Origin of the sequence: Neobacillus vireti (assembly GCF_036962465.1) — a bacterium.
Taxonomy (GTDB): Bacteria; Bacillota; Bacilli; order Bacillales; family Cytobacillaceae; genus Neobacillus; species Neobacillus vireti_B.
The window spans coordinates 57,672-170,941 of record NZ_JBALNF010000007.1 but is presented as its reverse complement, the minus strand read 5'-3'; the positions used below and the strand labels follow the sequence as shown (position 1 = coordinate 170,941).

Here is a 113,270-nt window from a genome sequence, read left to right as displayed (position 1 = left end):
AGGAGCAAGCTCCTATTGATTCGCTCGACTTGCATGTATTAGGCACGCCGCCAGCGTTCGTCCTGAGCCAGGATCAAACTCTCCATGAAAGTTGATTTAGCTCATTTTGTTACGTTGGCTTAGTTTCTTAGTAGAAACTAATATTATTGTTTGTTGACGTTTTTGTTTGTTTAGTTTTCAAAGAACAATTAGTGACAGGACATTATCATATCACTTTGTTGATCAGGATGTCAATCATTATTTTAAAATAATTTTTCGTTCCTGCTCAACGAGTATTAATATTATCAGATTCATTTAAGCTTGTCAACATCTGATAATTATTTTTCAATGAGTAGTTTACCGATCACGGCATCCCCTCATCAGGATTACTATATTACTATCCTATCAAAAGGAAGTCAACAACTATTTAACAATTTTTTAGAAGGGCTTTTTTCGAAATCATTTATTACTATTAAATACTATTAAGAAAGCCTGATTACTTAAACGTAATCAGGCAGCTTAACCATAAACGTAGTTCCCTTTCCCATTTGACTTGTTACTTGTATCGTTCCTTTATGTGTTTCGACAATCCATTTTGCAATTGATAGTCCAAGTCCATGGCCTCCTATTTGGCGGGATCGGGATTTATCCGCCCGATAAAAACGTTCAAAAATCTTGTGATAATCCTCTTTCTTTATCCCTATCCCTGTATCTTGAACGATAATTCTTATTTCTCGCCCTTCTTTGAGAAGGCTCAGTTTTACTTCCCCGCCATCTGGAGTATATTTTATACCATTGTCCAAAAGGATATAGATCAACTGCGATATCCTTTGGGGATCTCCTATAACGGTTGTAGCAGCAGAAGCAGATAAAACCAGCTTAATTTGTTTGCGGGAAGCAATCGGATGTAATGACTCGATTGCTTTTTCAGCTAAGGGCACTAGATCAAAAACTTCTTTTTTTAGCTCATTTGTATTCGAATCTGAACGTGCAAGGGTTAAAAGATCGCTGACAAGGTGCGTCATCCGCTTGACTTCTTCCCTCATATTTGCAAGAAGTTTACCTGCCATCTCATCCTTTTGAATATCTACTGTCATTTCCATCGCATCAACAGACGATAGCAAGACACTTAGAGGTGTCCTTAATTCATGAGATGCATCCCCCACAAATTCTCGCTGCCTTTTAAAAGCTGATCTAATCGGAACCATCGCCCGTTTAGACATACGCTGGCTTATATAGATGGCAACTCCAACAAAAACAATCCCTAGCACAACAAGTATGACTAGAACCCAGTGAAATAACCGGTAGGCAAATGAGACATCTTTTCCTATATAAATTTGGCCCATAAATTGACCTTTGTAATAAATTTCATGGCTGGCAATCATCATATGGATATCTTGCGATTCATCAGGAGCATGGAATTGCGCTCGTCCTCTAGTTGGTTTCTGATCCATACGTATCATTTCTTTTTGAATATCCTGTTGATTGGACATATGTTTATTTAAGAGCGAGAGTAATTGCTGCCGTAAGCGGGGATTGGCCTCGCTGCCCACTACTACTTTCCCAGTAGCATCCACTACATAGTAGAAGGATTGGTCAACTCCAGCAAAAGCCAGTTCTTGATTTTGGATTCCTCTAAGGTCACTCTGGCCGTTCCTGCTTAACAAGTTCTCAATGTAACCAGCTTCCTGTGAGACTAAGGTCCGCAGTTCTCGTTCCTGTGTATTGAGAATGACAAAGTAAAGAACCGAATAAACTACTAGAATAAACAAAAAGAGAAAAAGCATAATAAGTCCGCTAAAATTTCGTGTTAACCGGTTTTGTGTATTTCTAAAAACATCTTGATCCCCCCGATTGAAACGAAGGTCGAAGATGGAAAAAAAATTACGTTTCAAATTTATATCCCACCCCTCTTATACTCTGAAGTTTATCTTGTTTATGGATTAAGGATAATTTTTTACGTATTAATTTAACTGTTGCATCAATTGTCTTCATCGTTACATCTGTTTCAAGACCCCAGACGCGCTCATAAATAAGCTCGCGAGGCAGGACTTGTCCTTTATTTTTCATCAGTAAATCTAATAGTTGAAATTCTCGGGGACTAAACTGGATTTCCCTGTCTTCAAACCGAACCGTATGGCTGGCCCGATTAAGAACTAGACCATCTATCTCCGTCTCTTCTTCTACAATTGGTGCATAATTTCGGCGGGAAAGGGCGCGCAGCCTAGCTAATAGTTCATCAAATTCAAAAGGTTTAACAAGATAATCATCGGCACCAGAGTCAAGTCCTTCAATCCGGTCTTGAACGGTATCTTTGGCGGTCAGCATTAAGATGGCGCCTGAATATCCTTGTTTTCTCAAACGTTTGCAAACATCGACACCTTCTCCATTTGGCATCATCCAGTCCATAATGACTACATCATAATGGGCAGAGGTTGCATAGTAAAAGGCGTCATCCCCTTCCTTGACCCACTCCACATTGCAATTACCTTTCTTTTTCAACATATATACCATTAAATCACCTAGGCGATTATCATCTTCTGCTAATAGGACATTCATCAATAACATGCTCCTTTTTTCCGCTTTTGTCTTTATGTATCCTAAGGGAAATAGCTTAAGATTGCCTTAACACCTGGCTCATAGCCTGGTCTTCCTTTTTGAAACCTTTCAACTGAAGCTGTTTTTTATGAATGGATTTTCTTTAATTGTAGTTAGGATTGGTGAAAGTTTAATGAAAACCTCCTCTTTTCGAAAAAAAGAGCACCATCCATTTTTTTGGATAGCGCTCTCTTCAGGACACTCCTATGCAATCTCCCTTTCTATTTTCAGCCTTTTTCTTTTTCTATCTGCCCCAATCACCTTTAAGGAAAGGTAGATTCCTGATCCAGTTAAGAAAATCATTGCGATGGCTGTAAGATCAATTAACCATTTAATATTAGTAGTTCCAATTCTTCCTTCGTGAAGTCCTTTAATTGTACTCATGAATGAACCTGACTGCGTACCTTTTGTACCAAGTCCATTTTGTCCGCCTGGGCCAGGAAACTGGCCATTTGAATTACTCTGCGTGCTTCCGCTGGCTTGATTATTAGTGGTACCATTCGTTTGAGATGTTGTTTCAGGCTGTGATTGAGCTTGGCTGGACGCTTGTGTTTGGCCTGTTGCTTGCGTTGAATTTGTAGTAGTGCCTTGCTGCTGCCCTGGCATCATGCCTGGCTGAAAATTACCTCGTTGTTCTGTTTGTGATGACTGACCAATCAGCCACGGCTCATTCATGAGCAGACCTGTAATAGATTCCATCAAGATAAATATCGAACAGATTAACCCAATCCATAAATGTGCTTTTCTAGTTTTTTTCATAAAATACACTCCAGTTTGTTATCAGTTTATTAGTTGCCAGACTTTCCACTTGTCACGCCTTGTCCACTTCGCTGCATGTTGCCGCTCGGCATTTGGCCCATTCCGCCTTGCATGCCGCCCATACCTTGCATCATTCCGCCTTGTTGGTTCGTTGATGAACTACTTGAAGATAGCTGTGGCAATTCAACCGTTTCACCTACAGTTACCCCTTCAGTGATCTCAACATATTCGTCAGTAGAAATCCCAGTTTTAACTGTTTTTTGTTGACCTGTCGTAGCAGTGGAGCTATCAGTACCTGTACCTGTTGAATCGACAATTACGTATTTTTCATTATTGTTTGTGTAGATAGCATCAGCCGGTACATATAATGCATCTGTCTTACTAGCTGTTAATATGGTAGCCTCTGTACTCATGCCAACTTTTAGGTTGGTTGGTTTTTCAATATGAATGGTTACAGCAAAGGTTGATGAACCATTTGTTGAGGTTCCTTCTTCCGCAACAGCAGTAACTTTCCCTGTGTATGTTGCATCGGGGTAAGCACTAACTGATAATGTTACTGTTTGACCCACTTTAACTTTAGGTATGTCTAATTCATCGACCTGAACGACTGTTTGCAAATCATTGTAATTGGTTAAGTGTGCAACCACCATACCTTTGTTGATTCTGTCTCCTGAGGCAACCGACACCGTAGTAATCGTTCCAGCAGTTGGCGCTGTAATTGGATCGCTATCATCCGTAAAGGTTACTAATGTTTCTCCAGCCGTCACGGTATCTCCCGCAGAAACTAACACCTCGTCGATCTCGTTATTATCAGCTGTTGCTTTTATATCCTCTGTGGTAACTGGTTCAACTGTTCCCGAACCGCTAATTGTCACTTCTAACTTCCCTTTTTGGACAGTAGCTGTTCGAACCTGCGTAGTAGTGCTTGTACTAGCACTGCTTCTGGAGTGAAACCATTGATAGCCGACATACCCAACAACTAGTACACTAATGAGTATCCAAATCCACTTTTTCATTTATCTAGACTCCTTTAATCATGGAACAGTCCGGACCCGCTCCAAACATTTTTTAATTCATGAGCCTATTATCATGTGCCTCCCTTAACTTATCCTTAATAAAACATAAAAAGTAAAAAGTGCCTGACACCAATATATGGTTTGGGATAGTGTTAATGTCGCTAATGGTGTCAGGCACCAACTTATAGCACGAAAAAAGGATATATTATACAATTGTTGTAAGATATGAGAGAGTACGGCGGTGAATTTATTGTTTAAGTTATTATTAATAGAAGATGATCAAGCTCTTTTTAATGAAATAAGTGACCGGCTGGCAGGCTGGTCTTATGCTGTGTACGGCGTTAGTGATTTTAGCCAGGTGATGCAGGAGTTTACGAGCATTAAACCTGACTTAGTTATTATTGATATTCAACTTCCGAAATTTGACGGCTTTCATTGGTGCCGAATGATTCGAACACATTCCAATGTTCCGATATTATTTCTGTCTTCCCGTGATCACCCGACAGACATGGTAATGTCCATGCAGCTTGGTGCGGATGATTTCATCCAAAAGCCATTCCATTTTGATGTGCTGATTGCCAAGATTCAAGCGATCCTCAGGCGCGTCTATAATTACAATCATGAACAAATAACCCTAAAAACCTGGCAGGCAGCAACGATTGATGTGGAAAAAAATACAGTCAGCAGCGAGGCTGGTACCATTGAACTCACAAAGAATGAAATGTTTATATTAAAAAAGCTGATTGAACAAAAGAATAAAATTGTCAGCCGTGAAGAATTAATCAGAAGCTTGTGGGATGATGAGCGGTTTGTTAGCGATAACACCTTAACAGTCAATGTTAACAGGCTGAGGAAAAAGCTGGACGAGCTTAATCTCGGACAATTTATTGAAACTAAGGTTGGTCAGGGGTACATGGCAAGTGAAGAGGCGCAAACAGGATGATTAAAAACTTTTTAAAAGAAAGACGAAGCTGGATTGTTCTATTTATCTGTCTACAGTTTTTAGTCCTTTTTTCAGGCTATATTGATTCCGCCATATCCTTTATGCCTCTTCTCTATATTGTTTTTTTATCCACGCTTATCTTTGTGATCTTTCTGTGCTTTCGCTTCCATAAGGAGACGAAATTTTATACAGCCCTAGCGGAATGGGAAAACGATCTCGATTTAACCAATATAGCTGAGGCGGAAAGTCCGTTTGAGAAAATTATAGAGGACAGTATTGTGAATCAAACAGAACTGCTAAAACAAACCGTTTCAAATAATTGGGTGTCTGTGGAGCAGGAAAAAGATGAGCTACTATCGTGGATTCATGAGGTCAAAACACCCCTGACAGCGATGCATCTAATGATTGACCGTTTAGAAGAAAGTCCAATAAAGGCGCAGATATCCCTTGAATGGCTTCGAATCCATCTGCTGCTAGATTCTCAGCTTCATCAAAAGCGCCTGCCTTTTATGAAGAATGATTTATATATAGAAGAGACTGACTTGAAAAGCTTACTTTTCAAAGAAATTAAAACACTGCAAACCTGGTGTATGCAAAAAAGGATCGGCTTTGAAGTGGAGTTAGAAGCCGCTTCTGTATTAACGGATGCCAAATGGCTGGCCTTTATTATCCGCCAGCTATTAACAAATGCAGTGAAATATAGCGAAGAATCTGATATTGTGCTACGAAGTTTTATAGAGGGTGACCGATCCAAGCTGATGGTTCAGGATTTTGGGCGCGGCATTGACAAAAAAGACCTGCCGCGGATTTTCGATAAAGGCTTTACTTCAACAACCGCTCACCATGACAACGCCTCAACCGGCATGGGTTTATATTTAACCAAGAAAATTTCAGAGTCTCTTTTGATTCATATCGATGTCCTATCAGAACCAGGCGTTGGAACCATATTCACGTTAACCTTTCCACGAAAAAATGAATTCGGAGCGATCTTAGGCATGTGACAAAAATGTCACATGCTTTGTTGTTTTGTTCGGTTATTCGAAGGAGAAGTTAACCAGCTGATTTTATAATTGGATTATCAACTAAAGGAGCGTGTTCGTATGAATATTTTAGCAGCCAATAAAATTCATAAGAGCTATGGTAATAAGCTGAATAAACAAGAGGTTTTAAAAGGGATTGATATTAACGTTGAAAAAGGGGAATTCGTGAGTATCATGGGGGCCTCCGGGTCCGGGAAAACAACACTTCTCAATGTATTGTCCTCAATTGATAAGGTCAGCGGCGGAACAATTACGATTGAAGGCAAAGAAATGACAGCCATGAAGGAAAAGCAGCTCGCTGAGTTTCGCAAGCAGCATCTTGGGTTTATTTTTCAAGATTATAATCTATTAGATACGTTAACCGTTAAAGAAAATATTCTATTACCATTATCGATTACGAAGATTTCCAAAAGAGAAGCCGATGAAAGGTTCCATAGGGTTGCAACAGAGTTAGGGATATCGGAGATTAAAGATAAGTACCCGAATGAGATCTCCGGCGGACAAAAACAGCGAACGTCGGCGGCCCGTGCATTCATCCACGAACCAAGTATTATTTTTGCGGATGAGCCAACAGGAGCGCTCGACTCGAAATCTGCATCTGACCTGTTAAACAAACTTAGTGAATTAAACCAAAAACGGACGGCCACGATTGTGATGGTGACGCATGATCCCGTAGCGGCCAGCTTCAGCAGCAGAGTTATTTTTATAAAAGACGGGCAGATTTATACTCAGTTAAATAAAGGAGAGCAATCCCGGCAGGCATTTTTTAAGGATATTATCAAAACTCAAGGAGTACTAGGCGGTGTACCATATGAGCGTTAATCAGCTTATTATTCGAAACTTGAAAAAAAATCTAAAAAACTACTATCTCTATGTGTTTGCACTCATCTTTAGTGTTGCCCTTTATTTTTCGTTTGTCACACTACAATATGACCAGGCAATGAATGAAGCAAAGGATTCCATTAAAGGGGCGGCAGCCATCCGGACAGCCAGTATTCTCTTGGTAGTCATTGTCTCGATCTTTTTACTGTATGCCAATAACATTTTTATTAAGAGGCGAAGCAAAGAAATTGGATTATTTCAATTGATTGGTATGACAAAAGCTCGAATTTTCAACCTCCTAAGCGCCGAGAACTTTATTCTCTATTTTGGTTCAATGGTGGCAGGGATCTTTATCGGTTTTTCCATCTCTCGGTTAATTATTATGGTACTATTTAAAATCACCAAGGTGGATGCAATTGCCCGCTTACATTTCTCTTCCCAAGCTTTGGTCCAGTCTATCATTGTATTTAGTGTCATCTATCTCCTAATAATGCTGATGAATTATCTTTTTATAAAGCAGCAAAGCATTCTAACTCTCTTTCGGGTTGTTTCATCGACGGAAGAGAAAGTGAAAAAAATGTCTATCTGGGAAATTCTCATGGGGATTTTCGGATTGCTTGCGATTATTTCCGGCTACTATATTTCATCGAAGTTATTTACTGGCGATTATACCACAATGACTGAATTGTTTTTGGCAATGATTTATATTTTGGGTAGCGTCATTATCGGTACCTACTTGTTTTACAAAGGATCGGTTAGTTTTATTTTTAATATCGTTCGGAAAAAGAAAGATGGTTATTTAACCCTCAATCAAGTATTATCCTTGTCGTCGATTATGTTTCGGATGAAATCAAACGCCCTGTTACTAACGGTTATTACAACAGTATCCGCTCTTGCGATTGGGCTATTGTCGTTGAGTTATATCTCCTATTATTCTGCCGAAAAAGTGGCTGAAAACGAGACAGCGGGCGATTTTGCCATTGCCAATGCAGAAGATGCTGCAAGATTTAAAGAGGTGTTATCCGCGAAGAATATTAATTTTGATGAAAAGAGGATTGAAGTACTCCAGGTGTCCGCTAATTTAAAGAATATTTCAAATACTAACCTTGAAGGCATGATGGTGGACCCTAGCGAGATGACCCTTCCGATGATTAGTGAACGGGCTTTGAAAAATATCAATGTGGCTGCAAATGAGACCATTTTTACCGGTTATAATGATTTGCTCCAGAAGTTTATGGGTTTAAAAGATAGCGGCCGGATCGAATTAAAGGGGCAAACGGAAACGATTCCGCTCCGCTACTTAGGATTAAAGAAGGATTTTGTGATTAGCGGATATTTTACAAACGGCGGTCAGCCGGTTGCGATTGTGGACGACTCTGTATTTGAACGATTGAAAAAGGATTTAAATCCTTCTATTCAAAAGAAGACTTCTCTCTTTGTTGGGTTTACGTTGAAGGATGAGAGTCAGCTCAAAAAGGCCAACCTGGTTTATCAAGACTTGTCCTTTGATGAGAATGACCTGTACTCGTCTCGTTTGGGGATTAGTAATACTCAGAAAAAAAATATGGGATTGATTATGTTTATAGTTGGCTTTTTGGGATTAACGTTTCTGATTACATCAGGCTGTATTCTGTATTTTAAACAGATGGGTGAGAGTGAAGAGGAAAAGCCGAATTATACGATCCTGCGAAAGCTTGGTTTCACAGAAGGAGATTTATTGAAGGGAATTCAAGCTAAGCAGCTGTTTAACTTTGGAATTCCGTTAGTGGTTGGACTGCTGCATAGTTATTTTGCCGTCCAATCGGGCTGGTTTCTTTTCGGAACAGAAGTTTGGACCCCGATGATTCTAGTTATGGTCCTCTATACTGGCCTCTACTCCATTTTTGGTATCCTATCCGCACTCTATTACAAAAAAGTCATCAAATCCGCATTATAAAACGAAGTACGGAAATATAAAATAAAGCAGCCGTGTTCCACGGCTGCTTTATTTGGTGCCTGTCACCATTTACAACAATTACAACGTCAAATGTCACTTATTGGTGCCTGTCACCATTTCTTTATCGATTATCTACTTTTTCTGGATAGAGGTCATGGTTCATCAAGCGGTAGTTGGCCATTTCCTCGTATTTGGTGCCAGGTTTTCCATAGTTGCACCATGGGTCAATGGAAATCCCGCCACGCGGTGTAAATTTACCCCAAACTTCAATATAACGCGGGTCGAGCAGTTTAATCAGGTCGTTCATGATGATATTTACACAGTCCTCATGAAAATCTCCATGGTTCCTAAAACTGAAAAGGTATAACTTCAAAGACTTACTTTCAACAATCTTTTTATCCGGAACATATGAAATATACATCGTTGCGAAATCAGGCTGACGTGTCAGCGGACATAAACTAGTAAACTCCGGGCAATTAAATTTGACGAAATAATCACGTTCTGGATGGAGATTGTCCACTGCCTCCAAAACTTCTGGTGCATATTCAAATGAATAGGTAGTTCCTTGATTACCTAATAGTGTTAAATCTTTTAATCCTTCTTCGTGGCTGCGGCCAGACATAAAAAAACCCCCTATAAAAATGTGTCCCCACGCTTTATAAGAGAGTTTCAGCTGAATGATCCATTAAACTAATGGGATAAAAAACAAAAAGCCGCGTCCGATATGGACATGGCTGGAAGTCATGTATCCATAGTTTTTTATAGAGGGTATCAGCTATGAACCTCTCCCGTTCAAGTACGGGTATTCTCATCTCTATATAATAGAGAATGGGCTGAAAAACGTCAAACAGAAAATTTAGGTAAACTTTTTTATCCAAAAAATTCCCCTTCGAAGATGCCTTTGCCTTACTTTAATTTATCATTTAACACATTCTCTTCTAATACTGACAGATCACCATGCACTCTGGTGATATGGTTTGCGCCCCAGGCACATAGAGAATCCAGGATTCCTTCCAAGCTCTGGCCATATTCACTAAGCTCATATTCCACCTTGGGCGGTACTTGATTATATACAATCCGGTTAATAACACCGTCTTCCTCTAATTCTCGTAACTGCTGCGTTAACATCTTTTGGGTAATTTCCGGCATCAGGCGTTTTAATTCACTTGTCCGTTTCTTTCCATGTGTTAAGTGGCAAAGAATGACACATTTCCATTTTCCCCCGATGACCTCTAGGGTCGCCTCAACTGATATATTGTACTTCTGTTTCTTCACCCTTTAGTCCTCCATTTCCATAGGCACCAATAAGTACCTACCGCACTTTTTTGTATCTATATCACTTTAAAGTGCGTACTTTTCCTTTATGTTGCTATATCCCATAATAACATTTGCCGGTTGAAATATCACATTTTGATTCTTTTTTATAGGTTTGCTTTTAGCCAATCATTCATGCAATAAAACCACTTTAGGAGGAGAGATAAAAATGATGTTAGATAAAAAAAGAAGTACATTCGCTTTATTGGCATTAGCTGTAAGTGCCTTTGCCATCGGAACAACAGAGTTTATCAGTGTAGGGCTTCTGCCGCTTATAGCAAAAGATTTACAAATATCAGTTACAACTGCCGGCTTAACTGTTTCTTTATATGCCTTAGGAGTAATGTTTGGGGCTCCTATCCTTACATCGCTTACTTCAAGGATGTCTCGTAAATCCTTGTTACTTTGGATCATGATTGTTTTTATTATCGGCAATGGGCTGGCAGCAAGCGCAACAAACATTGGGATTTTATTGGCGGCCCGAGTGATATCGGCCTTTTCACATGGTGTCTTTATGTCGATCGGTTCTACCATCGCTGCAGATTTGGTCCCGGAGAATCGAAGAGCCAGTGCAATATCAATTATGTTTTCAGGGCTTACGGTGGCAACCGTTACTGGTGTCCCGTTTGGAACTTTTATTGGCCAGCAATTCGGCTGGAGGATGGCGTTCGTTATTATCGTCGCAGTCGGCGTAATTGCCTTCTTTGCCAACAGCATCCTTGTTCCGTCTGATTTACGAAAAGCGGTCCAAACAACGTTCCGTGACCAATTCAGAGTGATAACCAACGGCCGGCTATTGCTGCTATTTATTATTACTGCATTAGGGTATGGCGGAACTTTTGTAGTCTTTACGTACCTATCGCCTATTTTGCAGGATATAACAGGCTTTAAGGAAAGCACTGTTGCTGTGATTTTGCTTGTTTATGGTGTCGCGATTGCCATCGGAAATATGGTTGGCGGCAAGCTGTCTAACCAAAATCCCATTAAGGCGTTGTTTTATATGTTTATCGTCCAGGCCGTTGTCTTATTTATTTTGCTATTTACAGCACCTTTTAAGATTGCAGGATTAATTACGATTTTTTTCATGGGCTTATTGGCTTTTATGAATGTGCCTGGATTACAAGTGTATGTCGTGATGTTAGCAGAGCGGTTTGTACCGACTGCAGTTGATGTTGCATCGGCGATTAATATTGCTGCCTTTAATGCTGGAATTGCCATGGGGTCCTTCTTTGGCGGTGTCATTACCGACTCAATTGGATTAATTCACACCTCTTGGATTGGAGCATTAATGGTCTTAGGAGCGGTCCTTCTTACAAGCTGGAGCCGCAGTCTTGAAAAGAAAGACCTTGAGGGATCGGGTAATAGGGCTTTAGAAGTAATTTAGTGAAGCCAGTAGTTTTTAAATCTATTTTGAAAATAGGATCGGGCTGGAACTGCGCCCCTTCCTCATATAAAAAATTTATTTGGAGGATGAATAGGATGATTAATAACTTACAAGATACCGCTATACTTAACAACGGAGTAAAAATGCCTTGGTTTGGGCTTGGAGTATTTAAAGTAGAAGAAGGACCTGAACTTGTTCATGCAGTTAAATATGCAATTAAAAATGGATACCGCAGTATTGATACGGCTTCTATTTATGAAAACGAAGAAGGAGTTGGGCAGGCAATCCGTGAAGGAATTAAAGAGGCAGGTATTTTAAGAGATGAACTTTTTGTCACATCGAAGGTTTGGAATAGTGACTTAGGATATGATTCAACTCTAGCTGCCTATGAAACAAGTTTAAAGAAATTGGGATTAGACTATTTGGATTTATATTTAATTCACTGGCCAGTTGCCGGAAAATATAAAGATGCATGGAGAGCCTTGGAAACTCTTTATAAAGAAGGCCGAGTAAAGGCAATTGGCGTAAGTAACTTCCATGTTCACCACCTTGAAGATTTAATGAAAGATGCTGAGATTAAGCCAATGATCAATCAGGTGGAATACCATCCACGGTTAACCCAAAAAGAAGTGCAAGCTTTTTGCCAGAAACACGGGATTCAATTAGAGGCCTGGTCACCTTTAATGCAAGGGCAGTTACTAGACCAGCCCGTGATTCAGACAATTGCTGATAAATATAACAAGTCCGTTGCCCAAGTGATCTTGCGATGGGATCTCCAAAACGAAGTTGTCACGATTCCCAAATCAACCAAAGCACATCGAATTGCCGAAAACTCGTCCATATTTGACTTCGAACTAACAAAAGTAGAAATGGAACAAATTGATGGTTTGAACCAAAACCTTCGCGTTGGTCCAGACCCAGACAACTTCGATTTCTAAACAATCCAAAAGGGTTGGTAATGGTGCCTCTTCACCATTACCAACTCTTTCATTGCGTTAACCTACTTAATGGTGCCTGTCACCGATTGTACCTTTACCACAATATTTAACCACTTATTGGTGCCTGTCACCGTTTGCATCCCTTCCACCATGTTTAACTATTTTTCGGTGCCTGTCACCCTTTAGAATATTTTCCCTGGGTTTAGGATGTTTTTGGGGTCGAGGTTGGTTTTGATTGTTTTCATGATGGGGATTAGGTCTCCGTGTTCTTCCTGTAGGAACACTTTTTTACCAAGCCCGATGCCATGTTCTCCGGTACAGGTTCCCCCTTTGGATAAAGCATAGGAAACAATCTGATGATGAACTCCTTCGACTACTTCCAGTTCTTTTTCGCTGTTCGGATCAATCGGCAAGCAGGCATGGTAGTTGCCATCACCGACATGTCCTAAAACAGCCCCCTCTAAGCCAAATTTCTCAATGACGCCCCTCGTCTGCTTTAGAGCCCCAGCGAGTTCCGATAACGGAACGCAGACATCAGTAAACATTAAGACTTTGCCAGGATTTGCGGCCTGTATTGCAAAGGCCGCATGGTGCCTTGCCTCCCATAACCGGGCCCTTCTTAACGAGTCATTTTCAAATTCAAAGGAACCACATTGCTCATCCTTTAAAATCTCTTGCATGACTTCTACGCTATAGGTAACTTCCGGTTCATTGCCGCTAAACTCTAAGAAAAGGGTTGGTTCTTCCCTGAAATCGGTACTCTTAAAATGATTAACTGCTCGAATGGTTTTTTCGTCAACCAGCTCGATTCTCCCAATCGCAAGACCTGCCTTTAAGAGAATGGCAGCCGCATTTCCGGCAGCTTCAATCGAAGGAAACGTGGCTTTCACAGCGGATATGGCCTCTGGAATTCCCCGAAGCTTCAGAGTTAACTCTGTAAAAATACCCAGTGTCCCTTCTGACCCGACAAACAAGCCTGTTAAATTGTAGCCTGCTGATGATTTAAAAGAATGTCCACCTGTTCGAATGATGGATCCATCAGCTAAAACCACTTCTAACCCAAGGACTTGATCACGCATCACCCCGTATTTTACGCTGTTGGTGCCACTAGCATTCGTAGCAGCCATCCCGCCAATCGATGCATCTGCCCCTGGATCTGTCGGAAAAAACAGTCCATGTTTTTTCAAGGCTTGATTGAGCTGATTTTTAGTCACCCCTGGCTGGACAGTGACCTGAAAGTCATCTGGCCGGATCGATACGATTTGATTCATGAGACTGAAATTAAGACTGATGCCCCCATGAACCGGAATAATTTGCCCTTCCAAGCTTGTCCCCGCCCCGTAAGGGACAAGGGGAATAGCATGTTCACCTGCGAATTGAACAATCCGGCTTACTTCCTCTTTTGACTTAGGAAACACGACGGCATCCGGGCTGAATGGCGGATGGTATGCCTCCCCTTTACTATGCTGTTCTAAAAGGGTTTCATTAATTGAAACCCTCTCACTATCCCCGATAATCGCTAACAATTCATCATATAGATTCATTCTGGTCTCCCCCATCACATTAACTCTAGTAATCTATCTTAATCACCATTTTAATCCTCGGGAAAATTAATTTATAGGTAATATTTAAAATTTTCACTCACTTATATGAAATCAGCAGCTATTCAAACAATAAATTTCAGAGAAAAAGTCTTCCTTAATCAACGGCAGGGTTAGCCCAATCTTCAGCAGCTCATCCCCATAAAAAAACCTATTCTCGTTATTTATTTTGTATTTAAGTTGTGGATTCAGCCCCCGTAATCTCAATCGTAAAAAAGGTGGATTTGGCATTGCCAACGTTTTATAATAAAATACCACTGCTTGCTTTTGATCGTTCCCTACATACATCCAAGCAGTATCCATCCCCTCAAAGGGGCTCCACAGCCGATACAAATCACCAAAAAGGACAACATTTTTTATTTGATGATACAGTGCGATTTCCTTCCTGACTAACTGTCGATCTTCTTTACTTAGGTTATCAACATTTAATTCAAACCCAAGATTGGCGGCCATCGCGACATGACATCTCATCTGCAATGGTGTCACCCTGCCGACCTGATGATTCGGGACATCTGAAACATGGGCCCCCATGGTGAGGGCTGGATAAACCAGACTTGTTCCATATTGTATTTTTAATCTTTCAACGGCATCCGTATCATCACTCGTCCAGGTCTGCGGCATGTAATAAAGCATCCCTAAGTCAAAACGGCCGCCCCCTCCCGAACAGCTCTCAAACAAAATCTCTGGAAATCGTGCCGTCAATACCTCTACTATCCGATATAGCCCGAGCATATAGCGATGAGCCGTCTCCTTCTGTCTTTCCGGGGGCAGTGCAGCTGACCCCACTTCTGTCATATTTCGGTTCATATCCCATTTCACATAGGAAATCGGAGCACTTTGAAAAAGAGTCGTGAGCGTATCAATCAGCCATTCACATACATCATTTCGGCTTAAATCTAGAACAAGCTGGTTTCTTGAAAGGGTTCGATTCCTTCCCGGTACATGAAGACACCAGTCCGGATGCCTGCGGTACAAATCACTGTCCGGTGAAACCATTTCCGGCTCAACCCACAAACCGAATTGCATCCCCTTACCATTGAGATAACGTGCTAATCCGTTTAATCCGTTGGGCAGTTTTTGCCGATTAACCTCCCAATCTCCGAGCGAACTCTTGGCATTATTACGTTGGCCAAACCAGCCATCGTCCAAAACAAACAGCTCAATGCCCAGTTCCTTTGCAGCATCAGCAAGCTCCTTTAACTTTTTTTCAGTGAAATGAAAGTAGGTAGCCTCCCAATTATTAATAAGAATAGGCCGTGTCCTGTCCCGAAAAACACCACGGCAAATCCTGCTCCGAATCATTTTATGAAAGGTCCTTGACATTCCGCCCAATCCTTCTGAGGAATAGACCATCAGAGCCTCCGGTGTTTGAAAAATATCACCCGGCTTTAACAGCCATGAAAAATTAAATGGATTAATTCCCATATTGATCCGGGTTATCTCAAAAGGGTCTACCTCAATGGCCGCCCTGAAATTTCCGCTGTAAACCAGACTAAACCCGTAAACATTCCCATACTCCTCGGTTGCATCCTTTGATAGTAAAGCTAAAAAGGGATTATGCTGATGACTGCTCGCACCCCTTGTGGAAGAAATCGATTGAACACCGTGGGTCAGCGGCCGGCGTTCTATCTGCCGTTCTCTTGCCCATGTTCCCTGAAGATGAAGCCAGTCCCAATTGGAGTCATGGAAATCAACAGACAGGCTCATGCTTTTTTCTATTTTCACCTCATGGCTGCCTAAGTTTTCAAACGAGACCGACCTCGTTATCACCTCAAAATCACGGTAAATCGTATAACTCAAATTCAGCCCAACACCAAGCATGGAATCTACCAATGTTATCACCAGTGTATCCGCCTCATCATCATTTTCCACATAGGCGCCCGGCAACCCATTCAAGCGAGACTTTCCTTTAAAAATTTCATATGAATCATATACAAATTCAGTAACCGTTGACCCGTCAGGAGCTTGAAGCTGGTAGGCCGGCATTCGGAAGTCACCATTTCCGAAGGCAGGATATTCCTGAGGCAGGGTATCAAGGGAAAAACGTGGGTCATCCGGTTCTGTCATCGGCGAAAAAGTTCTTCCTTTAAATGGAAGGATTGCTGAGGGCTGAAGCATTTGAACCAGACTCCCCCAATATACATGCGCTAAATATTTTCCATGGACAAGTTGAATCATGTAACTGATTCTGCCATTATACAAATGAAATAGCTGCTCATCTTCATTCCATTCAATCGGCATCAGACCCACTCCTAAAAGGACATTTATTTCACTATATTCACGGGTAGAGTGGAAAATGGTGTCAATGAATACATAAAAGTGAAATTTTTTGCAAATAATAGATATAGATAAATTTTAGAATCGATATAGGAAGTGTAGCGATGGATTACTTAAATCATCTAATTGAACACTTTGGCTATTTGGGGATTATATTTGCGTTGATTGGTGGAATTATTGGTCTGCCCATTCCCGATGAGGTTCTTCTTACTTATGTTGGCTATAATATTTTCGAGGGTAAATTAGCGTATCTTCCTTCACTCCTCTGTGCCTATTTTGGGGCGAGCACCGGCATTACGCTTAGCTTTATATTAGGGATTGTGTTAGGAGCACCATTTTTACATAAGTTTGGTCCAAAGCTCCATATCAGTGAGGCAAAAATTGAGCGGACGAAGAGATTATTCAATAAATTTGGCCCAATCCTTCTTGTGATAGGTTTTTTCATTCCAGGAGTTCGGCATATTACTGCCTATCTCGCAGGAATTAACCATTTCTCTTATAAAAAGTTTGCCTTGTATGCTTATCTAGGTGCACTGCTATGGTGCTTTGCCTTTATTTCTCTAGGCAGAATACTTGGTGAAAATTGGGTATATGTAGGAACCTATTTTTCTAGATATAGTATCTATATAATTGTTCTTTTCCTAGTTGGAATCCTCCTGTCCTATTCCTATCTGAAGAAAAGAAAAGTAATGAAGTTAGAAAAAGATGCCCTCAACTAGAGAGCATCTTTTTTTTATCACCAGCCTCGGCTTGCTCCCCCGCCGCCAGAGGAACCGCCACCGCCGCCTCGGGGTCCGCCGCCGCCTCTTCCGCCTCCACGGGATAAAATGGAGAGGAGTAAATAGGTAAGGGTGCCTCCGAAAAATTTAAAGTCAAGGAACACGACGACCAGAACAATGATGACGATCAGCCAGGATGGGATTCCAACCCCTTCATCCTTTGGTACCGTTTTTTGTTCTGTACTGCCGTTATATTCCGCAAGAACCTCTTTGGCGAGTGCTCGATAAGTTTCCGTTACGGCCTGGTTCGGCTGGTTATTTTTTAAAAAAGGAATCGCATATTGATCTATGATTCGGCCCGCTTTCGCATCGGGAATTCTTCCTTCAAGGCCGTAGCCGACCTCGATCCGAATTTTGTGTTCCTTCATTGATAAAACAAGCAGAACCCCATTGTCCTCTTTTTCACTGCCGATTCCATATTGACGAAATGCCTCATTCGCATATTCTTCAATGGTTTTATCGCCAATGGTTTCAACAGTCAACACAGCGACCTGTGCGGTTGTCTGATCTTCGATGTTTCTGCCTATGTTGATTAATTCTGCTTTTTCTGTTTCATTTAGGACATGAGCAAAATCTTGTACATAAATATCTCCGACGGGAGCAGGTATTTGGACATCCTCAGCAAGTGCACGGGCTGTACACAGAAATAACGTGGTAAAAACCAATAAGAAGCTGAAGATCCGTTTTGCTTTCATTACCCATTTCCTCCAAAATCAACTTTTGGGGCTTCTTGGGCTTGAGGGGCTGCTTTAAAATATTCTTTTTGATCAAACCCGCCGATTCCTGCAATTATTGAACCTGGGAATCTTTTTACCTTTTTGTTAAATTCAGCAACTTGCTCATTATAATCCTTACGCGCGACTGCTATTCTGTTTTCAGTTCCCGCCAGTTCATCCATTAGCTGGGTAAATTGCTGGTCCGCTTTAAGGTTTGGATAATTTTCTACGACAACAAGCAAGCGGCTTAATGCACCGGATAATTGATCGTTAGCGGTTGCTTCTTCCTCGGGGGTTTTTGCTCCAGCAAGCTTTGCACGTGCATCTGAAATCGAGGCAATGACTTCTTTTTCATGTGCGGCATAGCCTTTTACGGTATTGACTAAGTTCGGTATTAAATCGAGCCTTCTCTGGAGTTGATTGTCGATTTGAGCATGTGACTGATTTACGTCTTCTTCTAGATTGACAAAGCTGTTATAGCTGGACATTAACATGAGGCCAAAGATAACAATGACAGCGACCACAATTCCTAATCCTAACCAACCTTTTTTCAATCTAATCACGTCCTTTCTCACTTATAGTATATATCACTTAGTAAATAAGTTCCCTTTTTAGCCATTTAAAAACTTACCTATAAATCCCATTTAACTAACCGTTTGATTAGTTTTTTATTTTGGCTAAATAATGTTGATTTATCAACGTTATCCAAGATTTAATTAAACGTTTGATTAGTTTTGCTTCTAAATTAATTAAACGTTTGATTAATTTTTTTCATTCGCCAACCCGTTGAATTAAGGATTTGTTAAGTTCTTTATGGCATAATAAATTCAACGGTAACCCTTGTTACAATAGCTTTACTCCAACTAATAAATCATTTGTTTAATTTTTTGTGAATATGGTATCTTATAAAATCAATCATAATAATGAAACCTTTAGTGGACATAGCCGTATATATAGGTATCTATACGTAGTTTGTACCTATAATAAAACTCTAATAGATGGGGAGATATAAATTGGGATTATACATTTTACAAATTGGACAGTATGCTTTTGAAATTTATTATTGGCTTATCTTAATATCAATTTTTGGCTCCTGGTTTCCACAATTTCAATCCACAAAGATTGGGATGTGGATCTCAAAGCTCGTCGAACCATACTTAGGCTTCTTTAGACGGTTCATCCCTCCACTTGGGCCTATTGATATTTCACCGATTGTCGCTATATTCGTTTTTAGATATATAACAGGATTTGCTCTAGAAGGGCTGCGCCAGTCATTGAATGTAATTGGGGTGTAAGTATGTTCACCCATCTAAAAAACCTGAAGAGGGGAAACACTTTATAAAAAAGTGCACCTTCTTCAGATTTTTCAATTTTAATACTTTACTTTTCCGCCATCATGCCCAACTAAACGTTTAATTTAGTTTTCTTTCCTAAACAGTTCAATCGTATATTGTTGGTCATTTTCGCCGTTCTTCGTATAGGCTCTTTCTATATATTGAAGCTTTGTCCCTGTCATGAACATCACCGTTGAACTTCTCGTTCCATAGTGCTCACTTTCAATGAACAACGGCGAAAGCAGCCGTTCCCATTCCAATGTCACACCTGTACTTGGAAGAGCCTCATCCGGAGCGGGATCCGCATTTTGCAGAAGGACAAACAACGCTTCTTGCATCCCATCGTTTTTTTCACTTATTATTCGTGCCAAACCTTCCTTCCCTTTTTCCACCTTCGGCCAGCTGCTATTTAATAAGTGGTTACTCACTCCATATATACCTGGAGTGAGTTTTTCCAGCTTTCCGCCGACATTAGAGTAATAATATAAATCGTGCCCATCCCCTGCCAATAAGTTATAGCCGGGATACAAGTGATTATGTGCGGCAAGATGCTGCATATATTCTTCTACATTCCCTTTATATTTCAAGGCATCAGCCACCAATTCGCCACGTGAACGTTTTCCCTCCGTTACTTCCTTTGGGTTTCGGTAATTGGTCAATGCCGCAAAGCGCCCACTAGTCGTCACACCCATCCAAGTGCCCATTTTTTCTAAGTCCTTTCCTGCCAGAATTTCAGGATAATCCTCCCAAAAGTGCGCAGGAGCGGTTGGCCGTCGATAAAATTCATCACGATTTGCCGCAACAATGAGAGGATACTCCTCATGAACACGATAGGCAAACAGAATCAAACACACAAAGATCACAACCTTTATATAAAATACACTAATCCTAAATAGTCTTCCCATTTTAATCATTCGTCACATTCCCAACAAAAACCTTTAACAAGTCCCACGGAGTAAAATTGGTGCCTGTCACCATTATTAACTCCTTCGGCTTAATGGTGACAGGCACCAATTGGGAATGCACCGAATTATTTTTGGGGATTTTGCGGAAAATAATCTTGTTTGAAGGATGATAGGAGGGTTTATTATGTCTGAATTAGAGCCGCTTGAGTATGATACGGGTACGGCGATTCGCGATTATGACATTATTCAAATTACGCAAAATGAGATTGGGTATGAGGTTTTGCTGGATGTGAATTTAGACAGCGGCTACTCTTTAGCAAGAACAAAATTAGAAATCACTCATGAGGATTTACAAGGCTATGAAACCACTGAAGTAGAAGAAGGTATTAAATATGCGTTGGGTTTTTTCTCATAGAGAGAAATTTCTTTAACGCAGAAAAATCCCTGCCCCTTTCTCTAGAAGAGCAAGGCAGGGATATTTCCTTTATATGACGAGACGAATTTGGTTTCCTGCTGGGTCACTTGTTACATAAAAGCTTCCTTCATTCTTTAAAGGAGCCCCCAATTGCTCTAGCTGTTTCAGGACTTTTCCCCTTGCTTCCTGAGTTGGGAAGACAATCGAATACCAACTTAAACCAACGCTATTTTTCGGCGGCGTTGGAGCCCCTGTTCCCTGCCACGTGTTGATAGCAACATGATGGTGATACCGGCCGGAAGAAAGAAATACTGCTTGCGGGTAGTAACTTACAACCTCTAAGCCAATTCCCTTAGTATAGAATTCTTTTGCTTTTTCTAAATCACCTACATGCAAATGTATATGCCCCATGATTGTCCCTGATGGAAGGCCTTTCCATTCAGTATCACTCTCCGCTAGAATTCCTTCTGCATCCAACTGTTCAGTGGCCATATCAACTAAACCATTTTTCCAAGCCCATTCAGAAGAAGGGCGGTCCCGATAAACCTCAATCCCATTCCCATCAGGGTCATTCAAATATAATGCCTCACTTACATAATGATCAGCAGCACCAAGCGGATAACCTGTTAAAATTAAGTGCCGCAAAAAGTCCCCTAAGTCGGCACGCGATGGCAGTAAGATAGCAAAATGATACAAGCCTGACATGCGCTCTTGTTTTGGAATGACATCTGCTGGTTCTTCCAAGGTTAACAGCGGGGTTTGGCCATCTGCAGTCAGAACTGCTTTCCGTTCACTTTGTTCCAATAGTTGAAGACCAATAATATTTTGATAAAACGTAATAGAATAAGCTAGATTTTTTACTTTTATCGTAACCTCACCAACATAAATGTTTGGTTCTTGATGAAACTGATCCATATTTATCCCTTCCTTTTCATTTAAATACAAAACATTAGCAATCCTTCTATGCCTAATAGGGTTTAATTCGATTACACTTATTATTCATTTGAACATCTTAAGTGTAACTTATAATTATCTTGAATTCAAGTATTATGAATTAAATATACTTTTGACCATTTATTAAAACTAACACAGTCTTAACACTCTCTTTACACTAGGTTTAGAAAAAATCCATCATTCACTAATACAATAAAGGTAACAAATTTTTGGAGGGATTGGATGAAGGTTACTGTGGCTGGAGCAGGTTATGTAGGATTGGTTACTAGTGCTTGTCTAGCGGAGCTTGGACATGTGGTGACATGCGTTGATGTTCAAAAAGAGAAAATTGATGGGCTTCAGTGCGGACGTTCTCCCATCTTAGAGCCTGGTTTAGAAACTTTATTAGAAAAGAACTTACATAACAAGCAGCTAACATTTACAATAAACCCGGAAGATGCATACTCAAATGCTGAACTTATTTTCATTGCTGTTGGTATACCAGAAAAACACGATGGTTCAGCAGATTTAAAGTACATTCACGTGGTTGCCCATACGATCGCTCATTATATTCAACAGGACGTGATTATTTGCACTAAAAGTACTGTTCCAGTCGGTACGAACGAACTCATCCAAGAAATCATTGACAGCAGGAAACCTCCTAACCTTCGAGCAGAAGTAGTTGCCAATCCTGAATTTCTTCGTGAAGGTACAGCGATTATTGACTTTTTTCATGGAGACCGTATTGTAATCGGAACCAGCGACCCTAGAGCGGCAGCGATTATGGAGCAGTTTTACCAGCCGCTGCAAATCCCTATTTACAAAACAGACATCCGAAGTGCCGAAATTATTAAATATGCTTTCAATGCCTTTTTAGCAGCCAAAATGCGTTTTATGAATGAAATGGCAGGCTTTTGTATTAAAGCCGGGGCTAATCTAGAGGAAGTAGCATATGGAATCGGGCTGGACAAAGAGATAGGCCCTCACTTTCTCAATGCCTGGAAACCTGACATTACTAAGTAACCTGTTGGAGGGGACTGTCCATGATGAAGATAATCGATGCTGTTTATGGATTTGAATGCCGCTTATTACAACGAGTGAATCGTCATTATGATAAAAAGCTGTTAAATTTATTCTTTCGAATCCTTACGCAGTTTGGAGGAGCAGACATCACTATCGCCGCTGTCTTCCTTCTTATGGTAATCTCTTCAGGTGAACCTAGGTTAACCGCGATTAGCAGCGCTCTTGCATTATCGGCAAGCCATATCCCTGTCCATGTCCTGAAACAGCTTTTCCCACGAAAAAGACCTTATTTGATGATAGAGAGTACAAAGTTTCCAGCTAATCCCCTGCAGGACCATTCTTTCCCTTCAGGGCATACAACGGCCATTTTTTCGGTTGTAACCCCCTATATTTTATCCATCCCACAACTTGCATTCGTTCTAATTCCTTTAGGAATGTGTGTGGGGATATCCAGGATTTATTTAGGACTTCACTATCCTTCGGATATCCTTGCCGGTGGTGTACTTGGTACCATTACTGGGATTTTGTGCTTTTGTTTGTTATGTTTGTAGGATAAGTTGTTAGGAGGGATGACATGAGAATTGCCATTTTTACTGATACTTATTATCCTGACATTAACGGTGTTGCCCGAACGCTGAAAAGGCTGACTGACTTCCTTGAGAGCCAAAATATTACGTTTAAACTTTTTGTACCGGCCCCTTCAACAAAGGAGCTTGATTCTGGCCATATCCATCGCTCTAAGAGCCTTTCATTTTTCATGTATCCTGAATGCCGATTAGCCCTTCCAAACCTTTATCAAATGAAATCAGAGCTAAAGAACTTCTCACCCGATTTAATTCATGTAGCAACCCCGTTTAACATCGGTCTTTGTGGAGTTTATTTTTCAAAAAGTCTTAATATCCCGCTTGTTGGATCCTATCATACCAATTTTGATCATTATTTGCAGTATTATAACCTTCCATTTCTATCCAAACTGCATTGGAATTACATGCACTGGTTCTATCAAACCTGCAGAAAGATCTTTGTCCCCTCTCCAACAACATTCCAACTATTAAAACAGCATAAGTTTACTAATCTTGAGCTTTGGCCGAGAGGTGTGGATTGCCAGCTGTTTCATCCTTATTATGATAAGAGGCCAATTAAAAATCGTTATTGCCTTCCAGATTCCTATGTTCTGACATACGCTGGCCGATTAGCTCCCGAGAAGGATTTACACACCCTCTTCGCTGCCGCAAAATCTATTCCATCAGACATAAATCAACATATTCACTGGCTGATTATTGGTGACGGTCCGTTGCGGCAAGAACTTGAAACCCAAGCACCAGAAAATATGACGTTTACTGGATATTTAGATGGAAAGCATTTGGCTGAGGCATATGCCGCTTCTGACTTATTTGTTTTCCCTTCATCTTCCGAAACCTTTGGGAATGTGGTGTTAGAATCACTGGCAAGCGGAACACCTGTGATAGGGGCAAAAGCGGGTGGAGTACAGAATATAATTAAGACAGGTGTAAATGGGCTCTTGTGTAAACCTGGAAATGCCAATGAGTTTTCCGAGGCTATTTTGCAACTGTTAACAAATGGAAAATTACGCCAACAAATGGGGAGATCAGGCAGAAACTATGCTCAGACCCAGAGCTGGGACCGTATATTCAAAAACCTTATCTGCCAGTACACCGATGTAATTCAAGAGTGTGAACTGCAAAAGTATGCTTAACTAAGTGCAAACATTAAAAATGGTGACAGGCACCTATGGGACTTTGCGGTGCCTGTCACTGTTTTTAGGCTTCTACTATTTCTGGCTGGGTGTAGGTCTCCTCGTCGAATTCTCCTGTTGCTTTGCTTGTGAGAACACCTGCTGTCATCGCCCCACTGACGTTTAACGCTGTCCGTCCCATGTCAATCAGAGGCTCAACTGAAATGAGGAGACCGACGATTGCTATAGGAAGGTTCATGACAGATAAGACAATTAAGGCAGCAAATGTGGCACCGCCGCCAACGCCGGCCACGCCAAATGAGCTAATGGCAACAACCAGAATAAGTGTCACTATAAAAGACAGGCTTGTAGGATCAATCCCTGCACTTGGCGCCACCATCACTGCTAACATGGCTGGATAAATCCCCGCACAGCCATTCTGGCCAATCGTTAGACCAAATGATCCGGCGAAATTGGCAATTCCTTCTGAAACTCCAAGGTCCTTGGTTTGTGTTTTAATCGTCATTGGCAACGTTCCTGCACTTGTTCGGGAAGTGAAGGCAAAGGTTAAGGTCGGGAGGCCCTTCTTCACATATCTGAATGGATTTAATTTCGCCAAAGATAAGAAGAGTAAATGCACAACAAACATGATAATCAGTGCGACATAGGAGGCAATGACAAACTTCCCTAGTTTTGCGATTGCCTCATAATCACTTGTTGCCGTCACCTTTGTAATAATGGCTAGAATTCCATAAGGTGTCAGGCGCAAGATGATGGTGACAACTCTCATGATAACCGAATAGAGGGTGTCAATAATTTTCGCAAAAAACTCTGCAGGTCCTGGGTCCTTCCTTTTAACCCCAAGGTAGGCTATCCCAATAAAAGCGGCAAAGATCACAACTGCAATCGTAGAGGTAGCCCTCGCACCTGTTAAATCTTGAAATGGATTACTTGGAACTAATTCGATGATTTGCTGCGGCAGGGTCATATTTTCAATTCCTGCGGCCCTTTCCGCTAATTGATCATTACGTGCCTTTTCAGCATCTCCTTGAGTAAGCTGAACGCCATCTAGGCCAAAGCCTAATGCCGAGCCAATCCCAATTGCTGCAGCAATTGCGGTTGTACCGAGCAAGATTCCAATAACCAGAAAACTGATTTTGCCAATATTCTTCGTCAATTTAAGTTTTGTGAACGCCCCGACAATGGAAATAAAGACAAGCGGCATTACAACCATTTGGAGTAGTTTTATATATCCGATCCCCACAATGTTAAACCAATCAATGGATTTGCTGGTTACTTCATGTGTGGTCCCATAAATCAAATGAATAAGATAACCAAAAATAATTCCTAAGCCCAAAGCTGTAAAGACTCGTTTTGAAAATGACACATGCTTTTTCTGCATCTTAAATAACACAAACATAAGCAAAAGTAATACAGCGACATTTACAATGATCAGAACCGTATTCATCGTATTCCTCCCCCTGTTTCCTTATAGAAAATTCTAACTCTCCTATCAGTCAACTCGGAATTACATTCATCTGAACCAATTGCTGTTGCCATACATCAAACGTTTGATAGTAAATAAATATGCCAAGTTAGTCATTATATGCCACAACCTTACCTTGTAAATATCGAAAAAGGTGACAGGCACCGCTCGTGGACATTGTCCACGGGCGGTGCCTGTCACCATTATGACTATTTTCAACTTGTTAGTGGGAGTTTGATTTCGACTTTGGTTCCTTTGTTTAGTTTGCTTGTATAAGTGATACTTCCGTTGTGTTGTTTTAGGATTTTGTGGCAGATCATAACACCAAGGCCTGTCCCTTTTTCTTTTAAGCTGTAAAACGGCTCTCCTAAACGTGGAAGCAGTTCCTCAGGTATGCCCAATCCATGGTCCTGAACCGATATCATACACTCATTCGCTTCATTTTTTCTCACTCCAATGTGGATATCACCTCCAACAGGCATGGCTTCTATGGCATTCTTTAAGACATTTAAGAAAACCTGTTTTAATTGATTCTTTTCCCCTTTAATCAGAAAGGGACCTTCATCAAGCTTTAAGTCAAACTGAATATTGTTCATATTCGCCTGGGGGGATAGTAACTCAACCGTATTTATAAGTAACTCCCCTACATTTACTTGGTCCAACTGCACAGCTTGCGGTTTTCCTAGGGAGAGAAGTTCACTTGTGATCGACTCAATCCGCTCCAGTTCACTTAGAAGTAAGTCATTATATACGACCGAACTATTTTCAGCTTTATACAATTGAACAAAGCCTTTGATTGTGGTCAATGGATTCCGGATTTCATGAGCGACGCCTGCAGCCAGCTCTCCGACAATCGACAGCTTTTCCGACTGCAACAGAATTTCCTCAGATTTTTTCCGTTCCGATATATCCCTGCTGATGATGACAATATTTTCAACTGTATCTCCTTCACCCTTAACAGGCATACACTTAGACTCAAATTCAATCCAGTGCCCATCTTTATGCATTAATCTAATTTCCATCGATTGGGACTCATTATATTCGAACATTCTTTTGATCGAATCTAAAAACATCGGTTTATCATCAGGATGAAGTAACCTGAAACATCTATGTTTCTCTAATTCAGAGCACGGAAAGCCTAAAACATGTTCATGGGAAGGAGAAAGGTAACTAATCGCGTGTTCCTTATCCATTAACAATATTAGGTCTGACGTGTTTTCGGCAATCAATCGGTATTTTAACTCATTTGCTTCCACTAGCTTGTACATGTTTGACAAACCTCGATTTAACCGGATCAGCTTCTCATGGGATTCTATCAGTAATACCCCGAAGATCACACCCAGCATCACAAACAATAAATATTGCAAATGAAATATGGGTTTATCTCTAAAGACGTGAAAAATGATGGGCACTATGATGATATAAATGGCCACATAAGCTGTAAAAAAAATAACACTTCTTTTCACATGAGAAAGTCGCTTTGTTACAAAATGAAAGATAGTTAAAATAAGAATAATAGCCGTCCACCCAACAATAACAGTTGTCCATTGGCCACTTTCAAGTAATCTTGCCACCAATGCAAAAATACCCGTAATGATTCCAGGCAAGGGACCGAAGTAGACAAATGCCAAAATGACCGGGGCATAGCGAATATCATATGAATAGCCTTGCTGTTGAAAGGATAACTTGATCAAGACAACCGAAACAATTCCCCCGTAGACCCCCACCCAATATCGGAAATTTTTGATGGGTTTATGATGAATGAATGAACTGATTACCAACGGTGTACTTACCAATAGAGAAAAAATCGAGAGATTAATAATATAGTCTAAAAGAACCATCGAACTCCACCCAAACTTTTTCAATTTTCAATATCTCTCTAATCTTAAAACAGAGTTAATCCTATTGCTATACGAAAACGACACATCTTAAAACTTTTATCGTTATTATTGAGATGTTATGTTATATCATAAAGCTTACATTTCTCGTAAAACCTTGTTTTACCTATCTCCAATAATCTCGCCGCTTCCTGCTTATTCCCATTGGTCATAGTCAGCGCATGCAAAATTGCTTCTTTTTCCACTTGAGCCAGCCTTTCCTTTAACGGAAGCATTTTTTCAGCAGTTTTTCCTTTACACACGGGACTAATCATCTGGGTAGAACTCTGCCATTCTAGTTCTCGTAAATACAAAGGAAGATGGAACACTTCAATTGTTTGTCCATCAAGGACATTTATAGCTCGTTCCAAAACATTTTCAAGTTCACGAATGTTCCCAGGCCATGAGTGCTCCATCAGCCGCTGTTCCACTTCTTTAGAAATATCAATTCCTGTTCGAAAAAATCTCCGTTCCAGTTTTTTCAACAAACTTACCGATATCAACTTAATATCCTCTTTCCTTTTATTCAATGGGGGGATTTCAATTTTTATAACATTCAAGCGGTAATATAAGTCACGGCGAAATTTCCCTTCCTCCACCATTTTTTCAAGATCACGGTGTGTAGCGGCAATGATCCTGACATCGACGGGTATTGATTTTTGTCCGCCAACCCGCTGGACTTCTTTTTCCTGTAGAACTCTTAACAGTTTACTTTGCATCGACAGCGGCATATCCCCGATTTCATCGAGAAAAAGGGTTCCGTTATGAGCAAGTTCAAATTGTCCTTTTTTCCCACCCTTTTTCGCTCCCGTAAATGCGCCATCCTCATACCCGAATAGTTCTGATTCCAAGAGATGTTCAGGTATAGAAGCACAGTTGATTGCTACAAACGGAAGCGAAGAACGGAGGCTGTGGTTGTGGATGGCATGGGCAAACAATTCCTTTCCTGTGCCCGATTCCCCTATTAAAAGAACAGAGGAGTTGCTGACAGAAATTCGCTCCGCCAATTTTTTCGCCGCAAGAAAGGACTGACTGCTGCCAATTAAATCGTGAAAATAGTATTTACTCTTTAACTCTTTGTCTATTTTTGTTTTATAATATTTTAATTCTTCCACTAAATGCTGAATCTTTGTTTTATACATCCGCCATTCTTCTGGACTGCGAAACATAACGGTTCCAAGTGCCCCTACAAGTTTCCCATCGACAATCAGAGGGTACCGGTTTGCGATCATTTCACTGCCATTAATGGGATGCAGGGCGGCCAGCTCTTTTTTGCCTGTTTTTGCGACAATGTGCATCCTTGTGTTTTCAATCACATCCTGAACAGGGCGGTTGATCGCCTCTTTAACCGTTGTTCCCAAAAACTCACAGTAGGCCTTGTTTATATAGAGAATTATGCCTTCTCGGTCGGTCACGACGATTCTTTCCGCTAATAGATTGATAATTTGTTCATGCCAATCAGCTGGAATCGCTTCCATTTTACTGTTCATAGATTCACACCTTTCCAATGATGGATATACTTATTATAACAAAGGATGATTGATGTTAACTAGATTAGAAGTTTTTCCCATACAAGAAAGAATCCTATCCGTTATCGAATAGGATTCAACATAATTATTGTGCGGTGTAGCCACCATCTAAAATCACGGCCTGGCCGGTAATTCCTCTTCCTTTATCACTTGCTAAAAACACAGCATAATCGGCAATTTCTGTTACAGATAAAAGTCTTTTTTGTGGAACAAGCGGTAAAAGCACTTCATCGATTACACTTTCCAAGCTGACATTTCTTGTTGAAGCGAGGTCTGCTAATTGATTTCGAACGAGCGGTGTATCCACATATCCCGGGCAAAGGGCATTGACCGTTATTCCGCTCTCTGCACCTTCTAACGCTGCAACCTTTGTTAATCCAATGACGCCATGCTTCGCACTATTATAGGCGGCCTTTCCAGCAAAGCCAATCACTCCATTGATAGACGCCATATTAATGACTCGTCCAAAGCCCTGTTCCTTCATAATAGGGAAGACGTTTTTAATACCAATAAATGGTGCCGTTAACATAATTTTAACCAAGAGTTCAAACTTTTCCGTTGGGAACTCCTCAATTGGTGAAACATACTGCATGCCGGCATTATTAACTAAAATATCAAGACGTCCAAAAGTTTTATAGGCATGTTGGATACTATTCTTAAAAGCTTCCTCGTTTGTAACATCACATGGAGCAGCAATGGCTTCAAATCCCTGAGCCCTTAATTCTGCTGCTTCCTGCTCACTTTTTTCAGCATTTAAATCGGAAATGACCACTTTTGCTCCTTCATGGGCAAAGGTCTTGGCAATACTTAAGCCAATGCCGCTCGCTGACCCTGTAATAAATGCTGTTTTTCCTTCTAGTAACTTGCTCATTTATGCGAGCCTCCTAATTGTCTAGTAATCTTTATTTCTTAGATAATTCCAAAGATGGTATAAAGTGCAATCACAAAGAATACCGCTAATGTCTTAATCACCGTTACGGCAAAAATATCTTTATAAGATTGTTTGTGTGTTAAGCCTGTTACAGCAAGCAGCGTAATAACTGCACCGTTGTGCGGCAATGTATCCATACCGCCTGATGCCATTGCGACCACGCGGTGCATGACTTCCGGTGGAATATTGGCTGCGGCAATCGCCTGATTATACTTATCGGCCATCGCTCCTAAAGCAATCCCCATTCCTCCGGAGGCTGAACCTGTCATCCCGGCAAGTGTACTGGTTGTGACTGCTCCGTTTACAAGTGGATTCGTGAATGTACCGGAAATACCATCACTAATTTTTGCAAAACCAGGCAGTGCGGCAATAATTCCACCGAAACCATACTCAGCACCTGTGTTCATTGTAGCCAGAAGGGATCCGCCAATTGCTGTGTTAAGCCCTTCTTTAAAGTTTTTCGTAACTCGTTTCCAATCATAAAAAAGCGAAGAAATAATACCGACAACTAATGCCATAATAATGGCCCAAATCGCTGCCATTGCCGTAACATCGACCGTGTAGGCCTTCAAGCCAATCGCTGAAAAATCAAAACCGTTTGGATACCACTTTGGAATATACGTTATAAATAATTTATTCGTCACTCCCACAAGAATGAGTGGAACAAATGCTAAAATTTGTTTTAAAACGGATTGTTGAGAGGTTAAATCCGGAGCGGCTACTTCATTTGCCTCTAATTTTTCAGCAGCAGCTGCGTTTTCAGCACCAAAGCCGTAATAACCCTCGCCCGCCTTTTCTGCCTTTCTTCTCCTTGATTCAAGATATACAAGACCTAGAACTAAGACAAAAATAGCTCCAATGATTCCAAGCGTCGGTGCCGCATAAATATCTGTTTTAAAAAAGTTAATTGGGATGACGTTTTGTATTTGCGGTGTTCCTGGTAATGCGTCCATGGTGAAGGTAAAGGCACCAAGAGCAATTGTCCCTGGAATAAGCCTTTTAGGAATATTCGCTTGTCTAAACATTTGGGCTGCAAATGGGTAAATAGCAAAAACAGCTACGAATAAACTTACACCGCTATACGTTAAAATAGCTCCTAGTAAAACAATCGACAGCATCGCACGTTTTGCTCCAAGTAAACGGACAATCGTTTTAGCGATGGATTCTGCAATCCCTGACATTTCAACTACTTTTCCAAAAATCGCCCCTAATAGGAAAACGGCAAAATAGGATTTAATGAATCCAACCATTTTCTCCATGAATACCCCGGAAAAGAACGGTAAAACATGGCTTGGATCAATTAGTAATACAGCAAGAAGTGCACAGATTGGCGCGAATAAAATAACAGAAAACCCACGGTAGGCTACAAAAATCAAAAGCCCAAGCGCCAGTAAAATAACAAATAATTCCATGTAAATCCCCCTAAATTGTTTTTGTAAGCCTCCTCGTTTACCTCCCCGAAAGGTAAGCGTTTCCATTTGAAACTTACATCTATTTATTTGCAAGAATTATGCCAATTTATAGATATATTTATGAGCTTATTTGATCTGGATTGATTCCGTAATTCCGGAAAAGCAATTGAAAGCGTTTCCGGATTTACGGAATTTTCCGTTTTTGCGGAAATACTGTTATTTCTCCATTTCTACTACTGTAGCAATCCCTTGGCCCCCGCCAATACATAGCGTCGCAAGTCCGTAACGTGCTTCTCTTCGTTTCATCTCGTGAAGCAGGGTGACTAACACGCGGGCACCACTGGCACCGATTGGGTGGCCTAAAGCAACCGCACCGCCGTTAACGTTCAATTTCTCCTTTGAAATCTCCAGGTCTCTTCCTACAGCAAGGGATTGAGCAGCAAACGCTTCGTTTGCTTCCACTAAATCCATCTCATTGATGGAAAGACCCGCTTTTGCTAGTGCCTTCTTAGATGCGGGTACAGGACCAATACCCATAATTTTCGGATCCACCCCTGAGGTCCCATTGCCACGGATAACAGCCATTGGTTTAATTCCCAGCTCTTCCACCTTTTCTCTGCTCATCAGTACGAGTGCTGCCGCACCGTCATTGATACCAGAGGCATTGCCGGCTGTTACCGTACCTTCCTTTTTAAAAGCGGGCTTTAATTTTGCTAGTTTCTCAGCCGTCACCCCTGAGCGAGGGAATTCATCTGTATCAAAAACAACAGGCTCGCCCTTACGCTGTGGAAGGACAATAGGGACAATCTCATCCTTAAATTTGCTGTCTTTGATGGCTGCCTCTGCCTTTTGCTGACTCCAGGCCGCAAACTCATCTTGCTCTTCGCGGCTAAGGCCATATTGTTCGGCAATGTTTTCGGCGGTTACGCCCATATGATAAGAGTTAATTGCACATTGCAGTCCATCTTGAATCATACTATCGAAAATTTTGCCATCACCCATGCGGTAGCCTGTTCGTCCATCCATCAGCAAGTATGGTGCTAGACTCATATTTTCCATACCGCCAGCGACGACAATTTCTGCTTCGCCAGTTTGGATCGCTTGGGCTGCCAAATGAACCGCTTTTAGACCTGAACCGCACAGTTTGTTGATCGCCATAGAGGATACCTCGACTGGCAAACCTGCCTTAAGTGCGGCTTGACGGGCAGGACCCTGGCCAAGACCTGCTTGCAGAACGTTTCCCATAATGACTTCATCAACTTGTTCTCCACTAATTCCAGCGCGGTTTACGGCCTCTTTAATGACAATTGCCCCTAATTCGGTCGCTGGTGTATTACTTAATGTCCCCATGAAACTGCCAATTGCTGTCCGTACAGCACTAACGATAACTACTTCACGCATAAATAGTTCCTCCTGAAAAGTTATTTTCTTTATAAATTAGAAGATTTATAGTTTATCGGCGATTTATATATCTTTATCAGCGATTTTTGCAATATATCAGCACTTTTAAGAAAATGCCCTCTCAATCCTTTTTACCAGCAAACAGTTTATCCTATTGCCAGACCTAGAGTAAAAGCAGCTTCTGTCTTTTCCTTTACTGTCTCTAAGTCGACACCCTCTTGAAGTTCTTCCAGAACCAATCCATCTGCTGTTACACGAAAAACAGCCAATTCGGTTACAATTAAATCCACTACCCCCTTACCGGTCAACGGCAGGCGGCATTGTTCGAGAATTTTAGCCGAACCATTCTTGGCCGTATGTTCCATGGCGACAATAACCTTTTTAGCGCCTGTCACAAGATCCATTGCCCCGCCCATTCCAGGAACCATCTTTCCTGGAACCATCCAGTTGGCAAGATTTCCTTTTGCATCTGCTTCTAGCCCGCCAAGTACAGTAACATCAACATGTCCGCCGCGAATTAATTCAAAGGAAAACAGACTATCAAAGAAAGCACCTCCGCGAATAATACCAGCTGGCTGGCCGCCGGCGTTTACTAAGTCTGGATCAATATCGCCCTCTAAGGGTCCAAGACCCACATAGCCATTTTCTGATTGTAAAATCACATTAACACCCTCAGGCAAATAGTTTGGCACCATGGTTGGCAGGCCGATGCCCAGGTTCACCACATCTCCATCCTTCAATTCCTTAGCCACGCGTGCCGCGATGATTTGTTTTGGATTGACGAGTGTAGTCATCATGATTGACGACCTCCTTGAACATAAATTTTATCGACAAGAATCCCAGGTGTCATAACTTCATCTGGATCGATTTCTCCCACTTCTACTAGCTGCTCCACTTGGACAATAACAGTATCAGCAGCCAAAGCCATTAACGGGTTAAAATTCCTAGCCGAACGGTGATAAATCAAATTACCTGCTTTATCGGCTTTAAAAGCTTTCAATAAGGCAACCTCAGCACGAAGGGGCTTTTCAAGCAAATATTCCCGGCCGTCGACGGTAATCTTTTCTTTACCCTCCTCGACAACGGTTCCCACTCCTGTAGGAGTTAACACTCCGCCCAATCCTGAACCACCGGCACGGACACGTTCAGCCAAGGTTCCTTGTGGAACTAGTTCTACTTCCATTTCGCCTGCAATCATTTGCCGGCCAGTTTCCGGATTTGTTCCAATATGTGAGGCAATCACTTTTTTCACTCGTTTATTTACAATTAAAGGTCCTACACCCGTTTCTACGAAAGCGGTATCATTAGCGATTAAGGTAATGTCCTTTACATTCGCTTCAAGCATGGCCGTAACAAGTTCCTGCGGTGTACCAACCCCCATAAAGCCCCCAGCCATTATTGTCATTCCATCTGTAAAAAGGGACGAAACATCTTCCCTTGAAATCATTTTATCCACTTCAAACGCACCTCCTGTAAATTAAAAGCGAAGTAAATATGGCTACGCTCATTTAATATGCAAGAATTGTGCCAAAAAAAAGACTCCTTCACCATTAGAGTGAAGAAGTCTTTTTATAAAATCCTATTTCGAGATTTATTTAGGATCAACCTTTGTATTAAATACTTGCTTACCGTCTTTATATTCTAAGACTGTTGCAGATTTAATCGGATTGTGATTCTTGTCAATCGTGACCACACCGGTAACAAGGGATAGATCTTTAGTTTTTTCTAAAGCTGCCTTAATTTTGCTAGGGTCAGTGCTTCCTGCACTCTTAATAGCATCTGCTAATAGATAAACTGAATCATAGCCAAGGGCGTTGAAAGCATTTGGTGATTCGCCATTGTTCTTTTCTTTATAAGCAGATACAAACGTTTGGATCTTTTTGTCTGGGTCTTCAGAAGAATAGTGATTTGTGATATAGGTATTGTTTAACGCATCTTTACCAGCTAATTCTACTAATTTTGGCGAATCCCAGCCATCTGCACCCATTAATGGAGCAGTGATGCCCATTTCACGAGCTTGTTTAACAATTAGACCAACTTCTTCGTAATATCCAGGGATAAAGATAAATTCAGGATTTTTGGCCTTGATACGAGTTAATGTGGCACGGAAGTCGGTATCCTTTCCAACATATGCCTCTTCAGAGACAACCTTACCGCCTTCTTTTTCAAACGTTTCTTTAAATGAAGCTGCCAAACCTTTCGCATAGTCACTTGCACTATCAGCAAAGATTGCAACGTTTTTAACCTTTAATTCGTTAGCTGCAAAGTTGGCTGCAACTGTTCCTTGGAATGGATCGATAAAGGAAGTACGGAATACGAATTCGTTTAATTTCCCTTTATCTGTAACCGTTACGTTTGGAGCTGTACCTGATGGAGTTAATAAAATGGTTTTATTGCTATCAGCGATTTCAGCTTGGGCAACAGTGTCACCACTTGTAGCAGCACCGATAATAGCTGTTACTTTATCTTGGCTGGTTAACTTAATGGCACCGTTAGTAGCTTCCGCTGCATCTGATTTATTGTCCACTTTAACAAGCTCGATCTTCTTACCGTCAACTCCGCCCTTTTTGTTAATTTCATCAACAGCAAGATTGATACCTGAAGCAAGCGACTCCCCGTAAGAAGCAACTCCGCCTGAAAGTTCAAGGTTTACACCTAATTTAACGGTGTCTCCTCCTCCTCCAGCACTATCTTTTGCTCCCGAACATCCGGCTAATACGCCAGCCAATAATGTTGAAGCCATAAACATCTTTGCAAAATTCTTCTTCATCATGACATCCCCTTTATCTATTTTTCTGATTTTTCTGACACAAACATCCATTATTTAGTATCTTAATAGGATCGGTATGTTTAGTCGTTGAATTAATTGATATTTAGTATTGTAATACAATTATTTTCATTCGTCTAGTATATTATTTATTTATTTAAATATTTCTGAAATATATTATTTTTCAAACTCATCAACTGTAATAAACTCACCTTATAAACTGTTTATCTCTATTCATTGCTTCTTTTTTACATTTTTAAAGATATTCTATAATATCGAACAATCAATAATTCAAATAACAACAATGGTTGCGTTTTCCTTATAATAGAAAAAAGGCAGCTCTCCATGTTGGAGGCTGCCCTGTCGTTTTATGTTTATTTTTTCTTTGCGTGTTTGCGCATATCGAAGGCTACTGCGACGATAATGATTAAGCCTTTTACAATGAATTGGATGTACGGGCTTACACCAAGGAAAGCTAATCCATAGTTGATAACTTGAAAAATTAGAACCCCAGTTACGATACCTGGTACGGTTCCTATACCACCAGTCAATGATACCCCGCCGACTACGCAGGCTGCAATCGCATCCATCTCGTACATGTTACCTGTATTATTTGTGGCACTACCTACACGTCCTGCTTCTAGTACGCCGGTGAAGCCGTATAAAAGACCAGCAATCATATAAATGATGATGATATTCTTGGCTACGTTAACCCCTGAAACCTTTGCCGCTTCAGGATTTCCACCGATTGCGTACATGTTTTTACCAAGCTGCGTTTTATTCCAAATAACCCAAATAATAAGTGATACAATAATGGCATAGAAGATCAGATACGGGAATTCATATTGACCAAGCTTAATACCTCTTTGTGCAAAAGTTGTAAACTTCTCACTTAAACCACCTATCGGCTGTGCACCATACGGAGGACGGTCAAAGTAGATGGAAGATGTACCGTAAACCACAATCATCATACCTAGTGTGGCAATGAATGGCGGAACATGAAATTTCGCCACAATTACACCACTGATGGCAGAAATGAAACCAGTTGCTAACATCGCAATAATAATTGGAACAAATAGCGGTAATTCATGTAAATGCGGGTACATTTTATAAGCATAGTCACTTGCTTGGAGCATGGAAGCTGAAACAACCGCTGCCAAACCGACCATCCGGCCTGCTGAAAGGTCGGTACCGGCCAGAATCAAAATACCTGCTACCCCAAGGGCAATAATAACACGTGATGATGCCTGACTTAGAATATTAATTAAGTTCGTCATTGATAAGAAGTCTGGAGATGCTACAACGATCCCAACGACTAGTAGAATTAATACTAGATAAATAACATTATCAACTATCCATTTTGAGAAACCTGATTTTGAATTTTTTGCTTCCTTAGATCCCGATTTTTTTAAAGCTTCTGTACTCATTTTTGTCGCCTCCTAATACAATGCGGCTAATCGCATAATTTCTTCTTGAGAAGTCGTCTTCGTATCAACGATCCCAGCTGCTTTTCCATTACTCATTACTAGTATTCTATCTGTCGTACCCAAAAGCTCCGGCATTTCGGAAGAGATCATGATAATTCCCTTTCCGTCTGCTGCTAATTGGTTAATTAATTGGTAAATCTCAAATTTTGCCCCAACATCGATTCCTCGTGTCGGTTCATCAAGCAATAATATATCAGGCTTAGTCAATAGCCAGCGCCCTATAATAACCTTTTGCTGGTTTCCGCCGGATAAACTGCCAATTGACGTTTTTTGTGATGGTGTTTTCACCTTCATCGAATCAATTACCCATTTGGTATCGTCGGCTACTTTCTTATTGGATAGGAATCCACTCTTTGTTTTATACTGCTTCATGTTGGAAATGATCGAATTAAAGCTGATGCTTAAATCGGAAAATATTCCAGTTGATCTTCTTTCCTCGGTTACAAGGGCGAAGCCATTTTTGATAGCATGCTGTGGAGATTGATTTTTAACCACCTTGCCGTTCAGTTCAATTTTTCCGGATTTTAATGCCCTGATTCCAAAGATTGCTTCGACGACTTCTGTCCGTTTGGAACCTACCAAGCCGGCAATTCCGAGTATTTCACCCTTTTTCAGTTCAAAGCTTACATTTTCAAAAGATGGCTGTGTTTCTGCTGTTAAATCAGAAACCTTTAAAATAATATCTCCTGGCCTGTTTTCCTTTGCCGGGAAGCGCTGTGATAAGTCCCTGCCTACCATTAGCTTAATGATTTCATCTGTTGTCAGGTCTTTTGCACTTCTAGTCGCAATGTACTGGCCATCCCGCATGATCGTTACTTCGTCTGAAATCTTTAAAATTTCTTCCATTTTGTGCGAGATATAGATGATGGCCACATTTTCACTTTGAAGCCGCTTAATGATTCTAAATAAGTGATTTACTTCCGTCTCCGTTAAGGATGAGGTTGGCTCATCCATTACGATAATTTTTGAATGATAAGATACAGCCTTTGCAATTTCAACCATTTGCATTTCAGAAACAGATAACGAACTAACCTTACTGCGCGGGTCGATGTTAATATCTAAACCTTTGAAAATCGCTGCGGTGTCCTCATACATTTTCTTTTCATCTACGAAAATACCTTTCTTCGGATAACGGCCGAGCCATATATTATCCATAACATTTTGCTGACGGACTTGGTTCAATTCTTGGTGCACCATGGAAACGCCGTTTTCTAATGCCTGCTTGGAATTGGCAAATGAAATCTCACTTCCATTAAAGAAGATTTTTCCATTGTCCATCGAATAAATACCGAATAAACATTTCATTAAGGTTGACTTTCCTGCGCCGTTTTCTCCCATTAAGGCATGAACCGAACCCGGTCTCACTTTCAAGCTAACATTGTCTAATGCAAGTACTCCAGGAAATCTCTTTGTGATATTCTGCATTTCAAGTAGATAGGTAGTACTAGATCCTGTCATAAGTGAACCTCCTAACTTTACCATTTAAAAAATATGAGTGATCCTTCTAAGTCCAGCTCATATCTATTTAATAAAAGTATTTGAATATAATCGCTGCACGGTATCCAGCCTCACAAATATGGAAGCTTAGGTCTCCGAACGAAGGAAAAGCATGATCTTTTCCTTCGTTCGAAGAGCGCCATGGGGAAGATGGCTCCAACCCCCGGACAGGCGCTTTTCAAAATTTATCGCTTACTGTCTAGCTCCAGCTCCCAGCGGCTAGTGTCCTTCGCTCTTTGTCCTACGATAAGTCAACATCCATTCGCTGTCGCTCATCGTGTTTCCTTTATCTCGGTCAAAGCGCTCCAGTCCATACGCCGCTAAACGGTCGCTTCCGCTTTTCTACTTATAAGCATCCTTACCGACTTGGATGTTGTCCTTCGTGATTTCAACGTAAGGTACACGAACTGCTTTCTTGTCATCAAGCTTCCACTCAGTTCCATCTAAAACATCTTTTCCTTTTGCTGCATTTGCTGCAAGGTCAATTGTTGCTTTTCCTTGGTTCTTCGCGTCATTCAAGACTGTACCAACCATTTTGCCTTTTTCGATCATTTCAAGTGCTTCCGGAATCGCGTCAACACCTACAACTGGAACAAACTTGTCGCCAGTGAAGTAGCCTGCTTTTTCAAGTGAGGAAATCGCACCTAATGCCATACCATCGTTGTTAGCAATTACAAATTCAATCTTATCGTTGTACTTAGAAACCCATGCATCCATTTTTTCAGTTGCCTTTGTTGCATCCCACATCGCTGTATCCATTGCTAATTGTTCTACCTGGATACCTTTAGACTTTACTGTGTCAACTACATATTTTGTACGCGCTTCTGCATCTGGGTGCCCTGGCTCCCCTTTTAATAACACATATTGAAGTTTGCCATCGTGGTTTTTATCCCACTTATCTTTGTTAGCTTCCCAAGCCTTCGCGATTAATTCGCCCTGCAGAACACCTGATTCTGAAGAAGTAGTTCCTACATAGTAAGCTTTATCATAGCCGTTTAATACGCTTTCATCCGGCTCTTTATTGAAGAAGATAACAGGAATATTTTTAGCTTTCGCTTTGTCTACAATGGTTTGTGCTGCTTTTGGATCTACTAGGTTGATTGCTAGTGATTTTGCACCTTTAGCGATTAACGTATCCACCTGCTCGATTTGTTTTGCTTGGTCATTTTGTGAGTCGTTCAGCATTAAATTTACATTTCCTTTTGCTGACGTTTCCATCGCACGGCGTACGTACGACATGAAGTTATCATCAAACTTATAGATGGTTGCCCCTACAGCTGGAAGGTCATTGCTCTTCTTTCCAGAATCTCCAGAGCCGCTTGTCGAACTGCTGCTGCAGCCTGTTGCTAATAGAATACTAGATGCAACTGTTAATGATAGAATCAAACCTTTTTTATTCACTCTCATCAATTCTCCCTTTTCTTTTTATAAAGACCCTATTAAGCTGTTTTCTTGGAGCTTAATTCAGCCCTAATGTAAGCCCTTACAGATATAGTATCATGGTGATAACGGTTACAATAGGCGCTAACTATAGCACTAATTTGTGATTTTCTAGATTATTTTGCAATCTTTGAAACAATTATGTAATAAAAATACTTTATTTTGTAAAAAAACAAGGACCAACTTCACGTGAAATTGGTCCTAAACAATATATTCCTAATTCACCGTTGCCTTTCGAAACTCACTTGGCGATAATCCTGTCAGTTTCTTAAATACCCTGCTGAAATAATTTGGATCCCGGTAGCCAACCGAATAACAGATTTCTTTCATGCTTTTTCCGGGATCAAGCATTTCCGCTTTAGCCTTCTTGATTCGAATCTCCGTCAAGTAATCAATAAAGGTCATTCCAAATCGATCTTTAAAAAGCTTGCTAAAATAAAACGGACTCAATTCAACGTATTCAGCGGCAGATTCTAGTGTAATGGAATCTGCATAGTGGGTTTCTATAAAGTCCTTTGCTTTTTGCAGCATCCCCTTAGCGTGATTATTCCGCCACACCTGGACATGCTGGACAACTGCAAGCAAGTGCGACTTGCCCGTTTCCATCACCATCCGGATATCTTCCGATTCATCGATGTTGGGAATCCGTTCATAGTTAATCCCTAAATCATGAAGCATTCGGGAAATGAGAATAAACAGCTCATCAAATGACTTTTTAACAAAAGATGCTGTTACCTTATTGGTGTTAATCTTTGCGACAAACGAATCAAAAATTAACATCACTTGGTTGACATCCCCTTGTCTAACACTATCTAGCAGTTTTTTCTCCACCTCAATCACCTCGGAGTCAGTGGGAACTTCAAAAGCTGGTCCCTGCTTGTTACAGAATAAATATTTACGGTTAGGCATTTTTAAAAGTTCTTCGAGTGCCAAGACTGCTTCGTGGTAAGATCGATTGAGCTCATGTGCATGGTTATAGGGGTGCCCAATACCAATTTTCATTTCTGCCCCAAGGCGTTCTTGTTTAAATAAGCGATAAAGGGTATCGATGATGTTTTCAGCATTAGTCCTAAAATGATTTTTTTCTGCCGACTTTTTGCACAAGAATAAAACGGGAACCTGACAGTCCATCATCGCTCCCACCATAATTTCATGTTTGACGACAATTGATTGGAGTGAATCCTTTAGCCATCTGTACCATTTTTCTTTTTCTGGCAGGGACAATTCCGTCTGAGAGGATGATTTTAATGAAAATAACATCATATATCCGGATGTAATTTCCACACCAAGGAGCTGACTCCATTCTTCAAATGATATATCCTGCACCTGGTTCATAAGTAAGGAGGTAACCCATTCTTTTTGAGCAATGGATACGGCCCGGTCCAGATTTGCTCTTAGGCTTTGCTGTTCTTCCTTTTGCTTTCGTTCTGACTGGATTTCATCTGCGACCCGCTGCATGCTTTCAAGAAGATCCTTTTTACTGCTTGGCTTGAGAATGTATTCCTTTACCCCTTGCTGCATGACTTCCTTTGCATATTCAAACGTATTAAATGCCGAAACCATGATAAAACGAATATCCTGATCGAACTTTTTAATTTCCTTCACCGCTTGAACACCGTCAATTCCAGGCATTTTAATATCCATAAAAATAATGTCTGGACGATGTTCTTGGGCCATTTCAATGGCAATTCTTCCGTTCTGTGCTTCCCCAATTACCATGACATCCTCTTTAGAGCTTTGAATGATCTTTGCTACTGCTTTTCGTTCGAGTACCTCATCATCTGCTATAAGAATTTTCAACAAGTTCGGTTCCTCCTTTGGCTGCGACAGGAATCGTCAGTCGGAAAATGGTTCCATGGTTGAGTTCTGATTCTATTTCAACAATATCTTTTCTATGGTAAAAAAGCTGCAGCCTTCTAATCACATTTTTGACTGCAATCCCATTAGATTGTCCTTTTGGTTTTGCCGTTTCAACTGTTTCCTCTGATTCCAACTGATGGACATAATTAATCAGTTTCTTTTTCGTCCGCTCGTCCATCCCTGCCCCGTTATCGATGACTTCTACATTGATACGGTCATTCAGCCGATAGATATGGAGCTCAATCACACCATTTTCTTCATATTCTTCGACCCCATGGATGAAGGCGTTCTCAATTAATGGCTGTAGAACTAAACTCGGAATTTCTGTATCTAAATATTCATCCTGAATCTCCGTAATAAATTGAATTCGATCGCCGAATCTTGTTTTTTGAATAAAGAAATACTCTTTTACAATACTTACTTCGTCTCGTAAGGTTGAGACCTTATCGAAATCACTTAGATTGTAGCGTAACAATGCGGCAACTGCTTCTATCAACCTTGACGTCTCTTCCGCTTCTTCAAGGTATGCCATCTTTGAAACAGTATTGAGGGTATTGAACAAAAAATGCGGATTGATTTGGTTTTGCAGACTTCTCAACTCTAATTCCTTTAACAGCTTATCGAGTTCACCTTGTTGTTTAATCTCGGTAACCAGTACTTTTAAATTTGAACGCATTTGATTAAATGTTTCTGTTAAAAGCTTGAGTTCATCCTTTGTGGTTATTTTAATATCATCGCCTGATAAATTACCTGTTGCTATCTCTTTTGCAGCACTCGATAGCATACTAATCGGCCTTGTAATCCCGCCGGAAATCCATAATGCCAGTAAAGTGCTAAGGAAAAAAGCCGCAGCGAATAAGGACATCGACAGTAGCTTATAAAAATGGTTTTGCTGCTCCATTTGATCATAGAATTTTTGATAGTCTGTTAATTTATTATTCAATAAAGCAAGTGTACTTTCCTGAAGAAACGAGTTAATTTTCAAAACTTCGTTAAAGTGGTTTGAATATTGATTGATTTGATCCTGCTCAAATGTGCCGATAGTAGCATCTCCCTCATCTAGGAAGCTGTCAATCATATTTTTGTAATTTGTAAGGGTCACATCATTGCTGTTCATCACTTTAACCAGTCTCTTCTGGTCCTTAATTAACTTCAATTTTTCATTTCGATAGTCATGAAGATATGACTTTTCCTTGTCTAAGATATACCCATGCAGCTTTTCTGTAAGGAGATTACTTCTCTGTGAGATATCATTCAGTAAAAGAAACCGTTCAAAGCTTTCATCGTACTCAGAAACAAGTTTTTCACTTCTGTCATAAAAGAACATTCCGACTGAGGTCAGTAAAACGACTAGGACAATAAAATAAAGTAACAGTTTAGAACGGATCCGAAATAGCATCATTGGTCAACCGCCTTCCGGAATCGATTACTCATAGGCAGATCCGCTTTTCTTAAGATCCGTGTATCGGTATGGACGACTGGCGGAACCTTTTTTCCCTGAATAAGATCAATCATCATTTTAACGGCTCCATACCCCATTTGATAAGGTTCCTGAACAACCGTTGCATTGATGGTGCCCTCACGAATAAAATCAATTGTTTCTGGGAGCGTGTCAAAGCCAATGATATAGATCTGCTTTTGTTTATGATATTTTTTGACCACATGGGCTATTTCAATTCCATCAAGGGCGCTTGTACCAAAAAAAGCTGTAACCTCTGGATGGTCCTGCAGGATTTGATTGGCCTTTTCTGCCGCCTTTACCCTGCTAATCTCAGATTCTTCCACCGCAATGATGTTAATTCTTGGTTCCGGTTTAACGGCATCTTCAAACCCTTTAACCCGCTGCTGCATATGGTTGGCGTAAAAACTGCCTGTAATGATAGCGACATTTACCTTCCCAAATGTATCCGCTATCAAAGCTTTGCCTGCCAAATAACCCGCATAATAATTATCGGTTCCAATATAGGCCATTCTTCTGCTGTTAGCAGCATCAGTATCAACGGTTACTACCGGAATCCCACTCGCTACGACCCGGTCGATAAGCGGTGTAAATTGCTCATCACTCAATCCTTGGGTCATAATTCCATCTACCTTGGAGGCAGCTGACATTTCAATCGTCTTCACATGATCATCAATGTTTGCCTGCTTTGGACCAGCATATTCTAGAAGCACTCCATATTTATTGGCCGCATCTTCTGCTCCTTTTTCGACAAGCTTCCAATATTCATTGTCAAGCTCTTCTGGAACTAGCACAAAATGATAGTTATACTTTTCTACTGTTTTCTGTTCCTTAGGTAAATCATGAGTAATTACTTTGTAGCCATAATAGAATGAAAATGAGCAACTAATGATGAAAAACAAACTTCCAACTGAATACGCGATGATGGATAATCTGCTCATATCACAACTCCGATCCCAAAGCATAAGATAAATCCATTATACGTAACATCCAAAAAATCGACAATCTGAATTATGTGAGCTTGTTTCTTAATATTAGGCTGTGTTAATTTTGAATGTTGATTTCCGCTCCAAGCGGCTTCGCTCCAATCAGCATGCTAAAAAACAACCATAACCTTTAACACAGCCTATTATTAAACAAATTTCTCGGATAAAACCTAGAAAAACCAGCCTGCATTTTCTTTTAATGTAAGCTGGTTTTTTCCGATTTATTGTTTAATAAGCCGCTTAAAGTCTACTTTAGGTTTTAAGACATTACTGACTTTTTGTACAATCATATCATGGTCGACTGTAAAAGTTGCAGACTCTTTTATATTCTCGGAGGATGTGCCTGCTTTTACTGTATAGGTACCTTTTTCAAGAATCCAAATGGATTTTTCTTCGTCAAATGAAGCTAGATCTTTAGCATTGAGATTGAAATGAAGAAGTTGACACTGATTAGGTTTTAACACATTTGTTTTGGCAAAAGCCTTTAATTCTACCGCAGGCTTTTGAATCTTTCCATCTGGAGCAGATACATAGACCTGAACTACTTCTCTTCCTGGAAGACTGCCGGTATTTTCAACCATGGTACTAATAGTGAGTTTGTCCTTAAATTTCTTGCCCTTGATGACTTTCACCTTGCTGATGTCAAAGTCTGTGTAGGATAATCCATAGCCAAACTCATAAGCAGGCTTTACTCCAAAGGTTGTAAAATACCGATAGCCGACATAAATATCTTCCTGATAAATTACTTTAGCTGGGTTTGCAGCCGGTGTTCCTGGGAAGTTAGCTGCTGATGGGACATCACTGTACTTTACAGGGAAAGTAGTGGTCAATTTTCCAGACGGATTCACTTTACCGGATACTACATCGGCTACAGCATTACCCGCTTCCTGACCTGGCTGCCATGTTAAGAGAATGGAATCCACCTTATCCCTCCAGCTTGCTACTTCTATTGGCCCTCCAATGTTTAGAATAACGGCCACTTTTTTCCCTTGCTTATGGTACTCGGTTGTTACTCTTGAAATCATATCTTGTTCAGCATCACTTAAAAGGTAATCCCCTTTTACCACTTTTCGGTCCTCAGCTTCTCCAGAATTTCGTCCGATAACGATGATTCCAATATCTGTTTCTTCTGAAGCAGCAATAATTTCATTCTCCTCTAAAGGTTTCTCTGGTATCACTGGGACCAGCTTCCCAAATTCTTCACCCCAGGGGTTCGGTTTAATTTTATACGGTTCCTGCCTGCGCAATAAATCAATATAGGTTTTATATTTACTTAATAACTCTTGATTAATTTGGTAGCCAGCTTCCATTAAACCTTCTGCAATCGATACTGTATAGGCTGAGTTTACGTCACCGCTGCCAGTCCCGCCCTTAATAGTCTCAATCTGTGTATTCCCGAATAATGCAATCTTTTTATTTTTATTAATAGGCAGAGCTCGCTCTTTATTTTTTAATAGGATCATTCCTTCTGCCGCAGCTTTTCTTGCCATCATTGCATGTGCCTTTAAATCCGGCTGGTCAGAATTTTGATATTTCTTAAACTCAGGCGTTTGAATGACGATTCGTAGAATGTTCTTAATATTACGATCAAGAATTTTCTCGTCTAATCTTCCTCCTTCTACAGCTAGCTTAATAAGATTGGATTTTTTAGGCGACCCAGGCATAATTAAATCATTACCCGCCCTCATTTGTTCCACTGGGTCCTTACCAGCAAACCAGTCAGTCATAACAAAGCCTTTATAACCCCAATCTTTTCTTAATACTGACGTTAATAAATCAGTGCTTTCGGAAGCATATGTCCCATTGATTTTATTATAGGAGCTCATTACAGCCCATGGATGGGACTCTTTTACTGCCATTTCAAAACCTTTTAAGTAGATTTCCCTTAACGCGCGCTGTGATACAATCGTATCAATAATCATCCGGTTCGTTTCCTGATTGTTTGCAGCAAAATGTTTAATTGTTGCCCCTGCACCATTGGATTGAATCCCATTCACAACGGAAGCTGCTATTTTTCCAGAGATTAAAGGATCTTCTGAATAATACTCAAAGTTTCTGCCGTTTAACGGATTTCTCTGGATATCCAGAGCAGGTGCTAAAAACAGATCTATTCCATATTCTTTTACTTCATTTCCCTGCGCCTCGCCAACAGCTTTAGCCACTGCTGTATCCCAAGTAGAGGCCAAAGCTGTGGCGATTGGAAAAGCGGTCGCGTAATAGGTTTGCGTCTGTCCAGGTCTTGTAGGACGGATCCTTAATCCAGCTGGCCCATCTGCCATCCGCAATTCAGGAATACCAAGTCGTGGAATTCCATATGTCCCACCCACAGCACCTGTTATTTCAAATGGTCCTCTTGTGATGCCAGGCATTCCTACTCCCACAACAAATTTTGTTTTTTCTTCTAATGTCATGGCTCGAATAACTCTGTCAATGGAAGCTTCATCTGTCAGGTAAGGTGCTCCTGTCTGTCCGATAGAAGTTTGGTATGTTTGTACTCTGGATGAATTTTGAGCCTCGGCGGATGCCATGTCAAAGGTAAATCCGGAAAGGAGTAATGAAGATAAAAATGTTATAGCTAATATTTTTGTTGTCATTTTTTTCTATCCCCTTTAAGTTAGGATATCCAGACTAAAAATAAAAAAGCCGCTTTATCCACAAATAGTGTGGACAAAGCGGCTCTTTTTATGTTCTAAAAGCTGCTATTTCGAATAATGAGTTTCGTAGCGATGAAAATCTTTTTGGCAGTCTTTCTGCCTTCAATACGTTCAAGCAGCGTATCGACCGCTGTCTCACCCATCAGCTCGGTATAAACCTTGACAGTACTCAAAGTTGGAAAAACATATTTTGAAATGCTGATGTCATTAACCCCAATAAGGTTAACCCGTTCCGGCACAGCAATGCCTTCCTCCAGCAACGCCCTTAAGGCACCAACTGCTATCGAGTCATTCCCCGCAAAAAAGGCAGTCGGTAAGTTGTCACCAAGCTCCTGAATGGCCTGTTTCATCAACGCATGGCCATCTTCAGCTGAAAATTTGCCATTATACATAACGCTCTTATCAAATAGCCCTTTTTCCTTTAAATACCGTTTAAAGGTTTCTTCTCTTGCATCCTCAATAACGGAGGTCTTGTCTTTAAATTCCTCTTTGCCGCCGATATAGCCAATTTGTGTATGACCCTTTTCGATAAAATAATCAAGCACCTTCTTCGTTGCCTTCTCAAAGTCGATGACAATCGAATCATACTGCTCTTCATCCGGTGAGGTATCCACAAATACAATATTTTTAGTAATTGATCGCAATTCTTTCACTTGCTTACGGCTAAACTTTCCAATCGCGATCAGTCCTTGAAGTCCATCATCTTCTTTTAATTCTTCATAGTTATCCTGAAAATACTTAACCAGCTGGAGACCATGATGACGGCAACGATTTTCAACACCTAACCGTATCGACATATAATAAAGATCTTCAAGTTCTTCCTTTTCGGTATACCACTGAAGGACAGCAATTTTACCTGAATCCTGTTTCCGAGTCGGCTTCTTCTTATAAGAAAGTTCCTCAGCCGCCTCAAAAATTTTCTTTTTAGTTTCATCGCTGACAGAAAGTGTCGTATCATAATTCAATACACGTGAAACCGTTGCAATCGAAACACCCGCTAACTGAGCAATATCTTTTATGGTAGCCATAAATCAATCACCTAACATCTTGGTAAAGAAACGATACGTTGTCGCAGCACGGTATACATCCTCAGGATTTAAAGTGACCGATGGAAAGTTCGGATGATGGATGGCATCTGGCAGCCCTTGGGTCTCTAAGCAGACACCTAGATAATTTCTAGCCTTTACACCTGAAATCTCAAACTCTCCATCTAACATATTGGACGTATACAGAACAACGCAAGGCTGGTCAGTAGTTATCTCAAGAACTCGTCCGCTCTCTTCCTCACTTAGAACAATCTGATTTTTTCCTTCTGTTGAGAAAAGCAGTGGGTGGTCGTAACCTTGTCCAACCAAGACATTCTGCGGATAGGAAGACTCGAAGCCATCCTTTAATTTTCTTCCTCTAGTAAAATCAAACGGTGTATTCACTGACACCGGCATCTCCCCTGTAGGCATGAGATCCGGAGCCAATTCTAGGAATCGGTCACTATCCAATTGGAGTACATGTTCAGAACAATCCCGCTTATTATTTCCGCTTAAGTTAAAATAGGAATGATTCGTTAAGTTGACTAAGGTTTTTTTGTCTGTTCTTGCTTCATAGCTTACTTTCAGTTCATTATCATTTGTTAACAAGTAGGTTACTTTTGTTTCTAGATTTCCCGGGTAGCCTTCTTCCCCATCTGGACTAGTATAAAAGAATGACAAACCAACAGCGTCATCGGCATCGATTTTTTCCGTTCTCCAAATAACCGAGTCAAACCCTTTTACACCACCATGAAGATGATTCGGACCATCATTTTGCTCAAGCGCATATTCCTTTCCATCCAGTTCAAAGCTTGCACCTTTAATTCTTCCTGCCACACGTCCGCAAACAGCACCGAAAAACGGTGACCATTTTGGATAATCTTCAAAGTTATCAAAACCAAGGACTACATTTTCTACGTTCCCATTCCGGTCCGGAACGAGGATTTTCGTAATCACACAGCCATAATTTAAACAAGCTACGGTCATGCCGGAGTCATTGCTTAACGTATACTCAACCACATCTGCTCCAGCATAACTTCCAAAAAGCTGCTCACTCATTTTCATTTCTATTCCACTTCCTTTTTTTAATTATAGAGATATTATAATGTATCGATAAAGCGGCGGAATCCAGCCTCTCCCTCTTTATTCCGCTTAAACACACCAGCATCTTCTAATACTCGTAAAAACTTTTTGCCTGCTTCTTCTCTTACCAGCGTTTCCACATGGGTTTTGTCAACAGACGTTCCATAACGATCCTTTAATTCATTTGCCCAATCACGATGATAGTCCGCAACCGCATCCGTTTTACCAAGCAGGAAGTTTTCTACCTCTTCCAGTTCTCCCTTAAGGCGGGCAGGAAGGACAGCCAATCCCATTACCTCAATCAGTCCAATGTTTTCCTTCTTAATATGATGAACATCTGCATGCGGATGGAAAATGCCTAATGGATGTTCATCACTCGTCCGGTTATTACGGAGAACCAAGTCTAGCTCAAACAAATCGCCATTTTTGCGGGCAATCGGGGTAATCGTATTATGCGGTGTTTCATCCGTCCAAGCTAAAATATCAAGTGCTTCATCACTGTAGCCTTTCCACTTTTTAAAAATATGGGCTCCAGCTTCCACCAGTGAACCTGTATCTGCTGACCGCAAACGGATTACCGACATTGGCCATTTAACGATAGAGCCTTCCACATTGGGAAAACCTCCGATGGTAAATCTCCAATCGTCACCTGCCTTGGCCATCGCAAATTGATAGTTTCCACCTTGATAATGCTCATGAGATAAAATAGAGCCCCCCACAATCGGAATATCCGCATTTGAACCTAAGAAATAATGAGGGAATTGCTCAACAAACTCCAAAAGCCGTTTAAATGTGAGAGGACTGATCTTCATGTCCGTATGTGTTTCCGACAACACAATGCAATGCTCGTTATAATAAACATATGGAGAGTATTGTAAATACCAATTCTCATTTGTTAAATTCACACGAATCATCCGGTGGTTCGAACGTGCAGGGTGGCCGATTCTTCCAGCATACCCTTCATTTTCAATACAAAGCAAACATTTAGGATAGCTGGATTTTTTCGCCAACTTCTCGAGTTCAATACTTTTTGGATCTTTTTCCGGCTTCGATAAATTAATCGTAATATCTAACTCGCCATATTCTGTCTTAGCTTTGTATTCAATATTTTGGCGGATTCGCTTCATCTGGATGTAGTTACTGTTTTTACTTAACTCATAAAAGTACTCCGTCGCCTGCTTGGGGTTTTCTAGATACTTTTCGTAAAACTGACTGTTCACACTTGATGGCCGGGCGATAAAGCAATTCATAATATTACTTGAAAAAATATCCTTACGATCAAAGATATCTTCGATGATTCCTTGGTCCACTGCATAATCAACGATTTTTTCAAGGAGGTCAGGAATTTCCAGAATGCTTTCTTCCAGTTTAACTTCCTTATACTCCTCTAATTGCAACAGTGCGAGTACTTGATTTCTTGCATATATTTCGTCTTCCCGCTCCATTAATTGAGTTGCAAGCGCCTGTTCAACTAATTGCTGGACTAATTGAAAAATCATATTTGATCGCCACCTAAATTTGATAACTTTTGATGATGCTCTTATTCGTTCCAAGCATCTACTATTATAATTCTTTTGCTCCATCACCAATGCTAGCTGCATAAAATTCTGCTTCATATCCAATCTTGTCAGCATAAGCTGCTCCCACATTGGCAATAAAGCTTTCTACCTGATCGTTTTCAACAATCGCAATCGCACAGCCGCCAAAGCCTGCTCCTGTCATCCGTGCCCCAAGGACACCAGATTGTTTCCAAGCTGCTTCTACTAAACTGTCAAGTTCCAGCCCTGTCACTTCATAATCGTCTCTCAGCGAGATATGTGATTGGTTAACCAATTGACCGAAAACCTCTAAGTTTCCAGCCTTTAGTTCTTCGAGCGCACGCAGCGTTCTACTATTTTCATAGACCGCATGCTTTGCCCGTTTCCGAACAATTTCATTGGCAATTAAAAACTTGTTTTCTTCAAATTCCGCTTCGGAAAGCTGTCCAAGTGCTTTGATTGGAAGTTTTTGCTGCAACTGTCTTAATGCTTCTTCACATTCGCCTCGGCGCTCATTGTATTTTGAGTCTGCTAACTCCCGGCGCTTGTTGGTATTCATAATGATAATTTTGTGATTTTCCAGCTGAATCGGTGCGTACTCATATTTCAGGGTCTGGCAATCAAGTAAAATCCCTGCATCTTTCTTGCCCATACCAATTGCGAACTGATCCATAATTCCACTATTAACACCAATAAACTGATTTTCGACCTGCTTGCCGATTTTAATCATATCAAGTCGAGGAATCTCTAAACCAAACAGTCCTGCGACAAGAACCCCTGTTAACAACTCAATTGAAGCAGATGATGATAAACCAGCACCATTCGGAATATTTCCTTCAATCACACACTCAAAGCCAGTTGGAATTTGATATCCCGCCTCTGAAATGTACCGAAGCATTCCCTTTGGATAGTTAGCCCAATTATGATCTTTATGGTATTCGAGTTGTTCGAAGGTAAATTCAATCACACCTTTGTCTGGGAAGTTAGCTGAATACAAACGAACAAGCTGATCATCCCGCTTTTTGGCAACAGCATAGGTCCCGTACGTAATTGCACATGGAAAAACATGGCCGCCATTATAGTCAGTATGTTCACCAATCAAGTTAATCCGCCCCGGTGCAAAGAATGACTTTTCCGGTGCAGTATTAAAAATAGTTTGGAATATAGAATTAAGTGTTGAGATTGTCATTTTATCGTTCCTCCATAAATGTAATCCTTTTCATTTACCTAAAACTTAATATGAATTCTTACCTTCATTTTACTTACTTCAGTAAAATAAATCAATATTTTTACTAAAATATTACTAAAAATATAAACGGCGCATGAACCATTTACCTTCATGCGCCGTTTCTTTATTTATTCACTAGTTTGTTTTCAATTGTTTCTTAATTAAACAAGGTGTCATTCAGTGGAAGAATACCTTATTTTTTTGAATTATCATGTTTTACCATTATCGGATTGGATTGAATGGCGGAATTTCCAGCATTATCCCAAACCTTGTAGGTTACAGTATAAACTCTGTCAACGTTTCCACTTCTCTCTGCTCTCAGCAGAAAATCAGTATCAAAGGTTCCATAGGCCGCTCCCTGAATATCATTGACTGTATTCCCATCGCCAATTCCATTATCTAATTGATTACTTTTAATCGATACTAATTCAATCCTATTAATTCCAGATTGGGCATCATCACCAATAACCGAAGCTTTAATTGGAGTAAGCGTATGGTCTCGGTCGAATAGGATACTAGAGCTAAAAGAAACATTCAATATCGGAGCGGTTTTATCCATTTTCACTGTAACAGATTGTACCTTTTCGACATTACCCACTCGGTCAGTACTTCGGTATTGAATAACATTTACCCCTTCTGTTGTTACATCAAACGGTCCGCTATACGTTTGCCAATTGCCATCATTAACCTTATATTCTGTTGCTGCCAGTCCCGATTGATCATCAGTACCATTTAAACTTATATTGACATCTTGATTATACCAGCCATTATTGGCTTGCCCTGAAAGATTCGCATTGGTTACAGGCGCCTGAGTGTCTTGATCATTTGACCGATATAAATAGAAATCATCTAAACTTCCCCATGCACCGCCATTCGCTTTTATACTTGCTCCAATCGTTATGGTTCCTTCTGTAACAAGAATATTTTGGATTTCAGGGTTACTCCAATTTACCCAGCCATTTACACCTGTACCGACTTTTATTTCTTTACCGCCAGTTTTAGCATAAAGATTCATTACTGGATTTACAGCGTCTCCGCCTTGTAGAAACATAGAAAGATTATAATATCCTGGCTTTAAGCCTGAAATCGTCTGTTCTACTCTAAAATCAACTCCAGCAGCTGAGTAAAAGTGCAACGAATAATTGCCTGTTTTGGCATCTGAAGCCTTTTGCTGATAATCTGTGTGTGCTGCCGTTCCATTTTGATAAATAACTTTCCACATTGTTCGATTACTATTTTCAAAACTTGGGTTCAATACAAAATTTTCTGCTTTAATTTGAAGATGTGCCTTAACAGTTGTTCCACCTTCGACGATCCCATGAATCACATAATTTCCTGTTCCACTATTGATAGCAGTAGTAAGTGCGTCATTATCCCATGTAACGGAAACCGTCCCTGTGCTTCCATCATTATAAGTAACCACAACGGTTTTTGGTAAAGTGATTGTGTCCCCTTGTACAGCACTAACGGAAATATCCTTAATTTCGTCAATATTCAACGGAGCAACCGCACCAGTATCAACATATTTAAAGACATTTAAAGAAGGAAGCGGATGTCCAGTAAAATCAAACATAGCCTGATTATCAACTGCACTGCCGCCGTACCAAACACCAGCATCGGCAGGATCGTATTCCTTAGAATAACTAGCCGCCCAACCGGATCCATATTGCTCCCAAAGCTGTTTATTATGTGTTAACTCTTGTGGAGTCCCGACCGGTATCCACGCAGGTTCCCAATAAAATACACCAATCCCAGCTTCACCAATATTAGCAACCGCTTGGATGACATCCCGCACGGCATTAGCCTGCCCCTGAACCGTAATCGGGTAATTTAATGTTTGACCTGAATCTTTTGGAGCTGTATTTGCGTGTCCATCTCCATCTGCTGCGGTATAGGTATAAGATGTTTCAGCCACCATTACCTTTTTGCCATACGTATCAGCAACATTCTTTAGAACTGACGTTAAATTACTTAATGTGCCATGCCAGAATGGATAATACGAGCTGGCAAATACATCATAATCTACGTGATTATCAGCAAGAGTTTTAGCATAAGAAGCATATCTTCCTGCTGTTTCAGGGTTCGTAAAATGAACAGCCACTAAGATATTCGGATCAACTGCTCTTACCGCTTTACTTCCTTCATTAAATAAAGCACTTATTTTCGTCCAATCCTTTTCTCCAGCAACTCCGCCATTCGTTTCATTGCCAACTTGAACCATACCAATATTTATTTCCGCAGCCTTCATGGTCTCCAGACTTTTTTTAGTATAGTTATATAAAGCTGTCTTCTTATCTTCAAAGCTTAAGTTTGCCCATGCCTTTGGTACTTGCTGTTTAGCTGGGTCTGCCCAGAAATCGGAATAATGGAAGTCTACTAATAGTTTCATTCCATTTGCAGTTGCCCTTTTTCCTATTTCAATCGCCTTTGTTAAATCATTATTACCGCCGCCATAGCCATTTCCTTGCGCGTCATAAGGATTATTCCAGACACGGACCCGAATGTAATTGACTCCAGCATCGTGCAAGGTCTTAAAAATATCCTGAACTTCTCCGTCCGTATTATAAAATTTAACTCCGCTGTCTTCTAAGGAAATAATACTAGAAACGTCCACGCCTTTAATAAAATCATTATCTAAACCGTCGACCCTTTTTACAAAAATATCGGCATTAACAGGCTGGGGAACATTCCCACTATTAAGAGAGATTAAATTAAAGCTATCTAAATATCCCCATGCCTTCGATGCTCCAGAAACCACTGCGCCTATTTTTAAATTAGACGTGTCTTCCTTTAAATCAAATTTCAAAGTAATTTTTCCCCAATTATTGTAACCTGTTGTGGCAACAGCATTGAGCGAATTTGTGCCGGCAAAAAGTTTAATACTTCCTGCTTCAGAAGCTGCTCCACCCATCGATTTTACCGATAACTCATAGCTTCCGGCTGGGAGATTTGGAATCGTTTGTTGTACAGTAAACGATGGATTCCCTGTTGCAGTATCCTTGATCCAGTATTTAAAGGCATGATCCCCTTCATCTTTCGTCATCCAAGAGTCATTTGCATAAGCATATTGGCTAATATCGAAATTCTCCCAATTGGTTGTTTCAATATTCCATGAACCATCATTCCAAAAATCGCTTTCAAATCCTCCATTCTTTAGGTTTTGCGTCTGTGAATCTGCAGCGAAACTAGTATGACTATTGAAAAGAAGTGTACTAAACACCAGCACAACAGTTAACAGAATCGCAAGCGGCTTGACTGTTCTTCTCAAATTCTCCCACCCTCTCATTTGTTTTTATGAATATAGCAATATTATTGCTAAATCACCGAGGAAACGTTTTCATTAAACTGTAAAACTATTAAACTATAGAAAAGACATCCACTCTAACTAACGGAATGGATGTTTTCTACAGATAGGATAAATCCGAGCGGGAAGAACCCAGCTCATCATCACCCCTTACTTATTTCTAGCTTTTTCTAAAATGCGAACCTCATATTTTTCCAATGTCAGCTCACCTGTAAGCTCATTACCGTTAACTAAATCTTTTACATGATCCTCTATTACAATTGGCTGCTTTTCTTCCGTAAAATTCATGATAAAAATATAATCTTGTTCAGGCGCCTGTCTAACTTGCACCGAAACACCCTTTTCATGTTTTACAGAAACAACCGGCTGAAGTTCTAATTCATTGATTAGCTTCTGGTAAAACTCACGATGGAAGGCATCTTCTAATCGCCCGCCAATATAATACGTTTTTCCTTTTTCATATTCATGGCTCGTTACAGCTGGAGCATTGACATAAAAGTCTTCTTCATATCGACCCTCTGTCTTTGCAGAAGCTAGCTCAATAACAGTAGCATAGTCCTTCAGTTCATATGATTGATTGCAATAGCTTACATAGTTTTTATCACTTGGATATAATGTATCGGTTTCAACCGGCTTCATCCCAAATATCTCTTGCAAGTCTTTGTGCCAGCCGCCCAAATACGTTAGATCATGCTCATTAACAAGTCCGCTGATATAGGTCATGACTAATCTGCCGCCATTTGCAACAAATGTCTTTAAACGGGCAATGGTCTCTTCACTCACTAAATAAAGCATTGGAACAATCAATAGCTTATAGGAAGTAAAGTCTTGTTCTTTCGTAATCACATCGACAGGGATATCTTTTTCCCAGAAGGTCTTGTAATGCTGCTGTAATGTTTGTGGATAACGCTTGGTCTCCAACCCAAACCCTTGGGAATCATTTAAAGCCCAGTTGCTTTCCCAATCATAGAGGATCGCCACATCTGTCGGACGATTTGTTCCAACTACGTCAGACAGTTTTTCTAACGTTTGGCCCACTTTTGCTACTTCTTTAAATACACGGTTTTCTGAACTATTATCATGGTCAACAACTGCACCATGGAACTTTTCCGACGATCCGCGCGATTTCCGCCATTGAAAATACATCACGCTATCAGATCCATGAGCTACCATTTGCATGGACGCAAGCAGGTGCATACCTGGGCGTTTTGCTTTATTGACATTATGCCAATTGACACCGCTTGGGGTAGATTCCATTAATAAAAATGGCTTTTGCTTCAGGCTGCGGTATAGGTCATCGATAAAGCCAACCCTCATCGCTAAATCTGCCGTACTTTCCCAGTCATTGTGCCATGCAGGATAGGCATCCCAACTAACCACATCGAGATGTTTAGCGAACTTGCTATAATCCAAGGCCTGGAATGGAATAAGTTCATGTGTATCTGCCATAAAGTTTGTGGTAATCGGAATATCTGGTGTCAATTCTTTTATTGGAACAATCTCATTTTCAAAGAATGAAATCGTTTGGTCCGTAACAAACCGGCGCCAATCAAGGTTCAAGCCGTGAACCATATTTTCTCCGATTGGTGATGGAGATTCAATTTGTGACCAATCCGTAAAAGTATGACTCCAAAACGGACCCCACCAAGCATTATTCAGTGCTTTTAAATCGTTATCGTATTTTTCCTTGAGCCAGTTTCTAAAAGCATGCTGACACTTTTCACAATGGCATTCACCGCCGTACTCATTGGAAATATGCCACATTAATAAAGCAGGGTGATTGCCATAACGTTCTGCGAGTAATCGATTCATCTTCTGTGTTTTTTCACGATAAACCTCAGAAGTAAAACAATGATTATGTCTTCCGCCATGCAATTGTTTAACCCGCGCACCATTTACACGAAGAACCTCTGGGTATTTTTGTGACATCCAGGCAGGGCGCGCCCCGCTTGGAGTAGCTAAAATAACCCTTCCCTCAATACCATGAATGTTGTTGAAAATCTCATCCAACCACTCAAAGTTGTAAACTCCCTCTTCCGGCTCCAACGCTGCCCAAGCAAAGATTCCGACAGAGAATGTGTTTGTATGGGCAAGCTGCATCAATTTGATATCATCTGCTAAAATATCAGGCCGATCTAACCACTGATCTGGATTATAGTCTCCCCCATGAAGCATGAAGTTCGCTTTCGTTGTATAGGTCTTTTCATGATTTGTCATAATAATCTCCCTTACCCTTTATCAATTAATGTTGTTCCATTAACCTTTTGTTCCACCAGCCGTTAAGCCTGAAACAAAGTGCTTTTGCAATAACAGGAAGGCGACAGCAATTGGTATACTGATGAGAATAGCCCCTGCAGCAAAGGTTGTGTAACTTGCCCCCATTACTTCATTGACTAAATTGTATAGTCCAATTGGCAATGTGTAGGATTCAGGTGTTCTCAAGATGGTTGATGACATAACGAAATCCCCAAGTGGTCCCGTAAATCCATTCATCGCAACGACCGCTAGCATTGGTCTTGATAGTGGCATGATAATTTGCAAGAAGATTCTTGTATTGCTTGCACCATCGATTTTGGCGCTTTCATCTAGATCCATCGGAATTGAATCCATATACCCTTTCATCAAATAGGTATTCATTGGAATCGTACCGCCAATATACAGGAGGATTAACAGCCAGTGACTGTTCATCATTCCTAGCAGCTGTGCAAGTACGAACAGAGCAATCAACGCCGAAAATTGCGGAATCATCTGTAGCAGCAAAAACAAGGTTAGAGCATTCTTTCTTCCCTTAAAGCGGAAACGCGAAAAGGCATAGGCCGTAAAGGAAACGCTGATAACCGAACCGATCATCGTAAAAATACTGATTTTAAGAGAGTTCAAATACCAATGTCCATATTGCAGACTCTCTTTTCCAGCAAACAACTCTTTATAATGATCCAAGGTTGGATTTTTAGGAATAATTGAATTACTAACTAAACTGTTACCGGGATTAAAACTTGCTCCCACAGTCCAAAGTAAGGGGTAAATAATAATTACCGCCATTAGAATTAAGATTACATGTGAACTAAGGAGACGAAAGAATCTATTACTCTTCATTCCTGTCAGCATTATTAAGCCCCCTCCTTAAATGAATTTGTTCTTCTGAACTGCCATAAAGCAATCGCAATGACAAATACAGATAATAAAATGGTTAAGGCTGCTGCAAGTGAATATTGACTCGATTGCATGGTCAATTTGTAAATCCAAGATACTAATATATCGGTTCCGCCGGCATTTGAACCCGGAACAGCTGGTCCGCCGCCGTTAAACAGATAAATAATATTGAAGTTATTAAAGTTAAATGTATATTGAGTAATAATAATCGGTGCCATTGCAAGTAAGATCATTGGCATAGTGATATGTCTGAATTTCGCAAAGATGGAAGCTCCATCAATCGTGGCTGCCTCATAAAGATCATCCGGAATCGACTGAAGAACGCCTGTCGTCACGATAAAAATATAAGGGAATCCAAGCCAGCCCTGCATCAGAATAAGCGCTAATTTAGACCATGCTGCATTAGTCATCCAAGGGATTGGATCGATTCCAAACGCTGCTAAAATCGTGTTATTGATTGCCCCAAAGCTGTCGTTAAACAGACCAGCAAAGATTAAAATCGTAACAAACCCTGGTACTGCCCATGGTAATACTAAGATCGTACGATAAAGTCTTTTAAATTTAAGGTCCTTTTGATTCACTAAAACTGCCAAGAAAATACCAAGAGCTACTTGAACTGTTGAAGCAACTAGCGTCCAGATGACAGTCCAGCTTAAAACATCAAAAAATGTTGAACGCCAAATGTCCACCGTAAATATTTGCTTAAAAGTGGTTAAACCTACCCAATCAGCTAAGTGTGCAGGAGGTGAATGATATAAATCATAATTCGTAAAAGCCAGGGCAAAACTGAATAAAATCGGGAAGACAACTGCAAAGATTAAAATAAATAATGACGGTCCACTAATCACATATGGGTAACCTTGTGAAATTAAATTTTGATAATCTTCCTTTAGAGAAGTTGGTTCCATATTTTCATCACGCATTTTGCCATTTTTATAAGCATCTCGGAAATTTGCGTAATAAACAGCAAGTCCAAACGCCGTCACAATAAGGGCAATAATCCCTTCCGCTAACAGGAAAATGGAGTTATCACGCGGCACTTCCGTCCCCAGTGTCAGTAAACCCCAAAAACCCATATTTAATAGATCTTTAAACACTGCAATGAATGATACCCCTAAGATAAGGAACAATAACCCTTTAACCCATTGCTTATTGTACAACTGACCAAGTCCAGGAATTACAGAAAGCACTAAGGCTGTTTTACGATGCTGCATAGTTTTTCACCTCTTATTATGAAAAGCGTAAGCGTCTTGGTTACCCCCTAGGGGCTAGGCGCTGAAGCTAGACACTATTCAAATTCCTTTGAAAAGAAATGGTGTCAAACATCATTAGGCGTTTGACACCATTCTTATACCTAATTATTTGCTGTGTTTTGCTTTAATTTGTCCTTTAATCGTTTCAGCTGCTTGATTTAAAGCTGCTTTTGGCTGTGCCTTTCCAGTTGCAATGGTTTGTAATGCTGCATCAGCAGGAGTCCAAACTTCGTTCATCTCAGGAATATTTGGTGTTAATTCTGAGAATTGAGATTGCTCAGCTACTGCTTTTGCTGCATCACTCTCAGTTACTACTGGGTCATTAGCTAAATCTTTAACAGCAGGAACTTCTTTTGTAATTTCGAAACGTTTCTTAGAATTATCCTTGTTAGCTAAGAATTCAACCAGCTGTTGTGCCAGGTCAGCATTTTTTGAATAAGCACTTACGTTATAGCTTTTCACTCCAACAAATGCGCTCATGTTTTTACCATTGTCTAACTCAGGTAATTTCGCTACACCATAATTCACGCCTGCTTTAGTGAATGGTTCGATATTCCAAGGACCAGAAATGATCGCAGCAGCTTTTCCAGAAGTAAATAAGGATTCTAATACATTAATACCTTGCGCTCCGATAATACCTGCAGGGAATAATTTTTCTTTATAGAACTTTTGAATAATTTCTGCACCCTGTACAGCACCTGCGTTATTGATGCCAATGTTAGCTGGATCATAATTTCCTTTATCATCTTTATTAAAGATATAGCCGCCATAACCACTCATAACACTTTGAGCATAATAAATTTGGTCAAATAAGGCTAAGAACCCATAATTGCCGCCTTTCGTTACTTTCTTATCATACTCGTACCAGTCATTAAGTGTTTTTGGCAGATCTTTTTCTGCAATTAGGTCTTTATTATAGTAAAGCATTGTTGTTTCGACTGCCTTTGGAAGACCGTAAACTTTACCTTCCACTTTTTGTGATTGCATCGCAACATCAGTATAGATCGATTGAACATCATCACCTACGTTCAATTCTTTAATCAATCCTTCTGTTACAGCTGTGCCAATTTGATCACCAGGCATGGTTAATACATCAGGGCCAGTCCCAGCTGGACCATCTAAACGCAGGCCTTCAATTTGTTTCGCATATGGCTTTTCAACGACTTTAATTTTTACATTATGGTCTTTTTCAAATTGCGCAACGGCATCTTTGATCCCATCTGCTTTCTGTTGATCTTCCCATACTAATAACTGCTTTGTTTTATTATCATTCTTAGAAGTTTCCGTGCTTGACTTACCGCTATCCTGTGGTCCACAAGCAACTAAAGAGAAACTCAATGCAAGTCCGCTAACAATGCCAGCGTATTTCTTAAAATTTTTCATATCTATTCGTCCTTTCAAGTCATTTGAGTGAAAGCGTTTTACAAGAATTAATATATCACCTCAAAGGAAATGTGTAAACAACTTTTTTACTAAATTAAGCTAAATATTTTACGAAAATAAAACAAAAAAGAAAAGCAGTAGTTTTACTGCTCTCTAATTGGTACTCTTTCTGACTATTAACTCCGACCCTAAATATAAAGTTTTTACGATTTTACGTTTTTCTAGGACTTGCTCCAAAAGCAATTCGATAGCATTTTTGCATATTTCCTTCAAATCAATATGGAAGGTAGTCAAAGGCGGTGAAACATATTTCGCTACACTAATATTGTTAATACTAATAATGCTTACACGATTGGGAATTGCGATTCCATGTTCATTTAATGCTTGCAGACAGCCAACAGCAATCGGGTCTGCTGCAATAAAGAAAGCAGTTGGTAATCCATCCCCGAGTTTTTTTATGGCGTCCGTCATCATCCGATAGCCCGTTTCCACAGAAAATCCTCTTTGACAAAAAATAAATTGCTCCTTTAATAACCCCTTCTCTGCCATATACGAACGAAACGTTTGTTCACGAATATCCATTTCATCCAGGTCAGTATTGGGGTTATGATAGGTACCGCCAATTAAACCAATATCGGAATGGCCTTTTTCGATTAGAAAGTCCACCGTTCTTCTTGTCATTTGCACTAAATCAGGCCGGACGGAATCATAATGATTCGGGTCTGGGGTTGTATCGAGGAAAACCCCCTTTGTAGTAATCTTTCTCAAGTATGCTAACTCTTTGTCCGAAAACATCCCCACGGCAATAAAGCCCTCAATTGTATCAGGGATTTTCTCGATTCCATCGCTTATTTTATAAGTGGTTAGCTCAATGTTATATTTACTTGCCCACTTTTCAATTTCTATCCTCATCGTCTTAAAATAGACATCTTCTAATTCTTCAATATCTGTTAGCCAATACAAAAAGGCAATATTTTTCACTAAGAGCCTTACCGTTTTCTTACGATAGTTTAGTTTTTCTGCAATTTCATATATTTTTTCCCTTGTTTCATCCGGAACAGAAAGGCTTTGATCATTATTTAAGACACGTGAGACCGTCGAGATTGAAAAACCGGACTCTTCGGCAATATCTTTAATTGTCGCCATTCTATTCACCTCCAATTTTGTAATTTTTATGTTAGGTTTACATTTATTATTTTTACTATACCTACAATAGTATTTTTGTAATAAAGTAAAACATTTTACTTATATTTTACTTGTTTTTCTTTAAATGGTCAAGGTACTCTGGTTTCAATTGTTCACTAAAGGACTATTTTCGTTTACATGAAAAGTAAAGAGTCAAAACCAAAAGAAAAGAGCCTGTATTTTCAGGCTCTTTTCTGCAAAATCATTATATCCTCTGAATCATAAAATCAAATTCCATGTTCTAGTCAGCATTGTCACGGAACTGGTGAACCTTTTTTACCAGAATAAATCCTTGTTCCCTTTTAACCTCGCAAGGCCTTCAACAAAATAATAGTCCCCATAAATTAGCGGGTTATCCGTATATTTCCCTTCCGGAAAATGACTTGTCGCATGGAGGATTAATCCCTCTTCTGAGCCTTCCCAATCACCATAATTTTTGTATAGAGATTGGAGGATTTTCTCTCCTGCTCTATGATAAATAGGTGACTCTGCAGCTGTTACTTTATCTGCCAATAACAAGAGACCGCATGCAGCGATTGCACCTGCGGAAGAATCCTTTGGAGAATCTACATCATCTGGAAGCCGAAAATCCCAATCCGGTACGAAATCCTCCGGCAAATGGGAGAGGAAGAAATGGGCAACCCTCTTTGCTGTCTCCAGGTATTTTACTTCTCCTGTATAGTGATAGCTTAATGTAAGACCATAAATTGCCCACGCAGTTCCTCGTGACCAGGCAGAATCCCGCCCATTGCCTTGACCGCCCATTGCCTCAAGCATTTCTCCACTTTCAGGGTCGAAACGAATGATATGATGAACACCACCATCGTTCCTTATAAAATATTTCAGCACCGTATCAGCATGCTTTTTGGCAGCATTTTTGAACCTTGGGTCACCAGTTACCTCTGAGGCCCAATACAAGAGAGGCAGATTCATTAGGCAATCAATAATCGCAACTCCGCTATTGTCTTCTCCCTCAGTCCACGGGTTCCAAGCTCTAATATAGTTTCCATTTACATTGAATCTTCCCATAAGGAGATTTGCAGCCAGGAGCGCACGGCGTTTGGAATCTTCATTTCCCAATAGTTTATAATGGGCAACACTTGTTAAGGTCCACATAAAGCCCATATCATGGTCTAACCGGTAATAGTCATGCTGGACAGAATCCAGCTTTTCTTCGCATTTTTCTGCCAATTGTCTTAATGAATCATCTTTTGTATCTCGATACACCTGCCACAGTAAACCGGGCCAAAACCCAGCTGTCCACCAGTATGGTTCCTCTAGTATATACTTCCCGTTTTCACTTGCGTGTGGAAAGTTGGCCCCTATTCTTTTGCTAGTTCTGTTTACTTTTTTAGTTACTTGCATCCATGCTTCATTTATCCATTGCAGTTGTTCTGACATTTTCTTCAACCTTCCCTATTCAAATTGGAAATACAGTTGGACACTACATTCCTTTTCTGGATTTATTACATTAAAGTCGAGCGCTATTGGCTTTTCTGTTTCACCGAAATGGTTTTCAAATTCAAGTATTCTTACTACTAGCCTAAGCTTAGTTTTGTCGAATAAAATCCTTAACCTCTGTTGTCCTTCAAGGATTACTCCCTTCTCATCCTTCGTAATTGTTAGTGCGGGTATGATCAACCGTTCAATTATAGACACCGGTTGTTCTGTAAATGAATAGAAGTCTTCCATAATAAGCTTCGGCTGATTCAGTTTCACCCAGGTAAACTTTCTTGATAACTTTTGAAGACTCTCTACTTGGTACGCATTTTCCATATCCAGTTCAAAGATTTCGACATCTTCTCCTAAAGAAACATTACGAATATTAGCGAACTGCCTAGGACCTTCTTTTTGAAATTGATGATTTATAATGGGAACAGAATGCCCCCGCGAACTGTTACATAAATACGAATAGCGTTTGTCATTAAAGTAATCCTTGGTATATAAACCAGAGCCTAAATCCTTAAAAAACACTTCATTATTTCCTTGCAGGATAAAGTGGCCGATATCATTATGATTATGCGGCTCATCATTATGGCCGCCTTTTGCTGCGAAGGAAAAGCTGCTCGAACCTGATTGGTATCTTGAAACAAACCATGCAGAGTCTTTCGAGTAAATGGTTCCGCTTTTCCATGGTTTTGAAGAAGCCGTTTCATCGAACCAAAGTAAATTGCGGATTGCTGGAGCCCATCTGCTGCAATGATCATCAGAATATTTCGCACGCAGCTCCTGTTCAGGAACCTCAAAATCATGGTAAATTTTGCTCAGATAATGGCTTAGCCCTAAAAACACCGAAGCTGTTGGAAGCGAATCTGAGAAATTTACAACCAGGTTCTCATTAAGAAAACATCTTTGTTGAAATAGGGCAATTTGATGGACCTTTTCTGAATCAAATAGATTCAACTGTCCTGCCGTCCGCTTTTTTAATAAATCAGCAAAATAGACATAATAACCAAAGCCATATTGCCAGTAATCATACCCCTCAAGGCAAATTCCATCATCATTGAATCCTTTTAAATATGAGTCCATAGCTGGCAGTATCCGATCTAAAATAATGGCGAGTTCCCCAGCATCTTTCATTAAATGAAGTGCTGCAGAACCAATTGACCCTGCACAAACAGCAGCCCAGTTATGCGTCTCGGTTTCCCAGCCAAATTGATTTTCCTTAAACGAGTGGAATATTCGTTTGTACACTTCTTCATAAATGCGTTTACATATAAGCGGACTCAAAAATTCCTCAGACAGCTTTAAAATTTCGGCCAAAGAAAATGCCGTTTCAGCTGCAAACAAGTCAATCGTGTAAGCTTGAACGAATGGTTCACCCAAGGAGTAACTTACTTGAGTGAAGGTTTCCGGACAGTTCATTAAGTGAGCGGGCAGACACCAAGAATATTCATTGCAAATGGACCAGATTGTATTTTCCAATGCATTTATATATTCCATATTTTCTGGTTCAAGTTGCACCATAATCGCAAACGTAGTAAGACGCCTCCTCTTTTCGAAGTATAGGTTTTCATATTCAAGACGGGAACCAGTTTCAGTAAAAATTCTAAACATTGTATAGGTTAACACATGGTCCTTTTCTGGCAGAAGCCGTTTTGCTTCATTCCGAATTTCATCAAGAAGTGGCTGTATTACAGAATTTTCGGCGGTGTTTCTCCACCAATTGTCTTTAGCTTCTTTGTTTGGGAATAAAAGTGCAGTCTCTGAACTTAATAAACTATTAAAATCTGCCGCAATCAATTAATTCAACCTCCTAGCCATTTCCACTTGGTTAACGTGAGTCCTTTTTGGACAATAATGGTTCGCTTAAAATTTAAGTTTAGCTTTATTATAGATGAAGGCTAGGTTAAGCTTTTAACGCTTTTTTGATAAATATGTACAAAATCTTGACTTATCTTCTCAAAATCGTGAGCTTACAAATCATTATAAAATTTTCTCAAAAAAAGCCCAGAACTGTGAAGTTACTGGACTTAGATCAATTAAATATACAACTCTTAACTATTTCTTTTACCCAGCTGAGACTTTTCCACCACGATATTCAACAGGAGTTACCCCAACATGGTTTTTAAATAGTTTAATAAAATAGCTTTGATTATCATAGCCCAGACGTTCACAAATTTTCCCTACAGAGTTAGTCGTTTGCTCGAGTAATTCCTTTGCCCTGGTAATTTTCATTTTTGTAACGTATTCTACAAACGTTTCTCCCATTTCTTTCTTAAACAAACGGCTAAAGTAACTTTGGTTTAAAAACAGATGATTAGCGACCTCTTCCAAGCTGATTCTCTTTTCCAAATTCATAGAGACATAGCTGACGGCATCCAATATTTCCCTGCGCTTTGTTTGATTGTAAACCTCACTTGACAGGTAAACTAAGGATTTAAAATAATCAATTAATAAGTCCCTTAATTCACATAAAAAATTACTCATAAGAATTTCTTGATGCAAACATTCAACATCATGGTCTTGACGGAATAACTGTAGGGCATGCAATTTAACCTTAAGATCTAATAACAACTTCAATATCCATTCTTTTACTAGCTTAGGAGGATATTTCTTCTCTTCCAGGTATTTGATCCATTTAGAAACAACAGGAACAATCATACTTTCATCTTTCATTAACAACAAATCCCTGAAGTCGGATGAAACTTCATCATATTTTGAAAATAGATCCTCTTTTGTTGCTTGAACAGCCGCCCTCTTTAAAATAGTTCCTGGCTGCATATAAAAACTCTGATGTTTTGCATTAAGCAATAGGGACAGCTCCTGCTTTACAACTGTAAGGCTCGAACAGTCATTTCCCATCAAAAAGGATAAATGAATACTTAAATATGTTTTTAATGCTTTTTGAATTTTTTTCATACTTTCTTCTACTTTGTCAAAGGAACCTGTCTTCAACGGTTTGGCACAAGGAAAAAACAAAAACAATTGGTTTTTGGCTAAAAAAAAGTGAACTACATCCAATTTAGATCCCTTAATAAGGTCTTCTAGTACATTATTAATCGCAAAAATTAAATTATCCTCCGAATGATACTTCTGACTAACTACATGGAAATCATGGACGAATGCTAGTGAAGCAGTGTATTCCCGTTTATCTAAATGTAATCCTAGAGCATTAGCATCTATAAGCCATTCTTTTTCAGAGACATGTGAATGATTAATCGTTTGTCTGATAAATTTACTTTTAACATGCTCACTATTTCTGTCCAGCATATGCTGCAACTGAAGCTGCTTTAATGATTTCTTTTTTGAGTTATCAAGATTTACTTTTACTTTTTTAACTACTTCACATAAATCTTCGGGATCAAACATGTCTTTCACTAAATAATCTTGGACTTGGAGCTTTAATGCTTGTTTGGCAAATTCAAACTCGGAGTGGCATGACAAAATGATCACCTGTAAATTAGGATTTAACTCATTTAGGCGTTTTGTTAGTTCAATTCCATTCATTTTCGGCATACCAATATCTGTAATTAATATATCAGGCATCTCCTCCAACGCTTTTTCAAATGCGCTTGCTCCATTCTCATGCGTACTTTGAAGTGTTACACCAAGCTGCTCCCATTCAATGGTTTCTGTTAACAATTCTAAGACCGGATAATCATCGTCAACTAGCATTACTTTGTACATTAGTATTGATGCCTCCCTTAGGTATGGTTAGACTGACTTGAGTCCCTTTGCCAACTTCACTTTTTATTTCCATTTTAAATTCCTGCCCAAAGGTCATAAACATTCGCTCATATACATTGGATATTCCCAATGATGAGAAGCCTTTTTTGTTTGGGATTATGGAGTTATCACTTTCATTTGATAAGATAAGCTTACTTTGCAATTTTTTTAGAGTCTCTTCATCCATTCCCTGACCGTCATCCTCAATAAGAATTATCAGTTCATTTTCGTTTACTTTCGTAACTAATTTAATGGTCCCTGCACTCTGGTTCAATCCATGGATGATACTATTTTCTATAATTGGCTGGAGAATAAACCTTGGAATTAGTACTGTATGGGTCTCTTCATGGACCGATAGTTCAACATTCACCTTTTCTTTTTGCCTCATATTCATAATATTTATAAAGTCTGAGACAATTTGTATTTCCTCAAGAAAGGTAATTATTTTTTTCTCTTTTGATATAGTCATTCTCATTAATTTTGACAAGGAACTAATCATTTTGGCACTTTCTTTATCTCCTTTTACCAATACTTTCATCCGGATAGAATTAAGGACATTAAATAGAAAATGAGGATTAATTTGAGCCTGAAGCATGTCAAGCTCTGCCTTCCTTTTTCTTTCCTCTGTTGCTTTAATCTCATGAATCTTTTCATTAATGCGATCAAGCATTAAGTCAAAGGACTCAGACAGTTTGCCGATCTCGTCACTGCCTCGAATCCGAGAACGAATGGATAAATTCCCTTGCTGAACAATATCCGCAACAGTTCCCAGGCGGGAAATAGGCCTTGTAATTGTTCTCAGCAGATAGGTCATAACGAATAGAAAAATGGTGAAAAATATAATCTGAACAATAATTACCTTATTAAAAATGGAATTCACTTTATTTGTAGCTTGTTTATATGGGACAACAGATACTAATTTCCAGCCTGTGAAAGAAATTTTATGCTCTGCTATTAAATAATTCTTTTTTGAAACTTGAAAAATATTTGAGTAATTATTTTCTCTAAGTTGATCTCGATATCGGAACAGTTTTCCAATTCTGGAGTTTTCTCTATTTGAAATGATATGATTTGAAGAATCAAGGAGCACCATTTCTTCATGCCCTGTCATGTTTTCGAATATTTGGCTAATTTTATTTTCCATAATGGTGACAATTACATAACCGTAAATATTTGAATTCTCATCCCTTAGTGTTCGAGCAACTGAAACTTGATAGGGATTCACTTTTTTTTCCGATTTAAACATAGTTGGTTGGCTCCCAATCCAAACTGACTCGTATCCCTTTGTTTGATTCAGTTGCTTAAACCATCTCTCATGAAATAGCTTCGTTGGGTTATATTCACTACTGGAATAATTTGTATATGAATTTCCGTTTTTCAAAAGAATGGTAACGTAGGATTTTCCTCCAAGCAATGTAATATTATCAATGGTTTCGTTGATTTTGCTATCATCCATAAACATTTGATATTTCTGGTCTGGAGTGTGATCTACCATGTTCCTTGTTTTTCTTTTTAAGAGGGTATTCATTTCAGCATCAACTTGAATGAAATTGGTGATATACATCATATCTTCAAGGAGCTTCTGAACATATTCATTGGCAATAGTCAGCTCTCTATTTGCATTAGACAACGCCTGTTCCCTAATCGTATCTTTCGTTAAATAGTTATAGATAAATAACGTCATAGTTGCAGGGATAAGCAGACAAATGATTGATATGAATATGACTTTAAAACGAAATGATTGAGGTAATAGTATGTTTCGAATCTTTTTCACCATAATGCTCAGTCCTTTTTATCGAAAAATGGGCAATGATTACCCATAGCGGAAATCTACTTAATTATTGATTGTTTTCGATAATTTGTTGTACCCTTTCTTGACATGCTTTGATCGTTTTATCAATGTCTTGTTCTCCAAAAATTAACCTTTCGTATTCCTCGTTGATTACCTTATAAATTTCAGCCTGGTAAGGAACCGGTGCAACGAACTTTGATGACCTCGCATTTGCTAACACATTAATTAGAGACTCTTTATCAACTTTTGCGGGATATTTGGTACCGCTAAGAATACGTTCAATTATTTTCTTTAAGTCCTGATTTTTAACCATTTTCCATGAAGGAATGTTTTTACCTTGGACGATCTGTCCTTCCGTTGTATACCACCTAATAAAAGTATAGGCTTCTTGTTTATGTTTTGAATTTGCTGCAACTGCCATATAGTCAGTTGTAACTGGTGCATATCCGCCTATATCCGTTTTTCTGTTTTTTGGGAAAGGGGCAACCGCAATATTAAAATCAATTGGGTACTGGTCTGAACCTACAAGCTCCGTGTTCATCCAGCTCCCTATCAGAATGGAGCTTACATCTTGATTAAAAAACTCATCACGGTAATGAAGCTTTTGTGAAATGACATCCTCATATGGAACAGCAGATTTATCATCCTTCTCCATTTTTAATCGAATTGCCAGTGACTTTTTAAAGAGGGGATTGTCTAAATTTGGCTTTCCATCTGCAGTTATAAATTCGGAATTTTCAGACTCACTTGCAAGCGCAAGCCTCATATACTCCATCCAACTACCATCCTGTGGCCCATGAAAGTATGTTCCGTAATGTCCATCTCTTGTTAACTCTTTTGCATATTCCATGAATTCGTCCCATGTCCAATCTTTTGGTACCTCTAGCCCAGCTGCATCCAAATGATCTTTATTTAGCAGTACATACCATGGGTTAAATTTGCCTGGTAGTGCATAATATTTACCGTTTATCTTTGTATCAACTTTATATTCATCCGAAACTTTGTATCCATCTACTTTTATAAATTCATCCAGGGGTGCAAGCATTCCCATGCTTACATGCTGGGCATAAGTAGCTGATTCACTAAACATCAGAACATCCATCTGTTCACCCGAAGCTGCAGCAAGGTCTAATTTCTTAGTTGCTTCTTGTGTGTCACCCTTATCACTTAGTACGACTAAATCAACATTGATGGTTGGGTGACTTTTCTCAAAAGTCTTTATTGTTTTCTTCCAGTTGTAGCTTTCCTCGGTTCCATGGGAATAGAATTTTAAAGTGACTTTTTTCTCTTTGCTTTTTTCTGACGAGGCCTTGCTTTCACTAACCGTACAGCCTGTAACTAGACCCGAAAATATTACGGCACATATAAATAAAGACCATATTTTTTTCTTCATCCTTTTCCCCCCAGGAGTCAAGGCTCTTCAAGAAAGCCCTTTCAAAAATCCCTATCGAAATTTCTTCAGCTAATATAAATATTATACTAGTTTTGCAGGAAATTTGACATTGTTTTTATCCTCCCGGAAAAAGAGAATTGGTTACTTCTTACCAAAAGAAAGTGCGTTAATTCATTGTATTTGTAATTCCCTAACAATCTTATCTGACAAAGAATCACTCTATTTTTTCATTATAAAATACAAATGAAACTCTTCTTTAACGTTATTTTGATTTATATGTACATTTTTTTGACTTCCATTATTTCAGTGATAATTCATGGTACTGTAACACTGATTATTTTTTTGATCGTTTTTATCCTATTAGTTAGATCCCCAAAAAACAAAGGTGTCCCAAAAGTCAAGCTTCAGGGGCACCTTCGTTATTAAAAATTATTCATCAACCATCTTTTGGGTCGGCCTCGCTTTCCAATGCAGATTTAATTTAATTCATTTCATATATTATTTATTTATCAGATAACTTACATCTGTATTCAAAATAGTTTTAGCTTTTTCACTGCTATATTCACTTAAGGCTTTATTATTTAGATGGTTCATAAAGTCTTGAATATGTTTAACTGCATGTTCGGGCTTTCCAATGTCAAGCTGGTGCTGTGCCTGTTTAAGACTACTGGTTAATTGTGGTATCATTGGCCCGCTTAGCTCCCCCTCAGAAGTAAAGCGGCTTACTAGTTGCAGCATTGAACTTACAGTAGTTGTGACATTAAAGGTAAATGGCATCTCTGATACAATATTACCTGCTATATCCTCTGCTGTAATAGTAGCTGTATAGCTTCCTGGTTTACCTGCCATATCTATTTCCACGCTCTGCTTATCAGGATCAATAGGAAAGGTTTTACTGTCAATTGTGATAGTTGCAGCAACAATTCCAGATGAATCATCTTGTACTTTAAAGGTTAGCGGCAAATTGTCATTAAAGCTATCTCCAACGCTAAGCTCTTTTCCGTTTACTGACAATTCAAAACGAGGCTTAGTTTTATCCACCTTTATAGTCTGCTGTTTTGTCTCTTCGATATTCCCTGCTTTGTCGATGGAACGGTACTGCAGTGTATGATTTCCATCTTGGTCTATGACAATCGGCTCCCTATAAAGAGTCCAGTCTCCGCTATCACCAATCCTGTATTCTGTTCTATTAACACCGGTAAGATTATCTTCACCACTTAAAATAACTGTAACAGCGGTATTGTACCAATTGTTTTTAACTTTTCCATCAACCTCAGCTGAAGTAACTGGCGGTGTATTATCTACTAGTTGATCCAGCACTTCAATGGAGTCAATTGTATACGAACCGCTGATTGTCTGAACCTGAATAGTATGCTGGCCATAGTCCAAACCTTTTACATAATAAGAAGTTGCGCGATCGCCCGTTGCGGTAACACTATAACTTTCTTCCACTTCTTTTCCATCTATAAAAACAGTAATCTTAGCTGCCCCACTGTTACCTAGTAAATTGATTCCTGTTCCAGTAAATGAGTAATTCAACATGCTGCCTGCAGAACTTACAGAATTTGTTCGATTAAAGTTTCCATAGCCTGTAGAAACATTATGACTCCATGTTCCCTGATAATGGACACTAGAATCTAAGTCATCCACCCTGCTGACATAGGCTGAATATCCCTCAATTGGAACGACCTTCAGGTTATCAAATTGAGTATGATAGTACCCGCTTGTAATACCAACTTTCCCAGACATATACTGACTTGAGGTATCGGCAAACTCGGTAATCTGTTTGCCATCAACATATAATGTTATCGTATTATCCACAACCTTTAGTGCTTCATTATGCCACTTGCTATTATCAAAACCGTCAATTGTTCCAGATACCTTCACAGTCCCGCCTTTAAGCAATTGGTAGGAACCATCTTTAAACACTTTGAAAATATAACCTGGATTTTCTCCACCACTTGTAATTAAGTTCCGTGCAGCAATACCTGCATAGTTAGCACTTGTGCCCGTAGTGTCAGTATCAAGTTTGAAATCAATGCTTACTTGGTAATTTGACCAGCGATCATCTCCAAGCACCGTATCATTACCTGGTTTAGGATTCCATTCCCCAGTTGCATGAGTACTTGAGTCAATTACTGCATTTAATGTGTTATTATCAGTACCTTCATTAACTTCAAAAGCACCGCCAATATCCGTAGTGTAACGAGGTGTATCTCCACGGCTGGCAAGGTATCCTTGCTCGCTTTCATTTAATACCGCGGCATCTTTATAGGAAATATATTTTTCATCTTTATACTCAAAATCATCCGTATAAGGCAATGGTAAGACCTTATCATTCTTCTCTGCTTGTTCAACATCACGTTGATACTCTTTTTGCCCGCTGGTAGTCGTAAGAGTAAGAATAGAGTAAGGCTTTACGACGTAAGTAAACGAATAGCTGCCATCAGCATTTGCCGTAGGTGTAATGTCATCTACATGTTTCATCCAGTTCGCATCGAAGGCTTGTCCATAATCTGGACCTTTTGTTTCCCAAACTTTAAGACCGCTTCCTGCTTTGTCCAAATTTTTCACCGTTACGCTATATTTACGAGGTACTGCACTGTCATTGGTAAAAATCATGGAATAATCACCAGTGTTTGGATCGGCAAGAGTCAGGTAATTATTAGTCGTATTGCTAATGGAATTGGCACCGGTTCCATCTCCAAACGATGCACCGAGAATATATTTCCATCCAACTTGGGCAAAGTTCATAAAGTGGCGGACCATCTGAACTCCAGAATCAGAATAAGAATAACCGGACCAAGGACTGTCTGCATGAATAAGTTCTTTAGAAGAATACTGTCCACCGTCATAGAAAGAGCCTACAGCTGGCTGAAATTCATAACGGGTCATATAGGCGCTTTGAGTATTGGTTGAATAAAACATATTTATCAAATGGTTTGCCGTATCAAGGATACCGTTTGTCCCACCTAAGCCACCTGCAGGGTTCGAGGAATTAACCCGATATTCAGAGAATGTCATCGGACCTGTTCCCTCGCTATACCACACTTCTTTATGATATGCCTGGTTCATTAGAATACTATCAGCCGTACCATAAGCATTATAATGCATGCTGATAACATCCACGGCATCGCGCAAAGCTTGATCGTTTTTCATTAATGTAGCAATTTTTATAGTACCATTTTCATCTGAGGCAACAATTTTAATTTTGTTATAATCATAGCGTTCATCCGTTTCACTCTTTAGGCGCTGAGAAAAATATTTGATCCATGCCGTATCTGGTGAAACGGTTTCATTTTTATCAGGATCAATATAGTCCATTTTTATCCCATAAGTATCATATACTGCATCAATGGTGTTCTTGTACCATTTGTAACGAGCTTGATATCCAGCATCTGTGCTCGTTTTAAATGCATCACTCACCCATTTAGGATCTGCCCAGCGAAGAGCATCGACCGTAATGTTTGGATTAATCTTTTTAGCATCTGCAACAAGATGCCAATCTGCTCCACGGAGTACATTGGCCTTTTCATCGGCTGTACGCATTGTAGCTGGTGTTGTTTCAGTAGATGTATTTAAATCCGCTCCCAACTCTACTTTTATATGGTTGAGCCCTGCCCCAGTAGTTGGATTAAACAGCTCATTTAAGATTTTTTCGTATTTCTTAGGGTTTTCAGCTTTGTAATCAAGTAGCAAACGTGAAGTCCCATTAGCCGATACCATACCAAACCCCTTAAAGGTGTTGGCTGGATTCTGGTCTGCTTTGCTGCCGTCCACAGTGATTGGGGCAGCATTAAGAGTCGCTGTTGTTACTTTAATCGATGAAGACTTGTCTGATTCCCCTGCACCATTCTTTGCAGATATCTTATAGTAGTAAGTGGTATCAGGCAATACGCTGCCATCTGTAAACGTATTTGTAGTTACTTCTTTAATAAGCTTATAATTACCGGTATAACTATCAGCCCTATACACATCATATGTATCGGCTCCTGGTACTTCATTCCAGTTAAGAACTGCTGACCCAGAGCTTACTGTACCCACTGCAAGACCCGTAGGATTAGCTGGTTTTACAAGCTTAGTTGTAATCTTTGTTTCTGGGCTCTTCGCAGATTCATCTTCATTTCCATTTACAAATGACATAGCATAATAATAAGTCTTGCCTGTAACTAGTGATGTATCTGTAAATGTATGATCTTTACCTGAATATACAAGAGAATAGTCACTGCCCGAAGTAGTAGACCTGTACAGATTATACTCTGCTGCTCCATTAACGGCCTCCCAGCTCAGAGTCGCAGCATTGTCTGTTACATCGGAAGCAGAAAGTACTGTTGAATTACTTATCGCCTCTGTTGTTGTACTTTTAATTGGATCAGACAAATCAGATTGTCCACCTTGTCCAACCGCTGCTATTTTGTAGTAATACATTGTTGATGGAGCCAATCCTTTATCGATAACAGATGTGCCCGTAACATTAGATTGTACTAGATCATATGGACCTACTGCATTTACTGCTCTATAGACATTATATCCGGTTGCTCCAGCTGCCTCATTCCAGCTTAAATGTGTGGTAGTTGATGCAGCTGCAGCAGTAAAACCTGAAGGGGCCGAAATTCCAGATGCTGTAAGTGCTGTGACCTGAATGTCATCCACATAAACAGGCTGCCATTTATCCCTTATCCCAATTTTTCCACTTTTAAAAGTACTATCGTTTGCATCAATGACAAGTGTCTCTACTCCATTATTAACGGTATAGCACTTAATGGAGTCGCCTGCTAAAACCATTTTAAAAGTATACCAAGTGTTAGCATTGGTTGTGAAATTGGCAGTTTTAAGTGTGGTACTTGTCCCGTTTACCACTTTCGTAAGGACCAAACTTTTATTTTGCATTTGTAAATAATAATAATTACTTTTATCCTGAAAGCGTGCCAAAATTCCCGGCCAAACATTTGCCGTACTAGGCGCCCTCATGCGCATTGATACAGAATAGTCTGTCCAATTTGGACTTCCTGCACTAATAATTCCCTCGTTTGTATCCGTTTGGTTCAATACTTTATTAGATGAGTCAGCAGGGTCAGCAGAAATCTGCCATGCACCAGAATCTACCGTCCATGTAGGATTAGTGGTATAATCACCATCTCCAAAATCATCCTGTAGAAGAGCATTGGTGATTCCTGCAGTTGTCCCAGTATCTGCATATGCTGAAATGCCAGGCGGTAATATTAAATTGGAACTAATCATAAGCGTTGCCAGAGTCGAGTAAACTTTCTTTTTTCGCTTCATCATGAACCTCCTTTTAATTATAGGCACCCTTTAGGAATTAAATCGAATAATCGTTAAAACTAATCACTTGGTCATCTATTAACCTTGTAACTTTTCTCTGTGAAAAATCATAATTTAATTGCAAACTTTCACCTTGAGTCGTTATGTAGGACATGAACATCTCATCACCTCCTTTTAGCGCAAAACCCACGTTAAAACTTCCCATATAGGTTTTAAAATCAAGTAGGTTTTGAATACTCAGTGATTTCAATTCATTCGTGGTCAATACTTCAATGACTACCCCATTTTTATTTCCTTTACTTTTAACTAGTAAATTTTGTTCTTGTTCAATCAATAAAATAGGGTTATATAAGTGAACGGCAAAATACACGTCACCGACCTTACCATAAAGATCTTTTTCATCCTTAATCCATTCGCCTTTCGGAAGATTTCCGATAATAAATGGATGACTCTCCGTCGGTAAATCATAAAATAGAGCACAAACTACATTTTTATGGTAAAGCACTTCACTAAATGGGCTTTGATGGCGTCCGTCTTCCATACTTGAATCAAATCCTTCACCCGGATGAAAGAAATAAAGCTGATTACTAGTGTTGTTATTTTCCACCGGCAGCGAAATATCCCAACGGTGCTGCTCATTCAAATATTCATCTGTCCGTTCCCACATCCCCCCCATAGCATAGGAAGAAGTGATATAGACATAATGATGAAGAACCTCCAGTTCTTTTTTATCCTCTTCAGTAAATAAATGGATCTGCTTTTTCACCTCAACCGGTTGTTGGTGATTCAATGCTATTTCACATATAAAAAAAGGGATCTGATAGGATAAAAACCCTGCCCCTTCCAAACGGGATATGGAGGTTGGCAGAGGAAAATCACCGAATTGGATATAGTCAATAAGGTTATTTTCATCTTTTGGGATGTCATGTGGCAAACCCCTGGAATGCGCCCCCACCCAAGCACCTTTTAAATAAAAAGTCGACCGTTCTTGCCAAAAAAAGTTCAATAAATCGGTTAGAGTTTGCTTAATCGGTTCATCAAGAATGTATTCTTGAGCAAACGTGATCGATTGGATTCTATGCCAAACCCAAGGTAATGCACCATATTCTCTGAGTCCATACTCAATAAGATGATGATATAACGCTTTCAAATGGTTATAACCGTTAGTTTTCATCTGATTGTCGTTAAAGAATTGCCCAAACATTAGCTGAATTACAAATATTTTCGTTTCATGATGATTAAATAATTCTGGGACTCTATCTTTTAAATTACTATGGTAAATAGTAGTGAGAGCATTATTGATTTCTATGTGTAATTCTTCGGAAAACGTTCCTTTATATTTTTCGTAAAAATATAAAAGTAAACCGCCAAAGAACTCTACTGGCAACGTGTTTTTCTCTGCCTTTAAGGGTTCTGGGTTAAGATTTAAGGGCCAATGACCATACATAGGACTTTGAGGATTTTGATCTTGAAGTTTGATACTATTGAGTAACACCAATTCTGCTAGACTTTTAGCTGCTTCTCTATCCACAGATAATGGAATACGCTCATCTTGGCTTGCCGCAAATAGATGCATAGCATAGTAAAAATTATCTCGTATATCCTCAAAAAACCAGTAATGTTGCTTTCGTAATGGTAATGAGAGTGCCTTTTCCGCTGCCATTGAGATTACTTCAAGTTTTCTTGTTTCAAAACTCATCTGAATCTCCCTTTATAGTAGTTTTAATATTCCAATAGAAATATCGGTTAAAAAACCTTTTACAAAGAATAGAATCCTATCCTTTGTAAAAGGCAATATTCTTTTAATCTATCTAGCCAACCAACCGCCATCAACCGCTAAAATATGACCATTCATATAATCAGATGCCTTACTTGCCAGGAAGACAACGACACCTTGTAGGTCCGCCGGGGTTGCCCAGCGCCCGGCAGGAATACGGGATGTAATTTCTGCCCTGCGTTTTTCATCTTCACGAATTGGCGCAGTATTGGCAGTTTCAACATATCCTGGAGCAATGGCATTAGTTTGAATATTATGCTCAGCTAATTCATTGGCAAAGGCCCTTGTTAAACCTGCGACTGCATGCTTACTTGCAGTATATGGCGGGACAAACTTTCCGCCTTGGAAGGATAACATGGATGCAACATTAATAATCTTTCCGCTCTTTTGTTCGACCATCACTTTTGCTGCTTCTTGGCTTAAAAAGTAAAGAGAGTTTAAGTTAAGTTCCATTACAGTATCCCAATCCTCTTGTTTATACTCAAGAAGTGGCGCACGTCGAATGGTTCCTGCATTGTTAACTAAAATATCAATTCTTCCATAGGCTTTTAAACAAGCTGAGACAATCTCTGTAATGGAATCTCGATTTGTTAGATCGGCTTGAAAAAATTCTACACGATGGCCTTCTTTTTCAATTAACTCTCTTGTTTCCTCCCAATTACGTCCATGTGTCGTAATAAAGAGGTCAGCACCAGCTTTGGCAAGAGCAACAGCATATCCTTGACCTAGTCCTGTATTACCGCCAGTTACGATAGCAACCTTTCCTGCTAGTGAAAAATAGTCTAATGAAAATTGCTGCAAATCATTTTCCATGGGTATAATCCTCCCGAAATTTATCGTAATTCATCCATTTTAATATGGTCCATATCATCATAGGTGATGTTTTCTCCACACATCCCCCAAATAAAGGTGTAGTTACTAGTTGCTGTACCTGTATGGATTGACCAACTCGGAGAAATAGCGGCTTGCTCATTTTTCATAACAAGGTGCCTAGTTTCGTCAGGTTTACCCATGAAGTGGAATACACGAGTATCTGGTTCCATATCAAAATATAAATATACTTCCATCCGCCGTTCATGAGTATGGCAAGGCATTGTATTCCAAACACTTCCAGGCGATAACATTGTTAATCCCATTTGAAGCTGACAAGACTCACAAACATTTGGATGGACATATTGATAAATTTTTCTTTCATTTAATGTACCCGGTTCACCAGCTTCAAGCGGTTTAATATTCTTGATATCAATTTTTACAGTTGGATATGTATGATGCGCTGGAGTAGAATTGATATAAAACTTGGCAGGGTCGTTTGGATCTTTTGAGCGGAATAATACTTGCTCTGTCCCCTTGCCTACATATAAACCATCACGGCGCTGCATATCATATTCCACGCCATCAAGGATCACAGCACCTGATCCACCAATATTAATAATTCCTAGTTCACGGCGTTCAAGGAAGTAATTTACCCCTAATTCTTTATCCAATTTAATCGTTAATTCTTTTTCTGCTGGGGTTACTCCACCAAAAATCATACGGTCAACATGGGTGTAAGTTAAATTTACTTTTCCTGGTTCAAAAATAGTTTCAACAAGGAAATGGTTCCTTAATTCTTCTGTCGTATATCTTTTAATTTCTTCCGGATGATTGGCATAACGTGTTTCCATTTCTTAATTCTCCTTTGATATGTATTTAAGAGCATTCTATTTACTCTTAGCGAACAATTTTTCCTCATGCGTTTTCAGCCATTGTATAATCTCTTCCTCTGAAAATGTGATCAATATGATAGACTTCTATTTTCTGAAGCAGATATCACATCCCAAATCATCGACCTGAGGCATTGTATATTCGATATTCTTCTTGTATGTTTCGATAATAGTGGGTCAATATTTTCAATTTATTGGTTAAATCATTAGGTTTTTCCATCCCTAGTAAATACACCGCATCTAGTTCCCCGCATGAACAGATATCAACAACTGGCAGCAATTCTTGAATAGTCCTCGAAGCCTCTTTATTGGGCCATAAAGAAGCCCGATAATTAAAAAAGGTTATTTTTACACTGTTTTCCCGAGCCTTCTTTTAAGGAAATAGTGTCATTTCTTTTAAACTTTCTCTTACCAGTATGTTTTCAACTATCTAAATCTAATAAACTCTTTGGTATGGAAACCACATCTTGCCCCACTGAAAGAATGAATTCATTTTCTTCTATCGTACAGTTTGCTTCTGGAATCGTATCATCCACAAAAGTTCCATAAAATCCATGGATTAATAAATGCTTTCCTTTATCTACTTTATCCTTTGCTGTAGGGATATAGGTTTGATCTTTCATGATATTGGAATTCGGCTCACCGTATACGTATTCCAGTTCTGAATCATGACTAAAATCAATCACCCCCACCTGATGTTCATCACTCATCACTTTAATTTGATTGGGATTAGTTATTTTCTGGATAAGAGCTCCATCCACTTCAAATCCTAAGGCAAAACTTCCATCTGCAAGATATATAGTTTTATCTGTTTCAATCATATGGATACGGAAATGAAAAGGAGTAAATGGAACAATAATACTTCTCAATCTTACGCCTTCATATGGATGCCAATTTGTTAATAAATAGTCTTTCGTTACTTGATAGTCAGACTTCTCATAGCGCATTTTGTAGTATCTTTCAGAGTCTAGGCTAACTGCAAGAGTATTATCAAATGCACCTTGCCTTAAATTTAATTGACCTTTTGAAACACTAAATCCAAACACACTTGAATAGACAAACTTTTCGTATTTTGCATCACAATGGGTATGGGGTTCACAATGTAATCCAGCGGTATATAATTGGACTTGTTTATTTTTCTGATCTCGTGTCACTAAAAATCGTGCCGGGGTGATTAATTTTTTGCTAGGAAGGTCTGGTGCCTTTTCTGAAATAGACCAAAATGGATGCTCTTCAGGCAGACCCAATAACAAAAATGTCTTCAATGCCCAATAGGGTGAACCAAAAGCATTATATCCTTCAGTAAACACCTGATTCCGGTAGTAATAGCCTACGGTTAGTAAACCATCATGACTAAAAATGGATTGTCCCATCCAATGCTTCAAGTGTTCTAAAACTAACCATTTCATTTCTGAGTATGGCAGAACTTCAATTTCGGCAAAAATGGCTGCACTGAAAAATGCCACTTGGGCAAAACGATAGGTCATACTCCGGCCAAACGGGACTGCTGCCCCATTTCCATCAAAGAAACAAGCAAATGATTGAGCAAACTCTTTAGACCGCTCCACAAAAACGTTCGCGTGCAGATCATTTTCATCTGCTGTTTTTGCGTAAACTAAACCGTAAAAATGGATAGCGAAAGGAACATAATAGTCAATCTGATCAGGATATCCGTCTACATACCATCCCTCAGAGCGATAAAATGAGTGAACCAGCTCCAAATCATTCTTTAACATATCCTCATTATAGGTAAGGCCATTTAGACGAAAACCATGGTTCACTAAGATGCGGAAGAAGATCCAGTTATTCTTAGGTATATCCCGTTGATTAATTTGATTTAACCACGCATGCAGCTGGTTTTGTTCTTTTTCATCAAAGAAACTTAACCATTTTTCACCACAAATGCATAATGCTAATCCAATAACAGCCATTTCTACTAAACGTTGGTCATAATGATGGGTTTCCCCGAAGTAATGTGGATGTTCTGGATCGATACCTTCTTTAAGTCTAGCAATATATCTCTCGTAGCCTTTATACTCTGTTCCCCCGGCAAGCAGCGGAACAATTCCCCAAAGCGGACGGAATAAGGCTTCAATTTGACGGGTCTTTTCACTGTAATGCGTACCGCCCGTATCAAACTTCAAACCAGGACCTTCACGGTCAAAATGCGTGATTAGTGGGTCTAACAATTTTTCCAACATAGAAACTAAGTTTTTTCTACTTGTTACCTTTCCCGTTTCAACATTATTCATTTTTTCACCATCCACTAGGTAACTTAAAGAAACTTCCTTTTACAGCTGATTTGAATTCTGAAAAACTAATGAACTATTACGCACAATCAAGAAAAAAATCAAACTTGGTAAAACCATAAAAGCAAACACAGGTTTAATTAATAAAATAAAGATAAAAAAGCAAGCCAAGACTGTATTTAAAATGGTAATATAGAATTTTTTTATCGAATAATAGAATGATAGGATAAAAAGTGATTTTAATTTATGGTTTGTTTTTGTCATGATAACCAGTCCACAAATCACCATATTTAATAGTAAGAGAGATAAGATAATAAATAAGGGAGAAACAATGGCAAATAAAGATTTATCCATGAACACCGCAATATCAATCGTTAAAATGAATAACAGCGCCAAAGTGATTGTCCATAAAAGGATAGATGCCGGGAAGCCTCCCTTAAAAAACTTCCAAAAATCTTTTGTTACACTAATATCTTTTTCTACCACTATTTTATTTAGAGATGCCATTAATGCTGCCAATGCGGGTCCCATAGGGATAAGAGTAATAAAATAATAGATCATATTTGATGGAATAAATTGTAATGTAGACAATGCTAATATAAAGGGTATATTAGCTATGGCAAAATACAAATTTAACATCAAAAACCAATACCCGTAATTAAAAATGGCAGCATATTGAAAATGTGACAGGTTCATTCGAAACATAAAGATCAGCCTTTCATCCCAGTGGTTGCTATTCCTTCAATAATATATCTTTGTGCAAAAATGAAGATAATTGTAATTGGTATAATCGATACAAGAGATGCAGCCATAATTAATGCATATTGGGCATCATACAAAGTGACAAACATACGTAAACCTAACTGAATCGTTTTCACTTCGGTTGAGTTTAAGTAAATGAACGGCCCCATGTAATCGTTCCAAGTATTAACGAAGGTTAAAACGATCAGGGTAGTAAGAGCTGGTTTGGATAATGGCAAGATGATCTTGAAGTAGATTCCATATTCATTTAATCCATCTACTCGTGCAGCTTCACTTAATTCTTCAGGAATACTCATATAAAACTGTCTCATTAAAAAGACACCAAAAGCACTAAATGCTTGTAATAAGACTAAAGACCATAATGAATCTGTTAAATGAATATCTCTCATCATAATAAACTGAGGAATCATATAAGCCTGCCATGGTACGGCAATCGTACCAATATAGGCTAGAAAAAGTGTATTTCTGCCCTTAAATCTCATTTTAGAAAAACCATAAGCAGCAAAACTACTAGTCAGTACTTGTATAAAAGTAACGACTACACTTAGAAAGATGGTGTTTTTAAAGAATGTCAATAGTGGGATTTGATGCCAGATTTCTACAAAGTTCCTCCATTGTGGTTTTGTAGGAATCCATTGAATTGGGATACTAAATACTTGATTATCCTGTTTTAACGAAGATGAGATCATCCATAAAAATGGAATTAAAACTAAGAGAGATAAGATAAGTAAAAAGATATACGTAATGGTATTCCCTATATGTTGCTTTGTTCTTCGAGACAATCCAGGGCTTTTTGTTGCTGCATCCAATGTTTTTCACTCCCTAATAGTCTGTATTTTTTTCTTGTATTCGGAATTGAATTATCGTGATTCCTAACACAATGACGAATAAAACTAACGAGATAGCAGAGGCATAACCAAAGTCGTATTTTACGAACGCTTGATTATAGATTTGATAAACTAATACGTTAGTAGATCGGCCTGGTCCACCCATTGTCATAACTTGAATTAAATCAAATACTTTGAAACTAGAAATCGTTAACATAATTAATACTAAAAAAGTGGTCGGAGCAAGCATTGGTAAGGTTACATGTCTAAATTCATGCCATTTATTTGCACCATCAATTTTGGCAGCCTCATATAATTCTTTTGGTATACTTTGTAATCCCGCTAAATAGAGAACCATATAATAACCCATTCCACGCCAAACACTTACAATAATAATTGCCGGCATTGCCCATTTTGACGAAGAAGTCCAGCCTGGCGCATTTTCAATGCCAATCCAGCGTAAAAATTCATTGATAAGTCCCATATCCGGATGAAATAACATATTCCATACAACGGCAACGGCTACAAGGGACGTAACATATGGAAAGAAGAGCGCAGCTCGGAAAAAGCCGATTCCACGGATTTTCTTATTGAGCAGGATAGCTAAAAGCAGGGAACAGATTAATGTCAACGGGACGGTACCGATGGTATAGTAGATAGTATTCCAAAGGGAAATCCAAAAGGTCGTATCATGAATCATTGTATTAAAATTTTTCAATCCTACGAATTCAGGAGCTGAAAAGGCATCCCATTTCATAAAAGCGATAACGAACGAAGCTACCACAGGGATTAAGGTAAAAATAAAGAATCCAAGGAAGTTCGGAGTAATAAAGGACCAGGCAACTAATGTGTTTCTTCTTCTTCTTTTCTTTTCTGATAAAATTTTAACTTTAGGAGCATTAATTACCACATTCGTATTTGTATTACTCATATTGTCCCACCCTTTCTAATTGGTGGTTCTCTCCTTTCAAAAGAGCATTTAAAAACGGGACAAAAGCTGTGACTTTAGTTATCTGCTCTAAACCTGTTCACTTTTGTCCCACCATGTTTACTACTTATTTAAAACTTCAGATTTAACACGTTGTCCCATTGTTTTAATTCCTTTGTCAATACTGTTTTCACCGATCATGATTAAGTCATGTTCTTCATTTAAAATTTGGTCAATGGCAGCGGAGTTTTTGTCCATTGGCATCTCAATATTTACAAAATCAGGGTTAAATGCTTTCTTAGAAAGTTCATCGCTCGGCATACCAGCAACCTTAAAGTAAATATTATTAATTTCCTCTGTACGATAAGCTGGAACTACACCAACACCTGCAACCACTTTTGCCCCTTCTTCACCGGAAGCCCATTTAACAAATTTTTCAGCTTCTTTACTATGTGCTGCATTCTTATTTACAGCGAAAGCTGTTGGAGATCCCCATGATTTAACTTTGCCTTTTTCTGTTTGAGGCAGTGGAGCAATTGCCCAATCTACATTCGTTTTACCTTGATTTTTCGAATTTAGAACACCAGCCATATACCAAGTACCCATTGGAAGCATAGCCGCTTTTTCGGTTTCAAATTGTGAAGCATAAGTAGTGTTAGTTGATTTTGCAGTTCCATAATCTAATACACTCTTATCGTCCTGCATACCTTTAAAAACTTTATACATATTGGTTAGGAAGCTATAGTCACCTTTAACCAGTGCATTTGGTTTTCCTACTTCTTGAGCCGCTGCCGTTGCATTGGTAATGGATCTCCAAACATGGTTATACGCGCCATATACTTTTGTATCTCCCGAACCAGAAGTTAATTTCTTAGCTGTTTCTCTATACTCATCCCATGTTAAATTTTCAGGATACTTTACGCCTGCTTGATCAAATAGTTTTTTATTGTAATAAAGCACCCAAAAGTCGTTACGATATGGTAAAGCGAAAATTTTTCCATTGGCATCTTTCATATTCTCTAACATGCCCTGATACTTCTCTCCATCTAAGCTTTTTGCGTATGCAGTCATGTCTTTCAATTGACCGCGGTAAGCATAGTTTGAATAGCCGATTAAGTTTTTCATTGTTAAAACATCAGAATCATCGTTACCAGCCAGCATGGTTGTTAATTTTTGGTCATACTGTGCTGCTTCAATATCAACTGGTTCAATTTTTACATTAGGATTTTCTTTTTGATAGGCTTCAAATAATGCTTTAAATTCTGGCGTGGTATCGTAGTTCCATACTGTTACTTTCAAGGTAACCTTTCCATCTGAGCCTTTTACTGTTTCCTTTGATGCGGTGTCTTTAGAACTACAACCCGCCATTATACTACTAAGAATAAGTATTAACACAAATATTAGAGCGAAATGCTTCTTCATAATTTACCCCCGCTTTTCATTTTTAATGGTTACTTTAAAGAAAAATAGATTCCTGGTTTTGAGACAATTTAGGAACTGTTTGAAAAATTTAACATCCTCCTTCATCCGTGATTACTAGACTCTGAAAGCCTTTACAAATAAAAGGTTATCAAATTTTCATATCCTACCTATAAGAATAATTTTACTTAGTAAGTGAAAATTTTGACTTTTAACATTGGACTGCAATTCAAAAAAAAGAACTTTGTTTATCTCAATTCGAGATAGACAAAGTTCTTCTAGTTCTAGCTATTATCCCACTTCTAGGGATTGATGCTGTGATTGATGCAGGTTCCAATAGTAGCTTTTCTTGCTTAATAACTCGTTATGTGATCCTTCCTCAATGATTCTGCCTTTATCTATGACAAGGATGCGGTCTGCATTTTGAATAGTTGAAAGGCGGTGAGCAATAATAAAAGATGTTCTTCCGGCAAGTAGAGTCTCCAATCCCTTCTGCAATGCCAGCTCGGTTTCCGTATCAATGGAAGAGGTAGCCTCATCGAGAATTAAGATTTTAGGATCGGCCAAAAGTGCGCGGGCAAACGAAATCAACTGTCTTTGTCCGGTAGAAAGCCTTGTGCCTCTTTCGTTGACCTCTGTTTGATACCCATCGGCCAGACCGCTGATAAACTGATGGGCCTGAACCGCCTTCGCCGCTGCAATCACCTCTTCGTCGGTAGCATCAAGCCGGCCATAACGGATATTATCCATAATCGTACCAGAAAAAATAAATGGATCTTGAAGCATGACGCCCATTTGCATCCTTAAAGATGGAATGGTAACCGTACTAATATCGACACCGTCAATTTCTATCTTCCCGCTGCTTACATCATAAAAACGGCTGAGCAAACTGACAATTGTCGTCTTTCCCGATCCGGTCGCACCAACAAGTGCAATGGTTTCACCAGGATTTACACAAAAGTTTATATTCTTAAGGATCCTTTCTCCTTCTTCATATTCAAACACAACCTCTTTAAAATCCACTTTCCCGCTAATCGTCGGCAGCTTTGAAGCATTTGGACGATCTTCAACCGTCGGCCTTTCATCGATCATTTCAAAAATTCTTTCCAAATAGGCCGTCGCATTGATAATGGCATTGTAGAAGTTCCCAATATTGGCGATGGGGGTCCAAAACATTCCTATATAACCAACAAAGGCAACCAAAGCGCCGACGGTTACTCCTTCACCGATCTGAGATATTCCGAATACATAAATGACAGAGGTCGTAAGAACCGATATGTTTTCTATTGAAGGCCATAGTAAGAATTGGATTCTTACCGCTTTCATCCATGAGCTACGATAGCTTTCAGAAACATCTTTAAAAATACGTTTATTTTCTTCTTCCCTGGTAAAGGCCTGAGTCACTTTGATGCCATTGATGCTTTCATGAATATACGCATTCATATTGGACTGCTTATTACTTAATGTTTGCCAAGCTTTCCGCTGTGCATTTTTAATCAAAAGGATGACGGCAGCCAGGATTGGAAATCCAAGCATCGCCATAAGTGTTAACTTCACATCAATCGCTAACATAAAACCGACAATCACGACCAGGCTAAACAGGTCGGTAATTAAATTGATTAAACCATTTGATAATAAATCACTTAAGGAGTTAACATAGTTAACCACCCTCACTAAAATTTTTCCATGCGGTCTGCTGTCATAAAAGGAAAAAGACAGTTTTTGCAAATGGGTAAACAAATCTTTTCTAATATTAAGGATGACACTCTGACCTATCTCCGACATCATCCGAATTCTATATTTCATACAGATTCCCGTAATAACCAGAGCTCCAAGATAAATGCCGGCAAGGAGCAGTAAATTTCCGACATCCTTGTTGGGAATACTTTCGTCAATGGCTCTTTTAATCAAATAGGGGCCAATTAAATTGGCTCCGCTGGCAATCAGCATAATTAAAACAGTAAAAATAATCTTTTTTCGATAGGGTTTTAAATAAGTAAACAAACGCTTTAGATGAACAAAGCTGAATGGTGATTCCAACTCTTCATCCACATCAAATTTATTGCGCGCCATTGAGATAGATCACATCCTCGCTATTGTGCTGACCATCAAAATTCCCATTCTGATTCATAAACACCTTATAGTAATAGCCCTTTTTCGCAAGCAGCTCTTTATGCTTTCCTCTTTCAATGATATGGCCATTTTCCATGACAAGAATTAAATCAGCCTCTTTTACAGAAGAAATCCGATGAGCAATAATAAAACAGGTCTTCTCTTTCAGTAACGACTTTAACGTTCGTTGAATACGAAGTTCTGTTTCCATGTCGACAGCTGATGTTGTATCATCAAGAACCAGGATAGATGGATTTTTTAAAAGTGCCCGTGCTAATGCAATCCTTTGCCGTTGTCCGCCTGAAAGACCTACGCCCCGTTCCCCAATAATCGTATCGTAGCCATCTGGAAGATTCATGATAAAATCATGTGCCTCTGCCATTTTTGCAGCAGATTGAACCATTTCCAAGGTGGCATCAGGATTCCCGTATGCAATATTTCCCTCAATGGTATCGGAAAAAAGGAATATATCCTGCATGACCATAGCCATACTATCTCTCAATTTAGGAATATCCCAATCTCTCACATCAATCCCATCCACCTTAACTTCCCCGCTTGTTGTATCATAAAAGCGGCTTAAAAGGTTTACCAATGTGGATTTACCTGCCCCCGTTGGGCCGATGATCCCCACTGTTTGACCCGGCAGGACCTTATAGCTGATATCATTGAGTACCTGTTCATCTCCGTAACTAAAGGACACTCGGTTAAACTCGACTACTCCATTCATCTGTCTGATGTTCGCTCTCATTGCTTCATTGGTAATTTCAGGTTGAGTGTTTAACAGGTCTTCTACTTTTTCAGCTGAAGCAATAAACCGCTGCACATCATTGATTAACCAGCCAGCCATCCGCATTGGATTATTTAACGCCCAAATCAAGGAATTGAAAGTTACTAATTCACCAAAAGTCAGTGAACCATTAATAACCATGATCCCTCCAACTAAGATCATCACAACGGTTAATACTCCTGCAAGTGAATCGAGAACAGGCAAATATTTTTCCCAAACCTTTGCAGAATCAAGACTTTTCTCCTTAAATGCCTCATTTTCGACTGAAAACTTATCAATTTCGTAGTCTTCCTTGGCAAATGCCTTTACAACCCGATTTCCGCTAATGTTTTCCTGAACAACTGAATTTAACCGTGCAAACTGTCCCCTGATCTCTGTAAAGGTAGGCTTGACCGTAAAGGAAAGACGTGTAGCAAAGAAACCAATAACCGGTGTTACCGCTACCATTGCCAACGCCAATAATGGATTAATATAAAACATAAACCCAATCGCAATGAGTAAGATGGTTAGATTTTCGAAGATCATATAAATAGCCCACGCCGTAAAATGCCTTACAGCTTCTAGATCCCCAGTCATCCGGGCCATAATATCTCCTGTTTTGGTCCGATCGAAAAAGCTAAAATCTAATTGCTGGAGACGATCATATAACTGTTCTCTTATGGTGAATATCACACTTTGTGAAACCCGTTCAAACATTAATTGATAACTATATCGAATAACCGTCTTGATTATGGTAACCCCTATCATGGTCCCTAAAAACATCCATAATAAATTGTTCTGATGGCCATAAATAACCTTATCAACAATTTTTCCTGCAAAATATGGATTCAACATGTTTAATACGGAAACAGTTAATGCCAGAAAAAGGCCACTAAATAATCTAATGCGGAAGTTCCTTATATACTTCCACACCCAACGCATGCTTTGCATACTGCACGTCCCCCCTCCTACGCCCTTGTACCAAAATACATTAAAATAAAAACATACATGAACCTATTATATTGTTATTATTAAAGAATAAAATATAAAATCATAACAAAAAATTGCACAATCCTAACATGTGAGGAGAGACGAAATGCTTCAAATAATTGCTCCACCTTTACCGACACTTCTTGCAGCCGGCAGGAATACGTTTGATATCGGTCAATCGCATATTAACAGGAATAATATTGGTGTTTTTGATTTATTAGTGGTGACAAGAGGGCAATTGTTCATGGGAGAGGACTATCGTAAATATAATGTTTGCAGAGGAAATACACTTATCCTCTACCCAGACAGGTACCATTTTTCTGTATCGCCATGTGATCAAGTAACCGAGTTTTTTTGGTTTCATTTCATTTCTTCAAAAGGGTGGAGAGATCTTACCATTTCTAAACCTGTTCATTACGAAGAAAAATCAGCTGAGGATTGTGGCAACTTTTTATCCGAGAGCCCCTTCGGGATAACGCTGCCCAAGTATTGCAAGATATCCAATCCCGAGGCTGTGGAGCTCCTGTGTTCAAAAATTATTGCTGCAGAAACCGAGTCTATTTATTCGGGAGAATGGCAGCGGCAAATACTCTTTCAGCAATTACTGCAGGAACTTTCAAATCATATGCATTTGGCCAATTCTTTGCCTGCATTTGCGGTCGCAGAAAAGGCAGCTGTTTATTTACGTAAAAATTATGCTAAAAAAGTTACCTATGAAGATCTGGGGCGAGCTCTCAGGTTTCATCCAAACCATATTGCAAGATGCATGATCCAGTCTTTTGGGTGTACACCGATTGAATATGTCAATAAAATTCGGATTGATCAAGCTAAGATATTACTAGTTTCAACTGATTGGAGTATTGATCGGATTTCAGAAAGCAGTGGCTTCACACAATCTGCCTATTTCAGCAGGATCTTCAAAAAACTGGAGCATGTATCTCCCCATCAGTTTCGAAAACAATATGTTGGAAAACTACCTACTCATAAATCATAAAGAAAACATAGGATAAAGGATGATCGAATAAATAATTTCTTTTGAATAAATTTTAATTGAAGATGGATACTATTTTTTTAAAGGGGGTATGATAGTGGATTTAAATTCATTATGCTATCTCGGACTTGGATTCATTAGTATCATTCTTCTTATTTATATATGTATAAAATCAGATATCAGAAGCGCGTTATTAACTTTTATAGGTATGGTCGGGGCAGGGTATATCATTGAGGCCGTTATTTATAACTTTTTAAGCAGCTATCAATATTATCCTCATATCATCAAACACGATCCTATTTATGATAGTGCTTGGGGGGCCATCGCATCTAATGCCTTAACATTACCTGTGACCGCCACCTTCCTTGCATCCTTTCATAAAAATTGGCTATGGGTAGCATTTACAATTGGTTTGTATGCAGGGATTGAATGGCTGTTTTTAGAACTGCATATCTATAAGCATTACTGGTGGAAGACATTCTATACTTCCCTAGGCCTACCCTTTTATTTTTTATTTGCTAAATTTCTTTATCGGAAAATGAGGGTCCCTATAAAAGGCTTTTTTCATACCTTTTGTTTATATCTCATTATAAGTCCCTTTCCAGGTTCGCTGCATATTATCCCGATTATGTTTTTTTCTAATCGCTATTATGAGTTTGGTTTATTTGCTAACCAATCTAAAGATACGATCGCTTTTTCGACCATTTTTTATTTATGTGCCAGTGTTGTTTACGTGTTTATTGCTAAATTTCAACTCTTACCACGATGGGGAAAATATCTTGCTATCGGACTTTGTATGTACTGCGCCACACTCTTACTGAGACGTGCGGGAATCCTCCACAGTTTAGTCTGGTGGGACACATGGTATTACATTGCACTATCTTTCTTCTCCCTTTTCTTCACCGAATACATTAGTAAATCTCTCCATAAAGGCTCTTTAGCATCCAGAATCTAAAGCAACAGCGGCTCAACTTCTACCGGTTGAACCGCTGTTTTCATTGTGACAAAGTGAGTAATGGTGTCAGGCACCACGTTTGAGTTGTTTGAATTGGCCCTTGGATAGGACGGTTTTTTCGAGGCGGTGGGCCATTATTCCGGCTAGGATGGATAGGATTATGTCCTTTGGCAGCGGGGCCGCCATCCATAACCACGCCATTTTGTAGGAAAATCCATCTGGTGCAGCTCCCCAAAATTTGTAGGCAAAGTACATCCAGTTGGTGCCGAACAGATAGTTGACGGCCATGCCAATTAACGAGGCAATGATGAACGCAGGCAGGCTTTTATTCTTTTCAACGATTTTTCCAATAATAAACGCCGCTAAAATATAAGATAGAATAAAGCCAAAGGTAGGTCTTATGATAATTGATAGACCGCCAGTAAAGTCAGCAAATACGGGAACCCCGACTAAGCCTACTAACATATAAACAATCATGGCAATTGAACCTAAACGGCTTCCTAAAATAGCTCCTGCTAAAATAGCAAAAAAGGTTTGTAGTGTAATCGGAACTCCACCGACATGTAAAAACGGAGCAATCGTTGATATATTTGCCCCGATGGCCATAAGTGCCACAAACATGGCGGCAAGTGTTAAATCTAGTGCCCTTAATTTCCTCATTTCGTCTCCCACCCTTATTTTTTTATCTTATCTTAAAAATAAATGGTAAGAGTAACTATTGTCAACCAAAAATTTTAATTAGTTAACAATATAAAAATATAGCAGCAACTCATGGAACGTTATTTTTTACGGCAGTTTTTGCAAACTTGGATCGTTTGCCCTGTTTCCGATTTATGAGCATAGAGTAGTTTTATTCCCGTCCTTGCGCAAAGTGGGCATGTCCCCCGTCCGTTTGAAGGCAGGTTGCTGATTGTCTTTCCTCTGTTTCTTTTTGCCATTCTCCATCATCCTTTTCCAATTGATCTTGTTTCTTTATCTAATGATGGACTGGCATAAATATTGTTAGGCAAATAATTGTTTTCAGTTAAATCTTTTCCTCCTCTTATGACCATTATGGCAATGGACTAGCCGTACCTAGTCAAGCCTCCTACTTGTTTTACTATTTTCCGCTGACTCGACATACATATAAATTAGACCGGGTTGCCAAAGATGTCCGCACGACAAAGGTCTCCTCGCCATAAGATAGGAATAAGAGTTAGTCTACGTTTTTTATCCAAGGGGGTGTTTTCAATATGAAAAATAATGCAGTGTACCACCATACATTTCAAAATCTTCAAGAGGTAGGACTGACGTTTGAACAGGTTTTTGATCGAATCATTTTATTCATGTCTTCCGCCCCTAAAGGAAACTATCGGTTGATGGTGGGAACAGATTCACAGGTTCATAAATCGCAAACGGTTTTTATCACTGGAATTGTTATTCAGAATGAAGGAAATGGTGTATGGGCCTGTATCAGAAAGATTGTGGTACCAAGAAAAATGACACAGCTGCATGAGCGGATTTCACTTGAATTATCATTAACGGAGGAAATTGTTGCTATGTTTACTGAAGAGCGGAAAAATAAGCTTATTGCGATTGTCCTGCCCTATCTCTATGAAGGAGCAACCTTTGCCATGGAAGGACATATCGATATTGGTGCTGGCAAACGGAATAAGACGAGAGAGTTTGTAACAGAAATGGTGACGCGAATGGAGTCCATGGGGGTAGAACCAAAGATTAAACCAGATGCGTTTGTCGCCTCGAGCTATGCTAACCGCTATACAAAATAAGCGTCAGACACCTGAGTGAGCATGGTGTTGACGCCTTTTTTATACATATCCTAATTCAACCGTAATCGTCGTGCCTCTGCCTAACTCACTTTCAATTTTCATCGTGCCATTATGTTCTTGAATGATTTTGTTACTAACCGTTAAACCAAGTCCAATCCCCTTATCCTTGGTGGTATAAAACGGTGTCCCTAAATAATCCATGAGATGATTGTCAATTCCTGTGCCTTCATCTGTAATTCGAATCAAAACCTGGCTGCCTTCAGCTTTTTGTACATCAATATGAACTTGACCGCCAGATGGCATCGCTTCAATCGCATTTTTTAAAAAATTAACAAAAACCTGTTTTAACTGATTTCTGTTCCCAAGTAAATCGATATCATCCGTTATGAAGTGGTTAATAATTTGCACATTATGTAATAAGGCTTGCGGATGAAGAATGTTAACGGTGCTATCAAGAATAGCGCTTAAACTTTCCCGTTTAAATTGAATGGCTTGCGGCTTTGCCAGCGACATAAATTCATTGACAATCATATCAATTCGGTCAAGTTCATTCATGATAATTGATAAATAGTCGTCTTGTTTTTGTTTATCAATGGTACTCTTCAATAGCTTTGAAAAACCTTTTAGGGATGTTAAAGGGTTTCGGATTTCATGAGCAACTCCGGCAGCTAGTTGACCAATAATCGAGAGCCGGTCTAAATTACGAAGGGCATCATCATTTTTGATTCTGTCAGTAATGTCACGAGCCACGGTAACATAAGACTCTATTTCATTTTCCTCGTTATAAATTGGCGAAATGGTAATCTCCGTATCAATATAGCTGTTATCACTTGTTCTCATTTTAACTTGAAACAGCTGGGGTTCACCTGTTCTCATAAGTTTCTCATAGACTTGGTCTAAACACTCTTTGTCTTCTGGCAGAATCAGACTGTAAACATCTTTGCCAATTAGTTCATTCGTAGGGAAGCCCAGCCATTTTTCGTGAGACGGAGAAGCATAAATTATTTTTTTATCATTAGTATAAAGTTTAATCATATCAGTGGTATTTTCTGTAATCAATCGGTATAGCTCACGGGTCCGCTTTAATTCTCGTTCAATGGTTAAATGCTTGGTAATATCACGATAGATCCCAATGATGGCGATAATTTCCCTTACTGAGTTGCGTAAAGGGGAAAAAGACACGGCTATATCAAGCAGGCTTCCATCTTTATGTAAACATTGAGTCACTAGATCGTGGAAAAACTCCCCTTGTTTTACCGCCTTGATGACCTCTATCGCTAAATCAGACTGATCGATTTCCTCGAAGCTCCGTCCAGCCAACTCTGTTTCGGTATATCCTAAAATTTTCGTATACATATCATTCACGCGAATAAACCGATTTTCCATGTTCAATATACATATACCATCGGCCGTACTATTAAGAAAAAGGTCGATTAAATCATCAGGATTAATCGTATCTGAATAATTCGGTTCGCCAAAAATAGGGAAACTCTTAGCCATGCATATCTCTCCCATACACATAATCTCTCAAACTTCATTTTACAGAACTTTTCGATAAAAAAAAGGGGTAATTTTATGGTGTCAGGCACCACAAAAGAACATTTCTTTTGTTTTGTCCGTCTCTGGCGGACATCGACAGAAAAACGCTTGGCTTTTGTCGATAGCCAAGCGTTGGTTTTCTCTGTTATTCTCTTTTAAAGGGCTGCTTCTATCTCTGCAGTCATACCTTTCATGGATTGCAAACCGCCGCCGCTTAGATACCAAGAGTCTGCATCTAAGTAGATTATCTTGTCCTCTTGATAGGCCGAAGTTTTTTTAACTAGTTCATTTTCTACGATCTCTTTGGCCCCGATTTCCCCGCCTACCGCTGTGGCTCGGTCAATCACAAACAAAACGTCCGGATTTTTCTCCTTAATGTATTCAAACGAAATGCTTTGTCCGTGGGTGGAGACTTCAATATTCTGATCAGCCGCTCCAAAGCCAAATACATCATGAATCAAACCAAAGCGGGAGCTTGGGCCATAGGCGCTCACTTTTCCTTCGTTTGCCAGAACAACCAGTCCCTTTTCGTTAAGAGTGGCTGCCTTTTTATTCACCTCGTTCACCCTTGCCTGAATCGCTTTTAATTCGCGGTTTACTTGATCTTCTTTCCCGAAAATCTCACCGATTAAATTCATATTTTTCGTAAAGGAATCCATGTAGTTGGTATAGTCCATTCCTACATAAACCGTAGGGGCGATTTCAGCAAACTGATCGTATAATTCCGCTTGGCGGCCTGAGATAAAGATGACATCAGGCTTTAAGGCATGAATCGCTTCAAAGTCCGGCTCCTTCAAGCTGCCGACATTCGTATATTTCTTATCACTGTATTTTTTTAGATAGGAAGGAATTGTTACTTGGGGAACACCGGTCACTTCGATCCCTAACTCATCTAAGGTATCCAGTACACCAAAGTCAAACACAACCACCTTCTTCGGGTTCTTTTCAACCACTGCTTCCCCATACTGGTGTTTAATGGTCATTTTCTCGTCTGATTGTTCGTTAGAGGATGCCGGCTTAGAAGCCTCCTCCTCTTTTGTCCCGCCGCAAGCGGCTAACACCAAAATTACCGTAAAAATAAACCCTAGTAAACTCCACTTTCTCATACTTTTATCCCCTTTTTATGAATTGGCTGTGTTAATCTTGAATGTTGATTTCCGCTCCAGGCGGCTTCGCTTTCCGCGGGCGTGCCGGGGAGCCTCCTCGGCGCACTTGCGCCTGTGGGGTCTCCCCTGCCCCGTACTCCCGCAGGAGTCTTCGCCGCCTTCCGCTCCAATCAACAGGCTAAAAATCAACAATACTTTTAACACAGCCTATGAATTAAAATAAACGCAAATCCGGCAATTGTTCACCTCTTGAATCGGTATATCCATATCATAAATCTCATTTAAGGCCTCCGATTGGATAATCTCCTCAGTCGGGCCGTTTTTGACCACCTTCCCTTCCTTCATTGCGACAATCCAGTCCGAATAAACAGAGGCAAAATTAATATCATGAAGGACAATCACAACCGTTTTACCAAGTTCATCTACTAGGCGTCGCAGTATTTTCATAATCTGAACAGAATGCTTCATATCCAAATTGTTCAGCGGCTCATCCAGCAATATGTACTGAGTATCCTGAGCGATCACCATTGCAATAAAGGCGCGCTGCCGCTGTCCTCCTGATAATTCATCCAAAAAGCAATCCTGCAATTCCGTCAAATGCATGTATGCTAAGGATTGCTCGACCATCCGCTCATCCTCTTCGGTAAGCCGCCCTTTGGAGTATGGGAATCGTCCAAACGAGACCAGTTCGCGAATCGTGAGTCGGACATTCATAAAATTCGATTGTTTTAATATTGACACCGATTTGGCAAAATCATTGGACTTCATCATCCGGACATTGGACTGATTGACAAGCACTTCACCTGTATCTGCATGGACCAGCCGGCTAACCATGGAAAGAAGTGTTGATTTTCCGGCACCATTCGGTCCAATAAAGGAGGTTATTTTTCCAGGCTGGATATCAACGGTCACGTCTTCAACTACTGCTTTCTTACCGTAAAACTTCGATAACGATTTTACTTGAATCATGCTGCCTTCCTCTCCTTTACTAGTAGATAGATAAAGTAAATCCCGCCGATAAAGTTAATGATGACGCTGAGTGTGGTTGAAAAAGTAAAAATCCGTTCGACCACCCATTGTCCACCAACAAGGGCGATGACACTCATGACAATTGCCCCACTAATGAGAACCTTATGTTGATAGGTTTTAAAAAGCTGATAGGAAAGGTTCGCTACAATTAAGCCAAAAAAGGTAATCGGTCCAACAAGTGCGGTTGAAATAGAAATAAAGATCGCTACGATAATCAGCATTTTTCGCACAATCGAGTCGTAGGGAACGCCTAGATTAATCGCCCACTCCCTTCCCAATGATAAAACATCGAGATATTTCATATAACGCCAGGCATAAATGATGACGATAAAAACCAGCGCCAGTCCGAGCCAGACCAAATCCGAATTAATATTGTTAAAACTTGCAAACATCCGGTCTTGAACTATCTGAAACTCATTTGGATCGATCAGCACTTGAAAGAAAGTAGATATACTTGAGAAAAAGGTGCCGACAATAATTCCAACGAGCAGTAAAAAGTAAATCGACTGACTGCCGTGTTTAAAAAGAAATCGGTATAGAACAAGAGCAAACATAATCATGACCACAATCGAGATTAAGAAGTTAACCTGTTTATTGACAACTGCCAGATGGTCAGAACCAAGAAAGAAAATGATGACGGTTTGCAAAAGCAAATAGAGGGCATCAAGCCCCATTATGCTCGGGGTGAGGATTCGATTATGGGTTATCGTTTGAAAAACGACCGTCGCATAAGCAATCGTAAATCCTGTAATGATCATGGCGATGACCTTAACTGCCCTTTTGGGAAATGCATAATCAAAGCTGCCATTAAGATCGTGAAATAAGTAAATCCCGCAGCACAAAAGTGCGGCTAGTACTAAGCCTCCCATTTTTAGCCACTGTTTACGCATAAGCCCTCCTCCTGAATAGAAGATAGAGGAAGATTCCGCTGCCTATGACTCCAACCATCAGGCTAATGGAAATCTCGTATGGATAAATGATGAGTCTCCCTAGAATATCGCAAACTAGTAAAAAGCTTGCTCCGAGTAAAGCCGTATGCGGCAGTGTCTTTTGCAGGTGGTCGCCTTTAAAAATGGAGATGATATTCGGAATAATTAAACCGAGAAACGGAATCATTCCGACTGTCAGGACGACAGTGACCGTTATCAGAGCAACAAGCACTAGTCCAATATTGACTATTCTCCGATAGGCAAGACCTAAATTTTTTGAAAAATCTTCCCCCATTCCGGCAACATTAAATCGGTTGGCATAGAAATAGGCAATAATTAAAATCGGAATACTTATGTATAGGAGCTCATAGCGCCCTTTCATCACCATAGAAAAATCACCTTGAAGCCAGGCGGACATATTTTGAATCACATCTGCCCTGTAAGCAAAGAACGTCGTGACCGAAGATAATATGTTACCAAACATTAAGCCTACTAGCGGGATAAAAATGGCATCCTTCAACTTAATCCGGTCCAATATTTGCATGAATAAAAACGTTCCCGTAAGTGCAAACACTAGGGCAACAAGCATTTTTTGCATCATCGAGGCATTTGCAAATAGGAGCATTGATACCAATATTCCCAGACGAGTGGCATCCAGTGTTCCGGCTGTTGTGGGTGAGACAAATTTATTACCGCTCAGCTGCTGCATAATGAGTCCTGCAATGCTCATACCTGCTCCGGCAAGAATGATGGCGACAAGCCGCGGTACCCTGCTGATCAGAAATACTTGCGTTTCTTCAGATTGGAAGTTTAGGAGATCACTAAGTGATATACTGCTAACTCCCACAAACAATGAGACTCCTGACAATATAGCTAACACCAATAATAGATATCGTTTCTTCATCATTGTCTCCATAGATTTATTTTTTAAATGATATTGAAAATCATTATCACTTACACTTAGTATAAACAATTGGCAAAAATGGTGTCAATAAGTAATTGAGAATTTTTATCAATTAAATTCATTGGTTTGTTTATCGTTGTTAAGAAGGATGATTTTTTTCACCCTCTAACATATTGGACTTCCAGCACCTCATAAATTGAGGATTAGGAGGTGATCGCAGTGAAAAAAGGACTTTTAGCGATTGTTTTTCCGATCCTTTTGCTGTTGTCAGGCTGCTTTAATGACCCTGTTCAAGATGATTTGTTGAATTACGTGAATAAGGAAATGAAATCAGCAGGGAAATTAGAGGCGGCAGCAATTTCTGCTTACGAAGGTGTGTCTGGAGCAAATTATCAGGATGACCAGACGATGTACGAGGCGTTAACGAAAGAAGTTATCCCAAATTATAATGAATTTATTAAAGAATTGGATTCTGTCAAGATAGAAACAGATGAGTTAAGGAAGATTCACGAGATTTATATTGAAGGGGCTGATATACAATTTAAGGCATTTGTTACGATTAAACAGGCCTTAGAGGAACAGGATCCGGCGTTAATCCAGAAGGCAAATGATATGCTGGCCGATGCGAGAGAGCATATACGGGATTATAAGTCGAAGTTAAACAAACTCGCAAAAGAACATAAGGTCAATTTAACTTAATTAAGATGTTTACAAAACGAGCAAAGTGCCGGACTACATTCCATGTTAGTGCCTGGCACTTTGTTTGCACTATGAATACCACCTTCCGTACGTACGGAAGGCTGATGCCCGGCTAGGATCTTTTTCGCATCGGCGGTAACTCTAGATAGGTCAGTGCTCTCCAAACCCATTCTAATGGGCCAAATTTGAAATAGCGAAGCCAAAGTGTACTATAGATTAATTGAATGACATATATAGCTAAGCAAATATATAAGGTTTGAAAATAGCTGATATGGCCTTGCAGCTGCAGCACCTTTCCTGCCACCAAAATCAAAACCGTTTGTATTAAATAATTGGTTAATGCCATCCTGCCATAATTTTTTAGAGGAGCAAGAAGTTTACGAAAAAAGGGTAATTGAATCAACATGATTATACAGCACACATAAAAGGCAGAAACCACAGGACCAATCGTAATCCCAATACGAATAAATGGAGGCAGTGGGACAGAAGTTGCTTCATCCGCAGTGCTGCCGATAAAGTTGGGAGCGAATTGGTATTGTAAAGTTAGCCCGCCAAGGCCCAGAACCAGCATGATAACGGTAAAAACAGCTATTGCTTTTAGGTGGTGGGAGATTCTTTCAAACACGTGATATTGCCCCACAGCGATCCCCAACAACATGAACGGAATAATCATAAATATTTTTGCCCCAAAGATAGCTAGGACCACTAACATGATGGTGCCAAATAAGAGATTAACGCTTCTGTTTACTTTGTAAAATGGGAGGAGAATCAGACCTGAGACAGCATAGAGCGTTAATGCCTCTCCAGGATGAAACTGCATATGTACTACTCCAAATAGGAATAATACCATCATTCTCCGTACAAACAAGACTTGTCCTTTTTTTCCTTTTTTATTGGCACGATTGATGAAAAGATAGAAGCCAACACCAAACAAGAAGGTGAAAATCGTATAAAATCGGCCTTCTATAAATAAATACAAAAACTTCCAATAGGCAGCATCAATGGTACCTGCTGCCGGGGTTTTGGCTGCCAATAATGGCCCAATATTAACCAAAATAATCCCCAGTAATGCAAAACCACGCAAATAATCTAACACATCAATCCGCTCATTTTCCCCTATTGCACTCATAGCAAACTCCTAATCGCTTACTTTTACCTCTAACTAATGGTGCCTGTCACCATTTTTACTATAAACTTGCTCACAGTGTTAGTTTATAGATGATAAACCGTTCATTTGGGTTATGTTCGTACACATATGGTAATGTAACTTCTTTTTTCTGTTCGAAAGCGGTGTCCTGTTCTAAGAAATAGATATAATCCTCGGATGGATAGTATAAAACCAATTCGACTTCCCTTGGATGATCCTCCAAGGATCGCAGAATGTTGTTAACCACTCTCCGAAACACTTGAATCGAAAACGGATTAAAGAAATAAAAACGATTATCGAAAGGGTTGATTTGATATTCCTCTGCCAGACTGCAAACAAATTGGATTTTACCTTTGCCATTCTTTTTCACATACCGCTGTTGGTTTAATAGCGCCTCATGATAAAGAGCTTCATTCATCTCTACTCCGACCACTGTTACATCAAAGAAGTAATGAAGGTAAAAATTCAGCCTGCCCTTTCCGGACCCAAAGTCCACAATATAATCGTCGTGATTGATTTCATAATGACGGAACAACTCTTCGAGCGCGCTGTATGGAGTCGGTTCGTAACGATGATAATGCAAGGACTTGTTAAATCCCTGCTGGTCACCGCGGGTCTTAATGTTAAGTAATTTATCATAATAATATTCTTTCATCAGAGGCTCCTATAATCTCAATTCTACTTCTTTTATTTTAACAAACAGAAACATAAAAAACCGCCTAGATGATAACGAATCTAAGCGGTTCCTATTATCTTTTATTTCCCTTTACGCAGCTTATGAACCTCATCGGCTACAAATTGAACATTGGTCCCAATTATGACTTGGATACTTTGCGGACCAACAATGTTAATTCCCGGTACACCCGTCGATTTAATTTTCTTCTGATCGACTTTACTCATATCCTTCACTTCTAAACGCAAGCGGGTGACACAGTTATCCACCGAAACAACATTCTCATCGCCACCCAAGCCTTCATAAATGACCGCAGCCATCGATGCAAACCTGGTTTCGCCCGCTGCCTCCTCTGCTACAGCCTCATCATCGTCCTCTTCGCGGCCTGGAGTCATTAAATTAAATTTCACGATAATATAACGGAATAAGAAGTAGTAAATAACGGCAAAAACGAAGCCTTGAACAATTAACATATATGGCTTATTGGCAATGGGAATTTTAAAACTTAGCACAAAATCCACAAGCCCGGCACTAAATCCAAAGCCAGCTGTCCAATGGAACGCTGCTGCAATTGCCAAGGATAGGCCTGTTAAGATGGCATGCACCAAATAAAGCATTGGAGCTAAAAACATGAACGCAAACTCAATCGGCTCCGTTACACCGGTAAAGAACGAGGCAAAGCCAGCAGCTAACATTAACGAAGCAACTTGCTTCCTCTTCTTAGTTTTAGCGGTATGAACCATGGCCAAAGCAGCAGCAGGCAGCCCGAACATCATGATAGGGAAGAAACCTGCTTGGTACATTCCCGTAACACCCTTTACACCTTTACTTGCCCAGAAGTTCGTAATATCACTGATTCCCGCCACATCAAACCAGAACACCGAGTTTAAGGCATGGTGTAATCCTGTTGGAATTAATAAACGGTTGAAGAAACCATAAAGACCCGCACCCACAGCCCCTAAATCACTGATTGTTTTACCAAATGTAACCAAGGCAGTATAAATGATTGGCCAGATAAAGAATAGTACCCCGGAAACCACCAGCATCGAAACGGCTGTCATAATTGGCACTAACCGTTTACCGCTGAAGAATGCAAAGGCATCGGGTAATTTAACATGGCTATAACGATTGTACATAATCGAAGCAACAATACCGGAAATGATTCCAACAAAAGCATTTTTAATTTTTATAAAAGAGGGGTCAACCTTTGAAGGGTCTACTCTTTCTAGTAATGCCACTGCATCTGTTGAAAGCAGTGTGGTCACAACTAAGAAAGCAACTAACCCGCTCAATGCTGCCGAACCATCTTTCTCTTTCGACATCCCAAGGGCGACACCGACTGCAAACAGAATCGGTATATTATCGATTATCGAACTCCCTGCCTTAATTAAAAAGGCAGCAAGCGGACTGTCTGCCCCCCAGCCAGTTGGATCAATCCAATACCCAATACCCATTAAAATCGCTGCTGCCGGAAGGACTGCAACCGGCAGCATCAAAGAACTTCCTACTCGTTGGAGATATTTTTTCACTTTTTTTACCCCCTATTCTGATTATCTTCGCTGCTGCAACTATCAAAAACAAAACGAATGAATAATGACTAAAATCTATAAAGATAGCTGCTCCTTTTCTAATAACCACCTCCTTTAGGACCTTACCCCCATTAATAGTTTACTATCGGGTATTAACTCCTATTACTGATATTAGGACAAAAAATAAAAAAGCATGAAGAGGCAATAAAAGAGCCTAAGCGGCCTTTCATTGTACCTTCATGCCTAAAAAGTGTATCAATAATTCCTTCTTAACTGGGAAAGTATTCTTTCACAGATTTCATGTGTTTCTAACGCATCGCTTGCCGATATGCTTACCTTTGCCCCCGTGGTAACTGCCATTATAAAATCAGCAACCATCTGCTCGAAACCACGCTTCTTAAGAGTCGACTCCCAGTCATTGCCCCGTACTTCGATTGTCTCCATTCCTTTTGAAACCACCAATTTTGAGATATTATAAACACTGCGTTTCTCCAGAGGCCCCATTACCTCGGCAATCTCTTCATTTGTGCCATTGTCCCGGTTCATGATTCCAATCGCTGATGCTCCGCCCGATCTAAACTGAACAATCACATGGTAAAGGGTAGCCTCTGCCATTCTGCCATTAACAATTACCTCTTCAATCGGATGCGGAAATAAATATCTCATGGTATCAATAACATGGATGAAATCGTCATAGATAAAGGTCCTCGGCTCCCCTGGAAGGGCCTTACGGTGCTTCTGAACCATAACCATATTTGGATTTGCTACTTGTTTTAGCTGCTGGTAGGAGGGTGCGAATCTTCGATTGAACCCTGTCGTTAAAATAAGCTCCTTCTTTTCAGCTAATTCAACCAGTCTTGCAGCACTTTTAAAATGGTCTGTGATCGGCTTATCGACAAACACATGGATGTTGTGTTGAAGTAATAGCTCCACGATTTCCTCGTGAGAAGCAGTCGAGGAATGGACAAATGCCCCAGCTATCCCGCTGTCTAGCAAAGATTCTAGTGAAGAGTGAAGATGCTCAAACCGATATTGGCTGCCAATGGACTTTAGCTTTTCCTGATTACGTGTAAAGAGGTGAAATTCTTGATCCTTCAATTTGCTGTAGACCGGCAGATATGCTTTTTGCGCAATATCTCCGAGCCCAATCACACCGAATTTAGCCATAATGTCTCTCCTAAAAAGTTTGTTAGTATTTTTAGTATATCAATTATAGATAAAAGGACTAAGAATTGCCTTAGTCCTTTATTTTTGTTAAATTAATAATTTTATTGCTGATACCGCCGTAACCACGATGATGATGATTCGAAAAGGTTTTTCATTAATTTTTTTAATGATGTAGGCCCCGAGAATCGCACCGATTGCAATGGCTGGTATCAATATCACAGCCAATAAAAGTGTTTTCAAATGGATGTTATGCCAAGCCAAAATTTGCATCGGTACCTTTGATACATTGACGAGGAAGAAAAACCAAGCAGTTGTGCCCAGAAATTCTGCTTTTTTAAACCCTTTTGCTAATAAAAAAACACTGAAGATTGGTCCTGCCGCATTACCAATCATTGAGGCAAAGCCGCTAAGAATTCCCGTTAAGGCATAAAACCATTTCCCTTTGGGGACTTTAGCTTCTTCACCCTTTTTCTCCATATAAATCAAGATAAACAAGCAAACGATTACACAAATAGAAATAATCATCTTAAATTGTTCGTCATTCGTATATTCACCAACGAACAGGCCTACTAATAGCCCCGCAGCCACCCATGGAATTAATTGCTTAATATTTTTCCAGTCGGCATGACGATTATAATAATAAATGGCAAAAAGATCAGCCATAATTAACAGGGGTAAGATGGTTCCAGTCGACTCTTTCCCTCCAAAAATCAAGGCAATAATTGGGATAACCGGCATTGAAAAGCCGTTAATGCCCGTTTTTGAAAAACCTATTAAAATAGCTGCAACAATTAACCATATCCACTCTGATATGTTCAAATGAAATAAACTTAACATTTTATTATCTCCTATTAATCTAGCATCTACGATGTCCATGGTGCATAAAAAAAGCAGAAGAACCATTGGTGTATTCTTCTGCTTCTCTATTTATATTGAGTTTTGCTTCCCATAATGTCAATAGCGGCCAAGCGTTTTAATGTGATAATTTTTCCGTTCTGTTTTTCCGGATACCATGCACAATAAACGTAATCACAAAGGCTACCACCATTACGATGATAAAAATTTCATTCGGTATTTCAATATCAACAAGGGTAAGCCCCATTTTAACGGCAATAAACAAAATTAAGAAATACGCTGTCGTCTCAAGCTCTGGCACCCTGTTCATTAAACTGATAAAGAAGGTGGCTACCCCCCGCATTAGAAGGATCCCTATCATACCGCCAAGTAAGACAACCCAAACTTCATCGGAAACGGCAAGTGCAGTCAGGATACTATCCACGGAAAAGGCTAAGTCCATTAGTTCGACACTAATTACCGTTGCCCAAAAAACACCAAACGTTTGGGTAAGCCAGCCCTTCGGCTCCCGCACATCTTCCTCGTCTTCCCCTTCTTTACTTTTCAGCTTGTCCATAAAGAACTTAACGGAAAGCCATAGTAAATAGAGCGCCCCAATTAACTTAATAAACCATAGTTTAATTAAAAAAGTTCCTAGTCCGATAAAAACAAACCGGAATAAATAAGCTCCCCATAGCCCGTAAACCAAGGCCTTCTTTTGTTGCTGCTTTGGCAATGGTTTCACAAATGCTGATAAAACCAAAGCATTATCAGCCGATAAGATACATTCCAACACCGCTAAAGATACAATTAATCCCCACGCCTTTGGTGAGGTCAATACATCTGCCCACATATGCCAATTTAGCATCGAGGCAAAGTTTGATACCACTTCTTCCCACATCGTTCATTTCTCCTTTTTCCCCAAAAACAGCAGCTGTTTCTTAACACGTTGCCTGGATTTATTTTAGCGTATAAATTGCTTTATCTTCTAGTTTTTCGCTTAACTACACACTTTCCCCATTAATTATACCCTAAAAATGGGGGCATTACCCATTAGAAAAGGGCCTGCCTCGGAGAAAGAGACTGACCCTTCATTTTACCTTTGATATTTAGATAATTTGGATGTAAGGTTCCCTGCTTTCCTCTCCTGCGGCCGTGCTTTTAAGTTTGAGGCCCAAGAAACCTGCGATTCATAATGCTGGGAATATTCCTTATTCACCAAGTGCTGCAGCCGGTCTTTATTTTTTTCAAGAAGATCTTCAAGAGCCTTCATACGGCGGGCCGGAAATGCTAACCCTGCCAAAATGGTTGTTATGGTCGGGTCTGATTCCGAAATATAGGTCCCTTCAAATAACTCAAGTGGTTCTCCAACCCTCTCAAAGATCGATGGAACATTGATTAGCTTCGCCATACTTTCAGGACCTTCATAAATTAATCCAGCCCTGATGACGCCTGTAGATTCAACCGGGCAGAAAATCGAGTTTACCCACGATTGCTGAATTTTACTGGAGACATCAGCGGTTGTCTTAGCATCCGTGATGGTGGTTGACGAGATGATCGTTACTCCTCTGGTTCCGAGGATATTCATTAAATCCGTTTCATCAAAGTTCCCAAAAAAGGAGCTCTTTCTTGTTACTTGCAGCACATTATTTATGGCGTCAATGACTTGATGATTAGAAGAAAGGTAGATCTGATGTTTACTTGATTGAGGATTGATTTTCCGTAATTGGTCATTATCAACAAGGAATACGGAGGATAAAGACTCAATTCTGGAAATCTCCTCGAGACAGGCTGCTGCATTGATTCGATTTCCTGCCAATGCATTCCGGTCCGGGACAACTGCGATCGCACCAATGTTGACCCCTGGCAGCTGGTCTAATAAGATATCCATTAGGAGCGGGCTCATTCCTGACCCTGTCCCCCCGTCTGTAGAGAAGGCTACTAATAACAGTTTAATATTCTTGAAGGACTTTTTGATAAAGTCGATTAATTCCCGGTAATTCTCATTCACTGCTTTTAACCCAATTGACCGATCCTGACCGGCCCCGCTGTACCCTGGGACAAAGTATTTCTTTTCGACCCTTGTATTGACGGTACCGTCTCTTTGATTTGTATTGATCAGGGCGGCTTGGAAGCCCATAGAGGCAGCAATTTCTGCAATATTTCCGCCTGCCTGGCCGATACCCAAAATCCCAATAGATTTCACCATTTTCGATTTCCCCTCCCTTTCTTTTAAAATAATACTCATATTTTTAAAAATTAGACTTTACCATTTTTAAAAAGCCTCAAAATCGTTTCGTTTCAAAGTTAAAAAAGTGGCTGACCCAAAAGGTTGTTAAGGTATAATTTTTTCACACTCTGTTGATTGGAGTGGAAGGCGCGGAGACTCCTGCGGGAGGCTCCCCGTACCGTCCGCGAACCGCTCGCGCCTGAAGCGGAAATCAACAGACTAGTTTATGTATAAAAAAGTGGGTGCCCCCAAAATATAATTTTGGGACACCCACTTTTAAATGAATTTAGAAAAACACTTAATTTGTTGCCTGCAATGGTTTTATGGAAGAGAGTTTAAGTGATAATGGAAAGGCGAGCAGAAGTAAACAAACAATAAAACCGATAACCCCTTCCCAGCCAAATTTGGACCAGAAAAATCCCCCCGCAGTACCGGCAATGCTCGAACCAGAGTAGTAGAAAAATAAATAAAGCGATGAGGCTTGAGCTTTAGCTTCGCGCGCCCGTCTGCCAACCCAGCTTGAGGCAATGGAATGTGCCCCAAAAAAGCCAAACGTAAAGACCGCAATCCCGATTATTTTAAACAATAATAGTGCAAACAGAGTCAATAATGCTCCGGTAACCATAATCACTAGACCGATCCATAATACTTTCTGTCGTCCTAAGGTATCAGAAAGACGCCCCATCCATGTTGAACTAAACGTTCCAGTTAGATAGACGATAAAAATCCAGCCCACAATAGTTTGGCTTAAGTGATAAGGAGGTGCCAGCAGTTCAAAGCCGATATAATTATACAAAGTCACAAAGCTTCCCATTAAAATAAAGGCAATGCAAAATAAACACAAAAGAGCTGGATCCTTTAAATGTCCAACTAGGGATTTGCTTAATGCTTTTAACTCTAAAGGCTTAGGTGTAAAGTGGCGGGAGTTTGGAAGATGAAACCAAAACCATATGCTTAGGATTAAACTGATGAATCCAATACTCCCCATGGCAATGCGCCAAGAGAACAGATCTGTAATGGATCCGGTGATAATTCTGCCAGCCATTCCGCCAATAGAATTTCCACTGATATAGATGCCCATCGCAATTCCAAGACTCCTAGGTTCAACCTCTTCACCAAGGTAGGCCATTGCAATTGCTGGAAGTCCGGCGAGCACCATTCCTTGCAGAACACGAAATCCAAGCAGCGAACTAAAAGTCGGACTAAAGGCAGTAAATATTACGATCAATGAAGATAGAAGTAACGAAGCCGACATAATCGGTTTACGTCCCCACGCCTCGGATAATGAACTAATAAATAACATTGAAATGGCAAGTGTAAACGTGGTTACCGATAATGTCAGACTCCCCGTCGCCGCTGTGACATTAAATTCTTTTGTAAAGATTGGCAGTAAAGGCTGGACATCATATAGAATCGAAAAGGTAATAAACCCTCCGGCAAAGAGGGCAAAATTGGCCTTTCGAAACGCAGTTGTTCCTTGTTGCAGCTTCTCCAACGATAAAACCTTCTTCCTTTCTTTTTTCCCAACTCCAATTTACTCCTCTACCACACAAAATTCAAAAACTTGGTGTCAGGCACCACTGTCTTCGGCAGTCGGAAGAAATAAATTAAAAATTAATTTCCTTTTCATTAAATTTTAATGCAAAGAGTTTGAATGCGAATTATGATATTAATGTTAAAAAGAGAATTACTGTGGGGGAAGCAATATGCTGCAAAAAATAAAAGGTTTCCTTAACCAAGAGAAAGTGAGATGGACCAGCAAGTTTGTCTATTACCTGCTCATTCTTCTTTTACTGTTTTTTATGTACGGATTTAATGACGCAAGTGCAGGTTCGTATATTTACAATGATTTTTAATTTCGGGGGGATTTTAAAATGGAATTATTACAAGCCATTCATAACAAGGCTAGGTTACAACCAGATAAATTGGTCTTTATCTCTCCAGCTAAACAGATTACTTACGGTGAACTTTGGCAAAAGTCCGACCAAGTTGCCGCTTTCATTCTAGCACAGAACCTAAAGAAGCAATCACCTATTTTAATTTACGGGCATATGGAGCCGGAAATGCTGATCTCCTTTCTGGGCAGTGTAAAAGCTGGTCATCCCTATATACCTGTAGATACATCCATTCCACTCGAACGTGTTGAAAAAATAATAACGAATTCTAATACGGAATTATTGATAAATGTATCGGGTCTTCCCCTTCCGATAGACCATTCATCAATTAGAATGGTGAACTTGGAAGAAATGTCGAAGCAGGAGTCTAGAACAATTGATTCATCAAACTGGGTAAAAGGCCATGATAATTTTTATATAATTTATACATCAGGGAGCACAGGGAATCCAAAAGGTGTCCAAATATCTGCTGCCAATCTGCAAAGCTTTGTGGATTGGATGGTAGAAGATTTCCCTATTAAAGGAGGGCTGCGCTTTTTAAACCAAGCTCCGTTTTCCTTTGATCTTTCAGTCATGAACCTTTACCCTTGTTTAGTAAGTGGTGGTACCTTAATTGCGATGACAAAGGAAATGGTCGCTAAGCCAAAACACTTATTTGAAGGATTAGAAAAATCCGAAACACAAGTATGGACCTCTACACCATCGTTTGTACAGATGTGTTTAATGGACCCATCATTTAAAAGCCAACTGCTTCCGAAATTATCAGTCTTCCTCTTCTGCGGCGAAATTCTTCCTGTTTCAGTCTGCAGGCAGCTGCGGGAACGTTTTCCTGAAGCAACGATTTTTAATACGTATGGTCCGACGGAAGCAACTGTCGCAGTCACCTTTTTAGAAATAACAGATGAAGTACTAGAGGAATATCAAACTCTTCCGATAGGCGCCCCAAAATCGGATACGCAAATCATCCTACTAGATGAAGAGAATGAACCTGTATCTGAAGGGGAAAAAGGAGAAATGATCATTGTTGGGCCGAGTGTTAGTAAAGGCTATTTAGGACAGCCAGAACTAACAAACAAAGCCTTTTTTACCTATAATGGACAGCAGGCTTATAGAACAGGTGATGCCGGCCTCAATCAGAATGGTTTACTTTTTTATAAAGGACGATTAGACTTCCAAATTAAATTACATGGATATCGGATGGAACTCGAAGAAATCGAATATCATATTGCCAAATCAAAATATGTGAAATCTGCCGTTGTTGTTCCCATCTATCAAGATGATAAAATTGAATACCTTTCCGTCTTGATCATTCCGGCGGAACATCCTTTTGAAAAAGACTATCAGCTCACTGGTGCGATAAAAAAAGAACTAGGGTTAGTGCTGCCAGCCTATATGATTCCACGGAAGTTTTCTTATCATAAGGAACTGCCCATTACTCCGAATGGAAAAGTAGACCGTAAGCAAATTCGCGAACAGGTATTACTATGATTCCATATAGTTCTTTTACATTCTTTTTCATCCTAGTGATTTTATTAGCACCAACAGTGATTTTGGGCTTACAGGGCAAGAGATTTCAAACCTATAACATGGTGGTCACAGTCATCGTCTTAGCCATAATTTTTGCAGCTAAGCCGGCAAGTGCTCTTGCATTGATTCTGTTTACCATCTGGCAGGTTCTATTAATTGAAGGATATATAGTCTATAGAAAAGAGGCAAATAGCGGCTGGATTTTTTCATTAGCAGTGATGGCATCGATTCTTCCATTAGCAATCTATAAATTACTTCCTTATTTTTCAGAGCCCAATTGGATGTCCTTTTTGGGGATTTCCTATTTAACCTTTAAGGGAACCCAATTGATTATGGAGACAAGGGACGGATTAATCAAACAAAGGCTTCCCCTTGCTCGTTTGCTGTATTTCATCTTGTTTTTTCCGACCATTTCATCCGGTCCGATCGACCGCTACCGCCGGTTTGATAAAGATTTAAAAGCAGAACTAACGGGCGAACAGTATAAGCAGCTTTTATATGACGGAATCAACAAGATATTCCAGGGCTTTTTATACAAATATATCATCGGCTATTCTATTAATCATTTTTTCATTGCAAACTTAAGATTTATAGCGACCAGTCATTTTCAAAGCCAGCTCTTTTATATGTATGGGTATAGCTTTTATTTATTTTTTGATTTCGCTGGCTACAGTGCCTTTGCGATTGGTATCAGCTATATTATGGGAATCAAATCACCAGAAAACTTCAACTTGCCGTTTATCAGCCGCAATATAAAAGATTTCTGGAATCGCTGGCATATGAGCCTTTCCTTCTGGTTTCGTGATTATGTCTACATGCGGTTTGTTTTTTGGATGACGAAAAAGAAGTGGACTAAGAACAGAAACATCATCTCCAACCTCGGTTATGTTTTATTATTTCTGTTAATGGGTGTTTGGCATGGCCTGGAAATTCAATATATTCTCTATGGAATTTATCATGCCCTTCTGATGGTCGGCTACAATACCTTCGAGCAGTTTAATAAAAAGCATAAATGGTGGCCGCAAACTAGATTCACGCGGATCATTAGTATTGTGATTACCTTCCACTTTGTTTGCTTTGGATTTTATATATTTTCAGGACATTTTATTCAAAAAGGAGTATGATTTCGATGGAATTTAAAGATCAAGTGATCGAGTTACTAACAGAAATTTGTCAAGATGAGATTGTAAAAGAGAATCCCGATATCCAGTTATTTGATGAGGCACTATTAGACTCATTCGGAACAGTGGAGCTGTTGGTTCAAGTTGAAGAGCGCTTTGGAATCCTTGTCCCGATTACTGAATTTGACCGGGACACTTGGAATACTCCCAATAACATTGCCATTCAGTTGGCTGATTTAAGATGAAGAAGCCAGTTTTCATCCCGCTTTTTCTAGCTTTCTTGGTTTTGTTTATCCTGGTAATCATTCCAGATCGCTGGATTGAAAGCCTGATTCCAAAAAACCGAATTAGCCAGGCGGCAACGGAATTAAATCCCGTCATGTTTCAAGGAAAGTATATACAGCAAAAAATGCTCGAGGACGGCCGTTACCTGCCAATCTATGGTTCTTCGGAACTAGCAAGGCTGGATCGATTTCATCCGTCTAATTACTTTCAAGAAGTCCATGAAAGCTTCACGCCATTTCTCGTTGGCCGAGGCGGAACCGAATCACTGATTCATTTTTTAAATTTTTCCGAACATATGGATCAGCTAAGAGGCAAGAAAATTGTATTTGTGTTATCGCCTCAATGGTTTAATCCACAGGGAGCAGATGAATCACATTTTGTACCCAATTATTCTTCCTTGCAGGGGTATGATTTTGCTTTTAATAAACAGGTTGATCCTGAGGTGAAGAAAAAGGCAATTAAGCGTCTTTTAACCTACTCGTCGGTGAAAAATGACCCCATTCTCTCAACTCTATATAAAGCTGAGATCACCAATGATCCGTGGATAAAACGGGAAGCAAGCGCACTCCGCCCCGCCGCGGTTATCTACCGGCATCTACTAGCCAAAAAGGACTTATATTACTCGTTGGCAGGCTGGTTCTCCCGTCATCGCGACCTAACCCCAAAGGTCAGAAATAAATCGTGGGACCAATTGGCGCAAGAAGCAGAACAATATGGGGCAAAGCGGGCAACGAACAATCATTTTTATATCAGTAACTCGCAATATAATAAGATTAAAGGTTTCCTGCCGTCTTTAAAAAACAAAGACATGAAGCGTTCCTACGCTGAATCAAAAGAATACGGAGACTTTCAGCTTGTTCTCGATGTTTTAAAGCAATCGGGTGCAAAAGCTTTGTTTATCTCTGTTCCGGTCAATGGGCATTACTATGATTATACTGGGTTCCCTAAAGAAGGCCGTGCTGCCTATTATTCTAGAATTAAACAGCAAATTGAAGCGAATGGGTTCCAAGTTGCCGATTTTTCTGATCACGAATATGATCCTTATTTCATGAAGGATACCATTCATATAGGCTGGAAGGGCTGGGTTTATACAGACCGGGCCATTAAGCAGTTTTATGAGGGCAACGATCAAGACTTTGCGATGGTGAATCACTAAAACAAAACCCATTCTTATAAAATTTGAAGAAGGCAGCTCCCCGTAAATCGGTAAGCTGCCTTCTTTTATTACGATCTTCACGATAGCTTCTACATAACCGTGTGCGAGTTGTTGTCTATTTAGGATTATTTTCATTTTTAATTAACCGCTTTAACTTAGATTCTGTTCCGGTATCTTCAGCTGGTGTATAGACACTGCATCTTAGGTCATTATTTCCCTGTACTTGTAAAGAAGTTAAATTAAAAATCATTTTTCCTGCTTTAGCATGA

Annotated in this window: 90 protein-coding genes, 1 rRNA gene and 1 riboswitch (1 of these 92 only partly in view); of the genes, 21 read left to right on the top strand and 70 right to left on the bottom strand. The window is 39.7% G+C overall.

The genetic code is table 11. The annotated features are described in order from the left end of the window. The 5 genes from V7077_RS03345 to V7077_RS03325 all read right to left on the bottom strand — a co-directional run. Window positions 1-89 (bottom strand): 16S ribosomal RNA (locus tag V7077_RS03345); the annotation flags it as partial. A 390-nt stretch (window positions 90-479) separates the two neighbouring features. Then, window positions 480-1,874: a sensor histidine kinase gene (locus V7077_RS03340; RefSeq protein ID WP_335498430.1), complete on the bottom strand. Its 1,395-nt coding sequence runs from the start codon at window positions 1,872-1,874 to the stop codon at window positions 480-482. After that, window positions 1,864-2,538, bottom strand: a complete 675-nt coding sequence (locus V7077_RS03335; protein ID WP_335498429.1) for a response regulator transcription factor — start codon at window positions 2,536-2,538, stop codon at window positions 1,864-1,866. The genes V7077_RS03340 and V7077_RS03335 overlap by 11 nt, the downstream gene beginning before the upstream one ends. A 243-nt stretch (window positions 2,539-2,781) precedes the next feature. Further along, complete coding sequence (locus V7077_RS03330) at window positions 2,782-3,336, bottom strand: PepSY-associated TM helix domain-containing protein (RefSeq protein WP_335498428.1); 555 nt, start codon at window positions 3,334-3,336, stop codon at window positions 2,782-2,784. A 29-nt stretch (window positions 3,337-3,365) separates the two neighbouring features. Continuing rightward, a complete protein-coding gene (locus V7077_RS03325) occupies window positions 3,366-4,352 on the bottom strand; it encodes an efflux RND transporter periplasmic adaptor subunit (protein WP_335498427.1) in 987 nt (328 codons plus the stop codon). Between the two features lie 250 nt (window positions 4,353-4,602). On the opposite strand from V7077_RS03325, the gene V7077_RS03320 reads away from it, so the two are divergent. The 4 genes from V7077_RS03320 (at window position 4,603) to V7077_RS03305 (ending at window position 9,093) form a co-directional block, all read left to right on the top strand. Beyond that, complete coding sequence (locus V7077_RS03320) at window positions 4,603-5,295, top strand: response regulator transcription factor (RefSeq protein WP_335498426.1); 693 nt, start codon at window positions 4,603-4,605, stop codon at window positions 5,293-5,295. Then, a complete protein-coding gene (locus tag V7077_RS03315; RefSeq protein WP_335498425.1) occupies window positions 5,292-6,296 on the top strand; it encodes a sensor histidine kinase in 1,005 nt (334 codons plus the stop codon). Before V7077_RS03320 ends, V7077_RS03315 begins: the two co-directional genes overlap by 4 nt. Before the next feature lie 99 nt (window positions 6,297-6,395). Then, a complete protein-coding gene (locus tag V7077_RS03310) occupies window positions 6,396-7,157 on the top strand; it encodes an ABC transporter ATP-binding protein (RefSeq protein WP_335498424.1) in 762 nt (253 codons plus the stop codon). Further along, window positions 7,147-9,093: an ABC transporter permease gene (locus tag V7077_RS03305; protein ID WP_335498423.1), complete on the top strand. Its 1,947-nt coding sequence runs from the start codon at window positions 7,147-7,149 to the stop codon at window positions 9,091-9,093. The genes V7077_RS03310 and V7077_RS03305 overlap by 11 nt, the downstream gene beginning before the upstream one ends. Before the next feature lie 121 nt (window positions 9,094-9,214). On the opposite strand, the gene queF is transcribed toward V7077_RS03305, so the two are convergent. Together queF and V7077_RS03295 are read right to left on the bottom strand one after the other, a co-directional pair. Beyond that, complete coding sequence (gene queF / locus V7077_RS03300) at window positions 9,215-9,715, bottom strand: preQ(1) synthase (RefSeq protein WP_098532388.1); 501 nt, start codon at window positions 9,713-9,715, stop codon at window positions 9,215-9,217. Between the two features lie 123 nt (window positions 9,716-9,838). After that, a riboswitch (PreQ1 riboswitch) is annotated at window positions 9,839-9,885 on the bottom strand. 114 nt (window positions 9,886-9,999) lie between these two features. Continuing rightward, on the bottom strand, window positions 10,000-10,368 hold the full coding sequence (locus tag V7077_RS03295; protein ID WP_335498422.1) for a winged helix-turn-helix transcriptional regulator: 369 nt from the start codon (window positions 10,366-10,368) through the stop codon (window positions 10,000-10,002). 208 nt (window positions 10,369-10,576) lie between these two features. Between V7077_RS03295 and V7077_RS03290 the strand changes: the two genes are divergently transcribed. Further along, entirely contained in the window at window positions 10,577-11,791 is a 1,215-nt protein-coding gene (locus V7077_RS03290; protein ID WP_335498421.1) for an MFS transporter, read from the top strand. A 95-nt stretch (window positions 11,792-11,886) separates the two neighbouring features. After that, entirely contained in the window at window positions 11,887-12,729 is an 843-nt protein-coding gene (locus tag V7077_RS03285; RefSeq protein WP_335498420.1) for an aldo/keto reductase, read from the top strand. Between the two features lie 182 nt (window positions 12,730-12,911). Here the strand turns inward: V7077_RS03285 and V7077_RS03280 are convergent, their stop codons facing one another. Together V7077_RS03280 and V7077_RS03275 are read right to left on the bottom strand one after the other, a co-directional pair. Beyond that, on the bottom strand, window positions 12,912-14,273 hold the full coding sequence (locus V7077_RS03280; protein WP_335498419.1) for an FAD-binding oxidoreductase: 1,362 nt from the start codon (window positions 14,271-14,273) through the stop codon (window positions 12,912-12,914). 111 nt (window positions 14,274-14,384) lie between these two features. Beyond that, entirely contained in the window at window positions 14,385-16,571 is a 2,187-nt protein-coding gene (locus V7077_RS03275) for an alpha-galactosidase (RefSeq protein WP_335498418.1), read from the bottom strand. 140 nt (window positions 16,572-16,711) lie between these two features. Here V7077_RS03275 and V7077_RS03270 point away from each other — a divergent pair, with 140 nt between their 5' ends. Then, on the top strand, window positions 16,712-17,326 hold the full coding sequence (locus tag V7077_RS03270) for a DedA family protein (RefSeq protein ID WP_335498416.1): 615 nt from the start codon (window positions 16,712-16,714) through the stop codon (window positions 17,324-17,326). Between the two features lie 17 nt (window positions 17,327-17,343). On the opposite strand, the gene V7077_RS03265 is transcribed toward V7077_RS03270, so the two are convergent. Then, complete coding sequence (locus V7077_RS03265) at window positions 17,344-18,081, bottom strand: TPM domain-containing protein (protein WP_335498415.1); 738 nt, start codon at window positions 18,079-18,081, stop codon at window positions 17,344-17,346. Continuing rightward, complete coding sequence (locus tag V7077_RS03260) at window positions 18,081-18,596, bottom strand: LemA family protein (RefSeq protein ID WP_420489606.1); 516 nt, start codon at window positions 18,594-18,596, stop codon at window positions 18,081-18,083. Before V7077_RS03260 ends, V7077_RS03265 begins: the two co-directional genes overlap by 1 nt. A 519-nt stretch (window positions 18,597-19,115) precedes the next feature. On the opposite strand from V7077_RS03260, the gene V7077_RS03255 reads away from it, so the two are divergent. Further along, window positions 19,116-19,397, top strand: coding sequence for a YggT family protein (locus V7077_RS03255; protein ID WP_098531077.1), 282 nt, complete (start codon window positions 19,116-19,118; stop codon window positions 19,395-19,397). Between the two features lie 122 nt (window positions 19,398-19,519). On the opposite strand, the gene V7077_RS03250 is transcribed toward V7077_RS03255, so the two are convergent. After that, window positions 19,520-20,350 carry an NRDE family protein gene (locus V7077_RS03250; protein ID WP_335498413.1) on the bottom strand — a complete coding sequence of 277 codons (831 nt, stop codon included), beginning with the start codon at window positions 20,348-20,350 and terminating at the stop codon, window positions 19,520-19,522. A gap of 175 nt (window positions 20,351-20,525) precedes the next feature. Between V7077_RS03250 and V7077_RS03245 the strand changes: the two genes are divergently transcribed. Then, window positions 20,526-20,756 carry a hypothetical protein gene (locus tag V7077_RS03245; protein ID WP_335498412.1) on the top strand — a complete coding sequence of 77 codons (231 nt, stop codon included), beginning with the start codon at window positions 20,526-20,528 and terminating at the stop codon, window positions 20,754-20,756. Between the two features lie 69 nt (window positions 20,757-20,825). On the opposite strand, the gene V7077_RS03240 is transcribed toward V7077_RS03245, so the two are convergent. Then, complete coding sequence (locus V7077_RS03240; protein WP_335498411.1) at window positions 20,826-21,671, bottom strand: VOC family protein; 846 nt, start codon at window positions 21,669-21,671, stop codon at window positions 20,826-20,828. A 261-nt stretch (window positions 21,672-21,932) separates the two neighbouring features. Between V7077_RS03240 and V7077_RS03235 the strand changes: the two genes are divergently transcribed. The 3 genes from V7077_RS03235 to V7077_RS03225 are packed head-to-tail and all read left to right on the top strand — an operon-like array spanning window position 21,933 to window position 24,429. Next, complete coding sequence (locus V7077_RS03235) at window positions 21,933-22,712, top strand: UDP-glucose dehydrogenase family protein (RefSeq protein WP_335498409.1); 780 nt, start codon at window positions 21,933-21,935, stop codon at window positions 22,710-22,712. A gap of 20 nt (window positions 22,713-22,732) precedes the next feature. Continuing rightward, the gene (locus V7077_RS03230; protein WP_420489605.1) at window positions 22,733-23,263 is read left to right on the top strand and encodes a phosphatase PAP2 family protein; all 531 of its coding nucleotides are present in this window, start codon (window positions 22,733-22,735) and stop codon (window positions 23,261-23,263) included. A gap of 23 nt (window positions 23,264-23,286) precedes the next feature. Continuing rightward, a complete protein-coding gene (locus tag V7077_RS03225; protein ID WP_335498408.1) occupies window positions 23,287-24,429 on the top strand; it encodes a glycosyltransferase family 4 protein in 1,143 nt (380 codons plus the stop codon). Between the two features lie 64 nt (window positions 24,430-24,493). Here the strand turns inward: V7077_RS03225 and V7077_RS03220 are convergent, their stop codons facing one another. From V7077_RS03220 to V7077_RS03015, 42 genes are all read right to left on the bottom strand, one after another. After that, complete coding sequence (locus tag V7077_RS03220; RefSeq protein ID WP_335498407.1) at window positions 24,494-25,876, bottom strand: L-cystine transporter; 1,383 nt, start codon at window positions 25,874-25,876, stop codon at window positions 24,494-24,496. 233 nt (window positions 25,877-26,109) lie between these two features. Beyond that, on the bottom strand, window positions 26,110-27,735 hold the full coding sequence (locus V7077_RS03215; RefSeq protein WP_335498406.1) for an ATP-binding protein: 1,626 nt from the start codon (window positions 27,733-27,735) through the stop codon (window positions 26,110-26,112). Window positions 27,736-27,851: 116 nt separating this feature from the next. Further along, the gene (locus tag V7077_RS03210) at window positions 27,852-29,261 is read right to left on the bottom strand and encodes a sigma-54 interaction domain-containing protein (protein ID WP_335498405.1); all 1,410 of its coding nucleotides are present in this window, start codon (window positions 29,259-29,261) and stop codon (window positions 27,852-27,854) included. Between the two features lie 124 nt (window positions 29,262-29,385). After that, window positions 29,386-30,171 carry a 3-hydroxybutyrate dehydrogenase gene (locus tag V7077_RS03205; protein WP_335498404.1) on the bottom strand — a complete coding sequence of 262 codons (786 nt, stop codon included), beginning with the start codon at window positions 30,169-30,171 and terminating at the stop codon, window positions 29,386-29,388. A 38-nt stretch (window positions 30,172-30,209) separates the two neighbouring features. Continuing rightward, window positions 30,210-31,643 (bottom strand): GntP family permease, encoded by a 1,434-nt coding sequence (locus V7077_RS03200; RefSeq protein ID WP_235742122.1) that lies wholly within the window; start codon window positions 31,641-31,643, stop codon window positions 30,210-30,212. 216 nt (window positions 31,644-31,859) lie between these two features. Next, window positions 31,860-33,044: an acetyl-CoA C-acetyltransferase gene (locus V7077_RS03195; RefSeq protein WP_335498403.1), complete on the bottom strand. Its 1,185-nt coding sequence runs from the start codon at window positions 33,042-33,044 to the stop codon at window positions 31,860-31,862. Window positions 33,045-33,190: 146 nt separating this feature from the next. Then, entirely contained in the window at window positions 33,191-33,841 is a 651-nt protein-coding gene (locus V7077_RS03190) for a 3-oxoacid CoA-transferase subunit B (RefSeq protein WP_335498402.1), read from the bottom strand. Continuing rightward, window positions 33,838-34,491 carry an acetate CoA-transferase subunit alpha gene (gene atoD / locus V7077_RS03185; RefSeq protein ID WP_335498434.1) on the bottom strand — a complete coding sequence of 218 codons (654 nt, stop codon included), beginning with the start codon at window positions 34,489-34,491 and terminating at the stop codon, window positions 33,838-33,840. The genes V7077_RS03190 and atoD overlap by 4 nt, the downstream gene beginning before the upstream one ends. A gap of 144 nt (window positions 34,492-34,635) precedes the next feature. Next, window positions 34,636-35,817 carry an ABC transporter substrate-binding protein gene (locus tag V7077_RS03180; RefSeq protein ID WP_335498401.1) on the bottom strand — a complete coding sequence of 394 codons (1,182 nt, stop codon included), beginning with the start codon at window positions 35,815-35,817 and terminating at the stop codon, window positions 34,636-34,638. Window positions 35,818-36,185: 368 nt separating this feature from the next. Continuing rightward, complete coding sequence (gene mglC / locus V7077_RS03175; protein ID WP_251028769.1) at window positions 36,186-37,238, bottom strand: galactose/methyl galactoside ABC transporter permease MglC; 1,053 nt, start codon at window positions 37,236-37,238, stop codon at window positions 36,186-36,188. A 12-nt stretch (window positions 37,239-37,250) separates the two neighbouring features. Next, the gene (gene mglA / locus V7077_RS03170) at window positions 37,251-38,756 is read right to left on the bottom strand and encodes a galactose/methyl galactoside ABC transporter ATP-binding protein MglA (RefSeq protein ID WP_335498400.1); all 1,506 of its coding nucleotides are present in this window, start codon (window positions 38,754-38,756) and stop codon (window positions 37,251-37,253) included. 381 nt (window positions 38,757-39,137) lie between these two features. Then, window positions 39,138-40,202, bottom strand: coding sequence for a galactose/glucose ABC transporter substrate-binding protein MglB (mglB, locus tag V7077_RS03165; protein WP_335498399.1), 1,065 nt, complete (start codon window positions 40,200-40,202; stop codon window positions 39,138-39,140). Window positions 40,203-40,451: 249 nt separating this feature from the next. Beyond that, window positions 40,452-42,038: a response regulator transcription factor gene (locus tag V7077_RS03160; protein WP_335498397.1), complete on the bottom strand. Its 1,587-nt coding sequence runs from the start codon at window positions 42,036-42,038 to the stop codon at window positions 40,452-40,454. After that, the gene (locus V7077_RS03155; RefSeq protein WP_335498396.1) at window positions 42,013-43,497 is read right to left on the bottom strand and encodes a sensor histidine kinase; all 1,485 of its coding nucleotides are present in this window, start codon (window positions 43,495-43,497) and stop codon (window positions 42,013-42,015) included. The genes V7077_RS03160 and V7077_RS03155 overlap by 26 nt, the downstream gene beginning before the upstream one ends. Beyond that, window positions 43,494-44,495: a sugar-binding protein gene (locus tag V7077_RS03150; protein ID WP_335498395.1), complete on the bottom strand. Its 1,002-nt coding sequence runs from the start codon at window positions 44,493-44,495 to the stop codon at window positions 43,494-43,496. The genes V7077_RS03155 and V7077_RS03150 overlap by 4 nt, the downstream gene beginning before the upstream one ends. A gap of 266 nt (window positions 44,496-44,761) precedes the next feature. Beyond that, a complete protein-coding gene (locus tag V7077_RS03145) occupies window positions 44,762-47,134 on the bottom strand; it encodes a beta-glucosidase (protein ID WP_335498394.1) in 2,373 nt (790 codons plus the stop codon). A 95-nt stretch (window positions 47,135-47,229) separates the two neighbouring features. Continuing rightward, complete coding sequence (locus tag V7077_RS03140) at window positions 47,230-48,222, bottom strand: LacI family DNA-binding transcriptional regulator (RefSeq protein ID WP_335498393.1); 993 nt, start codon at window positions 48,220-48,222, stop codon at window positions 47,230-47,232. A gap of 3 nt (window positions 48,223-48,225) precedes the next feature. Beyond that, complete coding sequence (locus V7077_RS03135) at window positions 48,226-49,284, bottom strand: aldose epimerase family protein (RefSeq protein ID WP_335498391.1); 1,059 nt, start codon at window positions 49,282-49,284, stop codon at window positions 48,226-48,228. A 35-nt stretch (window positions 49,285-49,319) separates the two neighbouring features. Next, the gene (gene galT / locus V7077_RS03130; RefSeq protein ID WP_335498390.1) at window positions 49,320-50,801 is read right to left on the bottom strand and encodes a UDP-glucose--hexose-1-phosphate uridylyltransferase; all 1,482 of its coding nucleotides are present in this window, start codon (window positions 50,799-50,801) and stop codon (window positions 49,320-49,322) included. 64 nt (window positions 50,802-50,865) lie between these two features. Next, window positions 50,866-52,029 carry a galactokinase gene (locus V7077_RS03125; RefSeq protein WP_335498389.1) on the bottom strand — a complete coding sequence of 388 codons (1,164 nt, stop codon included), beginning with the start codon at window positions 52,027-52,029 and terminating at the stop codon, window positions 50,866-50,868. A 232-nt stretch (window positions 52,030-52,261) separates the two neighbouring features. After that, complete coding sequence (locus V7077_RS03120) at window positions 52,262-55,354, bottom strand: glycosyl hydrolase 53 family protein (protein WP_420489604.1); 3,093 nt, start codon at window positions 55,352-55,354, stop codon at window positions 52,262-52,264. A 168-nt stretch (window positions 55,355-55,522) separates the two neighbouring features. Beyond that, a complete protein-coding gene (locus V7077_RS03115) occupies window positions 55,523-57,592 on the bottom strand; it encodes a beta-galactosidase (protein WP_335498433.1) in 2,070 nt (689 codons plus the stop codon). A 36-nt stretch (window positions 57,593-57,628) separates the two neighbouring features. Next, a complete protein-coding gene (locus tag V7077_RS03110) occupies window positions 57,629-58,480 on the bottom strand; it encodes a sugar ABC transporter permease (protein ID WP_335498387.1) in 852 nt (283 codons plus the stop codon). A 2-nt stretch (window positions 58,481-58,482) separates the two neighbouring features. Continuing rightward, window positions 58,483-59,739, bottom strand: coding sequence for a carbohydrate ABC transporter permease (locus tag V7077_RS03105; RefSeq protein WP_335498386.1), 1,257 nt, complete (start codon window positions 59,737-59,739; stop codon window positions 58,483-58,485). Window positions 59,740-59,883: 144 nt separating this feature from the next. Beyond that, window positions 59,884-61,161: a sugar ABC transporter substrate-binding protein gene (locus V7077_RS03100; RefSeq protein ID WP_335498385.1), complete on the bottom strand. Its 1,278-nt coding sequence runs from the start codon at window positions 61,159-61,161 to the stop codon at window positions 59,884-59,886. A 153-nt stretch (window positions 61,162-61,314) separates the two neighbouring features. Further along, on the bottom strand, window positions 61,315-62,307 hold the full coding sequence (locus V7077_RS03095) for a LacI family DNA-binding transcriptional regulator (protein ID WP_335498384.1): 993 nt from the start codon (window positions 62,305-62,307) through the stop codon (window positions 61,315-61,317). A gap of 315 nt (window positions 62,308-62,622) precedes the next feature. Then, entirely contained in the window at window positions 62,623-63,747 is a 1,125-nt protein-coding gene (locus V7077_RS03090; protein ID WP_335498383.1) for a glycoside hydrolase family 88 protein, read from the bottom strand. Between the two features lie 15 nt (window positions 63,748-63,762). Beyond that, complete coding sequence (locus V7077_RS03085; RefSeq protein WP_335498382.1) at window positions 63,763-65,589, bottom strand: heparinase II/III family protein; 1,827 nt, start codon at window positions 65,587-65,589, stop codon at window positions 63,763-63,765. A gap of 267 nt (window positions 65,590-65,856) precedes the next feature. Then, the gene (locus V7077_RS03080) at window positions 65,857-67,476 is read right to left on the bottom strand and encodes a response regulator transcription factor (protein WP_335498381.1); all 1,620 of its coding nucleotides are present in this window, start codon (window positions 67,474-67,476) and stop codon (window positions 65,857-65,859) included. Beyond that, window positions 67,454-69,292: a sensor histidine kinase gene (locus tag V7077_RS03075; RefSeq protein WP_335498379.1), complete on the bottom strand. Its 1,839-nt coding sequence runs from the start codon at window positions 69,290-69,292 to the stop codon at window positions 67,454-67,456. The genes V7077_RS03080 and V7077_RS03075 overlap by 23 nt, the downstream gene beginning before the upstream one ends. Before the next feature lie 61 nt (window positions 69,293-69,353). Continuing rightward, window positions 69,354-70,700 carry an ABC transporter substrate-binding protein gene (locus V7077_RS03070; RefSeq protein WP_335498378.1) on the bottom strand — a complete coding sequence of 449 codons (1,347 nt, stop codon included), beginning with the start codon at window positions 70,698-70,700 and terminating at the stop codon, window positions 69,354-69,356. A gap of 498 nt (window positions 70,701-71,198) precedes the next feature. Continuing rightward, entirely contained in the window at window positions 71,199-75,983 is a 4,785-nt protein-coding gene (locus V7077_RS03065; RefSeq protein ID WP_335498376.1) for an OmpL47-type beta-barrel domain-containing protein, read from the bottom strand. Between the two features lie 37 nt (window positions 75,984-76,020). Next, entirely contained in the window at window positions 76,021-77,682 is a 1,662-nt protein-coding gene (locus V7077_RS03060) for a hypothetical protein (protein WP_335498375.1), read from the bottom strand. Between the two features lie 108 nt (window positions 77,683-77,790). Next, complete coding sequence (gene kduD, locus V7077_RS03055) at window positions 77,791-78,573, bottom strand: 2-dehydro-3-deoxy-D-gluconate 5-dehydrogenase KduD (protein ID WP_335498374.1); 783 nt, start codon at window positions 78,571-78,573, stop codon at window positions 77,791-77,793. A 20-nt stretch (window positions 78,574-78,593) separates the two neighbouring features. Beyond that, window positions 78,594-79,424 (bottom strand): 5-dehydro-4-deoxy-D-glucuronate isomerase, encoded by an 831-nt coding sequence (gene kduI, locus V7077_RS03050; protein ID WP_335498372.1) that lies wholly within the window; start codon window positions 79,422-79,424, stop codon window positions 78,594-78,596. Window positions 79,425-79,885: 461 nt separating this feature from the next. Next, window positions 79,886-81,715: a DUF2264 domain-containing protein gene (locus tag V7077_RS03045; protein ID WP_335498371.1), complete on the bottom strand. Its 1,830-nt coding sequence runs from the start codon at window positions 81,713-81,715 to the stop codon at window positions 79,886-79,888. 39 nt (window positions 81,716-81,754) lie between these two features. Then, entirely contained in the window at window positions 81,755-82,417 is a 663-nt protein-coding gene (locus V7077_RS03040; RefSeq protein ID WP_335498370.1) for a YesL family protein, read from the bottom strand. A 5-nt stretch (window positions 82,418-82,422) separates the two neighbouring features. After that, entirely contained in the window at window positions 82,423-83,283 is an 861-nt protein-coding gene (locus tag V7077_RS03035) for a carbohydrate ABC transporter permease (protein WP_335498369.1), read from the bottom strand. A 13-nt stretch (window positions 83,284-83,296) separates the two neighbouring features. Beyond that, complete coding sequence (locus V7077_RS03030) at window positions 83,297-84,232, bottom strand: carbohydrate ABC transporter permease (protein WP_335498367.1); 936 nt, start codon at window positions 84,230-84,232, stop codon at window positions 83,297-83,299. A gap of 120 nt (window positions 84,233-84,352) precedes the next feature. Continuing rightward, on the bottom strand, window positions 84,353-85,651 hold the full coding sequence (locus tag V7077_RS03025; protein ID WP_335498366.1) for an ABC transporter substrate-binding protein: 1,299 nt from the start codon (window positions 85,649-85,651) through the stop codon (window positions 84,353-84,355). 288 nt (window positions 85,652-85,939) lie between these two features. Continuing rightward, window positions 85,940-87,721: an ABC transporter ATP-binding protein gene (locus V7077_RS03020; RefSeq protein WP_335498365.1), complete on the bottom strand. Its 1,782-nt coding sequence runs from the start codon at window positions 87,719-87,721 to the stop codon at window positions 85,940-85,942. Next, window positions 87,708-89,477, bottom strand: a complete 1,770-nt coding sequence (locus tag V7077_RS03015) for an ABC transporter ATP-binding protein (protein ID WP_335498364.1) — start codon at window positions 89,475-89,477, stop codon at window positions 87,708-87,710. Before V7077_RS03015 ends, V7077_RS03020 begins: the two co-directional genes overlap by 14 nt. A 145-nt stretch (window positions 89,478-89,622) precedes the next feature. Between V7077_RS03015 and V7077_RS03010 the strand changes: the two genes are divergently transcribed. Both V7077_RS03010 and V7077_RS03005 read left to right on the top strand, forming a co-directional pair. Then, window positions 89,623-90,510 carry a helix-turn-helix transcriptional regulator gene (locus V7077_RS03010; RefSeq protein ID WP_335498363.1) on the top strand — a complete coding sequence of 296 codons (888 nt, stop codon included), beginning with the start codon at window positions 89,623-89,625 and terminating at the stop codon, window positions 90,508-90,510. A gap of 94 nt (window positions 90,511-90,604) precedes the next feature. Continuing rightward, window positions 90,605-91,462, top strand: a complete 858-nt coding sequence (locus V7077_RS03005) for a hypothetical protein (RefSeq protein WP_335498362.1) — start codon at window positions 90,605-90,607, stop codon at window positions 91,460-91,462. Window positions 91,463-91,528: 66 nt separating this feature from the next. Here the strand turns inward: V7077_RS03005 and V7077_RS03000 are convergent, their stop codons facing one another. Further along, window positions 91,529-92,122: a biotin transporter BioY gene (locus V7077_RS03000; protein ID WP_335498361.1), complete on the bottom strand. Its 594-nt coding sequence runs from the start codon at window positions 92,120-92,122 to the stop codon at window positions 91,529-91,531. Between the two features lie 572 nt (window positions 92,123-92,694). Here V7077_RS03000 and V7077_RS02995 point away from each other — a divergent pair. Next, window positions 92,695-93,231, top strand: a complete 537-nt coding sequence (locus V7077_RS02995; protein ID WP_335498360.1) for a ribonuclease H-like YkuK family protein — start codon at window positions 92,695-92,697, stop codon at window positions 93,229-93,231. 39 nt (window positions 93,232-93,270) lie between these two features. Here the strand turns inward: V7077_RS02995 and V7077_RS02990 are convergent, their stop codons facing one another. From V7077_RS02990 to V7077_RS02970, 5 genes are all read right to left on the bottom strand, one after another. Continuing rightward, window positions 93,271-94,731: a PAS domain-containing sensor histidine kinase gene (locus V7077_RS02990; RefSeq protein WP_335498359.1), complete on the bottom strand. Its 1,461-nt coding sequence runs from the start codon at window positions 94,729-94,731 to the stop codon at window positions 93,271-93,273. A gap of 194 nt (window positions 94,732-94,925) precedes the next feature. Further along, window positions 94,926-95,876, bottom strand: a complete 951-nt coding sequence (locus tag V7077_RS02985) for a siderophore ABC transporter substrate-binding protein (protein ID WP_335498358.1) — start codon at window positions 95,874-95,876, stop codon at window positions 94,926-94,928. 207 nt (window positions 95,877-96,083) lie between these two features. Next, a complete protein-coding gene (locus tag V7077_RS02980) occupies window positions 96,084-96,845 on the bottom strand; it encodes an iron ABC transporter ATP-binding protein (protein WP_335498357.1) in 762 nt (253 codons plus the stop codon). After that, a complete protein-coding gene (locus V7077_RS02975) occupies window positions 96,842-97,795 on the bottom strand; it encodes an iron chelate uptake ABC transporter family permease subunit (RefSeq protein WP_335498356.1) in 954 nt (317 codons plus the stop codon). The genes V7077_RS02980 and V7077_RS02975 overlap by 4 nt, the downstream gene beginning before the upstream one ends. Continuing rightward, complete coding sequence (locus V7077_RS02970) at window positions 97,788-98,738, bottom strand: ABC transporter permease (protein WP_335498355.1); 951 nt, start codon at window positions 98,736-98,738, stop codon at window positions 97,788-97,790. Before V7077_RS02970 ends, V7077_RS02975 begins: the two co-directional genes overlap by 8 nt. A 219-nt stretch (window positions 98,739-98,957) precedes the next feature. On the opposite strand from V7077_RS02970, the gene V7077_RS02965 reads away from it, so the two are divergent. Further along, a complete protein-coding gene (locus V7077_RS02965) occupies window positions 98,958-99,437 on the top strand; it encodes a hypothetical protein (protein WP_335498354.1) in 480 nt (159 codons plus the stop codon). A gap of 112 nt (window positions 99,438-99,549) precedes the next feature. Here V7077_RS02965 and V7077_RS02960 read toward each other — a convergent pair whose 3' ends face one another. The 8 genes from V7077_RS02960 to V7077_RS02925 all read right to left on the bottom strand — a co-directional run bounded on the left by V7077_RS02960 (window position 99,550) and on the right by V7077_RS02925 (window position 108,512). Next, complete coding sequence (locus V7077_RS02960; RefSeq protein ID WP_335498353.1) at window positions 99,550-100,566, bottom strand: DUF418 domain-containing protein; 1,017 nt, start codon at window positions 100,564-100,566, stop codon at window positions 99,550-99,552. Between the two features lie 70 nt (window positions 100,567-100,636). After that, entirely contained in the window at window positions 100,637-101,239 is a 603-nt protein-coding gene (locus V7077_RS02955; RefSeq protein WP_335498352.1) for a class I SAM-dependent methyltransferase, read from the bottom strand. Between the two features lie 101 nt (window positions 101,240-101,340). Then, window positions 101,341-102,786, bottom strand: a complete 1,446-nt coding sequence (gene nagE / locus V7077_RS02950) for an N-acetylglucosamine-specific PTS transporter subunit IIBC (RefSeq protein WP_335498351.1) — start codon at window positions 102,784-102,786, stop codon at window positions 101,341-101,343. 255 nt (window positions 102,787-103,041) lie between these two features. Next, on the bottom strand, window positions 103,042-103,953 hold the full coding sequence (locus V7077_RS02945) for a Gfo/Idh/MocA family protein (RefSeq protein WP_335498350.1): 912 nt from the start codon (window positions 103,951-103,953) through the stop codon (window positions 103,042-103,044). A gap of 87 nt (window positions 103,954-104,040) precedes the next feature. After that, window positions 104,041-104,790 carry a sulfite exporter TauE/SafE family protein gene (locus V7077_RS02940; RefSeq protein WP_335498349.1) on the bottom strand — a complete coding sequence of 250 codons (750 nt, stop codon included), beginning with the start codon at window positions 104,788-104,790 and terminating at the stop codon, window positions 104,041-104,043. A 136-nt stretch (window positions 104,791-104,926) separates the two neighbouring features. Next, the gene (locus V7077_RS02935; protein WP_335498348.1) at window positions 104,927-105,688 is read right to left on the bottom strand and encodes a TerC family protein; all 762 of its coding nucleotides are present in this window, start codon (window positions 105,686-105,688) and stop codon (window positions 104,927-104,929) included. Window positions 105,689-105,883: 195 nt separating this feature from the next. Next, window positions 105,884-106,996 carry a tubulin-like doman-containing protein gene (locus tag V7077_RS02930; protein ID WP_335498347.1) on the bottom strand — a complete coding sequence of 371 codons (1,113 nt, stop codon included), beginning with the start codon at window positions 106,994-106,996 and terminating at the stop codon, window positions 105,884-105,886. A 319-nt stretch (window positions 106,997-107,315) separates the two neighbouring features. Beyond that, complete coding sequence (locus V7077_RS02925; RefSeq protein WP_335498346.1) at window positions 107,316-108,512, bottom strand: MFS transporter; 1,197 nt, start codon at window positions 108,510-108,512, stop codon at window positions 107,316-107,318. 211 nt (window positions 108,513-108,723) lie between these two features. Between V7077_RS02925 and dltX the strand changes: the two genes are divergently transcribed. From dltX to dltD, 5 genes are read left to right on the top strand one after another with little or no spacing between them, the layout of a single operon-like run. Then, entirely contained in the window at window positions 108,724-108,873 is a 150-nt protein-coding gene (gene dltX / locus V7077_RS02920; RefSeq protein ID WP_335498345.1) for a teichoic acid D-Ala incorporation-associated protein DltX, read from the top strand. Between the two features lie 18 nt (window positions 108,874-108,891). Beyond that, window positions 108,892-110,400 carry a D-alanine--poly(phosphoribitol) ligase subunit DltA gene (gene dltA / locus V7077_RS02915; protein ID WP_335498344.1) on the top strand — a complete coding sequence of 503 codons (1,509 nt, stop codon included), beginning with the start codon at window positions 108,892-108,894 and terminating at the stop codon, window positions 110,398-110,400. Continuing rightward, window positions 110,397-111,563, top strand: coding sequence for a D-alanyl-lipoteichoic acid biosynthesis protein DltB (gene dltB / locus V7077_RS02910; protein WP_335498343.1), 1,167 nt, complete (start codon window positions 110,397-110,399; stop codon window positions 111,561-111,563). Before dltA ends, dltB begins: the two co-directional genes overlap by 4 nt. Window positions 111,564-111,568: 5 nt before the next feature. Next, window positions 111,569-111,805: a D-alanine--poly(phosphoribitol) ligase subunit 2 gene (gene dltC / locus V7077_RS02905; RefSeq protein ID WP_335498342.1), complete on the top strand. Its 237-nt coding sequence runs from the start codon at window positions 111,569-111,571 to the stop codon at window positions 111,803-111,805. Next, a complete protein-coding gene (gene dltD, locus V7077_RS02900; protein ID WP_335498341.1) occupies window positions 111,802-113,001 on the top strand; it encodes a D-alanyl-lipoteichoic acid biosynthesis protein DltD in 1,200 nt (399 codons plus the stop codon). The genes dltC and dltD overlap by 4 nt, the downstream gene beginning before the upstream one ends. Before the next feature lie 115 nt (window positions 113,002-113,116). Here the strand turns inward: dltD and V7077_RS02895 are convergent, their stop codons facing one another. Beyond that, window positions 113,117-113,270, bottom strand: the final stretch of a protein-coding gene (locus tag V7077_RS02895; RefSeq protein WP_335498340.1) for a helix-turn-helix transcriptional regulator. It continues 698 nt past the right edge of the window; only the last 154 of its 852 coding nucleotides appear in the window; its start codon lies off the right edge, out of view; its stop codon occupies window positions 113,117-113,119.

Excerpts from the sequence above, each read along its gene's own strand:
- V7077_RS03335 (WP_335498429.1), bottom strand. The coding sequence starts at position 2,538 with ATGAATGTCCTATTAGCAGAAGATGATAATCGCCTAGGTGATTTAATG.
- V7077_RS03330 (WP_335498428.1), bottom strand. The coding sequence starts at position 3,336 with ATGAAAAAAACTAGAAAAGCACATTTATGGATTGGGTTAATCTGTTCG.
- V7077_RS03325 (WP_335498427.1), bottom strand. The coding sequence starts at position 4,352 with ATGAAAAAGTGGATTTGGATACTCATTAGTGTACTAGTTGTTGGGTAT.
- V7077_RS03315 (WP_335498425.1), top strand. The coding sequence starts at position 5,292 with ATGATTAAAAACTTTTTAAAAGAAAGACGAAGCTGGATTGTTCTATTT.
- V7077_RS03310 (WP_335498424.1), top strand. The coding sequence starts at position 6,396 with ATGAATATTTTAGCAGCCAATAAAATTCATAAGAGCTATGGTAATAAG.
- V7077_RS03305 (WP_335498423.1), top strand. The coding sequence starts at position 7,147 with ATGAGCGTTAATCAGCTTATTATTCGAAACTTGAAAAAAAATCTAAAA.
- queF (WP_098532388.1), bottom strand. The coding sequence starts at position 9,715 with ATGTCTGGCCGCAGCCACGAAGAAGGATTAAAAGATTTAACACTATTA.
- V7077_RS03290 (WP_335498421.1), top strand. The coding sequence starts at position 10,577 with ATGATGTTAGATAAAAAAAGAAGTACATTCGCTTTATTGGCATTAGCT.
- V7077_RS03285 (WP_335498420.1), top strand. The coding sequence starts at position 11,887 with ATGATTAATAACTTACAAGATACCGCTATACTTAACAACGGAGTAAAA.
- V7077_RS03280 (WP_335498419.1), bottom strand. The coding sequence starts at position 14,273 with ATGAATCTATATGATGAATTGTTAGCGATTATCGGGGATAGTGAGAGG.
- V7077_RS03275 (WP_335498418.1), bottom strand. The coding sequence starts at position 16,571 with ATGCCGATTGAATGGAATGAAGATGAGCAGCTATTTCATTTGTATAAT.
- V7077_RS03270 (WP_335498416.1), top strand. The coding sequence starts at position 16,712 with ATGGATTACTTAAATCATCTAATTGAACACTTTGGCTATTTGGGGATT.
- V7077_RS03265 (WP_335498415.1), bottom strand. The coding sequence starts at position 18,081 with ATGAAAGCAAAACGGATCTTCAGCTTCTTATTGGTTTTTACCACGTTA.
- V7077_RS03260 (WP_420489606.1), bottom strand. The coding sequence starts at position 18,596 with ATGTTAATGTCCAGCTATAACAGCTTTGTCAATCTAGAAGAAGACGTA.
- V7077_RS03250 (WP_335498413.1), bottom strand. The coding sequence starts at position 20,350 with ATGATTAAAATGGGAAGACTATTTAGGATTAGTGTATTTTATATAAAG.
- V7077_RS03245 (WP_335498412.1), top strand. The coding sequence starts at position 20,526 with ATGTCTGAATTAGAGCCGCTTGAGTATGATACGGGTACGGCGATTCGC.
- V7077_RS03240 (WP_335498411.1), bottom strand. The coding sequence starts at position 21,671 with ATGGATCAGTTTCATCAAGAACCAAACATTTATGTTGGTGAGGTTACG.
- V7077_RS03235 (WP_335498409.1), top strand. The coding sequence starts at position 21,933 with ATGAAGGTTACTGTGGCTGGAGCAGGTTATGTAGGATTGGTTACTAGT.
- V7077_RS03230 (WP_420489605.1), top strand. The coding sequence starts at position 22,733 with ATGATGAAGATAATCGATGCTGTTTATGGATTTGAATGCCGCTTATTA.
- V7077_RS03225 (WP_335498408.1), top strand. The coding sequence starts at position 23,287 with ATGAGAATTGCCATTTTTACTGATACTTATTATCCTGACATTAACGGT.
- V7077_RS03220 (WP_335498407.1), bottom strand. The coding sequence starts at position 25,876 with ATGAATACGGTTCTGATCATTGTAAATGTCGCTGTATTACTTTTGCTT.
- V7077_RS03215 (WP_335498406.1), bottom strand. The coding sequence starts at position 27,735 with ATGGTTCTTTTAGACTATATTATTAATCTCTCGATTTTTTCTCTATTG.
- V7077_RS03210 (WP_335498405.1), bottom strand. The coding sequence starts at position 29,261 with ATGAACAGTAAAATGGAAGCGATTCCAGCTGATTGGCATGAACAAATT.
- V7077_RS03205 (WP_335498404.1), bottom strand. The coding sequence starts at position 30,171 with ATGAGCAAGTTACTAGAAGGAAAAACAGCATTTATTACAGGGTCAGCG.
- V7077_RS03200 (WP_235742122.1), bottom strand. The coding sequence starts at position 31,643 with ATGGAATTATTTGTTATTTTACTGGCGCTTGGGCTTTTGATTTTTGTA.
- V7077_RS03195 (WP_335498403.1), bottom strand. The coding sequence starts at position 33,044 with ATGCGTGAAGTAGTTATCGTTAGTGCTGTACGGACAGCAATTGGCAGT.
- V7077_RS03190 (WP_335498402.1), bottom strand. The coding sequence starts at position 33,841 with ATGATGACTACACTCGTCAATCCAAAACAAATCATCGCGGCACGCGTG.
- atoD (WP_335498434.1), bottom strand. The coding sequence starts at position 34,491 with ATGATTTCAAGGGAAGATGTTTCGTCCCTTTTTACAGATGGAATGACA.
- V7077_RS03180 (WP_335498401.1), bottom strand. The coding sequence starts at position 35,817 with ATGATGAAGAAGAATTTTGCAAAGATGTTTATGGCTTCAACATTATTG.
- mglC (WP_251028769.1), bottom strand. The coding sequence starts at position 37,238 with ATGAGTACAGAAGCTTTAAAAAAATCGGGATCTAAGGAAGCAAAAAAT.
- mglA (WP_335498400.1), bottom strand. The coding sequence starts at position 38,756 with ATGACAGGATCTAGTACTACCTATCTACTTGAAATGCAGAATATCACA.
- mglB (WP_335498399.1), bottom strand. The coding sequence starts at position 40,202 with ATGAGAGTGAATAAAAAAGGTTTGATTCTATCATTAACAGTTGCATCT.
- V7077_RS03155 (WP_335498396.1), bottom strand. The coding sequence starts at position 43,497 with ATGATGCTATTTCGGATCCGTTCTAAACTGTTACTTTATTTTATTGTC.
- V7077_RS03150 (WP_335498395.1), bottom strand. The coding sequence starts at position 44,495 with ATGAGCAGATTATCCATCATCGCGTATTCAGTTGGAAGTTTGTTTTTC.
- V7077_RS03145 (WP_335498394.1), bottom strand. The coding sequence starts at position 47,134 with ATGACAACAAAAATATTAGCTATAACATTTTTATCTTCATTACTCCTT.
- V7077_RS03140 (WP_335498393.1), bottom strand. The coding sequence starts at position 48,222 with ATGGCTACCATAAAAGATATTGCTCAGTTAGCGGGTGTTTCGATTGCA.
- V7077_RS03135 (WP_335498391.1), bottom strand. The coding sequence starts at position 49,284 with ATGAAAATGAGTGAGCAGCTTTTTGGAAGTTATGCTGGAGCAGATGTG.
- galT (WP_335498390.1), bottom strand. The coding sequence starts at position 50,801 with ATGATTTTTCAATTAGTCCAGCAATTAGTTGAACAGGCGCTTGCAACT.
- V7077_RS03125 (WP_335498389.1), bottom strand. The coding sequence starts at position 52,029 with ATGACAATCTCAACACTTAATTCTATATTCCAAACTATTTTTAATACT.
- V7077_RS03120 (WP_420489604.1), bottom strand. The coding sequence starts at position 55,354 with ATGAGAGGGTGGGAGAATTTGAGAAGAACAGTCAAGCCGCTTGCGATT.
- V7077_RS03110 (WP_335498387.1), bottom strand. The coding sequence starts at position 58,480 with ATGCTGACAGGAATGAAGAGTAATAGATTCTTTCGTCTCCTTAGTTCA.
- V7077_RS03105 (WP_335498386.1), bottom strand. The coding sequence starts at position 59,739 with ATGCAGCATCGTAAAACAGCCTTAGTGCTTTCTGTAATTCCTGGACTT.
- V7077_RS03100 (WP_335498385.1), bottom strand. The coding sequence starts at position 61,161 with ATGAAAAATTTTAAGAAATACGCTGGCATTGTTAGCGGACTTGCATTG.
- V7077_RS03095 (WP_335498384.1), bottom strand. The coding sequence starts at position 62,307 with ATGGCGACAATTAAAGATATTGCCGAAGAGTCCGGTTTTTCAATCTCG.
- V7077_RS03090 (WP_335498383.1), bottom strand. The coding sequence starts at position 63,747 with ATGTCAGAACAACTGCAATGGATAAATGAAGCATGGATGCAAGTAACT.
- V7077_RS03080 (WP_335498381.1), bottom strand. The coding sequence starts at position 67,476 with ATGTACAAAGTAATGCTAGTTGACGATGATTATCCGGTCTTAGAATTG.
- V7077_RS03075 (WP_335498379.1), bottom strand. The coding sequence starts at position 69,292 with ATGGTGAAAAAGATTCGAAACATACTATTACCTCAATCATTTCGTTTT.
- V7077_RS03070 (WP_335498378.1), bottom strand. The coding sequence starts at position 70,700 with ATGAAGAAAAAAATATGGTCTTTATTTATATGTGCCGTAATATTTTCG.
- V7077_RS03065 (WP_335498376.1), bottom strand. The coding sequence starts at position 75,983 with ATGAAGCGAAAAAAGAAAGTTTACTCGACTCTGGCAACGCTTATGATT.
- V7077_RS03060 (WP_335498375.1), bottom strand. The coding sequence starts at position 77,682 with ATGAGTTTTGAAACAAGAAAACTTGAAGTAATCTCAATGGCAGCGGAA.
- kduD (WP_335498374.1), bottom strand. The coding sequence starts at position 78,573 with ATGGAAAATGATTTGCAGCAATTTTCATTAGACTATTTTTCACTAGCA.
- kduI (WP_335498372.1), bottom strand. The coding sequence starts at position 79,424 with ATGGAAACACGTTATGCCAATCATCCGGAAGAAATTAAAAGATATACG.
- V7077_RS03045 (WP_335498371.1), bottom strand. The coding sequence starts at position 81,715 with ATGAATAATGTTGAAACGGGAAAGGTAACAAGTAGAAAAAACTTAGTT.
- V7077_RS03040 (WP_335498370.1), bottom strand. The coding sequence starts at position 82,417 with ATGTTTCGAATGAACCTGTCACATTTTCAATATGCTGCCATTTTTAAT.
- V7077_RS03030 (WP_335498367.1), bottom strand. The coding sequence starts at position 84,232 with ATGAGTAATACAAATACGAATGTGGTAATTAATGCTCCTAAAGTTAAA.
- V7077_RS03025 (WP_335498366.1), bottom strand. The coding sequence starts at position 85,651 with ATGAAGAAGCATTTCGCTCTAATATTTGTGTTAATACTTATTCTTAGT.
- V7077_RS03020 (WP_335498365.1), bottom strand. The coding sequence starts at position 87,721 with ATGGCGCGCAATAAATTTGATGTGGATGAAGAGTTGGAATCACCATTC.
- V7077_RS03015 (WP_335498364.1), bottom strand. The coding sequence starts at position 89,477 with ATGCAAAGCATGCGTTGGGTGTGGAAGTATATAAGGAACTTCCGCATT.
- V7077_RS03010 (WP_335498363.1), top strand. The coding sequence starts at position 89,623 with ATGCTTCAAATAATTGCTCCACCTTTACCGACACTTCTTGCAGCCGGC.
- V7077_RS03000 (WP_335498361.1), bottom strand. The coding sequence starts at position 92,122 with ATGAGGAAATTAAGGGCACTAGATTTAACACTTGCCGCCATGTTTGTG.
- V7077_RS02995 (WP_335498360.1), top strand. The coding sequence starts at position 92,695 with ATGAAAAATAATGCAGTGTACCACCATACATTTCAAAATCTTCAAGAG.
- V7077_RS02990 (WP_335498359.1), bottom strand. The coding sequence starts at position 94,731 with ATGGCTAAGAGTTTCCCTATTTTTGGCGAACCGAATTATTCAGATACG.
- V7077_RS02985 (WP_335498358.1), bottom strand. The coding sequence starts at position 95,876 with ATGAGAAAGTGGAGTTTACTAGGGTTTATTTTTACGGTAATTTTGGTG.
- V7077_RS02980 (WP_335498357.1), bottom strand. The coding sequence starts at position 96,845 with ATGATTCAAGTAAAATCGTTATCGAAGTTTTACGGTAAGAAAGCAGTA.
- V7077_RS02975 (WP_335498356.1), bottom strand. The coding sequence starts at position 97,795 with ATGCGTAAACAGTGGCTAAAAATGGGAGGCTTAGTACTAGCCGCACTT.
- V7077_RS02970 (WP_335498355.1), bottom strand. The coding sequence starts at position 98,738 with ATGAAGAAACGATATCTATTATTGGTGTTAGCTATATTGTCAGGAGTC.
- V7077_RS02960 (WP_335498353.1), bottom strand. The coding sequence starts at position 100,566 with ATGAGTGCAATAGGGGAAAATGAGCGGATTGATGTGTTAGATTATTTG.
- V7077_RS02955 (WP_335498352.1), bottom strand. The coding sequence starts at position 101,239 with ATGAAAGAATATTATTATGATAAATTACTTAACATTAAGACCCGCGGT.
- V7077_RS02945 (WP_335498350.1), bottom strand. The coding sequence starts at position 103,953 with ATGGCTAAATTCGGTGTGATTGGGCTCGGAGATATTGCGCAAAAAGCA.
- V7077_RS02940 (WP_335498349.1), bottom strand. The coding sequence starts at position 104,790 with ATGTTAAGTTTATTTCATTTGAACATATCAGAGTGGATATGGTTAATT.
- V7077_RS02935 (WP_335498348.1), bottom strand. The coding sequence starts at position 105,688 with ATGTGGGAAGAAGTGGTATCAAACTTTGCCTCGATGCTAAATTGGCAT.
- V7077_RS02930 (WP_335498347.1), bottom strand. The coding sequence starts at position 106,996 with ATGGTGAAATCTATTGGGATTTTGGGTATCGGCCAGGCAGGCGGAAAT.
- dltX (WP_335498345.1), top strand. The coding sequence starts at position 108,724 with ATGCTGCAAAAAATAAAAGGTTTCCTTAACCAAGAGAAAGTGAGATGG.
- dltA (WP_335498344.1), top strand. The coding sequence starts at position 108,892 with ATGGAATTATTACAAGCCATTCATAACAAGGCTAGGTTACAACCAGAT.
- dltB (WP_335498343.1), top strand. The coding sequence starts at position 110,397 with ATGATTCCATATAGTTCTTTTACATTCTTTTTCATCCTAGTGATTTTA.
- dltC (WP_335498342.1), top strand. The coding sequence starts at position 111,569 with ATGGAATTTAAAGATCAAGTGATCGAGTTACTAACAGAAATTTGTCAA.
- dltD (WP_335498341.1), top strand. The coding sequence starts at position 111,802 with ATGAAGAAGCCAGTTTTCATCCCGCTTTTTCTAGCTTTCTTGGTTTTG.